This is a genomic window from Paraburkholderia diazotrophica (genome assembly GCF_038900755.1).
GTDB lineage: Bacteria > Pseudomonadota > Gammaproteobacteria > Burkholderiales > Burkholderiaceae > Paraburkholderia > Paraburkholderia diazotrophica_A.
Map to the genome: position 1 here is coordinate 286,548 of NZ_JBBPEN010000008.1, position 107,187 is coordinate 393,734.

A 107,187-nucleotide genomic window follows, 5' to 3' on the forward strand; every position below is an offset into this window, starting at 1 on the left:
AGACGGCTTGCCGATTTGTGCGTGATCTCGATGCGCTCGCCGATTCCCGCGAACAGCACCGTGTGATCGCCGACGATGTCGCCGCCGCGTATCGCCGAAAAGCCGATCGTCGACGGATCGCGCTCGCCCGTCACGCCTTCGCGCGCGTACACCGCGCAGTCTTCGAGCTTGCGGCCCAGCGCTTTCGCGACCACTTCGCCCATCGTCAACGCAGTGCCCGACGGCGCGTCCACTTTGTGACGGTGATGCGCCTCGATGATTTCGATGTCGTAGCCCTGCGAGAAATGCGGCGCGGCGAATTCGAGCAGCTTCATCGTCACGTTCACGCCGACGCTGAAGTTCGACGCGAACACGATGGCGATTTTTTCAGCGGCCGCGCGGATGCGCGCCTTTTGCGCGTCGTCGAACCCCGTCGTGCCGATCACGAGTTTCGTGTTCGTGCGCAGCGCCGCGTCGATGTGCGCGATCGTGCCTTCGGGGCGCGTGAAATCGATCAGACAGTCGGACTGCGCGAGCACGGCGTCGATATCGTCCGAGATAAGCACGCCCGTCTGCTTGCCCAGAAACGCTCCGGCGTCCTGACCGAGCTGCGGCGCGCCCTCGCGATCGAGCGCGCCGGAAAGCGTCGCGTCGGGATCGTTGAGGACGGTTTCGATGAGCATCCGGCCCATGCGGCCCGATGCGCCAGCGATGGCAATTTTCATGGGTAATCCAGCAAACAGCGCCGTCGAACGGCGCCATCGGGTTGCGCCGACTGTTGCGCTGTCAGTTGATCCGAAAGGCAGCGCGCAGGCCGGCGATCAATGAAACGAAGCGAGCAACGGACACTCACGGACACTCGTGCATGAGCCGGACTATCGCGCCGAACCATGCGATGAACCCAAGCTGCCGTGCATCGCGGGGAGACGCATGACGGGCGAAGACGCCGCCCGTCATATTCCGGACAGCGGAATCAGCCGCCCGTTCCCGTGTTGGTCTGTGACGAACCCGGCGACGACGCGACGGGCGCATCTTTCGCCTGTCCATTGTTGCCATTGTTGCTTTGGGGACCGGTCGGACCGACGGGGTTGTCCTTCGGCACGCCCTGGATCTGCGGAGGCGGTGGACGCGTGAAGCGGAACTGCGGCTGGCCAGGCTCCGTCGAGTTCTGCGGTACGCCGCCATTCGACTGCGGCGTACCCGCGCGCACCGACGGCGTCGTGCCGGGCGCCGGCGCCTGCACGGCGTTGGTCAGGCGGTTCGCAGCCTGGGCGGCTTGCGCGTTCGGATCGACGGCGGGCAGATTGCCGGCTTGCGCGGCGTCGGACGTGGACGAGCGCGCCGTATCGGGCGTCGAGACGGGTGCGGACCCCGCTTCCGCAACGGGCGCGCTCGCCGCACCCGCCGCGCTCGCGGCGGCAGGCGCTACAGCCACTTTCTTGCCCGTGCGGTCGCCGTCGATATCGGCGAGCAGTTCGAGGTTCGACGGCAGATCTTCGCCGCCCGTCCAGTTCGCCACGCGATCGCCCGAGAAGTTCACGATGAAATCACGCTGCTGGACGACCGAGGTCGAACCGCGCTTGAAGTAGAAGACGTAGTCCCAGCGATCGGCGTGGAACATGTCGGTCAGGAGCGGCGTGCCGAGCACCTGTTTCACCTGTGCACGCGACATGCCGACCTGCATCTGCGAGGCCATTTCCTTCGACACGAAGTTGCCCTGAACCACAGTAATGCGGTACGGCGTGATGCTTTGGGCGACGCGCTGCGTCAGGCTGTCGTACGTGGAACATCCAGCAAGAACCGCCACAGCCGCAGCGACGATCAAGGTGCCCCGCATGCGGCTCCCCCGGTTGATCAATAGAGCTTTTGGAATCATTTCCCTCACCGTGCGAGGCTTCCCGAGCCGCGCGAGTTTCCGTCGAAGATGACCTCAACAGCAATTCACATTACTATTAGAACCTTGCATTGTACTCTAGGGATCCCTTGCCATGACCAATCCAACCGATCTGAAAAATATCGGACTCAAGGCGACCCTACCGCGCCTCAAGATTCTGGAGATCTTTCAGCACAGCCCGGTGCGCCATCTGACCGCCGAAGATGTCTACCGTAATCTGCTGCATGAAGAACTGGATATCGGGCTCGCCACGGTGTATCGCGTGCTCACGCAGTTCGAGCAGGCGGGACTGCTGTCGCGCAGCAATTTCGAGTCGGGTAAAGCCGTTTTTGAGCTGAACGAAGGGACGCATCACGACCATCTCGTGTGTATCGATTGCGGTCTGGTCGAAGAGTTTTTCGACCCTGAAATCGAAAGCCGCCAGCAGGCGATCGCGAAGGAACGCGGCTTCAAGCTGCAGGAACACGCGCTCGCGCTGTACGGCGCGTGCACGAAGGACAAGTGTCCGCATCGCAAGCACTGACGGGCGCCGGCCGCGATTCGGGGCGCGGTCGGGCCGTCGTGACAGGCAATACGCAAAAGGCCCGGCCGATGAAAATCGACCGGGCCTTTTGCTTTCCACTGCTGGCGGAAAGCGAGCGACGCAAGCGAACGCCTCAAACGGCAACGGCCTCGAGCGACTCCCGTTCGAGCCGCCATGCTTGCGGCAACGACACTTCGTCGCAGTTGGGCCCTTCGCCGCCTCGGTCGACAACCAGGAAATCGCTCATGCGCTCCAGCGCCAGCAGCGGATGATGCCAGACGCCCTTCGCATAGTTGACGCCCTGCCAGCCGCGCGTCGAGAACGCTCTGAGCTTCGTCGGGTCGAGCTCACCGGCCGGCGCGACGACGATCAGATAACGTGTCTTCGAGAGCGGCACGAAAGCCTGGCTGCCAAGAGGATGCCGCTCCATCATCACGATATCGATCGGCCATGAGCGCGGCTGCGCGCGAAACACGTTGATCAGCGGACGGCCGCCCTGCGTGCTCACGTCCACTTTCGCGAGGTCGTGATAGCGCTCGGTCGTGCCTTCGTTGATCGGATAATGCCGCGCGCCCTCCAGTTCGATGACGTCGCCGAAAGGGGCAAACGCTTCACGCGTCAGGCGCTCGATGCGCAGTGTGTTCATGGCCTTCTCCGTGGTTCCCGCTGACCTGTCCAGTGTGCCTTATTCGATCTCGCCCCACAGACGCAGGCGCGATACGCCGCCGTCCGGATAGATGTTGAAGCGCACGTGCGTGACAGGGCCGAGCGCGGCCAGTTCAGCGCTGAACGTGTGGACGCTGTCCATTTGCAGCTTCTGTTCCGGCAGCAGGACCGGCCAGAACATCGCTTGCGTGACGAGCGAATCGTCGGTGCCGCCCGTGACGGACGCCGCCTGCAGCGAGCAGCGGTCCGGGAAATTCCCCTTGAAGTGCGCGGTATCCACTTCGACTTTGCGGATCACGCCGGGACGCGCAAGCGCAACGATCGCCCAGTCGTTGCCCGGCTCGCGGCGTCGCCGCGTTTCCCAGCCGTCGCCCATATTCACGCCGCGCCCCGGCATCAGCATCTGCGATGCCGGCCCGAAGTGCTGGTTGTTCGCCGCGACCAGGTACGCGCCGTTCTCGATCGCGGCCAGGTCGATGAGCGTGCCGCGCTCCATCCGCTCCCAGTCGCGCTTCGGCTGCCCATAGACGCGCAGACGCGCAAGTCCGCCGTCCGGATACAGGTTCACACGCAGGTGCGTGAACGCGCGCGCATCGCTGACTTCGACGTAGTGATGCTGATTGCCCTGCAGCGTCGTCGCGGGAACGATGGTTTGCCAGTCGGCGTGATCGGCGGGGACGTCGCTGTCGGAGTAGCAGGCGTCGATCGACGCGGCCGGCGGGAAATTGCCCGTGAAGTGGCTCGTGTCGAGATCGACGCCGTGCACGATACCCGGCCGCGCCAGCCGCACGACGCAGTAGTCGTGGCCCGTCGTGCGCTTGCGGCGCGTCTCCCAGCCGTCCATCCATTTGCCGTGGTCGTCGTATTTGCCGGGGATGAACACCGCCGGCTGTGGGTCGAGCATGCGCTCTTTCGGCGCGAAGAATTCGTCGCTGGCGAAGAGCGCCTTGGCGCCCAGACGCGGATCGGCAAGATTCATGTAGCGGCGCGTGAAGGCGGGTGCGTTCGGATCGAGAATCGGATTGGCCATGATCGGTTCGTTCAGTATTCAGTCGAGTGAGTGAGCTGGCGGCGGACTCCTGAAGCCCGCCGCCGCTGCCATGGGTGGTCGGTCAGATGGCGGAAAGCGTTGTCATACGGCGTGCGCGGGATTTGCGTGGCCCGCTTCTTCGCCGAGATCGGTGGTGGTCGGCACGAAACGGTAGTCGCTGTCGAGGTTCAGCACGCGGCGGGCGCGCGCCTTGTCGATGTCGTTTTCCCATACGCCGACGATCACCGTCGCGACGCAGTTGCCGATCAGATTCGTCAGCGCGCGGGCGATGCCGACGAACCAGTCGACGGGCAGGATCAGCACGAGGCCGAGCACGGGAATCGCGGGAATCGCTGAAAGCGTCGCCGCGAGAATCACGATCGCGGAGCCGGGAATGCCGTGCGCGCCCTTCGACGTAATCAGCGACACCAGCACGACGACGATCAGATCGTGCATCGACAGCGGCGTGTTGGTGGCCTGCGCGATGAAGATCACGGCGAGCGTCAGATAGATCGAGAAGCCGTCGAGATTGAACGAGTAGCCGGTCGGAATCACGAGGCCGACGGTCGAATCCTTCACGCCCATCCATTCGAGCTTGCGCATGATCTGCGGCAACACGGCGTCCGACGAAGCGGTGCCGAGCACGATCGACAGCTCTTCGCGCAGATAGCGGATCAGCTTGAACACGCTGAAGCCGGCGAGGCGCATCACGACGCCGAGCACAACCGCGACGAACACGATGCAGCTCGCGTAGAACACGACGACGAGCATGCCGAGCTGCTTCAACGACGCGACGCCATATGTGCCCGTCGTGAACGCAATCGCGCCCAGCACGCCGAGCGGCGCCAGCTTGATGATGAAGCTCATCACACGGAAGAACACTTGCGCGAGCTCATCGATCAGGCCGTTGACGCGCTGCACGCGCGGTCCGAGCAGCGACAGCGCAGAGCCGACCAGCACGGAGAACACGAGGATTTGCAGGATGTCGCCTTTCGCGAACGCGTCGAATGCAGTGTCGGGGATGATTTTCAGCAGAAACGCTGCCGTGTCCTTCAGACTCTTCGCGTGCTCGGTGTAGGTGGCGAGCGACGCGGCGTCGAGCGAGTGCAGATCGATGTTCATGCCGACGCCCGGCCGCGTCACATACGCGAGCACCGCGCCGATCACGAGCGCAATCGTCGTCATGATTTCAAAATAGACGACGGCCTTCAGGCCAACGCGCCCCACTTTCTTCAAATCGCCGGCGTGCGACATCCCGCTGACGACCACACAGAACACGATCGGTCCGATCACCATCTTGATCAGCTTGAGAAAGCCGTCGCCCAATGGACGCAGCGACTGCGCGAAATGCGGAAACAGCGCGCCGATCACGATGCCCGCCACAAGAGCGATCACCACCCGGCCAAACAGCGAATTGAAGAACTTCAACACGGCTTTCTCCCGATCAACGAGTTGGATCCACAGTACGATCTTCCGTGACCTGTTCATACTGGTCCGACCAGTACTGTTATGGCGAATAGTAGGAAGCCGATATAGTTGGGTCAAGGATTCCGAGACCGGTGTTTACCCGGTCTGGTCTGACCGGCAGTCTCGCCCGGAACTTGCGTCGGTGCAGCGGCTTGCGACGATTTTCCGAAGCCGTTCTACAATGCGGTCAGACCGCACCGAACCGCCGACGCCATCATGAAGAATGTCCCGCACACCGTCACCGACGCCGCCATCGCGACGATCCGCGAGAGGATCGAAGGCGGCGCTTATCCCGTTGGGAGCCTGTTGCCGGCGCAGCGGCAATTGTCGGAGGAACTGGACATCAGCCGGGCTTCGCTGCGCGAGGCGCTGTCGACGCTCGAAGCGCTCGGCCTGCTGACGATCCGCCCCGGCAAAGGCGTGTATGTGCAGTCGACGAAGGCATCGTCCGCGCATCCGTGGCGTTTCGCGGATCAGTCGTCGTTGCCGGACACCTATCAGATGCGTTTCGCGCTGGAAGGCTTTGTCGCACGCATGGCGGCGCTTGCGATCGGCGACGACGACGTCGAATGGTTCGAGGACAACATCGCCGCGCTACACAACGCGCTCACTAATGGCGAACTGGACGAGGCCGCGCAACTCGACTTCGACTTTCACATGCGGATCGTGAATATCGCGGGCAATGCGGCCATCGAATCGATTCTGCGCAGCAGCGCCGACATCATGAAAGAGAGCCAGCGCATGCCGTTCTATCGGCGCGAGCTGGTGCTGTCGACGTATCACGAGCATCGCGCGATTCTCGATGCGTTGAAGGCACGCGATCCGCACGCGGCCGGCAAGGCCATCGAGAAGCACATCGCGAACGCGGCGCAGCGCGCGGGCGTGTATTTCCCGACGCCGCATGCGTGAACGCCCGCGGAAGAAACGGGCGTAAAAAAGCCGCTCCGAAGAGCGGCTTTTTCGCGTCATGAAGGCAGAGAGGTCTGCTTACTTCGCGTTCGCGAGAGCAATCGCCGTGTCCAGCATGCGGTTCGAGAAGCCCCACTCGTTGTCGTACCAGCTCGACACCTTCACCAGACGGCCCGACACCTTGGTCAGCGTCGCGTCGAACGTCGACGAAGCCGGGTTGTGGTTGAAGTCGATCGAGACCAGCGGCGCCGAGTTGTAGCCGAGGATGCCCTTCAGCGCGCCTTCCGACGCTTCCTTCATGATCGCGTTGACTTCATCGACGGTCGTGTCGCGCCGGGCGATGAACGACAGGTCGACGATCGACACGTTGATGGTCGGGACGCGAATCGCGTAGCCGTCCAGCTTGCCGTTCAGCTCCGGCAGCACGAGGCCGACAGCCGATGCAGCGCCCGTTTTCGTCGGGATCTGGCTGTGCGTGGCCGAGCGCGCGCGGCGCAGGTCTTCGTGGTACACATCCGTCAGAACCTGGTCGTTCGTGTACGCGTGGATCGTGGTCATCAGACCCGTTTCCAGACCGATCTTGTCATTGAGCGGCTTGACCAGCGGCGCGAGGCAGTTCGTCGTGCACGATGCGTTCGAGATGACCGTGTGCTCGGCCTTCAGCGTATTGTGGTTCACGCCGTAGACGATCGTCGCGTCGACGTCCTTGCCGCCCGGCGCCGAGATGATCACCTTCTTCGCGCCGCCCTTCAGGTGAGCGCTCGCCTTTTCCTTCGTCGTGAAAAAGCCCGTGCATTCCATCACGACATCGACGCCCAGCTCGCCCCACGGCAGTTCAGCCGGGTTGCGGTTGGCCAGCACGCGGATCTTGTCGCCGTTGACGATGAGGTTCTCGCCGTCGACGGTCACTTCGCCCGGGAACTTGCCGTGCGCCGTGTCGTACTGCGTCAGATGCGCGTTGGTCTTGGCATCGCCAAGGTCATTGATCGCGACGATCTCGAGATCATGCTTCTTGCCGTTCTCATAAAAGGCGCGCAGCGTATTGCGGCCGATCCGGCCATAGCCGTTGATTGCGACACGAATCGTCATGTTCTATCTCCTGATGGCTGAAAAAATTCTTCCCTGATGCCGCGGCTGCGACGCGAAGCCCGCCGCGCGCCCGTCGTTGCGACAGCGCGCGGCGTGAAGCTCGCGTCAGCCGAGCGCCGCCTTGGCCGTCGCGACCACATGCTCGACGGTAAAGCCGAAATGCTTGAACAGCACGCCTGCCGGGGCCGACTCGCCGAACACGTCGATACCGACGACGCCGCCTTCCAGACCCACATACTTGCGCCAGAAATCCGTCACGCCCGCTTCGATCGCGACGCGGCGCACGCCGTGCGGCAGCACGCGCTCGCGGTACTCGGCGTCCTGCTTGTCGAAGGTCGTCGTGGAGGGCATCGACACGACGCGTGCCGCGATGCCTTCACGCGCGAGCGCCTCGACCGACTTCATTGCCAGTTCGACTTCGGAGCCCGTCGCGATCAGGATGATCTTGCGCGCGACGATTTCGTCGTTCCAGTCTTGCAGCACGTAGCCGCCCTTCGCAATGTTGGCGATCTGCGCATCGGTGCGCGGATTGAACGCAAGGTTCTGGCGACTGAAGATCAGGCACGACGGGCCCTGGTGCTCGACGGCTTGCGTCCAGGCGACGGCCGTCTCGACGGTATCCGCCGGACGCCAAACCTGCATGTGCGGAATCAGACGCAGGCTCGCGACATGTTCGATCGACTGGTGGGTCGGGCCGTCTTCGCCGAGGCCGATCGAGTCGTGCGTGAATACGAAGATGGACGGCGATTTCATCAGCGCAGCGACGCGCAACGCGTTGCGGCTGTAATCGGAGAACGTCAGGAACGTACCGCCGAATGCCTTGTGGCCACCGTGCAGCGCGAGGCCGTTGATGATCGCGCTCATGCCGAATTCGCGCACGCCGTAGTTCACGTAGCTGCCCGCCGCGCCCGTTTCGCCGACGCGCACGTACTTCGCGGCCTTCCAGTTCGTGAGGTTCGAGCCCGTCAGGTCAGCGGAGCCGCCGCACAGTTCGGGCAGCACGGCCGCCAGGCCTTCGATGGCCTGCTGCGACGCCTTGCGGGTCGCGACGGTTTCAGCGCGCTCGTTCGCGCCGGCGATGATCGCCTGTGCCTTTTCCGCCCAGTCGGCGGGCAGCTTGTTCGCCATGCGGCGCTCGAATTCGGCGGCTTCTTGCGGATACTTGGCGCGATAGGCGGCGAACGCGGTGTTCCAGTCGCCTTCGATCTTCGCGCCCTGCTCCTTCGCGTCCCACGCTGCGTAGACTTCCTGCGGAATCACGAACGGCGGGTAGTTCCAGCCGAGCTTCTCGCGCGTGGCCGCGACTTCCTTGTCGCCAAGGGCCGCGCCGTGCACGTCGTGCGTGCCTGCCTTGTTCGGCGAGCCTTCGCCGATCACGGTCTTGCAGCAGATCAGCGTCGGCTTGTCGGACTGCTTGGCTTTCCTGATGGCCGCATCGACGGCTTCGACGTCGTGGCCGATCACGCCCGGAATCACGTTCCAGCCATACGCTTCGAAGCGCTTCGGCGTGTCGTCGCGAAACCAGTGAACGACGTCGCCGTCGATCGAAATGCCGTTGTCGTCATAGAACGCGATCAGCTTGTTCAGCTTCAGCACGCCGGCGAGCGAGCACGCTTCGTGCGAAATGCCTTCCATCAGGCAGCCGTCGCCGAGGAACACGTACGTGTGGTGATCGACGATCTTCGCGTCAGACTTGTTGAATTCGTTCGCGAGCAGCGATTCGGCGAGCGCCATGCCGACCGCGTTCGCAAGGCCTTGACCCAACGGGCCCGTCGTCGTCTCGACGCCCGGCGTGATGCCGTATTCGGGGTGGCCCGGCGTCTTCGAGTGCAGCTGACGGAAGTTCTTCAGCTCTTCCATCGGCAGGTCGTAGCCCGTCAGATGGAGCAGCGAGTACAGCAGCATCGAGCCGTGGCCGTTCGACAGCACGAAGCGGTCGCGATCCGCCCAATGCGGGTTCTTCGGGTTGTGGCGCAGATGGCGCGACCACAGTGCAACCCCGATTTCGGCCATGCCCATCGGCATGCCGGGGTGTCCGGAATTCGCTTGTTGAACGGCATCCATGGCGAGCGCGCGAATCGCGTTGGCCATCAGGGAAGTGGGGGCGGGAGACGAGGTCGTCATGTCGGGTCCGGGAATTGGTCCAAAAAGCGGGGGCGCCGTTGGTGGTCCGGAAGCGCGGCGGCCGATCTGCTTTGGCGCACGGTGCGGCGCCGGAAGACGCGAGGCGGGCTGAGCAAACGGACAGGGCTGCAAAGCGAGATATTCTAACAGATAGCCGGACGCGACTTCCGCCATCGGCGGGCGTTTCGGGGCGATCCGGCGCGCATGTTCGCGTCATTTAAGGCGGCTTTCGCGCCGTCCGATGCCAGTCAGGCGGGGTCGTCTGCAAGGCCCGCAGTTTCCGCTGATCCCTCGGTCTCGCGTTTGATGACGCGCAAAACATCAAGAACTTTTGGGACGTCGCCTGAATCTTTCCGTGCAGATGCCGCGCGCGATTCAACGGATTCGCGCGCAATCAGCGATGAAGCCGCAACTTGAACGCGAGCAGTCGGATTTTCGACTCGTCGTGCCGTGCAAATCCGTCGATACGCGACGCCCGGAAATATCGTCGCGCGATCCATTGTTCGCCGTTCATCGCGCGTCAGGCAGTAAACTAAGCCGATTCTTAAAGCGTTGGCTTTTTGACCGCTGCTAAATGCATCGCCTTTTTGGCACCAGCCGTCTGCCGCAAGGCAAACGGCTGGTCGCGGCGGCGATGGCGTAAGCGACCCATTGGTTCAGGAGAGTTCGATGACTGCCCCACGCCCAGCCGGAGTGCCGTGGCTGACACCGTATCTGACGGTCCGCGATGCGCGCACCGCGATCGCGTTCTTCGCGGCGGCCTTCGGTTTCCGCGTCCGCGACAGCGTGCACGACGAGGGCGTCGTGATGCATGTCGAGATGACGTATCAGGACCAGTTGATTGTCATGTTCGCGCCGGAAGGCGCATTCGGCTCGACGGCCAAAACGCCGAAAAGCTCGGGTGCGATGGCGCCCCAATCGTTCTATCTCTATGTCGACGATGTCGACGCGGTTTATGCGCGGGCCATCGCGGCCGGCGCCAAGTCGCTGAGCGAGCCACAAGATCAGTTCTGGGGCGATCGTTTTGCCCAGATCGAAGATCTCGACGGCTATCGCTGGGCGTTGGCCTGCCATCTGTCTTGAGTGAATGAGAACTTTCCTTATGCCTCGCTTTTTCGTCGGCACCCCGTTTAAGACCGACGACACCGTTTCCCTGCCGGACGAAGTCAACCGGCACGTCCGCGTCCTGCGTTTGCAACCCGGTGACACTGTCAGCCTGTTCAATGGAAATGGCGGTGAGTACAGCGCCGAAATCGTCGATATGGATCGGCACGGGACCATCGCCCGGATCGGCGCGCATCGCGACGTCGAGGCCGAGCCGCCTTATCAGCTCACGCTTGCGCAAGGCATCGCCGGCAGCGACAAAATGGACTGGCTGATCGAAAAGGCGACGGAACTGGGCGCGTCCGAATTCGTGCCGCTCACGACGACGCGCAGCGTCGTCCGTCTTTCCGGCGAGCGTGCGCAGCGCCGCCAGATTCACTGGCAGCGGATCGTCCAGGCGTCATGCGAGCAATGCGGACGCAATCGTCTGCCGGAAGTGATGCCGACGCGCGAACTCGCGACGTGGCTGGGCTCGATGCCGAAGCAGCCGGTCGAGGGCGAGTTGCGGCTCTTGCTGTCGCCTCGGGCGAGCGTGCCGTTCTCCGCGCTGCCGACCGAGCCGCCGAAAGTCCGCGCGCTGGTGCTGGTCGGCCCTGAGGGCGGCTTCTCGGCCGCCGAAGAGGCCGCCGCCGCCGGTCACGGGTTTATGGCCGTCGGCCTCGGGCCGCGCGTGCTGCGCACCGAAACAGCCGGGATCGCGATGCTGTCAGCGCTCGCGGCGCGCTGGGGCGGCTGGTAGGCGCTGACGGCGAAGGGCGTTTCAGACAAGAAAAAATATGAAATGCTCGTTGAAATGAAAAGGCCCGCCGGATGGCGGGCCTTTTTGTTGATCCTATCTTGAGAACCGATCGACCGGTGTCGAACGATTCTTGGCGACGCACTCCTGACCTCGGACATTTCAGGCAAACGAGTAGAACACGCGGAACGCGACCTTGCGCTCGGCCCAGAACTCCGCCGCTTCGCGGAACACATCGAGCAGCGTCTCACGCGCTTCCTTGTCGAATTTGGTCGCGATCGGCAGCGCTTCGAGCACGATGACGAAGCCCGGCTGGGCGCCGGCCTTGTGGACGAGATCGGTCAGCGAGTCGTACAGCGCGTCGTAGTTCTTGCCGAAGTGCTTGGGAAACAGGAACGACGTGGCAATCGTCTCCATCACTTCCTGTTTGGACTGCGCATTGCCGACAAAAGCGTAGAGAAAATGCTGACCGAGCCGATTCGCTTCGTCAGCGAGATCCTGCACGCGGAATGCGCGGATCGACTGTACGATGTTCGGTCGTACGGTCTGGAAAAGACTCATGCGTCCCTCTTCCGATGAAGGTCCCGTGCTCGCTTCGTTCTGGACGTCACGGGCCTGGCCGGCATCGCGCATCTGCATGACGCGCTGAAACATATTGCCGTCGCCGGCCGCGAAAAAATCCGTCGCGACTTTCGAGTCGTGCGCGTAGACGTTGTCGCTCATGCCGATTATCCCGATGTCAATCAATAATGCGATTAAAACTGGCGTAGTGGTCGTCTGAGTAATAACAATTGTCGGTCCGCCTGAGCGGTCCTCCACAGACAATGCGGCGTGCGCCGCGATCGCGGGCGTGTGGCGTGGGGACGGTGTATTCGTGGTAATACCCGCGACGGTGCGGCGGCAGCAACCGTTCACGATTGCCGAATACGACGCCGTCCTTTTCATACGGGTAAGGCCCGCCAGCGGCAATCGAGTTCAATGTCCTGACAGCTTCCGGCGGCAATTGCGCCAACGCGATCGTGCCGCCTGCCTGTGCCTGTTGCGCTTCGCGGGCGAAGGCGCCCGTCTGGTAGCTGCTGCCGACAAGACCGCCAACCGTCAAGGCGGCGATCAGCACGCCGTCGCGAAGCCACTTGCGTGCCATGAATCAGGATTCCCGCTGTTGAATAACGAGTTTGACGACCATGAAAGTCGTAAGGGTATCGCTAATGTCTTTTGGAATCAATGTTCATTGGTCGGACGAAAGGTCGTCCGGGCGGATCGGGCCGACCGCCGACGCCAGATTTGACAAATCTTGACGCACGATTTATCTCGAACGAGATAAGCTTATCTCTGAGGTTCGATGTTGGACGACTCTCATGCCTCGTCGTCCCGACAGTCTGCACAACGGATTCATGTCATGCGTCGACCTTTTGCGGGATGGCTAATCCCCAGCCACTGCTCGAAGGCGTGCCCATTGCGGGCACGCCTCTTTTTTTGCCTGCGCGGGCTAATAAAACGCCAGCGCGCGCGACAGAACCACAGATTTAACGCGACGCGTTCACGTCGGCGACCAGCAGCGCCGTCATGTTGACGATCCTGCGCACCGTTGCCGAAGGCGTCAGCACGTGCACCGGTTGCGCCGCGCCCAGCAGCATCGGGCCGATTGCGATGTTATTGCCGGCCGCCGTCTTCAGCAGGTTATACGAGATGTTCGCGGCGTCGATGTTCGGCATAACGAGCAGGTTCGCGTCGCCTTCCAGCGTCGACTCCGCCAGCACTTCGCGGCGCAGGTTCGCGTCGAGCGCGAGGTCGCCGTGCATTTCGCCGTCCACTTGCAGATGCGGCGCGCGTTCCTGCAAGATAGCCAGCACATTGCGCATTTTCTGCGCAGAAGGCGCATTGCTCGAGCCGAAATTGGAATGCGAGACCAGTGCGATCTTCGGCTCGATGCCGAAGCGGCGCACTTCTTCCGCCGCCATGATCGTGATTTCGGCCAGTTCTTCCGCCGTCGGATCGACGTTCACGTGCGTATCGACGAGGAAGATCTGCCGCCCCGGCAGCACCAGCGCGTTCATCGCCGCGTAAACCTTAGCGCCATCCTTCTTGCCGATCACCTGGTCGATGAAGTGCAGATGGCGGTGCGTCGTGCTGACCGTGCCGCAGATCATGCCGTCCGCATGCCCCTTCTTCACCAGCATCGAGCCGATCAGCGTCGTGCGGCGGCGCATTTCGAGCTTCGCCATCTGCTCGGTGAAGCCCTTGCGGCACATCATCTTGTGATACGTCTGCCAGAAGTCGCGATAACGCTCGTCGTGATCGGTATTGACCACCATGTAGTCCTGGCCGTTGACGAGGCGCAGGCCGTACTTCGCGATGCGCTGCTCGATGACGGCGGGACGGCCGATCAGGATCGGCTTCGCGAGCTTTTCGTCGACGACGATCTGCACCGCGCGCAGCACGCGCTCTTCTTCACCTTCCGCGAACACGATGCGTTTCTTCTCCGGCTCGACGCCGCGCGCGAGCTGGAAAATCGGCTTCATCGTCGTGCCGCTGTGGTAGACGAACTGCTGCAGATGCTGCGTGTACGCGTCCATGTCCTCGATCGGACGCGTGGCGACGCCCGAATCCATCGCAGCCTGTGCGACGGCGGGCGCGATCTTGACGATCAGGCGCGGATCGAAAGGCTTCGGAATCAGATATTCCGGACCGAACGACAGGTCCTGAATGCCGTACGCGGTCGCGACGATGTCAGACTGCTCCTGGCGCGCCAGTTCCGCGATCGCGTTGACCGCGGCGATTTCCATTTCCTTCGTAATGACCGTCGCGCCTACGTCGAGCGCGCCGCGGAAAATAAACGGGAAGCACAGGACGTTGTTGACCTGATTCGGATAGTCGGTGCGGCCCGTCGCGATCACGGCATCGGGGCGCACTTCCAGCGCCAGTTCCGGGAGGATTTCCGGCGTCGGATTGGCGAGCGCGAGGATGAGCGGCTTGTCCGCCATCTGCTTGACCATTTCCTGCTTCAGCACGCCGCCCGCCGACAGCCCAAGGAACACGTCAGCGCCGGCAATCACGTCGGACAGCGTGCGCGCGTCGGTTTCACGCGCAAAGCGCTCCTTGTCCGGGTCCATCAGTTCCACGCGGCCCTTGTAGACGACGCCCGCCAGGTCGGTCACGAAGATGTTTTCGAGCGGCAGGCCGAGATCGACGAGCAGGTTAAGACACGCGAGGGCCGCCGCGCCCGCACCCGACGCGACCAGTTTCACTTCGCGGATATCCTTGCCGATCACCTTCAGCCCGTTCGTGAACGCTGCCGCGACGACGATCGCCGTGCCGTGCTGGTCGTCGTGGAAGACGGGAATCTTCATGCGCTTGCGGCACTCGCGCTCGACGATGAAGCAGTCGGGCGCCTTGATGTCTTCCAGGTTGATGCCGCCGAAAGTCGGCTCCAGCGCGGCGATCACCTCGACCAGCTTGTGCGGGTCCGACTCGTTCAATTCGATGTCGAACACGTCGATCCCGGCGAACTTCTTGAAGAGAACCGCCTTGCCTTCCATCACGGGCTTCGACGCGAGCGGCCCGATGTTGCCGAGGCCGAGCACTGCCGAGCCGTTCGACACGACGCCGACCAGGTTGCTGCGCGCCGTGAAGCGCGCGGCATTGAGCGGATTCTCGACGATCGCTTCGCACGCGAACGCAACGCCCGGCGAGTACGCCAGCGCGAGATCGCGCTGGTTGATCATCTGTTTCGTCGGGGCGATCGCGATTTTCCCGGGGGTCGGGAATTCGTGATAATCGAGAGCGGCTTCACGGAGTTTGGTATTGACGGGAGTCGACATAAGCGGACGTGAAAGTGCGGATTAGAATAGATGTTCGACGGCATTGTAGCGCCAATCCCACAAATCGAAGCCTGCAATCCGGGTGCAAGTGCCGCGACCGAAACAGCGTGAAAGGCAAGCGTTCGGTTTCGTCCCGGCTCTCGCGACGACTACAATGCGCGCGTTTAGCGTCGGGTTCGCTTCCTGTTCGCGTTTCTTGAGCCTGTCGATTCACTCGCTTCGGCCGCCGCTTCTGCCACCGCTTCGGCTGCCCTTTTGCACTGCCACGCCCTTTATGCTTTCAGAGTTTTCGCTCATCGACCGCTTCTTCGCGCGCCGCGCGTCAGCTTCGACTTATCCGCAGCGCGCCGCGCTTGGAATCGGTGACGATTGCGCGCTGCTCGCCCCGCCCGCCGGCGAGATGCTCGCCGTTTCGACCGACATGCTGGTCGAAGGCCGCCATTTCTTTTCCGATGTCGATCCGCGAGCGCTCGGCCACAAGGTGCTCGCGGTGAATCTGTCGGACCTCGCCGCGATGGGCGCGCAACCTCAGGCGTTCACGCTGGCGTTTTCGCTGCCGAAAGCCGACGCCGACTGGCTGTCCGCGTTCAGCGATGGGCTGTTCGATCTGGCCGAGCGTTACGGTTGCGAATTGATCGGCGGCGATACGACGGGCGGGCCGCTGAACCTGTGCATCACCGTGTTCGGCTCGGTGCCGCCGCACAGCGCGCTGCGTCGCGATGCCGCGCAGCCCGGCGACGACATCTGGGTGTCGGGCACATTGGGCGACGCGCGCGCGAGTCTTGGCGCGCAGCGCGGCGAGTGGTCCGCCGATGCGAGCGACGCGGCCACATTCCGCCGCGCGATGGAACTGCCCGAGCCGCGCATCGCGCTCGGTCTCGCGCTGCGCGGCGTGGCGCGCGCGGCGCTCGACATATCGGATGGTCTTGCCGGCGACCTGATGCACATTCTGGAGCGCTCGCACCTGAACGCGACTGTCGACGCCGACGCGCTGCCGCGCTCGGATGCGCTGCGCCGCCTTCCCGCCGACATCCAGCGCCGCTGCACGATCGCAGGCGGCGACGACTACGAACTGTGCTTCACTGCGCCGGCGTCCACGCGTGACGCAGTCGTTGCGGCAGGTCAACAGGCGGGTGTGACCGTGACGCGCGTCGGTACAATAACTCCACTCGATACAGCCGACGCGGTGCCCGCAATCTCCTGGCACGACGCGTCGGGGGCCCCCCTCACTTTGACGTTGCAAGGCTTCGACCATTTCCATGCAGAATGAAACCTCGCTTGGCTCCGCCGGCCATTTTTCCGAGGCGCCGACGAACGGACGACCCGGCGGATCACCGAATGGCTCCCGTCAGGGCGAGCCGCGCGCGCCCAGGCCGCGGCGCGCGAATGCGCGCTTCATGCTGTCACATCCGCTGCATATCTTGTCACTGGGTTTCGGCAGTGGCCTGTCGCCCATCGCGCCGGGCACTGTCGGGACGCTGTTCGCATGGGCGTCGTTCGCGGCGTTCAGCGCGCAGCTGACGGTCATCGAATGGGCCATTCTGATCGTCGGCGGCTTCGTCGCCGGCATCGGCATCTGCGGCTTCACGGCCAACCGGCTCGGCATCGACGATCCGTCGGCCGTCGTGTGGGATGAAATCGTCGCGTTCTGGCTCGTGCTGCTGATGGTCACGCCCGCCACGTTCACCGGCCAGTTGTGGGCGTTCATCGTCTTCCGCTTCTTCGACATGGTGAAGCCGCCGCCTATCCGGTATTTCGACCGCAGACTGAAAGGCGGCTTTGGCATCATGTTCGACGATCTCGTCGCGGCGTTTTTCACGTTGCTGGTGATTGCGCTCTGGCGGATGTCGGTCTGATTTCCTCCTCGTGCTCCTGACGCGCCCCTGGCGTTCCTCTTACCCGGAGTCCAGCATGGCTACCGATTCCGTCGTTCATCAACTCGCGATTCGCGTCGGCAATCGTCTGCGGGACGAGCGGCTGATGCTGGCCACGGCCGAATCCTGCACGGGCGGGATGGTCGCGACAGCGATCACCGACATTTCGGGCAGCAGCGGATGGTTCGAGCGCGGCTTCGTGACGTACTCGAACCAGGCGAAGATCGAGATGATCGGCGTGCCGTCCGATCTGATCGACAAGCATGGCGCAGTGTCCGAGCCCGTTGCGCGCGCGATGGTCGAAGGCGCGTTGAGGAATTCCCGCGCGCAGGTCGCGCTGTCGATTACGGGCGTGGCGGGGCCCGGCGGCGGCACCGAGTCGAAGCCTGTCGGCATGGTGTGCTTCGGCTGGAGCAACCGGCTGCACACGGTTGTCGAGACGCTGGTTTTCAAAGGCGATCGGGAGCGGGTCAGAGTGCAGGCCGCGACGCATGCATTGCGCGGACTTCTGACTCTGCTCGACGAGCGGGAGCGGTGATTTTTTGTTTGTTGCGGAGATGTCGCTCGAACCGCTAGCTTCCTTTAAGTTATCGCGCCGTTTCAGCGTCGCACTATGCGCGCGCAGTCCACATCGCGTTTGCGCTCATCGGAAGAATCATGGCCTCGCATATTGACCGCGATGAACTGATCCGCCGCTTCGATCTCCGGCCGCATCCCGAAGGCGGCTTCTTCCGCGAGACGTATCGCGCCGGCGATCGCGTTCATCGCCTGGATTCGACGGAGCATCGCTCGGCATCCACCGCGATTTACTACCTTCTCTGCGACGGCGCGCACTCGGCGTGGCACCGGATCAAGTCCGACGAGCTCTGGCACTTCTATGCCGGCGATCCACTCAATGTGTATGTGCTCGAAGACGACGGCGCGCTCACCGTTCATCGGCTCGGCAATGCGCTCGCCAACGCCGATTGCGTGTTTCAGGCCGTCGTTCGATCCGGCCGCTGGTTCGCCGCCCAGTGCGACGATGCGGCGAGCGTTGCGCTCGTCGGTTGTACTGTCGCGCCGGGATTCGAGTTCAGCGAGTTCGAAATTGCCAGCGTCGATGCGTTGCTGCGCGAGTTTCCCCAGCATCGCGACCTGATCGTGAAGCTGGGTCCGACGATCGGCCAGGGCTGACCGGCCGCGCCCTTCAAAGGAACAACTTTCGGTTACGCCCGCCGGAACGCGTTGATACGTTCGCGCGTGTCTTTCGCCGCCTGCGCCGCCGCTTCCACCCAGTCATCGTCCTTGCCCGCGTAAAGGATCGCGCGCGACGAGTTGATCAGCATTCCCGTACCGGCCTGCGTGCGGCCGGCCTTCACCGTCGCCTCGACATCGCCGCCCTGCGCACCGATACCTGGAATCAGCAGCGGCATCTCGCCGACGATTCCGCGCACCACTTCGATTTCCTTCGGAAACGTCGCGCCCACGACGAGGCCAAGCTGCCCGTTCGCGTTCCACTTTTCCGCCGCGAGACGCGCGACGGTCTGATACAGCGGACGGCCGCCTGTCTCCAGGAACTGCAGGTCCGAGCCGCCCGGATTCGACGTGCGGCACAGCACGATCACACCCTTGCCCTCGTGCTCGAGGTAAGGCTCGATCGAATCGAAACCCATATACGGATTCACCGTCACCGCATCGGCACGATAGCGGTCGAACGCTTCGCGCGCATATTGCTCCGCCGTGCTGCCGATGTCGCCGCGCTTCGCGTCGAGAATCACGGGCAGGCCCGGATGCTTCAGATGAATGTGCGCAATCAGCTGTTCCAGCTGCTCCTCGGCGCGATGCGCGGCGAAGTACGCGATCTGCGGCTTGAACGACGATGCGTAAGGCGCCGTCGCGTCGACGATCTTCTTGCAGAAATCGAAGATCGCGTCCGAGCGGTTGGCGTAAGCGCCGGGAAATTTCGACGGCTCAGGATCGAGCCCGACGCACAGCAGCGAATTCGTGGTCTGCCATGCGTGGTCGAGCGTCTGGATGAATGTGGACATAGAAAATCTCGCGGCGCGTCAATGACTGATGAGCCGCGTATTTTAACCGCGCCTCCGGATGCAGATGCAGCCTGGCCGCGCGCTGCCATCGCAAATCGATCATGCAGCGGTCACATGATCATCAAAGCGCCGCGCTCATTGCCCGCGCTTCGCGCGGCGTCCGCCTGCCATCGCGCGCAGGCCCGTCCGCTCGACGGTAAAGCTGAACGAGCGCGCGAGCCGCTCGCCGCGCGCGAGCATCGTCATGCCGTTGTCGGCCGCGCCGCCTGGCAGGTTCATCGCGTTGATCGGGTGATCGACGGGTTCGAAGCAGAAGAAGTCCTTCGATGTCGGCGTGTAGAGGATGTAGTACTCGGTGCTCGTCGACATCGTCAGCGACAGCCGGCGCTTCGGCCACACCACCGTCGCGTGTCCGCTCCAGCCGGTGAACGCGTGATTGACGATCGAGCGCGGCAGCGGATACGCCACGCCGAACTGCCACGCGGGCGGCACGGGCACATGGCGCACGGGAAGCCAGTCGTCGCCGGAAAGCCACAGGCCCGCCGCTGCCGCCGACAGTTGCGTATCGCCATCGCGCACCAGAAACGGATGCACACCGAGCCCGAACGGCATCGTTTCGCGTCCCGTGTTTTCGACTTCGAGCGTAATGACGAGCGTCGCGCCTTCGAGTGCGTAAGTCTGCTTCGCGCGATACGCATAGGGCTTGCCGTCGCGCCGGTCGAGCGTCAGCGTGACGCTGTCGTGATCCGCGGCTACGACGTCCCACTTCGCGAGCCAGCCGTCGCCGTGAATGGGGAGCGGTTCACCGGCGCGGTTGCACGGCACGTCGATCACACGCTCGCCCAGCGTGAATTGTCCGCCGCCGATCCGGTTGGAATACGGCAGCAGCGAATAACACGCGAGATCGTTCGCGTCGGTGTCCGCGTCGACATGGCGGCAGCGCCTGAACACGGGCACGAGCGTGCCTTCGTTGCGGAAGTCGAAGCGCGTGATGCCGCCGCCGAGCGTCGGCGCCACGTCGAGCCGCAACAGGGAATTGGCGAGCGTCACGCACGCGACGTCGCCGGCGCTCGCCGCGCCGACCGCCACCGCGGACGTGCTCGGCCCGGCCAGCACCGGCTGCTGCACGGCGGCCGCGAGCCGCGCTCGCCGCGCGCGAGACTGAGGAGACGACGGAACAGCGGAATTCGCGACAGTCATATCAGGCTCCCATGAGAGGCATCGAACATCGCCATCGGCGTTTCGGACGGCAGATGGCGGCTTATGCGGGCGGCGCGGCGTAGCGGCCGCCTCTTGGGTCTTTGCTGCATGCTGCCCCTCGCGTGGACTTCGTTTCGGGGCGCGGACTGCCCTGCTCCAGAATGCTTCTTTCGATCACGTGCTTCGTGCATTTGCTCCGGCTACGTCAGATGCGCAACCCATCGCACCGGCTACGCGCCCCGTCCACCCGCGAGCGCCGCGGGCGAGCCGTCGAACACCGGCTCAGGCAAGCCGCGCCGGCCCTGCGTCGCGACATACACGCCACCGGCGAGCGTATCGGCAGCGAGCGCCTGAGCGTCGAGCCCGACACGCGCGCTCGTCACATACAGCGTGCCGAGCAGCGCGCCGCCCAACGCGACGCAACTGGGCTGAGCGGTCGGCACGTCGATGCGTTCCGTCTCGACACCGCTCGCGTCATAGCGCACGACGCGTCGTCCGCCCCATTGCGCGTTCCACAAGCCGCCTTCGCTGTCGACTGTCGAGCCATCCGGCTCGCCTGTTTCGTCGGTCAGCTTCGCGAACAGGCGCTCGTTCGAAACGCGGCCGTCCGCGTGGTAATCGCACGCGCGAATTTCGCGCGCCGGCGAATCGCAGAAGTACATCGTCGCGCCGTCGGGGCTGAACGCGATACTGTTCGAAATCGCCGGCGATGGCAACGGCAAACGCTCCAGCGACAGATCGTGATTCAGCCGGTAAAACCCGCCGACGGGCTGCACGGGCGACGCTTCATCCTTCGTGCCGAACACGAAACGTCCCTGGCGATCGCAGCGCCCATCGTTGACGCGCGTATTCATGCCCGCTTCGACATCGACGATGTGCTCGATCTGTCCCGTTGCAAGGTCGAAGAAAGCAAGCCGCGACGCGAGACCCAACAGCATGTAATGCGGATCGGCGCACAGCGCGAAAGTCGAGAGCCGCTCGGGCATACGCCACAACGTGCTCCGTCCATCGCGCGGATCGTACCGCCATAGACGCGCGCCTTCAATATCGGTCCAGTAGAAGAAGCCGCCGCACGCGTCCCACGTCGCGCCTTCGCCGAGCGCGCATTTCGAATCGACGAGCAGCGCCGCCTGCACGTTCACCGCCGCGTCATTGGCCGGGCCTTTCATCGTGTTTCGCGTCGTGTCGCTCATGCCCAGCCTCCATCGACGATCACATCCTGCGCGGTGATCATGCGGCTGTCGTCGGCGGCAAGGAAGAGGGCCGTACGCGCGAGGTCTTCTGGCAGCAGCTCGGCGTCGATGCACTGGCCCTGCTTGATCGCGAGCCGCCCGGCATCGTCGAGCCACAGGCGCTTCTGCTTGTCCGTCATCACCCAGCCCGGCACCAGCGAATTGACGCGGACGTTGTACGGCCCGAGATCGCGCGCGAGCCCACGCGTGAGCCCCTGCACGGCCGACTTCGCCATCGTGTACACGGGATAGCCACCGTTCTTCAGCATCCAGCTGATCGAGCCGAGGTTGATGATCGAGCCGCTTCTCGCCGCCTTCATGTCGTCGGCGACGGCCTGCGCCGCGAAGAACTGATGACGGATGTTGACGGCGATGCCCGCGTCGAACGACTCGGGCGTGACGCTCTCGATCTTGTGGCGTTGATCGTTCGCTGCGTTGTTGACGAGCGCCGCGATGGGACCCATCGCGGCGCGCACGTCGGCGATCGCTTTCCTCAGCGCGTCGATATCAGTCAGATCGACGTACAGAAAGAGCGGCTTGTGGCGCGAATCGCCGAGGCGATCGGCGAGCGCATCGCCCGCCGTTTCGTCGATATCGAAGAACGCGACGCGCGCGCCCTGCGCGACGAAGTGCTCGACGAACGACGCGCCGATGCCCGTCGCGCCACCCGTGATCAGCACCGTGCGGTCCACGAGACTCGGATAGCGCGCGTAGACGCTGTGTTCGTCGCGCGCGTTCGCGTTGGCCGGAGACGACATCGTTCGGTTTCCTTCTGACGTTGGTTGTTGCACGCGATCAGTCGCGCGAGCCACGGTTCTTCAACTGGTCCAGCAACACAGCCGCGAGCAGGATCGCGCCGCGCACAAGGTACTGATAGAACGCGTCGATGTTCAGCAGGTTCATCACGTTTTCGACGGTGCCCATGATCAGCACGCCGATCACGACGCCCGAAATCGTCGCGCGGCCTCCGAGCAGCGACACGCCGCCCAGCACGCATGCCGAAATCACGTTCAGTTCGAAGCCTTCTGCCGCGTTCGGCTGACCCGACGTGATACGCGACGCGAGAATCACGCCTGCCAGCGCCGTCACCGCGCCCTGAATCAGGAAGATGAAGACGCGCGTGCGCTCGACGTTGATGCCGGCGAGACGCGATGCCTCCGGATTGCCGCCGATGGCAAGCGTATTGCGGCCATACACAGTCGAGTTGAGCATGACGCCGAACGCGATGAAGCAGACTAGCGTCACCCAGATCGGCAGCGACACGCCGAAGAACGACAGGCTGCCGAGCGCGATGAACGTATCCGACGACACGCCGACCGCCTGGCCATGCGACACGATGAAGCCCAGGCCGCGCACGATTTCCATCGTCGCGAGCGTCGTGATCAGCGCATTGATGCGCAGGTACGCGATCACCGCGCCGTTCACGAAGCCGATGACCGCGCCCGCCACGACGGCCGCGATGATCGCGACGAAAGTGTTGCCCGTCGCGTTCAGCACCATTGCGCACAGCACGCCCGCGAACGCGACCGTCGAGCCGACGGACAGGTCGAAATCGCGCGACGCGAGACAGAACATCATCGTGCACGCGACCATGCCGATCTGCGAAATCGACAGCGCGAGGCCGAGCATGTTCTCGATCGAGAAGAAGTGATCGACGGTCAGCGACATCGTGATGAACATCACCGCGAAGATCACGATCAGGCTGTACTCGGTGATCTGCTGCCACCACTTCTGCTTGTCGCTGGCTTGCGGAATCAGCGCTTCGGCGGCGCTCTTGGCCGCCTGTTGCGCGAGGTTTTCTCTGGCTTGCATTTGGTTCACTCCTCCCGTTCCCCACGGGCTATCGGTCTATCGGGGCTGTCGTCCCGGTCGGATTCAGATCTCGTTCAGTGCTCGTTCGCCTGTTGCGCAAACTCACGCCGCTTGCGCCGTCGACGAACTCTTCGGCAACGCGAGGCTCAACACCGATTGCTCGGTCGCGGCGCCGCGCGGCAGCTCGCCGGAAATGCGCCCTTGCCGCATCACGACGATACGGTCGGACACGCCCAGCACTTCAGGCAGCTCCGACGAAATCATCACGATCGCGCAGCCGCGCTCCGCCAGCTGATAAATCACGTTGTAGATCTCGTGCTTCGCGCCGACGTCGATGCCGCGCGTCGGCTCGTCGAGAATCACCACCTTCAGATCGGGCTCGGCCAGCCAGCGCGACAGAATCGCTTTCTGCTGGTTGCCGCCCGACAGGAAGCGAATCTTCTGACGGCGGCTCGGCGTCTTGATCTTCAGAAGCTTGATGAAGCGGTCAGCCGTTTCGGCTTCCTTCTTGCGGTCGAGAAATACGCCCGCCCTCAGATAGTGACGGCGGCAACTGATGTTGATGTTCTCAGCCACCGACGCAATCGCCACGATGCCTTCTTCCTTGCGATCTTCCGGGCACAGCACGATGCCCTGGCGGATCGCTTCGCCGGCGCTCTTCACCTTGATCGCCTTGCCGTCGAGCACGAGCTCGCCGCCCTTCTTCGGATCGTCGCCATAGACGAGGTGCATCAGTTCGCTGCGGCCCGCGCCCACGAGGCCGAAGAAGCCGACGATCTCGCCGCGACGCACGTCGAAGCTCGCGGGCTCGGCGAGCGGATGGCCTTCGATGTTCTTCGCCGAGAAGCGCACTTCGCCCAGCTCGCGCGGCCGGTAGCCGTAAATGTCCGAGATTTCGCGGCCGACCATTTCGCTGACGATCGTGTCGCGGCTCACGCCTTCGAGCGTCGGATGCGACGCGACCTTGCGGCCGTCGCGGAAGATCGTGCACGCGTCGCACAGCTGATAGATCTCGTCCATGCGGTGCGAGATGTAGATCAGCGCGCGGTTGTCGGCGCGCAGATCGCGCACCAGCTTGAACAGCACTTCCGTCTCGCGGTGCGACAGCGAACTCGTCGGTTCGTCGAGCGCAATCACGCGAGCGTTGCGCATCAGCGCCTTGCAGATTTCGACCATCTGCCGTTGCGCAATCGACAGCTTGCGCAGCTTCGCGTTCGGATCGAGATCGACGCCCATCGCCTTGAGCTGCTCGCGCACGTAGCGCTTCGCATCGGCCTTCTTCACGAAGCCGATCGTGTTGGGCAAGCGGCCCAGCAGCAGGTTCTCCGATACCGTCAGGTCCGGCACGTACTGCAGTTCCTGGTGAATCACCGCGATCCCCGCGGCAATCGACGCGCCTGCACTCGCGAAATGCACTTCGTTGTCGTCGATCAGCACGCGGCCGGAATCCGGCTGATATTCACCGCCAAGAATCTTCAGCAGGGTCGATTTCCCTGCGCCGTTTTCGCCCATCAGGCCATGCACCTGGCCGGCATGCACGTCGAAAGAAATTCCGTCGAGCGCACGCACGCCTGGAAACACCTTGCCGATATTGTCAAAACGCAGCGTCGCTGACACTTTGCCTCCTGTTGCTTCGATTGATCCTTCGCGCGGGCCGTCGTCGTCTGCGCGGTCGTCCGCGTAGCCGTCTGTCGTTCGCCTGCACGACGGCTTGCCTTCGCCCGCTTCCGACTGTTCCGTCCTGCGCGCGGCGCGCGAATGCCGTTCGACGGCATTCACGCGCCCGCGTCCCGCTGCCCGCTTACTTCGCTGCGAGGCCCATCTTTTCACGCACTTCGCTGACGTTGTCGCGCGTCGCGAGCATGCCCTGCGTCAGCGTGAGCTTCGGCGGTTCCTTGCCTTGCGTGATCCACGCGTACATCAACTCCGACGTCTCTTCGCCGTGGCGCTTCGGGCTGATGATCACCGTGCCGTAGAAGCCCGTCGGGTTCGGCTTCTTGAACTCGTTCAACGCCGAGTCCGCGCCACCGATGCCGACACCGATCATGTTGTCAGCCTTGAAGCCGCGGCCTTCGGCTGCGCGCACCGCGCCGAGCACGGCTTCGTCGTTCAGGCCGTAGGCGACCCAGTGCTTGAACTGCGGGTTCTTCGTCAGCGCGATGTTCGCTGCGTTGAACGCGTTTTCCGTGTCGGTCTTCGCTTGCGGCGCGGCGATCACGTTGGCCTTCGGGAAGCCTGCTGCGACGAGCGCATCGGTTGCGCCCGAGGTGCGGTCGTGCGCCGTCGGCAGCTGCTCATAGGTCACGTCGATTGCGCCGACGTCCTTCATGTCCCAGCCGCGCTTCTTGATCTCAGCCGCGATGCCTTCGCCGACCTGCTTGCCGATGTTGTAAGCCGAGATGCCCATGTGCGGCACCGCTTCGATCGGCTTGCCCGCGCCGTCGACGAGACGGTCGTCGACCGTCATCATCTTCAGGCCGTCAGCCTTCGCCTTCGCGACGATGCCCGGCCCGAGCTTCACGTCCGGCGTGCAGATCACGAAGCCCTGTGCCTTTTGCGCAGCGAGGTTGTCGATTGCGCTCATGACCTTCTCGCCCGACGGCGCGCCGATCTTCACCAGCGTGAAGCCCTTTTCCTTGGCGGCCGTTTCGGCGAACTTCCACTCATCTTGGAACCACGGCTCTTCCGGCTGCTTCACGAGAAAGCCGATCTTGACCGGATCGGCGGCTTGCGCGATGGGTGCGTTGAAGAGCACCGCCGTCGCCGCCGCTGCCAGCGTGAGGAAAATTCTGCGTTTCATAATGCGTGTCTCCTGACTAGTGAGTAACGAGAAGGTATTGGCCGCGTCTTCTTGTACCGGCTTTGACACACGCGGCCAGCGCGTCAAGCGGTCGACTCCGTCGCCTCTTCTTGCGAGGCGGCTTTGCTGCTTTTCTTCTGTTCCTTCGCTACTGCTTCGTTGCGCTTTCGTTTTCCGTACGGCTCAGTCGTGATAGAGCGCCGAGCGCCCGCCATCGACCGTGATGCAACTCGCGTTGATGAATGGCGCTTCATCCGACGCGAGAAAGACGGCTGTCATCGCGACTTCCTCCGGCTTGCCGATGCGCCCCATCGGTTGCAGATCGAGCGTCGCCTGGCGCGCGGCGGCGGGATCCGACTGCGTATTCCACCAGTCATGCGTCAGCTGGGTTTCGATGTAGCCGGGTGCGATCGCATTCACGCGCACGTTGCGCGGCGCGTACTCGATGCCGAGCGCGCGCGTGAGGCCGATCACGCCATGCTTCGCAACCGGATATGGAAAGCAGCCCGGAATGATCTTGAACGAATGCGTCGACGCGATGTTTACGATGCTGCCCTCGCCGCGTTCGACCATCCCCGGCAGCACCGCGCGGCAACCGTTCCACACGCCGTCCAGATCGACGGCGAAACAGCGGCGCCAGTCGTCGTCGGTCATCGTCAGCGGGTCGCAGAAAACGTTGATGCCCGCGTTGTTCACCAGCACGTCGATCGGGCCGAACGCCTTTTCGCCTTCGCTCACCGCGCGCTGCACGCAAGCCGGTTGCGTGACGTCCGTTTGCACGGCAAGGGTCTTGCCGCCTGTTTGTGCAGCGATGTCGGCGGCCGTGCGCTGCGCCGTCTCGATGTCGAGTTCCGCCAGCACGACTGCCGCGCCTTCGCGCGCGAACGCCGCCGCGATCGACGCGCCGATGCCGCGTCCCGCGCCCGTCACCAGCGCGACTTTGCCTGCGAGCCGGTTCATTTCTTCACGCCCGCGCGCGCGATGCGCAGGCCGTTGACGAACGCCTTCGCGTTCGAAGCCGTCGCCGTCGCCGGCTGGCCCGGCTTGTAAAGCGCCGAGCCCAGCCCGAAGCCGTTCGCGCCCGCGCTCAGGAACGGGCCCATGTTGTCCGGCGCGATGCCGCCGACGGGCAGCAGCGGCACGTCGTTGTGAATCACCGCGCGCCACGCCTTCACGACCTGGCAGCCGAGCTGTTCGGCCGGGAACATCTTCAGCACATCGGCGCCGTTCTTCAGCGCGAGGAAAGCTTCCGTCGGCGTCGCGACGCCGGGCGCGCAGGCCATCGCAAGCGACTTCGCCGTCGTCACCACTTCCGGGTCGCTGTGCGGCATCACGATCAGCTCGCCGCCCGCCGCCTTCACGTCGTGCACGAGCTCGGCGCGCAAAACCGTGCCCGCGCCGACGATCGCATCGACGGGAATCGCATGGCGAATGGCCGAAATGCTGTCGAACGGATTCGGCGAATTCAACGGCACTTCGATGATCCGGAAGCCCGCTTCGTAGAGCGCGCGGCCGTGATCGGCGGCGTCGGCGGGTGTGACACCGCGCAGGATCGCGATCAGCGGACACGCTTCGAAAGCGGCCATCAGGCCGGCGTGCGGCTGATACGGTGCGGGCAGATTCAGATCGAGTTGCATGTCGGTTCCTATGTCACTTGCTGTGTCAGTCGCTTCTCGTCGCTTCGGGTCGCTTCTCGTCGCTTCCGGTCGCCTCAGGTCGCCTGCGCGGCGCCCGGCGCCTCGCCGACGAGGCCCGCTTGCGCCGCGATGCGCCACAAACCGCGTTCCGTCGCGTGCCTGACGAGTTCCGCCCGCTGGCAGCCGAACTGCTCGAGCGCGAGCCGGTAGCGCTCGCACAGCGCTTCGTTGCCGATCAACTGCAACGAGCGGCCCGCGAGCGTCGATTGCTGTTGTGCGAGTGCGGCTTCGAGGCCGTTCAGTTCGTGGCCGATCAGGAGACCGGACAGATAGTCGGGCTGCTGCTCGCGCGTCAGTTGAGCCGTCAGGCCGAGGGTGCGCGTGCTGAAGATCGTTGCGAGCACGCCGGCCTGGCCCTTGTCGCGCGCGACTCGCACGCCGCGCAAAAACGCATCCGTGTCGGGACGGTCGGGCGTGACCATCGTGCGGCCAAGTATCGTGTGCTCGGTGAGCGCCGCGAACACTTCGCCCGTCATGAACGTGTGAAAGCGCTCGATCTTCGCGTCGCGCACCATCACCCATTTCGCGTGCGTGCCTGGCAAGCCGATCAACACGCCCTTCCCGGCCGCCGACGCATTCGCGCCCGACGCATTGGCCGCTGACGCATCGGCGCCCGACGCATCCACGCACGCCAGCGCGCCGAAAATCTGCGTTTCCTCGCCGCGCATCACGTTCGGCAACTCGCCGCTCTGCAACACCCCGGGCACGATGTTGAGCGGCACGCCGCGCGCGGTTTGCACGCGCACGATGCCGCCGACGAGCGCATCGGCGCTCGCGGGCGTATTCACATACGGCGCTTCCTTCCAGCCTTGCGCGCTGCCGACCATGCCCGCCGCGATCACGGGCAGTTCAGGCGAGCGGTCGAGCCACGCGCCGACAGCGGCATCGAACGCGGCATCGAAACCGCCTTCCGCGGCGGGACGCGGCAGATTCATGATGCCGGCCGTCGATGCACGCGTCTCCAGCACCGCGCCGTTCGCATCGAACAGATAAGCGCGCAGCGACGTCGTGCCCCAGTCGAGCGCGATTAGCGCCGCGCCACCTGCCGGCTGGGCCGGCTCGGCGCGCTGGGTTGACAAGGTGGACAGGGTCGAACCCGTCTGAGTCATCGTTTGATCCTGCGTGTAGTCGGTTGTGGAACACGCCAGCCCAGTTCTTCGGAAATTGCGCGCGCTTCGCGCTGCACGACGGGAATCAGCTCGTCCATGCGCTCGAGCGACATGTACGGAATCGTGCTCGCCACCGACAGCGCCGCGACGATCGAACCCGACGCATCGCGCACGGGCGCAGCCACGCAGCGAATCGACGCTTCGTTCTCTTCCAGATCGAACGTGAAGCCGCCCGCCGCGTAGTTCGTCATGCGCTGCATGAAGGTCTGCTGATCGGGCCGGTTGTCGGGCTTGAAGCTGACACCCGCGAGCGCGCGCCGCGACGCGTCGAACAGCGACTGCCATTGATCGGGAACGAGATCGAGCATCATCGCCTTGCCGATGCCCGTCGACGCGAGCGGCATCCGGTGGCCGACGCGCGAGCGCATTTCGAGGCCGCGCGTGCCGGGAATCTTGTCGATGTACAGCACGTCGTCGCCGTCGCGCACGCCGAGGTGGATGGTGTCGTGCGTCAGTTCCGCAAGCGACTCGAGATGCGGACGCGCAACCGTCGTGAGCGGCATCTGTTCGAGCGCGATCGTGCCGAGCTCGATCAGCTTCGGACCGAGCAGATAACCGCCCTGCACCTGACGCAGATAACGCGCCTGCACGAGGCTGCTGACGAGCCGGTGCGTCGTGCTGCGCGTCGTGCCGAGCGCGGCGCCGAAGGTGCGCAGGTCGCGCACGCCCGCCGCAGCGGCTTCGAGAATCGCGAGACCGCGCAGCAGCGTCTGCGTGCCTGCCTGCTGCGGCGTGATGTCGAGCAGCGTGCTCGGCAAGCCGATGCTGTCGACGGGCGGCGGAACGATGGCGCCGTTCGCGGAGCGCGGCGCGGGCTTGCGCGCAGCGTCTGCCTTTTGCGTTCGAGGTGCTTCAGACGCTTCGGATGCTGAAGCCGCGTCCTGCACATCCGGCGCTTGTGACTCGGCGTGGGTGGTCATCGCTTTGTTCATGGCGGGTGGCAACGTGCAGAGGGGAGTTACCGCGACGTGCCGGCTTGGCGGCTCGCGTCCGGAGCGACTGGAAGCGGCGCGTGCAGCGTGTGCGCGGCGCGCGTGTCGTGCAGCAAGGAGCAGGAAGGCATGGCGTGGCGTCTCCAGTTTCATCCCGCTTCATGCGCCGCGCATGGCGCTGGCGACGAAGCGGTGTTTTTTGCCGATGTCGTTCGGCTTGTTGAACCGGATTGTAGGGCGCTTTTTTGAGATTCACCAACATATGAGCGCATCGCTCATATGTTGGGATACTAGTAGCGATGGTGCTCGGGAATATCTGACAGAAACGCCTCGCAACCCTATTGCTTCGCGATAAGCGCCTGCAGTCAGGAATTAGCGAAATCAAAGACCGGCGACATGGTTTCGGAATCATCCGATGGGGTGTGCTCTTTCGCCTGCTTAACCTGCCTACGCTTAAGCAAATCCGTAAATATTTTCGACAATTGGCGCATCGTCAGTCATATGCCGATTATTTCGATTCGCTGGCACTCTCGCAAACTCATTTAAAATACCGATAAGATCATGAATATATTCAAACCGCTATTTATATGCGTGGCAATTGTCGGCTCAGGCATGGCTCACGCACAACCGACGCACGATCAACTGGTAGCTGACTTCTCCGGTCCTTATGTCGGCGTCAAGGCTGGTGCGAACTTTTCGAGTGCGTCGGGCGCCATGGCAAAGCCTTCGCACACGACGTTCTTCCCCGGCTTGGTGATCGGCTATGGTTTCAATCTTGGCCCAGTGGTGCTTGGCGCTGAAGCGTTCGCCGATCTCCACCACGGTTCCGCGACCTACAAGGACGGCGGAGTCGATGCAAAGATCGGTTATCCGATCGAACGATTCATGCCGTACGCGCGGCTAGGCGTAACCACCGACTGGCCCTCGTCCGCCTTCCATTACGGCATTGGCGTCGAATATCAATTCACGAAGAATGTGAGTTTATTCTCCGAATGGACTCGCGATGCAGCCAATGCTTACAGCACCCACTGGGTAAATAACAGCATTACCGTCGGAGCGAATTACAGATTCAAATAATCAAACTCGTCAAAATAAAAACGGCGATTATCCTGAAGACAATCGCCGTTTCAGTTCACATTCGAAGCCTGATAATCAGTCCGGTAATTCCGCCGCGCCCATTCTGCGGGCGATGACCCGTGCGCGCTGCGCGAGATAGCCGGAACTGCGATGCTCGTCGAAGTATTTCGGTCTCGGCAGCATCACGGCGAGCCGCGCCGACTGGCCGGCTGTCAGCTTCGCCGCCGACGTCTTGAAGTAGTAGCGCGCCGCCGCTTCCGCGCCATACACGCCGTTGCCCCATTCGACCGAATTCAGATAGATCTCGAAGATTCGCTCCTTGTCCATCAGCGTCTCGAGCATCCACGTGATGATGAGTTCCTGGCCCTTGCGGATATAGCTCTTTTCTCGCGACAAAAATAAATTGCGCGCCAGTTGCTGAGTGATCGTCGAACCGCCTGCGACGATCTTGCCGCGTGCCTTGTTTCTCTCCCACGCCTGGAGAATCGCGTCGGTTTCGTAGCCGTTGTTATTGACGAAATTCGCATCTTCCGACGCGATGATCGCGCGCTTCAGATTGCGCGAGATCTGCTCGTAGGGCACCCATATGCGCTGGATCGACAAATCGGGACGATCCTGCGATAGACGCCAGGCATCGGATCGCATGAACGCCGTCGACGACGGATTCACATAGTTCCATAGCGCGATCTGCGCGAAGTAGAACAGCTGCGTCGCGAACCACGCAGCAACGAAGACCGCGACTGCGTAGGCCGCCCAGCGCGTCGCTCCGGCCTTCGAGCCGGGCCTGCTCGCACGCCTCGTTTTTGTCATTGTCGTCGCTGTGCCGTGAAGTCGGGGAACGCGTGGGCGCCGCTCGCGCTCACGCGCTTTGCGGCGCGCTCAGCATCTCGCGCAGCGCGGCGAGCACGGGCGCGCCGTCGGGACGCACGCCGCGCCACACGAAGAACGACTCCGCCGCCTGTTCGACCAGCATGCCGAGCCCGTCCGCCGCGCGCGCGCCGAACCGGTTCGCGTGCTGCATGAAGACGGTCGGCTGCGCGCCGTACATCATGTCGTACGCGAGCGTGCCCGCGCCGAACGCGCCGTCGTCGCACTCGGGCAGCGACACATCGAGGCTGCTCGCCGTCGCGTTGACGATCACGTCGTAGGCGCCCGGTTCGATCGCCTGCGCACTGCCGCCCGTCAGACGGCACGCCGCGTCGCTTGCCGCGCTCGCGAACTGCGCGACCAGCGCATCGGCCTTCGCCGCCGTCCGGTTCACGATGGTCAGCGTGTGCGGCTTGCGCTGCAGAATAGGCAGCACGACGCCGCGCGCCGCGCCGCCCGCTCCCAGCAATAGCACGCGCGCGCCCGTGAGCGGCACGCGCAGATTCACTTCGATATCGCGCACGAGGCCGAAGCCGTCGGTGTTGTCGCCGTAGATGCCGCCATCCTTTTCGAAGCGAAGCGTATTCACCGCGCCCGCCGCAGCCGCGCGCGGCGACAGCGACGTGGCGAACGCGTGCGCGTCGAGCTTGAACGGCACCGTCACGTTCAGGCCTCGCCCACCCTCGTCGATGAACGCCCGCACGCGCGCCGCGAATTGATCGACGGGCGCGAGCAGACGGCCGTATTCGACGGGCTCGCCTGTCTGCTCGGCGAAACGCGCGTGGATGAACGGCGACTTGCTGTGCGCGATCGGATTGCCGATCACCGCGTAGCGGTCACGCTGGACCGGCGTTGTGCTCATCGGCTTGACTCCGTTGCGTGATGGCTCACGTCCGGTTTTACGTCCTGCTCCACGTCCTTTTGATCGGCGGAAGCCGGCGAATCGTTGCCGGCGGCCGGCTCGCCGTCCGCGTTCGTCGCGGTGTCGGCTTCTGCCTGCGCTTCGGCTTCGCTTTCGGCGGATGCATCGGCGGCGTCGATGATCTCTTCGTCGCCCTCGTCCTCTTCTTCCGCGCCGCTCGTCACCGTCGGCGCATCGAGCACGTGCAGCGGACGCACCGACGCCTCGATCGTCAGCTCATCGACCGACATCACTTCGAGCATCAGCCGCGTGCCGCGCGCATGCACGCCGAGCCCCGGCACATGCAGCAGCAGCGGCACTTCTTCGAGCCGCACGAGGTCGCCCTTCACCACGGACGCAACCACCTGCTTCCTGTTCTCCTGCGTGAGCCAGCGCAGACACCAGAAATACTCCATGCGCCGCTGATGATCGGCGTACGCGGTATAGGTGTCGTCGAAGCCCTGCACGACGGCGAACAGATCGGCGTCCTTCGGCTTGAACGGCGCCGCGAGCTTGGCCGTCACGCCGTGCTGCACGCACGCGATCAGCTGCCACTGGTTCACGAGGTCGACATAGCGGCGCAGCGGCGACGTGCTCCACGCGTACTGCGCGACGCCGAGGCCTTCGTGCGGCGCGGCCGTCGTCTGCATGCGTGTGCGTTTGGGGCCCGTCGGCGCGCCGAACGCGCGCTGCGAGCGGTAGATGCCCGGCACCCCGTGATCGTGCAGGAACGCGCCCCACGTCGAGTTCGCGAGAATCGCCAGTTCCGCGACGATCGTGTCGAGCGGCGAACCGCGTCGACGCGGCGTGATCGTCACGTGCTCGCCTTCGACGTAGAAGTTGAAATCGGTATTGCGCTGCACTTCGCGCTTCAGGCCGTAGCCCGCGCGCGCGACCTGGCGCTTCTCGAACAGAGACTGCGCGAACGGCCACAGCACCGCGATGTCTTCCTTGTGCGGATAGTCGCCCGTGCCGTTGGCGAGTGCCTCTTCCGTCACGAGTTCGTCGAGCGTGTTGTGGCGCAGATTGCTCTTCACGTAGACGAGTTCGGCGCGCGTTTCGCTCGCGACGATTTCCTGCGTCTCGCGCTTCACGATGCTGTACAGCGACAGCGCCGGCCGCAGACCGCCTTCGGCGAGCGTGAATTTGTCGACGACGGAATCGGGCAGCATCGTGATCTTGTCGCCCGGCATGTACACCGTCGACAGGCGGCCGCGCGCGATCGCATCGACGGTATCGCCACGCGCGATGCCGAGCGCGGGCGCCGCGATGTGAATGCCGATCCGCACGCGGCCATCGGAGAGATGCTCGACGGAGAACGCGTCGTCGATTTCGGTTGTGGTCACGTCGTCGATCGAGAACGCTTCGACTTCGGCTTGCGGCAAATCCTCAGGCAGCTCGCCGACCGTCACGGCCGGGAAACTCGTGCCGTGCGGGAAGTATTCGGACAGAAAGCGCGCTTCGTGCAGCGCGCGCGCCGACGGAATGCCGCCGCATTCGAGCATCAGGCGCGCCGCCGAAATGCCGCGCGCCGCTGCCGCGGCTTCGAGCGCCTTGTATTCGATCGAGTTCTTGTCGGGCTTCGTCAGCAGTCCAAGCGCCTTGCTCTGGAAACCATCCGGCAGACGGCCCGCCTTCAGCTCCTCTTCGTAGCCCTGCTGGACGAGCGCCTGCTGGCGCTTGCGCTCGAGCGACGCGAGCGCCATCTTCAGTTGCTCTTCCGGCGCGCGCTGATACTGGCCGCGCCCCTTGCGGCGGAAATAGACGGGCGAGCCGTGCATGCGCAGGATCAGCGCCGCGCGCTCGACGGGTCCGAACGACTCGCCGAAATACTCGGCGCCGAGCGTTGCAAACGGAAACTCTTCTTCCGGTGCGCATTCCCACAGAAAGTCGAGATCGATGTCCTGCGCGACGGCATCGGCTTGCTCCATCAGTTCGCCTGCCGTCGGCCTCTCGAATTCGATCAGCACGTCTTTCGCGCGGACTTTCGCGCGGCGTCCGCCAGGCAGCTCGACCTGGAACGCGTCGCCCTGACGCGACAGCACGCTGCCCGCCTTGAAACTGCCCGATTCCTCAAAGAAAACGTTCACTCAATACTCTCATTCTGGCTTGCGTCGGCCGGCGCGCGTGCTGGGTGATTGCGCGTCGGCGTCGTGTTCGGTGTGGTGTTCCGCAACGCGCATGCCGGTCGGCGCACGCCGTTTGCGGATCATCGGATCATGCCGCCTCGCCTGGCGCGGGCGGCTCGGCGTCGGCGGCGTCGCAAAACGCGAGTACGTCGTCGACATAATCGGGAAATTCGCTGATCGCGTGGTCGCTGCCTTCGATCAATTTCGTCCGCACGCCGGGATAGTGCGCGAGCATTTCGCGGTAATCGAGCACTTCGTCGCCGGTGGCGGCAATCAGATAATAGCGTTCGGGGCGCGTGACCGACGCAACGCCGAGCGCGCGCAATTCGTCCAGATGGTGCTGCTCGACGACGATGCTGCCGCCGCCGTGCCACAACGGCTGCTCGCCGAGATAGTGGCTCAGGTCGCGCTGCGGCACGACAGCTGGGTTCAGCAGCACCGCGCGCCAGCCGTGCTTTTCGGCGAGATGCGTCGCGAAATAGCCGCCGAGCGAACTGCCGATCAACGTCACATGCGCCGGCTTGGCCGCCGCGACCTGTTCTTCGACGAGCGCCACGGTTTCGAGCGGCGACACGGGCAGCATCGGACAGCACCATTCCGCGCCGCGGCCGAGCGCAGCAAGCCGCCCGGCCATCACGCGCGCCTTGAACGAATTCGGCGACGAGCGGAAACCGTGCAGATAGAGAATCACGCGACGCCCCGCGCCTGCTCCGCCGGGCGCGCCGACAGCGCGTCCAGCAGCTTCTGGTGCACGCCGCCGAAGCCACCGTTGCTCATGACGAGCACGTGATCGCCGGGCTGCGCCGCCGCGACGATGGCTTTGACCAGTGCGTCGATGTCGCTGAACGCCTGCGCCTTGCCGCTCATCGGCGCGAGCGCTTCGGCGAGATTCCAGCCGAGCGCGTCTTTGCCCGCCGGCGCGCCGTAGCCGAACACGAGATCGGCGTCAGCGAGACTCGATGGCAGCTGCGCCTTCATCACGCCGAGTTTCATCGTGTTCGAGCGCGGCTCCAGCACGGCGAGAATGCGCGTGCGCTTTCCGTTTTCGCCGCGGCCCACGCGCGTGCGCAGGCCGGCGATCGTCGTCTGGATCGCCGTCGGATGATGCGCGAAATCGTCGTAGACGGTCACGCCGTCGACGCTGCCGCGCACTTCCATCCGGCGCTTCACGTTGCGGAAGGTCGACAGCGATTTCGCGGCCTGCGCGGGCGGCACGCCGATGTGGCGCGCGGCGGCGATCGCCGCGATTGCGTTCATCCGGTTGTGCTCGCCCTGCACCTGCCAGTCGACCACGCCGACGCGCTCGCCGCCGTGATAGACGGCGAAGCGCTCGTCGACGGCGACACCGTCTTCAGCCGGCAGCGCCTGCCAGCCGCCGTCGACGCCGAAGCGTTCTACTTCGCTCCAGCAGCCGCGCGTCAGCACGCGTTCGAGCGCATCTTCGCGGCCGTTCGACACGATCCGCCCGATGCCCGGCACCGTGCGCACAAGGTGGTGGAATTGCGTTTCGATCGCGGCGAGATCCGGGAAAATGTCCGCGTGATCGAATTCCAGATTGTTCAGGATTGCCGTGCGCGGCCGGTAATGGACGAACTTCGAGCGCTTGTCGAAGAACGCTGTGTCGTATTCGTCGGCTTCGATCACGAAGAAGCTCGAATCGGTCAGCCGCGCCGACACGCCGAAATTCAACGGCACGCCGCCGATCAGAAAGCCCGGATTCATGCCCGCGTCTTCGAGCAGCCAGGTCAGCATCGACGTCGTGGTCGTCTTGCCGTGCGTGCCCGCCACGGCCAGCACCCACTTGCCGTTCAGCACATGCTCGCCGAGCCACTGCGGACCGGACGTGTACGGCAGGCCGCGATTCAGGATTTCTTCCATCAGCGGATTGCCGCGCGTCACGACGTTGCCGACCACGAAGAGGTCGGGCTTCAGGTCGAGCTGCTCGACGCCCCAGCCTTCGATCAGCTTGATGCCTTGCGCCTCGAGCTGCGTGCTCATCGGCGGGTAGACACCGGCGTCGCAACCCGTCACCGTGTGCCCGGCGTTGCGCGCGAGAACCGCGAGACCGCCCATGAACGTGCCGCAGATGCCGAGGATGTGAATGTGCATAAAAGCTGTCGCGCCGCAGGGCGTGTTTTGCGTGGAAGAAGATGCGCGCAAAGGGCCGGAAAGCCCTCGCGGCAAAGGACGCCTATTGTAACCGACAGGCTCGCCCGTTCCTGGTGGCGCGCCTGGCAAAACACCGCCGGATACGGCTTCAAACCCACGCGCGGCGCCGGTGCGCGCAAAAAGGCCACCGGGTTTTCTCTAGTATCATTGGCGGATGGTTCGCAAAACACATTTCGATCCGCAGCGCGTGCGTGAGGAAATCGCGATCGCGGCTGCGAGAATGATCGCCGAAGACGGTCTCGACTACTCGACGGCCAAGCGCAAGGCTGCGCGGCAGGTGGTCGGGGAGACGCGCGTCGCGGGCGAATGGCTGCCGGATAACGACCAGATCGAGGAAGAAATCCGCGAATACCAGTCGCTGTTTCAGGGTGACAGCCAGCCGGCCGTGCTGCGCCGCCTGAGAGAAATCGCACTCGACTGGATGCAGCGGCTCGCGCCATTCAATCCTTATCTGACAGGCGCCGTCCTGGGCGGAACGGCTGGCGAGCATTCCGACATCCATCTGCAGGCGTTCTGCGACAACCCAAAGGAAGTCGCCATCTACCTGCTGAATACGAATGTGCAGTACGACGTTTCTGAAACGCGGCACTTTGCGGGACGTGGATACGTCGAAACATTGAGCTTTCTCTGGCGCCCGACCGATGAAGGACGGGACGCCGAACCGGTGGGCATCCACGTCGCGCTGTACAGCACCGACGACCTGCGCGGCGCGGTGCGAGCCGACGCGCGCGGCCGGCTCGCAAGGGCCGACGTTCGCGCAGTGCAGGCGCTGATCGACGAGAGCGACGGCTCTCCTTTCCCCTAACTGACACATCTCTATATATGAAGCGCATTCTGGCAATCGCGGCGGTGGCCGTCGTCGCAACGGTGGGAGGAGCGGTGGCGAGCCACTGGTTCGTCGGCAGCAACGACCTCGCGGGCGTCGCGAACGCCGCGCCTGCCGACAGCAGCAACGCCGTCAACCAGCTCTGGTCGGCGAACGTCACGAACGCGGACGGCAAGCCGCAGTCGCTCGCCGGATTCAAGGGCCGTCCCGTCGTCGTCAACTTCTGGGCGTCGTGGTGCGGACCGTGCGTCGAAGAGATGCCGTCGCTATCGCAACTGCATAAGGAATACGCGAAGAAAGGCATCGAGTTCGTCGGACTCGGCGTCGACTCCGACAAGAACGTGAAGGCGTTCCTTCAGAAAGTGCCCGTCGACTACCCGGTTTTCGTCGCCGGCTTCGGCGGCGCCGATCTCGCCCGCTCATTCGGCAACAACGCGGGCGGTTTGCCTTACACCGTCGTAATTGACGCAAAAGGCGTCGTACGGTCGACAAAATTGGGACAGGTCAAGCCCGACGAGCTCAAACGGACGCTCGACGCACTATGACGTCAACAACTTATTGACGTTTAATTGACATCGTTTGGCCCCAGGTTGCCCGACATTCCGCCGGAATTGTCAGAAGTTCGGCTAGTTGCGGCTATCGCGGAAAGGCGCCGGATCATCGCGGGTGCTCGAGAAACTAGACAAATTTCTCTAATCAGCGCTAAAGTGCGGCCAATTCCACGGAAAACGAAGCGACCATGACGCGACTGCTGGTTCTGCACGGCCCCAACCTCAATCTTCTCGGCACCCGGGAACCTGAGGTGTATGGCCGCGTCACGCTCCCGCAGATCGATCAGGCGCTCGCCGACCGCGCAGCGGACGCCGGCGTCGAACTGGCCACCTTCCAGAGCAATCACGAAGGCGCACTCGTCGATCGCATCCAGGCCGCCCGAACCGAGAAGACCGATTTCATCCTGATCAATCCCGCCGCGTACACGCATACGAGCGTGGCGATCCGGGACGCACTAGCGGGCGTCGGCATCCCGTTCGTCGAGATTCATCTATCGAACGTGCATCGTCGAGAACCGTTCAGGCATCACTCGTATTTCTCCGACCAGGCAGAGGGCGTGATTTGCGGCCTCGGCTGGAAGGGTTATCTGTACGCACTCGAATACGCGCTCGACCGGTTGTCCGTTCAGACAGCCGGGACGTCGCGCGACTGACAACCCAAAACACGAATTCAGCGCCGGCGGCATCCCGCCGGCGCTTCACGCATTGAAAGGGGAAGCCCATGGATCTACGTAAACTGAAGACTCTGATCGACCTCGTCTCCGAGTCCGGCATTTCCGAACTCGAAGTGACCGAGGGCGAAGGCAAGGTGCGCATCGTCAAGAACGCGCCGCCCGTTTACGTCCAGCAACCCGGCAACTTTGCGCCGCAATTCCCGGCGTCTGCGTCCGCGCCCGGCGCTCACCCGGAAGCGCCCGCCGTCGCCGCGCCGGCCACGCCGGCCGCCGCTGCGCCGCAGGGTCATGTGGTGACTTCGCCGATGGTCGGCACGTTCTATCGCGCGCCGTCGCCGGGCGCAGATCCGTTCGTGCAGGTGGGCGACTCCGTCAAGGAAGGCCAGACGATCTGCATCATCGAAGCGATGAAGCTGCTGAACGAAATCGAGTCGGATCAGGCTGGCGTCATCAAGGAAATCCTCGTCGAGAACGGGCAGGCAGTCGAATATGGCCAGCCGCTCTTCGTGATCGGCTGACGCGGCGCTTTTTAGCCATACGCCATCCGCGCGCCCTCCTTCTTCGGGTGCGCCACCGATCCTCTGTGGCAGCCGCGCTCCTGGAAGCAACTGCGCAACCGCACGCGGCGCCCGTTGATGAGTCGAATATCCGCTATGTTTGAAAAAATCCTCATTGCCAATCGCGGCGAAATCGCGCTCCGTATTCAGCGCGCCTGTCGCGAGCTCGGCGTCAAGACGGTCGTCGTCTATTCCGAAGCCGACAAGGAAGCCAAGTACGTGAAGCTCGCCGACGAGGCGGTCTGCATCGGACCGGCGCCGTCGAACCTGAGCTACCTGAACATGCCCGCGCTGATCAGCGCGGCGGAAGTCACGGACGCCGAAGCGATTCACCCCGGCTACGGCTTCCTCTCCGAGAATGCGGACTTCGCCGAGCGCGTCGAGCAATCGGGCTTCGTGTTCATCGGCCCGCGCCCCGACACGATTCGCCTGATGGGCGACAAGGTCACCGCGAAGCAAACGATGATCAAGACGGGCGTGCCGTGCGTGCCCGGTTCGGAAGGCGCATTGCCGGAAGATCCGAAGGAAATCGTGAAGATCGCGCGCGCGATCGGCTATCCGGTGATCATCAAGGCGGCGGGCGGCGGCGGCGGCCGCGGCATGCGTGTCGTGCACACGGAAGCGGCGCTCGTCAATGCCGTTAACATGACGCGCGAAGAAGCCGGCCGTGCGTTCGGCAATCCGCAGGTCTACATGGAGAAATACCTGGAGAACCCGCGGCACATCGAAATCCAGGTGCTCGCCGATTCGTTCAAGAACGCGCTCTGGCTCGGCGAGCGCGACTGCTCGATGCAGCGCCGTCACCAGAAGGTGATCGAGGAAGCGCCGGCGCCCGGCATCGCGCGACGCCTGATCGAGCGCATCGGCGACCGCTGCGCGGACGCGTGCAAGAAGATGGGCTACCTCGGCGCAGGCACGTTCGAATTCCTGTACGAGAACGGCGAGTTCTACTTCATCGAAATGAACACGCGCGTGCAGGTCGAGCATCCCGTCACCGAACTGATCACGGGCATCGACATCGTTCAGGAGCAGATCCGCATCGCTGCCGGCGAAAAACTCGCGCTCCGTCAACGCGACATCCAGTTCCGCGGACACGCGATCGAGTGCCGTATCAACGCCGAAGATCCGTTCAAGTTCATTCCGTCGCCGGGGCGCCTTACGTCGTGGCATATGCCGGGCGGGCCCGGCATTCGCGTCGATTCGCATGCGTACAACGGCTATTTCGTCCCGCCGAACTATGATTCCATGATCGGCAAGCTGATCGCTTACGGCGCGACGCGCGAGCAGGCGATCAGCCGGATGCGCATCGCGCTGTCGGAAATGGTGGTCGAAGGCATTCAGACCAACATTCCGCTGCATCGCGAACTGATGCTCGACGCGAAGTTCGTCGAAGGCGGCACGAGCATCCATTACCTCGAAAACCGGCTGGCCGCGAAGCTGCAGGCCGCACCGGAAGAAGCGTAAGCAATGAGCTACCGGGAACTGATCGTCGAACTCGCGCGCGAACACGCGGAGGCGTTGTCGGATGCGCTGCTCGAACTTGGCGCGCTGTCGGTGTCCGTCGAAGACGCGGATGCCGATACACCCGACGAGCAGCCGCTTTTCGGCGAGCCCGGTCTCACGCCGGAGCGCACCGCATGGACGCATTCGCGCGTGATCGCGCTGCTCGCGCCCGAACACGAGCCGGCGGTACTGCTCGCGGCCGCCGCGAACGAACTCCGTCTCGCCGATACGCCGTCGTTCAGCGTGCGCGAAGTCGAGGAACAGGACTGGGTGCGTCTCACGCAATCGCAGTTCGATCCGATTCCGATCGGCGAGCGCATCTGGGTCGTGCCATCGTGGCACGCTGCACCCGATCCCGACGCGCTCGTGCTCGAACTCGATCCGGGCCTCGCGTTCGGCACGGGAAGCCATCCGACGACGCGTCTGTGCATGGAGTGGCTCGAGCAATCGGTGAAGAAAGGCAAGTCGGTGCTCGACTACGGCTGCGGCTCGGGCATACTCGCGATTCTCGCGAAGAAATGCGGCGCGGACCCTGTGATCGGCATCGACATCGATCCTCAGGCGGTCGAGTCGGCGCGCCACAACAGCGAGCGCAATCACGCCGACGTCACATACGGCCTGCCCGACGATTGCCCTGCGGACGAGTTCGATATCGTCGTGGCGAATATTCTGTCGAATCCGCTGAAACTGATGGCGTCGATGCTGTCGTCGAAGGTGAAGCCGGGCGGACGCATTGCGCTGTCCGGCATTCTCGCGCGCCAGGCGGAAGAGGTCGCGCAGATCTATCGGCAATGGATCGACATCGACGTATGGCGCGAACAGGAGGGCTGGGTCTGCCTTGCAGGTACTCGCCGCGAAAGCCATTAGAATAAGGCATATCTGTCTGCTTCCGGCCCCTTAACGGCTAACCGGTCAATCGGCTCAATATGCTTCTAGCGACACGCTGTCCCTTCTGTAAAACCGCATTCAAACTCCAGCCGGAGCAGCTCACGCTGCGCCGCGGTCTCGTTCGTTGTGGCCATTGCCACGAAGTATTCGACGCATCGAACAATCTCTTTGATGTGACCAACGGCACGAGCGTCGATAAAGCAAAGCACGTGTCGATCGACGATGTAACCGCGTATACGCTCGACAAACTCGCGAATGGCGGGCAAGCACCGGTGCGTGAAGGAAGTGCTCCTGCTGTCGAACCCGCTGCACCTGCCGATACGGATGCGCGTCGCACCGAGCAACCAGCCAAAGATGCAGGCCCGCACGCCGCTGAATCCACTTCGCCGCACGTCGCCGAAGCGACGATAGAACGCGCCGCTGAGCATCCGGCAGAAGCCCTCGGCGAACATGCTGCGCAGTCGCTCGCGAGCAACGAGGCAGCACGACACGACGAAGCGCCGGCCGGTCATGCCGTAACACAGGCACATGTCGATGAAGCGCCCTTCGAAGCCAAAGGCTCGACGCCGGAGCACGGCGCAGCGTCCGCCGGCTCGCCCGATTTTCGCGCGGAAGCATGGAACCCGTGGGCAGCGGCGCCCGACGCGTCGATCGACGGACGCATCCGCCACAACGCATCGACGATTCCGCTCAAGCCCGTCACGATTCCGAGTTCCGCTCAGCCGCCGCTGACGCTCGAACTGACCGACTCGAAGTCGCCGGGCACAGAAAAGGCAACTGCGCGCAAACGGGTCGAGCCGCATATCGAAGCGCCCATCGAGCAGAAGGCCGCGCCGACTGCTGAGGCGGCGCAAGCTCAGCCGAAAGTTGAGCCGTCGATCGCCGCGCAAGCCGAGCCGAAGGTCGAACCGTCAGTCGCTACGCAAGCCGAGCCGAAGACAGAGCCGTCGATCGCCGCGCAAGCCGAGCCGAAGGTCGAACCATCCGTCGCCCCGCAAGCTCAAGCGAAGACAGAGCCGTCAGCCGCCCCGCAAGCTCAGCCGAAGGTCGCGCAACCTGCCGGATCACCTGCTGCGGCGAAGGCCGAGCCGAACTTCGAAGCCTCGCCCGAGCGCGTACTCGAACAGGAAATCGCAGAGCCGCCGCCGCATACGTGGCGCGCAGCGGAGCCCGCGCGCGAATCGGCGCACGCGCCCGATGCGCGAACAGCGGACGAAGCGAAGGCCGAAGCCGACGCATCGTTGCACGAGCCATTGCACGAGCCGCTGCACGAAACCTTGCACGAAGGGCTGTACGAGCCGCTTCGCGACAAACGGCACAAACCCTTTTTCGACGACTCCGACGATAGCGCGGCCGCGCCGGCCGCCGATGATCGTCGGGATCGTGAGCCCTACTTCGGCTCGCCTGCGGAAGAACACGATCACGAACCGAGCTTCGGCGGGCGCGCGCGCAAGCCGTTCGCCGCCGCGCCCGACGATGACGACGATGCATTCGCCGTCCGCCGCGAGCCGCTCGGACAAGACTCACGCCGCGTCGTGTGGCAAGCGGTCGGCGGCGTCGCGATCGGCGTGCTGGCCGTCTTGCTGCTCGCGCAGCTCGCATGGTGGCAGCGCGAATCGGTGATGGTCGCGTGGCCCGATTCGCAGTCGCTCTTCGTGAAGGCTTGCGCGAACCTCGGCTGCAAGGTCGGGCCGCCGCGCGATATCGATGGCCTGCTGGTCGAGCCATCCGATCTGCGCCAGATCGACGGGCCGCACAAACTCGAGCTGAGGATGCCGCTGCGCAACCGCTTCGACATCGCGCTCGCCTATCCCGCCGTCGAACTCACGCTGCTCGACGAGAACAACAATGTCGCCGTGCGGCGCGTGCTGTGGCCGCAAGACTATGTGAAACCCGGCACGCCGATTGCGGCAGGCCTGCCCGCCCGCACGACGCAGACAATGATCGTGCGCCTCGACACCGGCAATACCATCGCCTCGAATTTCCGCGTGCAGATCTTTTATCCGTAACGGGTAGCTCTGCGGCGCGAGCAGATTACACCCGCGCGTCCGGCATGAACCGGGCGCGCATCCCGTCAATCCCTGACGAATCTTCGGAGCACAACATGAGTCAAGTCACGCTGGGTGGCAACCCGATTGAAGTCGCTGGCACGTTCCCGTCCGTCGGCCAGAAGGCGCCCGCCTTCACGCTCGTCGGCAAGGATCTGAAGCCGCTCTCGCTCGCCGACTTCGCCGGCAAGCGCAAGGTGCTGAACATCGTCCCGAGTCTCGACACGCCGACCTGCGCAACCTCGACGCGCAAGTTCAACGAAGCAGCGGCCAAGCTGAACAACACGGCTGTGATCGTCGTGTCGGGCGATCTGCCGTTCGCCGCTTCGCGCTTCTGCACGACGGAGGGGATCGAAAACGTCGTGACGGCCTCGACGTTCCGTGGTCACGAGTTCGCGCAAGCGTACGGCGTCGACGTGACGAGCGGCCCACTGACGGGCCTGACCGCGCGCGCCGTCGTCGTCCTCGATGAGAATGACAAGGTCGTGCACGCCGAGCTCGTCGGCGAAATCAAGAACGAACCGAACTACGACGCAGCGCTCGCCGCGCTGAAGTAAGCTTCACGCTTGCGTCGACACAGCGCCGCTCCCGCATCGTCCGGGCGCGGCGCTGTCACATCGTCGCGTCATTTTTCTCAGAACACTTATAGGAACGCTCGCCTTGGCTACGCTGATTTGCGGCTCGCTCGCCTACGACAACATCATGACCTTCGAAGGGCGCTTTCGGGAGCACATTCTGCCGGAACAGGTCCACATCCTGAACGTCAGCTTCCTCGTGCCGACAATGCGTCGCGAATTCGGCGGCTGCGCGGGCAATATCGCGTACTCGCTGCATCTGCTCGGCGGCGACGCGCGCATCATGGCGACGCTCGGCGCCGTCGACGCGCAACTGTACATCGATCGCCTCGACACACTCGGCCTCTCGAAAGAGCACGTGCGCGTGCTGCCGGACACCTACTCGGCGCAGGCAATGATCACGACCGACCTCGAGAACAATCAGATCACCGCGTTCCACCCGGGCGCGATGATGCTGTCGCATCTGAACCGCGCCGACCAGCCGGGCGTGAAGCTCGGCATCGTCGCGCCGGACGGCTTCGACGGCATGATCCAGCACTCCGAACAGTTCGCGGCTGCAGGCATTCCGTTCATCTTCGATCCGGGCCAGGGGCTGCCGCTGTTCGACGGCGCGTCGCTGCGCCGCATGATTGAACTTGCCACCTACGTGGCAGTCAATGATTACGAAGCTGCGCTCGTGAGCAACAAGACGGGCTGGTCGATCGAAGAAATCGCAAGCCGTGTCGATGCGCTGATCGTGACGCGCGGCGAGCACGGCGCGCAGATTCACCACTCGGGCGGCATCGAAGAGATTCCGGCCGTCAAGGCAAAGCGGGTGCTGGACCCCACGGGTTGCGGCGATGCCTTCCGGGGCGGCCTGCTGCACGGCATCGAGAAGGGTCTCGGCTGGGCAACCACGGGCCGTCTCGCGAGCCTGATGGGCGCGCTCAAGATCGAGCATCAAGGGCCGCAAAACTATGCGCCTTCGCGCGCGGAAATCAACGACCGGTTCAGGCAGGCATTCGGGTACGAGCTGCCCGAAGGCGCATGACGCGCATACGCCGCGCCTGACCGGTCGCGTTTGAGGGCTCGAAGAATCGAGCCCATCTGGAGTCAAGGGAATGAAAACAACAAGTCGTACCGTGGGCCGCGTGGTATTGGGCGCGGTGATCCTCAGTTCGCTCGCCGTGACAGGCTGCGCGTACAACAGCAGTTCCGCCGACGTCTACACGTCATCGCAGGCACAACGTGAAGAGACCGTACGCATGGGTACCGTCGACAGCGTGCGTGCCGTGAAGATCAGCACGAACAACGGTCAGCCGAGCGGCATCGGCGCAGTGGGCGGCGGCGCACTCGGCGCGGTGGCGGGCAGCGCGATCGGCGGCGGCCGTGGCTCGATCCTGACGGGCATCGTCGGCGGGCTGGCGGGCGCCGTGGCAGGCAATACGATCGAGAACAGCACCGCGATGCGCGACGGCGTCGAGATCACGGTGCGCCTCGACAACGGCGACATGCGCGCGATCACGCAAAGCGCGACGGGCGAAATCTTCAGCGCCGGGGAGCGCGTGCGCCTGCTGTCGAGCGGAGGCGTGACCCGCGTGACCCACTGACGCGTTTCCGCAGACGCAATCCATTTCCCTGCCAGCGGCGCGCTCTCGCGCCGTGACGGCAACCTCACACGCATGTGCTCCCCTGTGCATGCGTTTTTTTTCGCCTCGCGTTTGCGCATCGCCGCATGAGTCGTGAGCAGCGCATCGTTCGACAGCCATTGCCCCCGCGCGAGCTCATTGGGTCGTCGCAGGCAGTGCAAAACGGACGACGAATCGAGGCGGGCACCAGACGAAAAAATCCCGCCGCCAGTTGCCCGGCGGCGGGATCAGCTTGATTGAGTAGCCGTACTCAATCGCTGGACGCATGCTGGATGCGTCCGTTGCGACACCAGCTCTTACGGACGGCTGCCCGTCGGGAACGGCCATGCTGCAGCCGGGTTCAACGCGGTCTTGACCGTAGCAGCCGGCGCCGTCGAAGCAGCGGGCGCAGCGGGAGCAGGTGCTGCCTTCTTCGCAACAGCCTTCTTCGCAGGAGCAGCCTTCTTCGCAGGGGCAGCGGCCTTTTTCGCGGCGGCCTTCTTGGCAGGCGCAGCCTTTTTGGCGGCAGCCTTCTTAGCAGGCGCCTTCTTCGCAGCCGCCTTCTTTGCCGGTGCTGCCTTCTTCGCAGCAACCTTCTTCACGGCGACTTTCTTTGCTGCAACCTTCTTCGCTGCGACCTTCTTCGCTGCGACCTTCTTGGCAGCGGCCTTCTTCGCCGGGGCTGCCTTCTTCGCTGCGACCTTCTTCACAGCGACTTTCTTCGCTGCAACCTTCTTCGCCGCGACCTTCTTGGCAGCTGCCTTCTTCGCCGGTGCTGCCTTCTTCGCAGCAACCTTCTTCACGGCGACTTTCTTCGCTGCAACCTTCTTCACAGCGGCCTTCTTCGCCGGTGCTGCCTTCTTGGCGGGAGCCGCCTTCTTCGCAACGACCTTCTTTGCTGCAGCCTTCTTGGCTGCCGGCTTCTTCTTGGCGAGTGCCATCATTTTCTCCTTCAGGTTTCAGATGAGAGTCAGTTCAAACTACACCCTTCGTCAAAACCCGCTTCCCGCGGACGCTTCTCACGGCGGCCACTGCGAAGCGGGCTATTCATCGGCGTACGCAGCTCCAGCGCGCTTACGCTAATGAATACGGTAAGGCGCGCCGTGCCATCGGGCACAGCGCGCCAAGTCCAGTCGGCATCGGATGTCGATGCCGGCAATCGTTTGATCGAGCCGCACGCTCTCGCGCGGACGGCTTTTTCCGGGGGGAAGTTTGCCCATCCCACTGAAGGGTTCGCAAAGTGCCTGTGATCTTTATGGGCCGCGGCATTCCGCGGCGCACCGGGCACGCTCTGCATCAGGCGGTCATGCTCCTCATCAAACTTGCCGCGGCACGGCCGGCGGCAACCCCATCAAATACATACGCGACGCGTTGGGTTACTCCCAGGACAGCGCGCCGCCGGTCTGATATTCGATAACCCGAGTCTCGAAGAAATTGCGTTCCTTCTTCAGGTCGATCATCTCGCTCATCCACGGGAACGGGTTTTCCTCGTTCGGGAACAGCGGATCGATACCGATCTGCTGGCAACGGCGGTTGCAAATGAAGCGCAGATAGCTCTTGAACATCGACGCATTGAGGCCGAGCACCCCGCGCGGCATCGTGTCTTCTGCGTAGCGATATTCGAGGTCGACCGCATGCCTGAAGATCTCGCGGATTTCCGCGCGGAACTCCGGCGTCCACAGATGCGGGTTTTCGAGTTTGATCTGGTTGATCAGGTCGATGCCGAAATTGCAGTGCATCGACTCGTCGCGAAGGATGTATTGGTACTGTTCCGCCGCGCCCGTCATCTTGTTCTGGCGGCCGAGCGCCAGGATCTGGGTGAAGCCGACGTAGAAGAACAGCCCTTCCATCACGCACGCGAACACGATCAGCGACTTGAGCAGCTTCTGGTCTGCTTCGAGCGTGCCCGTCTTGAAGGCCGGGTCGGTCAGCGTGTGGATGAACGGAATCAGGAATTCGTCTTTATCGCGGATCGACGTAACTTCGTGATACGCGTTGAAGATTTCACCTTCGTCGAGACCGAGCGACTCGACGATGTACTGGTAGGCGTGTGTGTGGATCGCCTCTTCGAATGCCTGGCGCAGCAGGAACTGGCGGCATTCGGGCGCCGTGATGTGACGATACGTGCCGAGGACGATGTTGTTCGCCGCGAGCGAGTCGGCCGTCACGAAGAAGCCGAGGTTGCGCTTGACGATGCGGCGCTCGTCTTCCGTCAGCCCGTTCGGGTCTTTCCAGAGCGCGATGTCGCGGGACATGTTGATTTCCTGCGGCATCCAGTGGTTCGCGCAGCCGGACAGATACTTCTCCCACGCCCACTTGTACTTGAACGGCACCAGCTGATTGACGTCAGTCTGGCCGTTGATGATGCGCTTGTCGGCGACATTTACGCGTGCTTCGGGAGCGACGGCCGGCGCATTCGTTTGTGCCGGCGGAGCGATTGCGATGTCGTTCGCGAAGGCTTGTTGAGCCGAGGGAGCTTGATGAGCGGAACGCGTTTGCACTTGCGAACCGACGACCGTTCCCGCAGCGTTTCGCAACACGTTCGGTTGCGTAGCACTCGAGGGAGTTACGGCAGTGATCTCGTCATCCCAGTTGAGCATAAATGTCACCATCAATTTAGATCGGTTTGTACCATCTTTTCACGAGCGTTAAAAGGGTCCGCTCATGAAAAATCCTGTTTTCGAATCGCGTTGCGACCTTCATACAACACTTTGTTCATGAGTCTGTGAAGGTCACTCGATGCGAGTCGATCGAAACGTGTGTCGATGTAGCGCGATGCACGATCGAAAGAGCGTTGCTTCAGCGATGCGTGTGCGTTGCTTCGGCTTCGAAACGATTGCGTCTTCGTACACGTCGCGATGTTCTGTCGAAGCATGTCGGGCAGGTGATGCATCGCCTGCTCGTCCGCTGCTTCGCGTGCTTCATTCGGCTTGCGGCTTCGTGTTTCCTCGCAGCCATCAACCGACGTGTAGCACGTGATGTTCCTCGCTGCCTCGCCTGACTGACTGCCCCGGCACATCGCCGGCAAACTGCGCGATGAATCGCCTGATCGAAGTGCTGCTCGAGCGTCGGCTCTTGCGCGTCACGCTCGCTCGCAGCGCATCGGCTTCTGCTTGCGCGGGCGTGTCATTGGAGGCTTGCCCGAGTCCTGCCCGAAGTCTCGCTCGACGTCTTCCGTGCGTGCTGCTTCGACTTCTCTTCGCGATGAGCGGCGCGTTCTGCCCACGCCGCCCATCTCTTTCCGCGCGCCGCCGGCGAGGACCGGCGGCGGGTTACTGCTTGCTGCCGCTCGCTGCTGACAGCTGTACTGCCTTCTGACTACGCGTGCTCACTGGCAGGCTTCACACTCTTCGAAGCCAGGGTCGCCGGGACGCATCATGCAGACGGGACCATCGGCTTCGGGTGCTGCTTCGGATGCCGCTGCGGGCACTGCCGTCGCCGCCGCTGCCTGGAAGCCGCCCGTCACTCCCGACGAAGCCGCGCCGCCACCGGCACCGAAGCCACCCGCTGCGCCGCCTTCGCCACCGTCGCCCGACGGCACTGCATTCAGCGCGCCGTGCGCGACCGTGGACTTCTCGACGTGCGTCGCCGCCATCGTGCGGAGGTAGTACGTCGTCTTCAGGCCACGCAGCCATGCGAGCTTGTAGACCTCGTCGAGCTTCTTGCCGGACGCGCCCGCCATGTAGATGTTCAGCGACTGCGCCTGGTCGATCCATTTCTGACGGCGCGACGCCGCTTCGACGAGCCACGTTGCATCGACTTCGAACGCGGTCGCGTAGATCGCGCGCAGGTCGGCCGGCACGCGGTCGATGCGCGACAGCGAGCCGTCGAAGTACTTCAGGTCGGCGACCATCACTTCGTCCCACAGGCCGCGCGCCTTCAGGTCACGCACGAGGTAGTCGTTCACGACCGTGAATTCGCCCGACAGGTTCGACTTCACGTAGAGGTTCTGGAACGTCGGCTCGATACATGCAGACACGCCGATGATGTTCGAGATCGTCGCCGTCGGCGCGATCGCGACGCAGTTCGAGTTGCGCATGCCGTGCGCCGCGATGCGCGAACGCAGCGACGCCCAATCCATCGACTCGCTCGAATCCACTTCGACGTAACCGCCGCGTGCGTCGGCGAGCAGCTTCAGCGTGTCTTGCGGGAGGAGGCCGCGATCCCACAGCGAACCGCGGTAGGTCGAGTAGCGGCCGCGCTCTTCCGCCAGTTCCGTCGACGCCCAGTACGCGTAGTAGCAGACGGCTTCCATCGAACGGTCGGCGAACTCGACGGCTTCCTGCGATGCGTACGGCGTGCGCAGCACGTGCAGGCAGTCCTGGAAGCCCATGATGCCCATGCCGACGGGGCGATGCTTGAGGTTCGAGTTACGCGCCTTCGCGACCGCGTAGTAGTTGATGTCGATGACGTTGTCGAGCATGCGCATCGCGACGCTGATCGTGCGCTTGAGCTTGTCGTGGTCGAGCGCCATCGTGCCGTCGGCCTGCTCCTTCAGGTGCGCGACCAGGTTCACCGACCCCAGGTTGCAGACGGCGATTTCCGTGTCGCTCGTGTTCAGCGTGATTTCGGTGCACAGGTTCGACGAGTGGACGACGCCGACGTGCTGTTGCGGCGAGCGCACGTTGCATGGGTCCTTGAACGTGATCCACGGATGGCCCGTTTCGAACAGCATGCCGAGCATCTTGCGCCACAACTGCGCAGCGGGAATCTTCTTGAACAGCTTGATCTCGCCGCGCGCGACCTTGTCTTCGTAAGCCGTGTAAGCGGCTTCGAACTCGGCGCCGAACTTGTCGTGCAGATCCGGGCAAGTGGACGGCGAGAACAGCGTCCAGTCGCCGCCTTCGAGCACGCGCTTCATGAACAGGTCGGGAATCCAGTTCGCCGTGTTCATGTCGTGCGTGCGGCGACGGTCGTCGCCCGTGTTCTTGCGCAGCTCGAGGAATTCTTCGATGTCGAGGTGCCACGATTCCAGGTACGCACACACCGCGCCCTTGCGCTTGCCGCCCTGGTTCACGGCGACAGCCGTGTCGTTGACGACCTTCAGGAACGGCACGACGCCTTGCGACTTGCCATTGGTCCCCTTGATGTGCGAGCCGAGCGCGCGCACGCGCGTCCAGTCGTTGCCGAGACCACCCGCGAACTTCGACAGCAGCGCGTTTTCCTTCAGCGCTTCGTAGATGCCATCGAGGTCGTCGTCGACCGTCGTCAGATAGCACGACGACAGCTGCGAGCGGCGCGTGCCCGAGTTGAACAGCGTCGGCGTCGACGACATGAAGTCGAAGCTCGACAGCACGTTGTAGAACTCGATCGCGCGCGCTTCGCGGTCGATCTCATTCAGCGAGAGGCCCATCGCGACACGCATAAAGAATGCCTGGGGCATTTCGATGCGCGTGCCGTCGACGTGCAGGAAGTAGCGGTCATACAGCGTCTGCAGGCCGAGGTAGCCGAACTGCAGATCGCGGTCCGCGTCGAGCGCGGCGCCGAGACGCTTCAGGTCGAACTGCAGCAGCTTGTCGTCGAGCAGCTCGGCTTGCACGCCGCGCTTGATGAAGAGCGGGAAGTACTCGGCATAGCGGCCGGCCATTTCGGCTTGCGTGACTTCCTCTTCGAGGATCTCGCGGCGGATCGTGTGCAGCAGGATGCGGGACGTGACCTGGCTGTACGCCGGGTCCTTCTCGATCATCGTGCGCGCAGCGAGGATGGCCGAGTCGTAGACCTGGCTCATCGGCACGCCGTCGTACAGGTTCTTCACCGTCTCGGCGACGATCGGCTCCGCGTTCACCGCATCGCCCAGGTTCGCGCATGCCGATTCGATCAGGCCGCGCAGCGCCGGCAGATCGAGCGGACGGGTGATGCCGTTGTCGGTCACGTTCAGACCCGGCGCGCCTGCCGGTGCTTCGGCTTCATGGCCGCGCTCCTGGCTGCGCTTCTCGCGATACAGCACGTAGGCGCGCGCGACGTTGTGCTCACCCGTGCGCATCAGCGCGAGTTCGACCTGATCCTGAATGTCTTCGATGTGGAACGTGCCGCCGTTCGGACGGCTGCGCACAAGCGCGCGGACCACGTTCTGCGTGAGCTGCTCGACCAGCTCGCGAACGCGCGCCGACGCCGCGCCCTGACCACCGTTGACGGCCAGAAACGCCTTCGTCACCGCGATGGCGATTTTCGACGGCTCGAACGACACCACGCTGCCGTTGCGACGGATCACCTTGTAGTCGGCGTAGCCCGTCTGCGGCGCGAGCGCCTGGGCGCCCTGTGCGAGCCCTTCGACGGGGCGGCCAGTGGGTGCGCCCTCGAACCGGGTCGTCACGTTGTCGGTCGTTTGCATGTGCAAAGCTCCTGGTCTTGGAATGGTGCGGAGTGATCCGCGGTTAGTACAAACGCTGCGCCACCCCGGACGCATGCGATGGGGCAAAAGAAAAGAGGTAGCGGGAACCGTAAAACAGAGTGGCCGGATGCGAAGGATCCGCGTGAAAGAACTTCAACGTCGTGCGTGTCGCGATCACTTGGCTGCGCCCTTTTCTTCGTATTGGTCGGCGCGCCGGTTCTCGTAACTGGTTGCGCCGCATCAGGTTTTTTCAGTGCCGGTAATGCTGACGGCGCCATGCTCATGGAGCGGGGCGCCGCCTGACAAACACTACATCTTGTGCAAAAACTGATTAACGGCACGAAGTATAGTGTACTGAACGCTCATCGCAAATTCTTTTATTTGGTCTGGCGATCTTGACTTTTGGATAGCCCGCGTCAGAAAACGCCGTCGGGCCAACACAGCGATCTCGCGCTGTCGGTGCGACATCGTACGGACGCGACGTGACGTGCTTACGACGTTATCGGCGCGCGCGACGACGGATGCAGATAGGGGAAGTACGGATCGGCGAGCGCCGTATCGCGTTGCAGACGCGGCCAGTCGAAGTGCGGACCGGGATCGGTCTTGCGGCCGGGCGCGACGTCGGCGTGACCGGCGAGCGCGTCGATCGCATAGTGCGCGGCGAGCGCCCGCACGAGCGGCGCGAGCGTCTCGTATTGAGCCGCTTCGAACGGCGTCGTATCGCTGCCTTCGAGCTCGACGCCGATCGAGAAGTCGTTGCAGCGTTCGCGGCCGAAGAAGTTCGACGCGCCCGCATGCCACGCGCGCTCGTCGCACGACACGTATTGCTCGAGCGCGCCGTCGCGACGGATCACGAAATGCGCCGACACGCGCACGCCGCGCAGATGCGCGTCGTAGTACGGATGCGCGTCGCAGTCGAGCCGGTTGAGGAAGAGATCGGTGATGCCCGTGCCGCCGAATTCGTTCGGCGGCAGGCTGATGTTGTGAACGACGATCAGCGTGGGACGCGCGCCATTCGGACGCGCCTCGAAATTCGGCGACGGCAGCTTGTGCGCTTCTTTGACCCAGCCGTTTGCATCGACGGTGAAGCGCGCGGCGGTGCCTGCCGTCATCGCGCGTTGCGGCCCGCGGGGCGCGCGGCGTGGCGCTTCGCGTGATCGTGCGAGCAGAACGTCTGCCCTTCGACCATCACGGAATCGCTCTTCGGCGCATGCACGCCGCATTCGGCGCAGCGGATCATCGGCTCGGCGAGCTGGCCCGCGGCCTTGCCGCTCGCGCGACCGTGGCTGCGCGCGCCCGCGTGCGCATCGGCACCCGCTTGATCGCCCGCGCCCGTGCGCGCCGTGCGTGACGCATCGGCGCGGCGCAGCGCCTTCACCAGCCACTGGCCGACGATGAACAACAGGATCAGCAGAAAAATTTGTCGCATGACACTCAGACCACAGGACGGTGCAACAGCACCTCAAAGACAAAACGGCTGCCGACATACGCAAGCAGCAGCGCGACGAACGACGCGAGCACCCAGCGCAATGCCGCGCGCCCACGCCAGCCGGACACTTTGCGCGCCGTCAGCAGCGCGCCGAACATGATCCACGAGAGAATCGCGAACACGGTCTTGTGATCGAGCTGCAACGCGCGGTCGGCGAGCTGTTCGTTGAACAGGATGCCGGAGAGCAGCGTCAGCGTGAGCAACACGAAACCCGCGCCGATCAGACGGAACAGCAGCGTCTCCAGCGTGAGCAGCGGCGGCAGCGTATCGAGCCAGCTCGACAGCCAGCCGTTCGCGGCTGCGGCGCCTTGCCGCGCGAGGGCGCCGCCGCGCATCGCGTGCAGACGGCGCTCGACGAGCAGCATCAGCACCGCGTGCAGCGCCGCGATCACGAAGAGACCATACGCGACGTTCGCGATCAGGAAATGCAGCTTGAAGAGCGGATCGGCCGCGTACGACAGCACGTGCACGCCGCTGAACAAAAGCGGCAGCAGCGACGCGACGCAAGCCAGCGGCAGGACGAGCAGGCGCAGGCCGTCGAGCGGAAAGAAGAAACTCTCGATCCAGTAGATACCCGCGCCGAGCCAGAACATCGCGGAGAGCGCGAACGCGAAACCGAACACCATCGCGTCATGCGGGAAGATCGTCGTGTGCAGCAGCACGCCGTGTGCGAGCAGCGCGACGAGCAGCACGATGCGGGTGGTCATCGACATACTCGCAGCTGCTTCCGGCGACAGCCCTCGCCCGCCGCCCGCCGGCAGCGGCGCCGCGGACGAAACGGGCGACACGCTTTCGAGCATCGGCCGCGCGGCCGCCTGGCGGTGCGCACGCCAGCCCGCGACGGCGAGACCGCCGTACAGGAGCGCAGTGAGGGCATACAGTACAATATCCATATTGGAAGTTTACACTAGGCCCCTTCTCCATGACGTTTGCGACGCTGCGCTAGCGGCGTCGGCCGCTCTGGCGCGGTGACGAACGGGCCGCACTGCTCATCGCTCCCCATGCTCGACAATCTCACTCACCGGATGGCGCGCGTCGTCAAGACGCTGCGCGGCGAAGCCCGCCTCACCGAGGCGAACACCCAGGAGATGCTGCGCGAAGTGCGCCTCGCGCTCCTCGAAGCAGACGTGGCGCTGCCCGTCGTGCGCGACTTCATCGCGAAGGTGAAGGAGAAGGCGCTCGGCGAGGAAGTGATCGCCAGCCTGTCGCCGGGTCAGGCACTAGTCGGCGTCGTGCAGCGCGAGTTGACTGCCGTGATCGGCGGCGACTACGAAGGCAAGGCCGCCGAACTGGATCTCGCCGTCACGCCGCCCGCAATCATTTTGATGGCGGGTTTGCAGGGCGCGGGCAAGACGACCACCGTCGGCAAGCTCGCGAAGCTGCTGCGCGAGAAGTACAAGAAGAAAGTGCTGACGGTGTCGTGCGACGTGTATCGCCCCGCCGCTATCGCTCAGTTGAAGACCGTGACCGAGCAGGTCGGCGCCGATTTCTTCCCGTCGCAACCGGACCAGAAGCCCGTCGATATCGCGCGTGCCGCCGTCGACTGGGCGAAGCGTCACTATCACGATGTGCTGCTCGTCGACACGGCCGGCCGTCTCGGTATCGACGAAGCGATGATGAACGAGATCACCGCGCTGCATAAGGCGCTCGATCCGGCGGAAACGCTCTTCGTCGTCGATGCGATGCTCGGTCAGGACGCCGTGAACACCGCGAAGGCGTTCAACGACGCGCTGCCGCTCACGGGCGTCGTGCTGACGAAGCTCGACGGCGATTCGCGCGGCGGCGCGGCGCTTTCCGTGCGCCACGTGACGGGCAAGCCGATCAAGTTCGTCGGCGTCGCGGAAAAACTCGACGGCCTCGAGGTCTTCTATCCGGACCGGATGGCGAACCGCATTCTCGGCATGGGCGACATTCTCGCGCTCGTCGAGGAAGCACAGCGCGGCGTCGACGTGCAGGCCGCGCAGAAGCTCGCCGACAAGGTCAAGAAAGGCGGCGACTTCGATCTGAACGATTTCCGCGCGCAGCTTTCACAGATGAAGAAGATGGGCGGCCTGTCGTCGCTGATGGACAAGCTGCCCGCGCAGTTCCAGCAGGCCGCATCGAATGCCGACATGGGCCAGGCCGAAAAGCAGATGCGCCGCATGGAAGGCATCATCAACTCGATGACGGCCGCCGAGCGCGCGAAGCCGGAGCTGATCAAGGCGACGCGCAAGCGCCGCATCGCGGCGGGCGCAGGCGTTCAGGTGCAGGAAGTCAACCGGCTCCTGAACCAGTACGACCAGATGCGCACGATGATGAAGAAGCTCAAGGGCGGCAACCTGCAGAAGATGATGCGCGGCATGAAGGGCATGATGCCAGGCATGCGCTGATCGCTCTCGGCCGCGTGCGCTCCTTCGCAGAGGCGAGCGCGCGCCGGCCATCTCGAGCCGGTGCGTATGCCGAACGAAGGCGCGGGTATATGCTGTAGCGCACCGGGTCGTTGTCTCTCACACTATGTATACAGTTACCGCCCGCCAGACGTCATGAATCGCGAAGAAGCTCTCCACATTTTCCGCCACTCCGAAGAAATCGTTTCGGCCAGCGACGTCAACGCCTCCATCGGCCGCATGGCGGACGCCATCCGCGCCGAGATGGCCGAAGACTTTCCGCTCGTGCTATCGGTGATGGGCGGCGCGGCGGTGTTCACGGGCATGCTGCTGCCGCACCTGGATTTCCCGCTCGAGTTCGACTACATCCATCTCACCCGCTATCGCAACGCGATCAAGGGCAGCGCGGAAATGCAGTGGCGCGTTGCGCCCGCCGAGTCGGTGAAGGAACGCGTCGTCCTAGTGCTCGACGACATCCTCGACGAAGGCGAGACGATGGCCGCGATCCGCGACCGCATCATGGCGATGGGCGCGAAGCGCTTCATGAGCGCGGTGCTGTGCGAGAAGATCATCCCGAAGGCGAAGCCGCTGCGCCCGGACTTTTGCGGCTTCGAAGTGCCGGACCGTTATGTGTTCGGTTGCGGAATGGACGCGAAGGGATACTGGCGCAACCTGCCCACGATTCGCGCGTTGACGGAAGGCGCGTGACGCGTTTGTGCTGAGGCCAAAACGAAAAAGCCGAAAAAGCGACCTCATGGGTCGCTTTTTTTATTGCTTCGTTGATTCGGCTTCAAAGCTGATGCACAAACGAGCGAATGCCACCCAGCATCATTTCGACTGAAATCGCGACGAGCACGAGACCCATCAACCGCTCGAACGCCATCACGGTTCGCTCGCCGAGCCATTGCTGGATGCGCTCGGCCAGCACCAGCACGATCGCGCAGACAATCATCGTCACCGTCAGCGCCGCCACCCATTCGGCCATCTTGCTCGGCGCCTGAGACGTCAGCAGCATCACCGTTGCGAGCGCAGACGGACCGGCGAGCGCCGGAATCGCGAGCGGCACGATCAGCGGCTCTGCTGCGCGCGAATCGGCGCCGAACGGGCCATCGGGATGCGGAAAGATCATCCGCAGCGCGATCAGAAACAGCACGATTCCGCCGCCGATGCGCAATGACAGATCGGTCAGGCTCATCATCCGCAGAAAGCGGTCGCCGACGAGCATGAAGACCAGCAGGATCACGAACGCGATGGCGATTTCGCGCAGAATCACGCGGATGCGCCGGTGAGGCGCAACACCCCGCAAGCAGTTGATGAAGAGCGGGATGTTGCCGAGCGGATCAGTGATGAGAATGAGCAGGACGGTCGCAGACAGGAAGTTGTACTCCACTGTCCGCTCCCGTCAGTGCGCGACTGCAGCTTTGATCTTGTCGGTCACGAACTGCGCCGCGCCATCGACGGGCAACAGCGTGGCTTCCACATCGCGGCGGCCCTGGTACTCGATCTTGCCGTCCTTCAGGCCACGGTCGCCGATCACGAGACGATGCGGCACGCCGATCAGTTCCCAGTCCGCGAACATCACACCCGGACGCTCGCCGCGATCGTCGAGGATCACGTCGATGCCGGCTGCGACCAGGTCCGCGTACAGCTTGTCGGCGTGCTCGCGCACGGCGTCGCTGCGGTCATACCCCATCGGGCACAGCACAACTTCGAACGGCGTGATCGCTTCCGGCCAGATGATGCCCTTCTCGTCGAAGTTCTGTTCGATCGCGGCGCCGAGAATACGCGTGATGCCGATGCCGTAGCAGCCCATCTGCATCGATTGCGGCTTGCCCGACTCGTCCAGATATTTCGCGTTCATCGCATCCGAATACTTGGTGCCGAGCTGGAACACGTGGCCGACCTCGATGCCGCGGCAGATCTCGATGACGCCCTTGCCATCCGGCGACGGGTCGCCCTTCTTCACGTTACGGATATCCGCGACGACAGGCTCAGGCAGATCGCGGCCCCAGTTGACGCCCGTCGTGTGGAAATCCACTTCGTTCGAGCCGACGACGAAGTCGCTCATGTTCGCGACCGTGCGGTCCGCGATCACCTTGACCGGCTTCTTCGTGTTGAGCGGCCCGAGATAGCCCGGCGGCGTGCCGAACCACTCGACGATTTCTTCTTCCGTCGCGAAGCGGTATTCGGCGAGGCCAGGCAGTTTGCTCGTCTTGATCTCGTTCAGATCGTGATCGCCGCGCAGCATCAGCAGCCAGATCGTCGGCTCGGCGCCTTCGTTGTCCGCGTTGTTGTCGGTAGCGAGAACGATCGACTTGATCGTGCGTTCGAGCGGAATGTTCAGGTACTCGGCCACTGCTTCGCACTTTGCCTTGCCGGGCGTCGGCGTCTTCTTCAGCTCTTCCTTCGGCGCAGCGCGTTCGGCGATCAGCGGCAACGCTTCAGCCGCTTCGACGTTCGCCGCGAAGTCGGAAGTCGGGCAATACGCGATGTCGTCCTCGCCCGTCTCCGCGATCACGTGGAACTCGTGCGAGCCGCTGCCGCCGATCGAACCGTTGTCCGCCGCGACCGCGCGAAAATCGAGACCGAGGCGCGTGAAGATGCGCACGTACGCGTCGTACATCTTGCGATACGTCTCTTTCAGGCCGTCGAGATCCTTATCGAACGAGTACGCGTCCTTCATGATGAACTCGCGGCCGCGCATCACGCCGAAGCGCGGGCGGATCTCGTCGCGGAACTTCGTCTGGATCTGATAGAAGTTCACGGGCATTTGCCGGTAGCTCTTGATCTGGTTGCGCGCGATGTCCGTGACCACCTCTTCGTGCGTCGGTCCCATCACGAAGTCGCTCTCCTTGCGGTCCTTGAAGCGCAGCAGTTCGGGACCATACTTTTCCCAACGGCCCGATTCCTGCCACAACTCCGCCGGCTGCACGGCCGGCATCAGCAGTTCGAGCGCGCCTGCTCGGTTCATTTCTTCGCGCACGATCGCTTCCACCTTGCGGATCGAACGCAGGCCGATTGGCAGGTAGTTGTAAATGCCGCCAGCGACGCGACGGATCATCCCGGCGCGAACCATGAGCTTGTGGCTGACGATTTCTGCGTCAGAAGGCGCTTCCTTCAGGGTGCCGATAAAGAAACGGGAGGCTTTCATTCAGAATTTTCCAAAAGCGGCGGACCAAAAGGGCCGCCCGAAGAGGTAAGACGATGGGTTCGCGCGCCTGAGCGCCGGCCACACCAACACACGCCGAATAGCGATTGTCGCATGCGCCGGCTTTTGCCCGACGGCGCTGGGAAGCGGCTCTCGCGGCGGCGGGCGCGGCCTGTTACGTCCAATCGCGCCAATCTGGTGCGAAGCGGTGCGTCGGACCCGTTATCTGTTTATAATCAAAGCAATTTTAAAGGATTCGAAGGTGGTTGTATGCTGGATCGTGAAGGCTTTCGCCCGAACGTCGGCATCATCCTCTTGAACGCTCGCAACGAGGTGTTTTGGGGCAAACGGCTCCGTGAACATTCCTGGCAGTTTCCGCAAGGGGGCATCAAGTACGGTGAGACCCCCGTGCAAGCGATGTATCGGGAGTTACACGAAGAAACCGGCCTGCTTCCGGAGCACGTCAAGGTTATCGGTCGCACACGCGACTGGTTGCGTTACGAGGTGCCGGACAAGTTCATCAAGCGCGAAGTACGCGGTCACTACCGCGGCCAGAAGCAGATCTGGTTCCTGCTCCGGATGATTGGACGCGATTGCGACATCTGTTTGCGCGCGACCGATCACCCGGAGTTCGATGCCTGGCGCTGGAACGAGTACTGGGTGCCGCTCGACTGTGTGATCGAGTTCAAGCGGGATGTGTATCAGCTGGCGTTATCGGAGTTGTCCCGTTTCCTGCGGCGGCCTCAGCCGCGCACGGAACGACCCGGCGGACATCATCACGGGCAACGTTATCCGCGGATGGCGTCGTCGGTGAATGCGCCGCCCGGGGCGTCGATGGCGTCCGCGTCATCGGTGACCACGGTCACGACGACGATCGTCGTCGAAACGACGCTGCGTGCGACAATCGGGTCGGACTGTTCGTCGGCGGAAGACCCGGTCGTTCCGGTGCCGGGGCTGCGCGACTGATTCTGTGCGGCTGTCCATGCCGCATCTGCCGGTGCGATGTGGGGCAAGCCGCGCTGCGCCGGCGTTTCGAGGAAACCATATTGAAAGTATCTGCTTTCGTCGTGGCGTGCGTCGCCACTGGCGTTCTGCTGGCTGGCTGTTCGAGCACCAAGAGTTCCAACTCCAACGCGTCCGACGGACCGAAGAGCGACTTTCAGTACCTGCTCGACCGGCCTTCGACCTGGACCGAAAAGAAGGTCGATACGCTTCCGCCTATGCCGCAACCCGGCAATCTGCTGCCGTTCACCGTTTCGCAGAACACGACGCTTCAGTTCGCGCTCGATGCCAAATCGTTGACCGTCGATAACGACGACGTGGTTCGCTACACTGTGGTCATCACGAGCCCGAGCGGCGCGCGCAACGTCAACTACGAGGGCATTCGCTGCCAGGACTACTCGTGGAAGCTGTACGCGGGCCTCAACGCAGACCACGACGGCTGGGACCGCACGGTCGAAAACGACTGGACGCGTATCGAAAACGGCGATCTGAACGCGTACCACGCGGCGCTCTATCAGGATTACTTCTGCTCGAGCAAGATGCCGACCGGCAAGGCGGACGCGATCCTGACCAACATCAGATACAAGCGCGCGAACAGCACGCTGATTCGAGGCAACTGATCAGGGGCTCAGTCCTCTGGCGGAAAGCACCGAACCTCGATGACGGCGCAACGAAAAAAGCCGTCCCATCTTGCGGTGGGGCGGCTTTTTTGTCTTCCGGAGCGGCGTTGCGCGACTGACTGCCAGGCTAGACGAGCACCAGATTATCCCGGTGGATGAGCTCCGGCTCGAGCATATAGCCAAGCACCGTTTCGATCTCGCCGCTCGGACGGCGCTGGATCAGCTTCGTCTCCGCGCTGCTGTAGTTCGTCAATCCGCGCGCGACCTCGCGCCCCGACGCGTTCAAACACGCGATCACCTCGCCGCGCGCAAACGCGCCCTGCACGCCGACGACGCCGATCGGCAGCAAGCTCTTGCCGCCCTCGGTGAGCTTTTCGACCGCGCCGTCGTCGATCACGACGTGTCCGCGCACCTGCAGGTGATCCGCCATCCACTGCTTGCGCGCCGCCATGCGCGCGGTACGCGCGATGAGTTGCGTGCCGATCGCCTCGCCCGCTGCCAGCCGCGCGAGCACGTCCGCCTCGCGGCCACTTGCGATCACGGTGTTCGCGCCGCTATGCGCCGCGCGCTTCGCCGCGAGAATCTTCGTCAGCATGCCGCCGCGGCCGAGGCTCGACCCGGCGCCGCCTGCCATCGCCTCCAGCTCCGGCATGCCGGCGTCGGCCTGCTGGACAAGCGTCGCGCTCGGATCTTTGCGCGGATCGGCAGTGAAGAGACCTTGCTGGTCGGTAAGGATGATCAGCGCGTCGCCTTCTATCAGGTTCGCGACCAGCGCGCCAAGCGTGTCGTTGTCGCCGAACTTGATCTCGTCGGTGACAACCGTGTCGTTCTCGTTGATGATCGGCACGACGCCAAGACGCAGCAGTGTCAGCAGCGTCGAACGCGCATTCAGATAGCGTTCCCGATCGGCCAGATCGGCGTGCGTCAAAAGAATCTGGGCGGTACCGATCGAATGCTCGGCGAAGCGGCTTTCGTAGACCTGAGCGAGCCCCATCTGCCCGACGGCGGCGGCCGCCTGCAGCTCGTCGATTTCGCGCGGCCGCTTCGTCCAGCCAAGGCGTTGCATGCCCTCGGCGATCGCGCCGGAACTGACGAGCACGACTTCCTTGCCCTGCTCGCGCAGCGCGGCAATCTGAGCGGCCCAGCGACCGATTGCTGCATGATCAAGCCCGCGTCCGTCATTCGTGACGAGGCTCGACCCGACTTTCACCACCAATCGCCTGGAATCTGCGATAACGGAACGCATTGTGCGCGGTCTCCAAGATGATTCGTAAGGCCGGCGCGTGCTGGGACTACGCCGGCATCCAGGGTGCGGCTGCTTACTCCTGCGGTTCGGCCGAGGCCCCCGTACTGCCCGCCTGCTGGTCGCGGAAACGCACGTCGGCGGCCAGATCTTCCGCTTCGGCCGCACGGTGCGCGTCCGAGTGCGCTGCGAGGTAGTCGTACACCGCGTAGCAGAGGTTCTCGCAGCCTTGGCCCGTCAGCGCCGAAATTTCGAAAACGGGACCGTCCCACTCGAACTCTTTGATAAAGCGGGCGACGCGCGCTTCCCGCTCATCTTCCGGAATCATGTCGAGCTTGTTCAGCACAAGCCAGCGCGGCTTGCCGTACAACTCCTCGTCGTACTTCCGCAGCTCGTTGACGATCGCCTTCGCCTCCGCGACAGGATCGACGGTTTCGTCGAACGGCGCGAGATCGACGATGTGCAGCAGCAGGCCCGTGCGCTGCAAGTGCCGCAGGAACTGGTGGCCCAGACCCGCGCCTTCCGCCGCGCCTTCGATCAGACCGGGAATGTCGGCGATCACGAAGCTGCGGCTCGGCCCGACGCGAACGACGCCGAGATTCGGCGCGAGTGTCGTGAACGGATAATCGGCAATTTTCGGCTTCGCGTTCGACACCGACGAAATGAACGTCGACTTGCCCGCGTTCGGCATGCCCAGCAAGCCGACGTCCGCGAGCACCTTCAGTTCCAGACGCAGCATACGGCGCTCGCCCGGCTTGCCGTCCGTCTTCTGACGCGGCGCGCGGTTCGTGCTGGACTTGAAGTGCAAATTGCCGAGGCCGCCCGCACCGCCCTGTGCGACCAGTACGGTCTGATTGTGCTCGGTGAGGTCGGCGATCACCTCGCCCGTGTCCATGTCCGCGATGATCGTGCCGACGGGCATGCGCAGCGTGATGTCGTCGCCGCCCTTGCCATAGCAGTCCGACCCGCGGCCGTTCTCGCCGTTGCGCGCCTGATGCTTTTTCGCATAGCGGTAGTCGATCAGCGTGTTGATGTTGCGGTCTGCGACCGCATAGACACTGCCGCCGCGGCCGCCGTCGCCGCCGTCCGGACCGCCGAACGGGACGAATTTCTCGCGGCGCATCGACGCGCTGCCATCTCCTCCGTCACCGGCGATGACTTCGATCCTCGCTTCGTCAATGAACTTCATGCGTTACTCCGTCCCGTGTGTATTGCTATTTTGCCGCGCGTTGAGCGCGTGCACCATTGGCCGTTCGGCCAGATTGACTTTGATTCTTGTCTGATCGCGACAATGAAATGCCGCGACCATACGGTCCGCAAACGAAAACTCTCGAACGAGACCTGCAAACGGAATCCGCAAACAAAAAGGCCCCGCAAACTTCGCGGGGCCTTTTTCCGGTCCTGAAGCCCGTGCCTGATTTAATCTCAGACAGCCGGGACGACGTTGACCATGTGCTTCTTGTCGGCGCCCTTCGTCGTGAACTTGACGTGGCCGTCGACCAGTGCGAACAGCGTGTGATCCTTGCCGATACCGACGTTCTCACCAGCGTGCATGCGCGTACCGCGCTGACGCACGATGATGCCGCCAGCCAGGATCGCCTGACCGCCGAAAACCTTCACGCCGAGGCGCTTCGATTCGGAGTCGCGGCCGTTCCGGGAAGAGCCGCCTGCCTTTTTGTGTGCCATGTGATTACTCCTTGCCCGATGCGCTTACGCGTTGATCGCGTCGATGCGCAGTTCGGTGTAGTTCTGGCGGTGGCCGCCATGCTTTTGGTAGTGCTTCCGGCGACGCATCTTGAAGATGGTCACTTTGGCGTGACGACCGTGCGACACAACGGTAGCCTTGACGGAAGCCCCACTGACCAGCGGCGTACCGAACTTAATCGATTCGCCTTCGCCCACTGCGAGAACCTGGTCGAGCGTGATTTCAGCGTCAATGTCTGCCGGTATCTGTTCTACTTTAAGTTTTTCGCCGACAGCAACCTTATACTGCTTGCCGCCGGTTTTTATGACCGCGTACATTGAAAACCTCACTCTGGATTCATTTTTCCGACGCACCACGCGCGGAAACCCTCGATTATACATAGAGTTAGCTGCGCGGTCAAAAGTAGTTGACAACGGCCGCGCCAGGCCGTCCGATGCGCGACAGACGCGACATGCCAATGCCAAAACGGCCACGATCACAGGGTGTACGGCGCTGAAATAGCGCAGTTCGCCTTATAATTCGCGGCACTACCCGAATTCGTCACCATGTCGTCAACCGCCACTCCTACCCCTAACGCAGCCAATCTGCTCGCTCCGATCGTCGAAGACATGCAGCAGGTGAATCGCGTCATCCGGCACCGTCTGGCGTCCGAGGTGATGCTGATCAACCAGATCTCCGAGTACATCATCAGTGCCGGAGGCAAGCGACTGCGCCCCGCGCTGCTCCTGCTCGTCGCGGGAGCGCTTGGCGACAGGACGGGGCATCGGCACGAACTGGCGGCCGTCGTCGAGTTCATTCATACCGCAACGCTTCTGCACGACGACGTCGTCGACGAATCCGATCTGCGCCGCGGGCGTCAGACGGCGAACGCGCTGTTCGGCAATGCGGCGAGCGTGCTGGTCGGCGACTTTCTGTATTCGCGCTCGTTTCAGATGATGGTCGGCGTGGGCAAGATGCGCGTTATGGAGATTCTTTCGGAAGCGACCAACATCATTTCCGAAGGCGAAGTGCTGCAGCTCCTGAACATGCATGACGCCGACGTAGACGAAGCGCGCTACATGCAGGTGATCCGCTACAAAACGGCCAAGCTGTTCGAAGCGGCCGCGCAGCTGGGCGCCGTGCTGTCGGGCGTGGACGCAACCACGGAAGCCGCGGCCGCCGAGTTCGGCCGCCGTATCGGCACGGCGTTCCAGATCATGGACGACTGGCTCGACTACACGGGCACGCCCGAGTCGATGGGCAAGAACGCCGGCGACGATCTGCGCGAAGGCAAGCCGACGCTGCCGCTCATCTATCTGATCGAGCGCGGCACACCGGAGCAGGCGGCGCTCGCGCGCGAGGCAATCGAACAGGGTGGCACCGACCGCTTCGACGAGATTTTCGACGCGATCACGCGCTCGGGCGCGCTCGATCACACGCTCGAATGCGCAAAGCAGGAAGCGCAAGCGGCGGCAGCAGCAATTTCCTCGTTTCCCAGTTCCATTTACAAGGAAAGCCTGCTAGAATTATGTTCTTACTCGACGACGAGACAGTCTTGAACGAGACTGAAGCGCCGGATTAGTCTGAATCGAGTTACGAAATCGGGGTGTAGCTTAGCCTGGTAGAGCGCTACGTTCGGGACGTAGAGGCCGGAGGTTCGAATCCTCTCACCCCGACCAGATTTTGAAAAAACCGCGCATTGCGCGGTTTTTTTTCGTCCGTCGCTTTGCCAATCACTTGCGTGGACAGCAAGCCGACTTGGCCATCCGGCCGATGAGACCCCTCCGGCCCCTCTGCTATATTCTCCCCATCCCTCCCCTTCTCATTCACGACGCGTGGAACAACTTCCCTTATGGGCGCAAATAGGCGCCGTCGTCCTGCTTCTCATCTGCTCCAGCTTCTTCTCCATTACCGAGACTGCGATGATGGCGATCAATCGTCATCGTCTGAAGCACCTCGCCGGCAAGGGCGCACTCGGTGCGAAAACTATGCAAGGCCTGCTCGCGCGCACCGATGAGCTGCTGAGCGCCGTGCTGATCGGCAACAACCTGTTCAATACGATCATCCCTGTGCTCACCACGTCGATCGCGTTGCACACGTTCGGCAGCAATAGCCTCGTGCTGTCGATTGCGACGGGTATCGTCGCGTTTCTCATCATCGTATTCGCCGAAATCACGCCGAAGATCGTCGGCGCGACGTTCCCCGAAAAGATCGCATTGCCGGCCAGCCTGCTGATCGCACCGCTGATGCGCGTGTCCAAGCCGCTGATCTGGTTCGTTAACCTGTTCGCCAACGGCATCCTGCGCGTGCTGCACATCAACACGAAAAACGCGCACGAACAGCGGCTGTCGACGGAGGAGCTGCGCACCATAGTGCTCGAGTCCGGCAGCTTCATGCCGACCAAGCACCGTAGCATTCTGCTGAACCTGTTCGACCTCGAAAACATCACCGTCGACGATGTGATGATTCCCCGCCGCCGCATCGAGGCGCTCGATTTCGACGCGCCATTCGAGCAGATCCTGCATCAGCTCGAAACCTGCTATCACAACAAGCTGATCGTCTATCAGGGCGACTTCGACCGCGTGCTCGGCGTGCTCCACGTGCGCAAGACGCTCTCCGCGTTGCACAACCAGGAGCTGGAGCGCGACACGCTGCGCGAACTGCTCGCCGAGCCGTACTTCGTGCCCACGGGCACGCCCGTGTTTCAGCAGCTCCAGTATTTCCAGGAAAGCCGCCATCGGATTGCGCTCGTCGTCGACGAATACGGCGAGCTGCAGGGACTTGTGACGCCCGAGGACATCATCGAGGAACTGATCGGCGAATTCACGACGTCGGTGCCGCGCAGCGCGAGTTCGCGCGGCGGCTGGAACGACGAGGGCGAGTGCATCGTCGCCGGCAGCATGCCGCTGCGCGAACTGAACCGCTGGCTGCAATTGCGTCTGCCGACGGACGGCCCGAAGACCCTCAACGGATTGATCCTGGAAATTCTCGAGGAAATTCCGGAAGGCGACGTCTGCGTGAAGATCGCGGACATCAAACTCGAAGTGATGCGCAGCGACGACCAGGCGATCAGAACAGTTAAGATCTTTCGCCCCGGTCCCCCGCCGGGGTCCAAGATCAAGCGGCTCGTGAGCCGCGGATAGCACACCTGGCCATTCGGCCGAATAGCGGCCGGGCGCGCGATCCCGGATGATGAAGCCGTCATGTTCTGCAGGCGGCTTCCGGCCGGTTTTCGATGCGCACTTCTTCCCACTCGGCATCGCCTCCGCTCAAGGTGGCCGCGAGCCGGCAGCCACCCGCTACGGCGGACGCTGACAATCCACCCGCCGTTCGCCTGCTCGCCGACACGCTTCTGGAAGCCGCGCGCCTCAACGCATCCGATCTGCATATTGAACCGATGGAGCACGGATGGCGGATGCGTCTGCGCGTCGATGGCGTGCTACACGAGATCGCCCGGCCGCCCGCGCATCTTCGCGACGCGTTCATCACGCGCGTGAAAGTGCTGGCTCGCATGGATATCGCCGAGCGGCGCGTGCCGCAGGATGGCCGTTTGCGGCTGCCGGTCGCTGCGGGCCGTGTCGAGGACTATCGGGTCAATTCGCTGCCCACGCTGTTCGGCGAAAAGCTCGTGCTGCGCAGGCTCGACGCGCTGCCAGCCAATCTATCGCTCGACTCGCTTGGCCTTGCGCCCGCACAGCGTGATATCGTCGACCGCTCTATCAGCGCGCCGCATGGGCTCGTGCTCGTCACGGGACCGACGGGCAGCGGCAAGACGATGTCGCTGTACTGCTTCCTGCAACTGTTGAACGCCGAGTCCCGCAATCTCTGCTCGGTCGAAGATCCGGCGGAAATCCAGCTTGCGGGCATCAATCAGGTCAGCGTTCGCGAGAAGGCAGGTCTCACATTCGCCGTCGCGTTGCGCGCTTTCCTTCGCCAGGATCCGGACGTGATCATGGTCGGCGAAATCCGCGACGAAGAGACGGCCGATGTTGCCGTCAAGGCAGCTCAGACGGGGCACCTGGTTTTGTCGACGCTGCACACGAACGACGCGCCCGCAGCCATCGCGCGCCTGATCGATATTGGCGTCGAGCCATACAACCTCGCGGCCGCATTGCGTCTCGTGACCGCGCAGCGGCTGGTGCGGCGCCTGTGTGTCGGATGCAGGCAGCCATCGATGGAAACGCCCGCGTCGTTGCGCGCAGCTGGCGTACCCGACGCCGAAGCCGAGCACTGGCATCCCTATGTTCCACGAGGATGCGAAGCCTGCCACGGCATCGGCTTTCGCGGACGCGTCGGCATCCATCAGGTAATGCCCGTTTCGGACGCAATGCGAGAACTGATCGTGGCGCGAGCCGGCACGCACGAGATCGCCAGACAGGCACACGCCGAACAGGTCCACACGCTGCGCGACGCGGCATTGGCCCGCGCATTCGACGGCACGACGAGCCTCGCCGAAGCCCTGAGCGCGACGGAGGTCGCATGACGGCGACGACACTCCAGGAGCAGCGATTCGCATGGCGCGCGCTCGACGCACAAGGCGTGCGTCGGCGCGGCACGGTGATCGCTCCAGACCTCATGACTGCTCGCTCGATGCTGAAGCAGGACGCGCTCTATGGCGTCGAATGGAGCGTGCGCGGCACGGCGCCGCAACCCAACGCGCGCGCCGCCGACGTCACGCTCTTCACGCGCCAGCTGTCGAGCCTGCTGCGTGCAGGCCTGCCGCTCGCGTCGTCGCTCGAACTGCTGGCGAATGCTTCGAAAGACAGCGAACGGGGCAAGGGCATGCCGCGCATCGTCAATGCGCTCGCTCGCGATATCACGACAGGGCTCGGATTCTCGGCAGCGCTCGCCCGTCACCCGGTGCAGTTCGGCGCACTGTATCGTCAGTTGGTCGAAGTAGGCGAAGCATCCGGCGCGCTGCCTGCCGTGCTCGCGCGGCTCGCCGACGACCGGGAGCGCGCCGCCGCGCAGCGAGCCAAAGTGCGCGCCGCGCTCACCTATCCCGTCGCTATCCTGCTACTTGCAATCGCGATTACGGCTGCGCTGCTGGTATGGGTCGTTCCGACGTTCAAGCAGATCTTCGATGGCTTCGGCGCAAAGCTGCCCGCGCCGACGCAACTGGTGCTCGCGATGTCGGCGGCGGCTGGCCGCTGGAGTGTGCCGCTCGCTTCGATCGTATGCGTGCTCGTGCTTGCCATGCGTCACCTGTTGAGCCGCTCGGAGGCGGCCCGGCTGCAGTTCTCCCGCATGATGCTGCGTCTGCCCATCGCCGGCTCACTGCTCGCGACGCTCTGCGCCGCGCGCTGGAGCCGTGCGCTCGGCACGCTGCTGTCGGCGGGGACGCCCCTCGCTGACGCATTCGATTCGCTCACGCACGCGACGGGCAACGCCTGGTTCGATCGCGCGACCATCGCGATCTCGGCTCAGCTTCGTCGCGGCGTGCGGCTCGCGCCTGCAATGCGTGAAGCGCAATGCTTTCCTGAGGACATCGTGCAACCCGTCGCCATCGCAGAGGAATCGGGCACGCTGGACACAATGCTGCTCGACGTCGCGTCGCTGAGCGATCGACAGGTCGACGAAAAGATCGCGGGTCTCGCGAGCCTGTGCGAACCGCTCGTGATCGTCGTATTGGGCGGGCTCGTCGGCGGTCTCGTCATCGCGATGTATCTTCCCATCATCCAACTTGGCAACGTGGTGTAGTAGCATCGCAGCCGAATCCACCCAATCGACCATGCCGACCACGCTCACGCCCGTGTCAGACCTATCTCTCAGCGGCCCGCTCTCCCGTTTCGCGGACAGCATCGGCGTGGCCTTCGGCGCGCTGCCCGCTCTCGCGCAGATTGCGTTCGTCATCGTGTTCGGCCTCGTGATCGGCAGCTTTCTGAATGTCGTCGTGCATCGCTTGCCGATCATGCTCGAACGCGCGTGGCGCGCCGAAGTGAGCGAAGCAACGGGCCATTCGTTCGACGACGACGGCCTGCCCACGCGCTATAACCTCTGGCTGCCGCGTAGCGCCTGCCCTCATTGCGGCCACATACTGCGCGCGTGGGAAAACATTCCTGTGCTCAGCTATCTGATGCTGCGCGGTCGCTGCTCTCAATGCAAAACCCGCGTGAGCTTTCGCTATCCGCTGCTCGAGCTGTCGAGCGCGGCGCTGGCGCTCGGCGCATTCGTCTCGTTCGGCGCGACGGGCACGGCACTCGCGGCATACGGACTTTGCGCCGCGCTGCTTGCGATGAGCGCGATCGACATCGACACGCATCTGCTGCCCGACTCGATGACCTTGCCATTGCTGTGGGCGGGCTTTATCGTCAACTTCAATTCGGTGTTCGCGAGCCTGCATGACGCGGTGATCGGCGCAATCGCCGGCTATCTCGTGCTGTGGTGCGTGCATTGGGCGTTCAGGCTCGTGCGCGGCATCGAAGGCATGGGTTATGGCGACTTCAAGCTGCTCGCCGCGCTCGGCGCCTGGCTTGGATGGGCGGCGCTGCCGCAGATCATTCTGATCGCGGCCGTGGCGGGCGCCGTCATCGGACTGATTGCGACATGGATCGGCCGCATGCGCTTTGAGGAGCCGCTGCCGTTCGGCCCGTTTCTCGCGGCAGCCGGCGCCATTACGCTCTTTCTCGGCACGCCACTTTATGTGGCTTTCGGAGGCTGACGCATGTTTGCTGTTGGATTGACGGGCGGCATCGGCAGCGGCAAGTCCACTGTCGCCGATCTGTTCGCGAAGCGCGGCGTAACGCTCGTCGATACCGACGTGATCGCACATCGCGTCACCGCGCCGGGTGGGCCCGCGATGCCCGCTATTGCCGCCGAGTTCGGCGCCTCGTTCGTCGCGTCCGATGGCTCACTCGATCGCGCCCGCATGCGCGCGCTCGTCTTCAGCGACGAGAATGCGCGCAAACGTCTGGAAGCCATCACGCATCCGTTGATTCGCGCCGAGACGGAACGCGAGCGTCAACAGGCGCAAGGACCGTACGTAATCATGGTCGTGCCGCTGCTCGTTGAATCGGGCAATTGGAAGACACGCGTGGACCGCGTGCTGACCGTCGACTGCAGTGTCGAGACGCAGATCGCTCGCGTCATGTACCGCAATGCGTTCACGCGCGAACAGGTACTGGCGATCATCGCGCGCCAGGCCACGCGCGAAGCGCGCCTCGCCGCAGCCGACGACGTGATCATCAACGATGGTGCATCGCTCGGAGCGCTCGACCTTGACGTCGATCGCCTTCATCGCATGTATCTTTCACTCGCGGCCGCATGAGCCGTAAGCGATTCTGTTCACCGTCTGTAAAGCGGGCGTATGTTGTCGTGAACGGCGCGAGCACGCAACGAATGCGCACGATACAGCGCAAAAATTGACAGAAGCTCGCGGAAATAGTGTGTGATTGCTAGGGTAGTCTCACGGCATTAGAATGTCCTGCAATTCCGTCACCGACCACGCCCGAGGCGAGCCCGCTTGATTCTTTACGAGTATCCCTTCAACGAGCGAATCCGGACGCTGCTGCGCCTCGAAGATCTGTTCGAGCGCTTCACGTTCTTTCTGACTCAGGAAGACGCCAGGGAACATCATGTCGCGCTGACTACGCTGTTCGAAATCTCCGAAGTCGCGGGCCGCGCGGATCTGAAGTCCGATCTGATGAAGGAACTGGAGCGGCAACGTCAAACGCTCGCGCCGTTTCGCGGCAATCCCGGTATCGAGCAGAATGCGCTCGAAGCCGTCCTCGGCGAAATCGAGCAGACTCTCGCCGGGCTTACGCAAATGCAAGGCAAGACTGGCCAGCATCTTGCGGACAACGAGTGGCTCGCGAGCATCCGCAGCCGCGCCATCATCCCCGGCGGCACCTGCAAATTCGATCTTCCGTCGTATTACGCGTGGCAGCAGACGCATCCCGATCAACGCCGTCAGGACATCGCCAAGTGGGTCATGCCGCTTTTGCCGCTGCGCGACGCCGCCGCCATCGTGCTGCGACTTGCGCGCGAATCGGGGCAGGCGTCGAAAGTGATGGCGATGCAGGGCAGCTACCAGCAAATGCTGTCGGGGCGCACGTATCAGTTGATGCAGGTGCGCGTGGCACCCGAATTGCGAGTGATTCCGGAAGCAAGTGCCAACAAGTACATGCTGTGGGTGCGCTTCACGGTGCAGGATGGCGACTTGCGTCCGCGCGCCGTCGATGTCGACGTGCCGTTCCAGTTGACGCTGTGCAGTCTTTAATCTGAGGCAAAGCGCCTCATTTATCGACCTTCACCGTTTAGATCGAACGCCTGACCGAATGACCACTGTAGTCAAATGCCCGACCTGCGGAAAGGATGTCCGCTGGACTCCTGAGAACCGCTTCCGTCCGTTCTGTTCCGAGCGCTGCAAGCAGATTGATCTCGGCGCGTGGGCTGCCGAAAAATACAAGATCGGCGGCACCGACGACGAACCGACAACCGACGACACGCCCGGCGAAAACCGCTCGCACTGAAGCGCAACGAGTCCCCGCGCGTCATCATCGAGGCGCGAGCCGCGCGCTGCGGCTGCGCCCTTCTCTCACTCCGCGGCCAGCCACTCCAGTACGGGAATCGTCGCGGGCAATAGTGGCGATACCTGAGCCGGCAACGCCTGCCACGCGAACGCCTGACCTTCGCGCCCATGCGGCTCGCCGTCCCACGCCGTCACCTTGCAGAAATAAAGACGCACGTACGCGTGCGGATAGTCGTGTTCGAGCACGTGCCAGCGGTGGCTCGACTGCACGTCGATGCCGAGTTCTTCGTGTAGCTCACGAGCAAGCGCGGCTTCGACCGACTCGCCCGGCTCCAGCTTGCCGCCCGGAAATTCCCAGTAGCCCTCGTAAGGCTTGCCGGCTGGCCGTTGCGCGAGCAGATAGCGACCATCGGGCTGAACCAGCACGCCGACGGCCACTTCCGTGACCGGCCGGCCGGCAGCGTTCAGTTCGCTCGCGTTCTGCGCGCTTTTTTGCCCGTCGTTTTGCACCGGATCGCTCATGCTGGCGCCCGCCGGCCCGACCAGTCGCGCGCGAACTGCCAAGCGACGCGCCCCGAGCGCGAGCCGCGTTCCAGCGCCCAGATCAGCGCGTCGCCGCGCGCCGCTTCGACATCGGCATCGTTGCAGCCGAAGTGATGCAGCCAGTGCGCGACGATCGACAGATAGTCGTCCTGCTTGAACGGATAGAAGCTGACCCACAGCCCGAAACGCTCCGACAGCGAAATCTTTTCTTCGACCACTTCGCCCGGATGGATTTCGCCGTCGGGCATGTGCTTGTACGTCTCGTTGTCGCTCATGTACTCGGGCAGCAGATGGCGGCGGTTCGACGTCGCGTAGATCAGCACGTTGTCCGACTGCGCAGCCACCGATCCGTCGAGCGCTACCTTCAGCGCCTTGTAGCCCGACTCGCCTTCCTCGAACGACAGATCGTCGCAGAACACAATGAAGCGCTCAGGACGCGTCGAAATCAGATCGACGATATCGCCCAAGTCGTGCAGGTCATCCTTGTCGACTTCGATCAGACGCAGACCGTCCTTCGAGTGCGCATTCAAACATGCCTTGATCAGCGACGACTTGCCCGTGCCGCGCGCGCCCGTGAGCAGTACGTTGTTGGCGGGCTGCCGGCTCACGAACTGCTTCGTGTTCTGCTCGATCAGGTTCTTTTGACGATCGATGTTCTGCAGGTCGTCCAGCGAAATCGACGAAATAGCGGGCACCGGCTGCAGATAGCCGCGCCCCTGGCGCTTGCGCCAGCGGAACGCAACGGCCGCGGACCAGTCGACATCGGGCGCGGCGGGTGGAAGCATCGCTTCGAGCCGCACCAGCACAGCTTCGGCGCGGGTCAGAAATTGTTCGAGTTTATCCATGTGGTCAGGTCGGAACGAATCTGGAATGAGGAGCCAATCGAGAGCCAATCAGGCGCATATCGCGCGTAAATCACGAGCGATAGTCGGCGTTGATGCTCACGTAGTCGTGCGACAGGTCGCACGTCCAGATCGTCGCCTGCGCATCGCCACGGCCCAGCACGACACGAATCAGGATTTCGGCCTTCTTCATCACGCGCTGCCCGTCTTCTTCTTTGTACTCCGGATTGCGGCCGCCCGCTTTCGCGACGAGCACATCGTCCAGATACAGGTCGATCTTGCCGACGTCGAGGTCCGTCACGCCCGCATAGCCGATGGCGGCCAGAATGCGCCCGAGGTTCGGGTCAGACGCATAGAACGCCGTCTTCACGAGCGGCGAATGTCCGATCGCATACGCGATCTGGCGACACTCGGCGACGCTCGAACCGCCTTCGACCTGCACCGTCATGAACTTCGTCGCGCCCTCGCCGTCGCGCACGATCAGCTGCGCAAGCGTCTGCGCCGTTTTCGTGACGGCGTCGCGCAGCGCGGCGTATGCGGGCGAATCCGTCGACGTGATCGCGGGCAGGCTCGACTTGCCCGAGGCGATGAGGATGAACGAATCGTTCGTCGATGTATCGCCGTCGATCGTGATGCAGTTGAACGAGCGGTCGGCGACATGCTTCACCAGTTCGTCGAGCACCGGCTGCGCAACGTTCGCGTCGAAGGCGAGGAAACCGAGCATCGTCGCCATGTTCGGCTTGATCATGCCGGCGCCTTTACTGATGCCCGTCAACGTGACCGTGTGGCCGTCGATCGTCACCTGGCGCGACACCGCCTTCGGCAGCGTGTCGGTGGTCATGATGGCCTGCGCGGCGTCGTACCAGTGCGCAGCCTGACGGTTCGCGAGGGCGGCGGGCAGCCCGGCCTTCAGACGGTCGACAGGCAGCGGCTCCAGGATCACGCCCGTCGAGAACGGCAGCACCTGTTCCGGCGCGATGCCCGCGAGGCGCGCCAGTTCATCGCACGTCTCGCGCGCGTGCGCCATGCCCGGCTCGCCCGTGCCCGCGTTCGCATTGCCGGTGTTCACGACCAGCGCGCGAATGCCCTTGCCGCCCGCGCGCACGCGCTCGAGGTGCTCGCGGCACACGGTGACGGGCGCCGCGCAGAAACGGTTCGAAGTGAACACGCCCGCGACCGTCGCGCCTTCGTCGACGGAAATGACGAGCACGTCCTTGCGATTCGGCTTGCGGATGTTCGCCTCGGCCCAGCCTAGCGTGACGCCGGCGACGGGGTGGAGTTGAGCGGGATCGATCAAGGGGAAATTGACAGCCATGGTTGCGACCTGTCGAGACTGAAATGCCGGCGAGTGCCGGCATCGGGGATCAAGGGTGATGGCGCCGGATGGAGCCGCGCCACCGCGAAATCGCCAGCAATGCACGCATCAAACGACGCGGCGCGCATGATGCGCGCCGCTCCGTGTGTCACGCAATCTTGCCGTGGCACTGCTTGTACTTCTTGCCGCTGCCGCACGGACATGGATCGTTGCGGCCGACTTTCGGCACGGCATCGCCCGGAAGCGGCGCTGCTGCGCCGTGACCGTGCGCCATCGCCTCGCCGATCATCGATGCTGCCGCGTTTGCCGCGACAGGTGCCGCCGCGACGGCCGCGCCGCCTTCCGCGTAATCTGCATGGCGAAACTCGACGTTCTCCAGATGGCTGCCTTGCTCTTCGTACTGCTCGGCAGCCTCCTCCAGTTGCTCCGGCGACTGGATCTGCACATTCATCACGATGCGCGTGACTTCGAGCTTCACCGAGTCGAGCATCGCCGCGAACAGTTCGAACGCTTCGCGCTTGTACTCCTGCTTCGGGTTCTTCTGCGCATAGCCGCGCAGGTGGATGCCCTGACGCAGATGATCGAGCGCTGCGAGATGTTCGCGCCAGCTACGGTCAAGCGTCTGCAGCATGACAGAGCGCTCGAACGCGCTGAACGATTCGCGGCCCACCTGTTCGACCTTCGACTCGTAGGCCTCGTCCGCAGCGGCCGTCACCGCTTCGAGAATCTCACTGGCGTCGATCGACTGCGACTCGTTGATCATCTCCTGAATCGCGAGATCGAGCTGCCAGTCGTTGCGCAACACTTCTTCCAGTTCAGGCACGTCCCATTGTTCTTCGATGCTGCCTGCCGGCACGAACTGATGGACGATGTCGCCGATCACGCCGTGACGCATCGCGCCGATCGTCTCGGTGATGTCGTGCGCTTCGAGCAGCTCGTTGCGCTGCTGATAGATCACCTTGCGCTGATCGTTCGACACGTCGTCGTATTCGAGCAGCTGCTTGCGGATATCGAAGTTGCGCGCTTCGACCTTGCGTTGCGCCGATTCGATCGAACGTGTGACGATGCCCGCTTCGATCGCCTCGCCTTCCGGCATCTTGAGACGTTCCATGATCGCGCGCACGCGGTCGCCGGCAAAAATACGCAGCAGCGGATCTTCGAGCGACAGATAGAAACGCGACGAGCCCGGGTCGCCCTGACGGCCGGCACGGCCGCGCAGCTGGTTGTCGATACGGCGCGATTCGTGACGCTCGGTGCCGATGATATGCAGGCCGCCCGCGGCCTTCACCTGATCGTGCAGCGTCTGCCACTCGTCGTGTAGCTTCTGGATGCGCGCCGCCTTTTCGTCTTCGGGGATCGACAGATCGGCTTCGATGAACGCGGCCTGTTTCTCGGCATTGCCGCCCAGCACGATGTCCGTGCCGCGGCCGGCCATGTTGGTCGCGATCGTGATGCGCTTCGGACGGCCCGCTTCGGCGACGATCGCCGCTTCGCGCGCGTGCTGCTTCGCGTTCAGCACTTCGTGTGGCAGACCGGCTTTGTTCAGCAGCTGTGACAGCAGTTCCGAGTTCTCGATCGACGTCGTGCCGACCAGCACCGGCTGACCGCGGTCATAGCATTCGCGGATATCGCGAATCACCGCGTTGTAGCGCTCCATCGCCGTCTTGTAGATCTGATCCTGCTTGTCGATTCGCTTCGGCGGGCGGTTGGTCGGAATCACGACCGTTTCGAGGCCGTAAATCTCGTTGAATTCGTACGCTTCGGTGTCGGCCGTACCCGTCATGCCGGACAGCTTCGCGTACATGCGGAAATAATTCTGGAACGTGATCGATGCGAGCGTCTGGTTCTCGCTCTGAATCTTCACGTGCTCCTTCGCTTCGACCGCCTGGTGCAAACCGTCAGACCAGCGGCGGCCCGCCATCAGACGGCCGGTGAACTCGTCGACAATCACCACTTCGCCGTTCTGCACGACGTAGTGCTGGTCCTTGTAGAACAGCGTGTGCGCGCGCAGCGCGGCGTACACGTGGTGCATCAGCGTGATGTTCTGCGGCGCGTAGAGGCTCTCGCCTTCGCCGATCAGGCCCCACTCGGCGAGCAGCCGCTCGGCCTTTTCGTGGCCCGATTCCGTCAGGAACACCTGGCGCGCCTTTTCGTCCAGCGTGTAGTCGCCGGGCTTTTCGACGCCCGTGCCGTCCGCCTTCTCTTCGCCGATCTGGCGCTCGAGCAGCGGCGGCAGTGCGTTCATGCGCACGTAAAGCTCGGTGTGATCTTCGGCCTGGCCGGAGATGATGAGCGGCGTGCGGGCTTCGTCGATGAGAATCGAGTCCACTTCGTCGACGACTGCGAAGTTCAGCGCCCGCTGCACGCGCGCATCGGTCTCGTAGACCATGTTGTCGCGCAGGTAGTCGAAGCCGAATTCGTTGTTGGTGCCGTACGTGATGTCTGCGGCGTACGCTTCCTGCTTCAGGCCATGATCCATCTGCGACAGGTTGATACCCACCGACAGGCCGAGGAAGTTATAGAGACGCCCCATCCATTCGGCGTCGCGCTGCGCGAGGTAATCGTTCACCGTCACGACGTGCACGCCGCGTCCGGACAGCGCGTTCAGGTAGGCCGCGAGCGTCGCGACGAGCGTCTTGCCTTCGCCCGTGCGCATTTCCGCGATCTTGCCGTAGTGCAGGACCATCCCGCCGATCAGCTGGACGTCGAAGTGCCGCATCTTCAGCACGCGCTTGCTCGCCTCGCGGCAGACCGCGAACGCCTCGGGCAGCAGCTTGTCGAGCGACTCGCCACCGCCGACGCGTTGCCGGAATTCCGTCGTTTTCGCGCGCAGTTGATCGTCCGTCAATTGCTCGATCTGCGGTTCGAGCGCATTGATCGCCGCGACGGTCTTTTGATATTGCTTGACGAGCCGTTGATTGCGGCTGCCAAAAATCTTTTGTAGAAAACCGGTGGTCATCGGATCGTGGTTGCGTCGCGGCTTAGGCTGGGTTGCAAGGCCGGTTTTTACACCCTTTCACCTTGTTGCAACCCTCGGTCGTTTGGGCCTCGGCGGCTTAGGTCCAAGAGTGAATTCGAATCATGGATTTTAGCACGCGCCCCCGCGTCCGCCTGTGTCAGCAGCAAGACCATTGGCCGTCCGGCCAGGGCGAAAGTGCTGCGGATACGGGCGTCAGCGGCATGTGCGAACGTCGTTGCGGGCCGCTGCCGCATGTTACAACCGGTACAATCACGGCATGGGCGCGCACGCTGCGCGGCTACCATTAAACTCTCAGATGAGCCGTTTCTCACCGTTTTCAAGGCAGTCACTGAAGCCCGGCCCGAAGCTGGGCTCGCGCTCGTTCGACGTGCGCAGGCCGCAAGCCGTCGCCGAAGTGCTGAACCGCACCGACGCGTTCGCGGCACTGCGAGCCGGCGTCGAGCAGGTCGCCGCGCTGGAGCGCGATCTGACCGAATTGCTGCCCGACTATCTGGCGACGAGCGTCGAGCCTGGCTTCATCAAGGACGGCGTGCTCGCGCTGTTCGCCGCGCACAATGCGCTCGCGGCGCGACTGCGGCATCTGGAGCCGCGTCTGCTGTCGGATCTGCAGCAGCGCGGCTGGCCGGTGAACTCACTGAAAATCCGCGTCCGCCCGCAGCCCGCGAAAGAGCCTCCGCGCGAGAAACAGGCGCGCATGTCGCGCGCTGGCGCTGACGCGCTGCACGAGCTCAGCGAATCGCTGGAACCGTCGCCGTTGCAGGCGGCACTCGCGCGCATGGCTGCCCGGCATCGGAAATGAATTCGCCGAAGAATCGCGTTGGAATGAAAAAAGCGGCCTTTTCAGGCCGCTTTTTCGTTGCTGCTCGGTGACTACCCAAGCGCTTGAACTCAGGCAAACGCCGTCTGCGTGTCATACGCGAAACCGCGCGGCGCCTTCTGCGGATCGTCGAACGTCACGATCTCATACGAATCTTCGTGCGCCAGCAGTTCGCGCAGCAGCGCGTTGTTCAGCCCATGGCCGGACTTGTATGCGTCGTACGAAGCGAGCAGCGGATGGCCGACCACGTACAGGTCGCCGATCGCATCCAGCATCTTGTGCTTCACGAACTCGTCGTCGTAGCGCAGGCCGTCGTTGTTCAGGATGCGATACTCGTCGAGCACGATCGCGTTGTCCATGCTGCCGCCGCGCGCCAGGCCGAGCTCGCGCATCATTTCCACTTCATGCGCAAAGCCGAACGTACGGGCACGCGCAATCTCGCGCACATACGACGTGTTCGCGAAGTCCACTTCGAGCGCCTGGCCCGTCTTGTCGACGGCGGGATGGCGGAAGTCGATCGTGAACTTCAGCTTGAAGCCGAAGTACGGATCGAGACGCGCGAACTTGTCGCCGTCGCGGATTTCGACCGGCTTCGTGACCTTGATGAACTTCTTGGCCGCGTTCTGTTCTTCGATGCCCGCCGACTGGATCAGGAACACGAAGGACGCCGCGCTGCCGTCCATGATGGGGATTTCTTCAGCGGTGACATCGACGTACAGGTTGTCGATACCCAAGCCCGCGCACGCGGACATCAGGTGCTCGATCGTCGACACGCGCGCGCCGTCTTTCTGCAACACCGATGCAAGCCGCGTATCGCCGATCGCCATCGCCGACGCGGGAATGTCCACCGGCGTGGGCAAATCCACGCGGGAAAACACGATGCCCGTGTCCGGCGCCGCCGGGCGGAGCGTCAGGTTGACCTTGCGGCCCGAATGCAAGCCGATGCCAACCGTTTTGACGATCTGTTTGATAGTGCGCTGCTTCAACATGGTGGTCTTCTATTCGATTGAAAATCCTAATCAGGACTTTTTATTTCATAGCGCGAAGTATACTCCAATCGTTTCAGGAGCGCCGTTGCGCTGGCGTTTCAATCTGTTTCGCTGCGTTACCTGATCGGGAAGCGTGACGGGCCGATGCCCGGAACGGAGGCGTTTCCGGTCATCGGCCCGCGTTACGGCCTGTCACAACGGGGTCATAAAAGCGTTGCCGCAGCGCAACAATCACAATCTGCGCGGTTGCGGCGAAGCTTCAGAGCCGCGTCATGCCTGGCTCAACGTCGCGAGAATACTCGCCGCATCGCTCACTTCGAACTTGCCGGGTGCCTCGACGTGCAGCGTCTTGACCACGCCGTCGTCGACCACCATCGCGTAGCGCTGGGAACGGATTCCCATGCCGCGCGCCGACAGGTCCTGCTCCAGACCGAGAGCCCGGGTGAAAGCCGCGATGCCGTCCGCCATCATGCGCACCTTGCCCGAGGTGTGCAGATCGCGTGCCCACGCGCCCATGACGAACGCGTCGTTGACGGACACGCACCAGATCTCGTCGATGCCGGCAGCGCGCAACTTCTCCGCCTGCTCGACGTAACCCGGCACGTGTTTGGCCGAACAGGTCGGCGTGAACGCGCCCGGCAATCCGAAGATCACCACGCGCTTGCCCGCAGTCTGTTCGCGCACGTCGAAGCTGTTCGGCCCGATCGTGCAGCCCTCGCGTCCGTCCTCAATCAACTCGTAAACGGTCGTCTGGGGAAGCTTTTCACCTACCTGAATCATGCTCGTTCCTTCGCATCGATGCGGAGCACGCTCGCACGTACTCGTGCCGCAGTGGAGTTTTCATCCGGCGACAGTGCCCCGAACCGCTTCGCCAATGCGAAGAGGGCACCTGTCCGTGCCGCGCGCGCGACCCAACGCGGCCTCATTGCCGTTCCACCCGCCACGCTCGTGCATTCCTGCCGCGCGCAATCAAGCCATACATCAGATGATTACGCCGCAGAAAGCCCGCTCCTGCGTGAACCTCAGTCTGCCTGCTTGCGCAGGAAGGCCGGGATGTCGTACGTGTCGACGCCCTTCTCCTGCAGCGCCTGCACGTGCGAAGCCGCCGTATCACGCGAGGTGCGCCACACTGCCGGCGTGTCCAGCGAACCGTAATCCGCCGCCGCTGCGTGATGCTGCGGATAATGCTGCGCTGCGCCCACCGGCTGGTTGTCCGTGCCCGTGCGCAGCAGCGTCATCGGCGTTTGCTGCTGCTTCTTCGCAGCGCGGCCCAGGCCCGTTGCCACCACAGTCACGCGCAACGCATCGCCCATCGCGTCGTCGTACACCGCGCCGAAAATCACGGTCGCATCGTCAGCAGCATAACTCTTGATCGTGTTCATCACTTCGCGCGTTTCGGACAGTCGCAGCGAACGGCTCGACGTGATGTTCACCAGCACGCCGCGCGCGCCCGACAGATCGACGCCTTCCAGCAGCGGGCTTGCGACAGCCTGTTCCGCTGCGAGACGCGCGCGATCGACGCCCGCCACCGTCGCCGTGCCCATCATCGCCTTGCCCTGCTCGCCCATCACCGTCTTCACGTCTTCGAAGTCGACGTTCACCAGACCGTCGACGTTGATGATTTCAGCGATGCCCGCGACCGCGTTGTTGAGCACGTCGTCAGCGCACTGGAAGCACTTGTCCATTTCGGCGTCATCGCCCATCACCTCGAACAGCTTGTCGTTCAGGACGACGATCAGCGAGTCGACGTGATCCTCCAGTTGCTGCGAACCGGCTTCAGCGACGCGCATGCGCTTGCCGCCTTCGAACTCGAACGGCTTGCTGACGACGCCAACCGTCAGAATGCCCATTTCCTTCGCGATCTGCGCGACCACGGGAGCTGCGCCCGTGCCCGTGCCGCCACCCATGCCCGCCGTGATGAACACCATATGCGCGCCACGCAGTGCGTCCGCGATACGCTCACGTGCTTCTTCGGCTGCCGCGCGGCCCATCTCCGGCTTTGCGCCTGCGCCCAGACCCGTGTTGCCCAACTGGATGACGTTCGGCGAGCGCGAGCGCGACAGCGCCTGCGCATCCGTGTTCATCACGATGAAGTCGACGCCTTGCACGCCGCGATTGATCATGTGTGCCACTGCGTTGCCGCCTGCACCACCCACGCCCACCACCTTGATGATGGTGCCGTTGGTTTCCGTTTCCAGCATCTGGAATTCCATGTTGCCTCCGTCAAGAAAATAAGTACCGCTTACTCGGCCGTTATTCGGCAGAAGATCGGGCAACCCTCTGTCGCGCGCCAGCCGCCGGCACCAGCGCGTATTTCCCTTTGCTGCAGATTCTTTAGAAGTTGCCGAGGAACCAGTCCTTCATCCTCGTGAACACCTGTCCCATCGATCCCGACTGCACCGCCACCTTGCGGCCGCGCATCCGTTGCGAGCGTCCTTCGACGAGCAGACCCATCGCCGTCGAATAGCGCGGATTGCGCACGACATCCGCGAGACCGCCCGCATACTCCGGCACGCCGATGCGAACCGGCTTCAGGAAGATGTCCTCGCCCAGCTCGACCATGCCCGGCATCATCGATGCGCCGCCCGTCAGCACGACGCCCGAGCTGAGCAGTTCTTCGTAACCCGACTCGCGCACCACCTGCTGCACGAGCGAAAACAGTTCTTCGACGCGCGGCTCGATCACGGCCGCGAGCGCCTGGCGCGACAGCGTGCGCGGACCACGCTCGCCGAGCCCCGGCACTTCGATCATTTCGTCCGGATCGGCGAGCGCCTGCTTCGCGATGCCGTAGCTCACCTTGATGTCCTCGGCGTCCGGCGTCGGCGTGCGCAGCGCCATCGCGATATCGCTTGTGATCTGATCGCCCGCGATGGGGATCACGGCCGTGTGACGGATCGCGCCTTCGCTGAAGATCGCGATGTCCGTCGTGCCGCCGCCGATATCGACGAGCACCACGCCCAGTTCCTTTTCGTCTTCCGTCAGCACCGCCAGCGACGACGCGAGCGGTTGCAGGATCAGATCGTTCACTTCGAGGCCGCAGCGGCGCACGCACTTCACGATGTTCTGCGCGGCGCTCACCGCGCCCGTCACGATGTGCACCTTCACTTCGAGACGGATGCCGCTCATGCCGATCGGCTCGCGCACATCTTCCTGGCCGTCGATGATGAATTCCTGAGTCAGGATGTGCAGCACCTGCTGATCGGTCGGAATGTTGATCGCCTTGGCCGTCTCGATCACGCGCGCGACGTCCGTCTGCGTCACTTCCTTTTCCTTGATCGCCACCATGCCGCTCGAGTTGAAGCTGCGGATATGGCTGCCGGCGATCCCCGTGAATACGTTCGTGATCTTGCAGTCGGCCATCAGCTCGGCTTCTTCGAGCGCTCGTTGAATGGACTGCACCGTGGCCTCGATGTTCACCACGACGCCTTTCTTGAGCCCTTTCGATTCGCTCTGGCCGAGTCCGATCACCTCGTAATGACCTTCGCCCTTCAACTCGGCGACGATGGCGACCACTTTCGCCGTGCCGATGTCGAGGGCTACCAGCAGATCTTTATAGTCTTTACTCATAGCGTGCTCATTGCGTGTGATGTCCTGTTACTTCTTGCCCTTGTCGGGTTCCGTAATGAAGCGCATGCCTGCTGCACGAATGGCGAAACCGTTCGGATAACGCAAGTCCGCATATTCGATATCCTTCCCCCAACGTTGCGTCACCGCGCCCCATGCCGCGGTGAGCCGCTTGCAGCGGTCGTACAGCGTGTCCTGATTGCGCTCGCGTCCCAGTTCGACCTGCATGCCGTTCGACAGCTTCACCGTCCACGCGAAACGCGACGACAGCGTCACTTCATCCGGCGTCGCCCCGACAGGCGCAAACCACTTCTTGAAGTCCTGATAACGCGCGACGACTTCTTTCGCGGACCCATCCGGGCCCTCGAACGCGGGCAGCTCTTCGTCGAGCTCGCCCTGGTTCGCGGTGAACACCTCGCCATCGGTGCTCACGAGCTGATCGGTGCCCCACGTGCCGAGCGGCTGATACTCTTCGAGCGTGACGGCGAGCGCGTTCGGCCACACGCGGCGCACGCTCGCGTGACGCACCCACGGCATCTGCTCGAACGCCTGGCGCGCCGTATCCAGATCGACGGTGAAGAAGTTGCCCTTCAAGCGGCCGACGACGCTCGCGCGCACGGTCGGGGAATTGATGTGCTCGATGTCGCCGTCGATGCGGATCTCGCGCAGCGTGAAGTTCGGGCGCTGAATCAGCCAGTAGCCGCCCGCCGCCAGCAGCACGAGCAGCAACAACGCATGCAAAGCGCTGGCGGCGAGATTGAGCTGGCGAACGTTGTTCCACATGATCTGCGTGCGATTCCTTCAGTTCTCTGTTCAGTCCTTGAGCGTCAGTGCGAGCACCTTCACCACCAGTTCCTGATAGCTGATGCCGACTGCGCGCGCGGCCTTCGGCGGCAGCGAGTGATCCGTCATGCCTGGCGCCGTATTCACTTCGAGGAAGTACGGATTGCCGTCGCCGTCCAGCATGAAGTCGGCGCGGCCCCAGTCCGTGCAGCCGAGCACGTCGAATGCGCGGCGCGCGAGCTTCTTCAGGCGCGCCTCTTCTTCGGCGGCGATGCCACACGGGATCAGATATTGTGTGTCGCTGGCGATGTACTTCGCGTGATAGTCGTAGAACTCGCCGGCGGGCACGATGCGGATGACGGGCAGATCGAGATCGCCCGCGATGCATGCCGTGTACTCGCCGCCGCCTTCGATGCTCTTCTCCACGACGACGATCTTGTCGAACTTCGCCGCCTCTTCGAGCGCGGGCGCGAGCGCATCGGCCGTCTTCACCTTGATCACGGCGACGCTCGAGCCTTCGCTCGCGGGCTTCACGAAGAGCGGCAAGCCGAGCTTCGCGACGATGTCCTGCGCACGCGCGGCATAATCGTCGCCGCGCAGCACGGCTTCGAACGGCGGCGTCGGCACGCCGAGCTGCTGCCATACGAGCTTCGTGCGGAACTTGTCGAGACCGAGTGCCGAGCCCAGCACGCCGCTGCCCGTGTAACGGATGCCGTAGAAATCGAGCGCGCCCTGAATCTGACCGTTTTCGCCGTAGCCGCCATGCAGCGCGTTGAACGCGCGCACGAAGCCTTCGTCCTTCAACGCCGCGAGAGGACGCTCGGACGGATCGAACGGATGCGCGTCGATGCCCGCGTCGCGCAGCCCTTGCAACACGAGACGGCCGGAGTTCAGCGACACTTCGCGCTCGGCCGACACGCCGCCCATCAGCACGGCGACCTTGCCGAAAGATTTAGGATCGATACCGCTCATTTCACACCTTCGTTTTCAGCGAGCCGACCCGGCACTGTGCCAATCGAACCCGCACCCATCGTGATCACAACATCGCCGTCGCGCACGATCGCGGCCAGCGCATCCGGCACTTCATCCACTGTTTCGACGAACACCGGCTCGACTTTCCCTGCGACGCGGATCGCGCGCGCGAGCGAACGGCCGTCCGCTGCGACGATGGGCGATTCGCCCGCTGCGTACACTTCTGTCAGCACGAGCGCATCGACCGTCGACAGCACTTTCACGAAATCTTCGAAGCAGTCGCGCGTGCGCGTGAAGCGGTGCGGCTGGAACGCGAGCACGAGACGCTTGTCGGGAAATGCGCCGCGCGCCGCCGCGATCGTCGCCGCCATTTCGACGGGGTGATGACCGTAGTCGTCGACGAGCGTGTACGCGCCGCCGCTTGCCACAGGCACTTCGCCGTAACGCTGAAAACGCCGGCCGACGCCATTGAAATCCGCGAGCGCTCGCTGGATATCGGCATCTTTCACCTCGAGTTCAGTCGCAATCGCGATTGCGGCCAAAGCGTTTTGCACGTTGTGCGTGCCGGGCAGGTTCAAGACGATGTCGATGGGCGGCGCGTCTTCGCGCATCGCCGTGAAATGCATCCGGCCTTCGCGCGCTTCGACGTTGACGGCGCGCACCTGTGCATCGGGCGCGAAGCCGTAGCGGATGATCGGCTTCGACACGAATGGCAAAATTTCCTTCACGTTGGGATCGTCGACGCACAGCACCGCGATGCCGTAGAACGGCAGCCGGTGCGTGAACTCGATGAACGCCTGCTTGAGCCGCGCGAAATCGTGGCCGTAGGTGTCCATGTGATCGGCGTCGATGTTCGTGATGACCTCGATCACCGGGAAGAGGTTCAGGAACGACGCATCCGATTCGTCCGCTTCCGCGACGATGAAATCGCCCGTGCCGAGACGCGCGTTCGCGCCCGCGCTGATCAGCCTTCCGCCGATCACGAAGGTCGGATCGAGCCCGCCTGCCGCGAGCACGCTTGCGACGAGCGACGTCGTGGTCGTCTTGCCGTGCGTCCCTGCGATCGCGATGCCCTGCTTCAGGCGCATCAGTTCCGCGAGCATCACCGCGCGCGGCACGATGGGAATGCGGCGATGACGCGCGGCGAGCACTTCGGGGTTGTCGCTGCGCACGGCCGTCGACACGACGACAGCGTTCGCGCCTTCGATGTTCTCCGCGTCGTGGCCGATCGCGATGCGTGCGCCGAGCGCGGCGAGGCGCTCCGTCACGGCGTTGCGCGACAGGTCCGAGCCGCTCACCTGATAGCCGAGATTGACGAGCACTTCGGCAATGCCGCTCATGCCCGCGCCGCCGATCCCGACGAAGTGAATGTGTTTGACGATATGTTTCATTGCTTTCCTTCCGGGCTCAGGCTCGGTGTCACGCCGGCAACCGTCGCGCAAACCTGCGCAACCTGTTCGGTGGCATCGGGTTTCGCGAGCGAGCGCGAACGCTCCGCCATGTCCGCGAGCGAGTCCCGCGTCTGGCTGCGCAACCAGCCGGCGAGCTTCTCCGCCGTCAGGTCGCGCTGTTGTACGAGCAGCGCCGCGCCGTGATCGGCGAGAAACGCCGCGTTGGTTGTCTGGTGATCGTCGACGGCATACGGGAACGGCACGAAGAACGCCGCCACGCCGACAGCCGCGATCTCGGCGACCGTCATCGCGCCCGAGCGGCAGATCACGAGATCGGCGTTCGCGTACGCGCTCGTCATGTCGTCGATGAAGGGCACGAGTTGCACGTCGTCGCCCGTCGCGATCCCGGCCGCCGCGTAGTTCGCGCGCAATGCGTCGATATGCTTCGCACCCGCCTGATGCACGACGCGCGGACGCTCGTTCGGCGCGAGCAGCGCGAGCGCGCGCGGCACCGTTTCGTTCAGCGCCGCCGCGCCCAGGCTGCCGCCCACGACCAGCACGTTCAGCGGACCGCTGCGCGCCGCGTAGCGTGCTTTGGGCGCCGGCGCGCGCGCAAGTTCCGCGCGAATCGGATTGCCCGTCCACTCTGCATGCGGCAACGCGTTCGGGAACGCGACGAGCACGCGCCTCGCCAGTTTCGCGAGCACCTTGTTCGCGAGACCCGCGATCGAGTTCTGTTCGTGCAGCACGAGCGGCGTGCCGCTCAATGCCGTCATCACGCCTGCCGGGAACGTGATGTAGCCGCCCATGCCGAGCACGACGTCCGGCTTCACGCGACGCAGCACCGAAAGGCTCTGCATGCACGCGCGCAGCAGATTCACGGGCAGCATCAGCTTGGTCTTGATGCCCTTGCCGCGCAGGCCGCCGAACTGCACGTACTCCATCGGAATGCCGTGCTTCGGGACGAGCGTCGCTTCCATGCCCGACGGATTGCCGAGCCACACCACACGCCAGCCCCACGCCTGCATCAGGTGAGCGACGGCCAGGCCCGGGAACACATGGCCCCCGGTGCCTCCCGCCATCACCATCAGCGTGCGTTGTTGCATCGTCATACCTTGCCCCCGCGCATGAGGATGAATGGGAGCAAGTCCGTTCTGGCTGCGGCGCTGCGCGCCTTCGCCGAAATCGTGCGCTGCTGCATGGGGGTCATACCTTCCCCCCACGCATCAGCACACGATTTTCATAGTCGACCCGCATCAGCACCGCCACCGCGATGCAGTTCAGCAAGATGCCCGAGCCGCCATAGCTGACGAGCGGCAGCGTGAGGCCCTTGGTCGGCAGCAGGCCGAGGTTCACGCCCATGTTGATGAAGGTCTGCGCGCCGAACCAGATGCCCACGCCCTTCGCGACCAGGCCCGCGAACGTGCGATCGAGCGCCAGCGCCTGACGGCCGATCTCGAACGAACGGCGCACGATCCAGTAGAACATCAGGATCACGACCAGCACGCCGACGAAGCCCAGTTCCTCGCCGATCACGGCGAGAATGAAGTCGGTGTGCGCTTCCGGCAGATAGTTCAGCTTTTCGACGCTGCCGCCGAGGCCCACGCCGAACCACTCGCCGCGGCCGAACGCGATCAGCGAGTGCGTCAGCTGATAGGCCTTGCCCTGCGCGTAGCGGTCGTCCCACGGATCGAGGTACGCGAATATCCGCTCACGGCGCCACGGCGATGCCCACACGAGCAGCGTGAAAGTGCCCACGGCCGTCGCGACCAGCCCGCCGAAAATCTTGCCGTTCACGCCGCCGAGGAACAGCAGTCCCATCGCGATCGCTGCGATCACCATGAACGCGCCCATGTCCGGCTCGAGCAGCAGCAGCATGCCGACCACGCCGACGGCAAAGCCCATCGGCAGAAAGCCTTTTGCGAAGCTGTGCATGTATTCCTGCTTGCGCACCGTGTAGTTCGCCGCGTAAATCGTCACCGCGAGCTTCATGATTTCCGACGGCTGCATGTTCGTGATGCCGAGGGGAATCCAGCGGCGCGCGCCGTTCACGCCCTTGCCGATGTGCGGAATCAGCACGATCACGAGCGCGACGAGCGCGATCAGGAAGAGCTTCGGCGCGTACTTGTCCCATGTAGAAATGGGCACACGGAACGTGATTACGCCCGCAATCGTGCCCATCACGACGAAGATGACCTGGCGCACGAGGAATGCGTAGTCGTGATACGACGCGTACTTCGGCGAATCGGGCATCGCGATCGACGCCGAGTACACCATCACGATGCCGAGCCCCAGCAACGCAACGACGACCCACACGAGCGAATGATCGTAGTCGAGCATCCGCGAGCGCAATGGACGCACGCCGCTGACGGCGCTCGACAGCCCGCCCGTGCGCGACGTGCGTTCGGACACAGCCGCGCCGCCTGGCTGGCCCGCTATTGAGCCGCGCTGCTTGCCGAGTTGCGAACCGAAACGTTCCGACCAGCTCATATCATCGTCCCCCGTTCGGCAGCGATGTCCTCGACCGCGCTGCGGAATACCGCGGCGCGATGCGCGTAACCCTTGAACATGTCGAAGCTCGCGCAGGCAGGCGACAGCAGCACGGCGTCGCCCGGTTCGGCGAGGGCGCTGGCTGCGTGCGTCGCTTCTTCGAGCGTCGCGTGGTCGGTCATCGCGATGCCGGTGTGCGCGAGCGCGGCGCGAATCTGCGGCGCGTCGCGGCCGATCAGCATCACGGCGCGGCACCAGCGCGTTACGGGCTCGGCGAGCGGCTCGAACGCCTGGCCCTTGCCGTCTCCGCCCGCGATCAGCACGACGCGTTGCGCGAGACCGTCGAGCGCCGCAACCGTTGCGCCGACATTCGTGCCCTTGCTGTCGTCGACATAATCGACGCCGTCGATCGACGCGATCAGCTCCACGCGATGCGGCTCGCCGCGATACTCGCGCAAGCCGTGCAGAAGCGGCGCGCCAGGCAGGCCGACCGCACGCGCGAGCGCGAATGCGGCGAGCGCATTCGTCGCGTTGTGCAGGCCACGGATGCGCAGCGCGTCGGCGGGCATCAGGCGTTTCAGCGCGATATCGGGCGGCGTCGCGGATTCGCTCTTGCGACGGCGCGTCGGCGTCGGTTCGTCGGCCGCGTCGCGATCTTGCGCCTCGACGAGCCAGATCATGCCGCTGTCGCGCAGCAGGCCCAGGTCGCCATCGCGCAAAGGCTCCGTGACGCCGAACGTCACGACCTGAGCGCCGCTCTGCTCCGACGGCGCGAGCGCCATCACGCGCGCGTCGTCGCGATTGAGCACGCGCACCGTGTTCTTGCCGAAGATCTTGCCCTTCGCCGCCGCATACGCATCGAGGCCGCCGTGCCAGTCCAGATGATCCTGCGTGATGTTCAGGATCACGGCCGCGTCCGGCTCGAACGTGTGCGCCGTCTCCAGCTGGAAGCTCGACAGTTCGAGCACCCACACGTCGGGCAATGCGGTGTCGTCGATCGCTTCCGTGAGCTTGTCGAGTGCAGCCGGGCTGATGTTGCCCGCGACCGCGACCTTCTTGCCCGCACGCTCGCACAACAGTCCCGTCAGGCTCGTCGTGGTGGTCTTGCCGTTCGTCCCTGTGATCGCGATCACCTTCGGCGCGTAACCGCTTTCGCCGAGCGTTCTCAACGCCTGCGCAAAGAATTCGAGCTCGCCCCAGACGGGGATGCCGCGCTCGCGCGCGGCTGCGATCAGCGGTACCAGGTCGGCGGCGAGCGGCGACAGGCCCGGACTGATCGCGACCAGTTCGACGCCTTCCAGCAGCACTGGCGAAAACGGCCCGCCGACGAAATCGCCTGCGATGCCGTGCGCTTCGAGCGCGGACAGGTTCGGCGGCACTTCGCGCGTGTCGGCAATGCGCAGGCGGCAACCATGCCGCGCGCACCAACGCGCCATCGCGAGGCCCGATTCACCGAGCCCCAGCACGAGCACCATCGGCTTTTGCCGATCCCGAAACTTCTCGCCAAACATCGACTGCTTCCCCTTGCTTACGGATTTGAGTGCCGCTTAACGCAGCTTGAGCGTGGACAAACCGAACAGGCACAGCATCAGCGTGATGATCCAGAAACGCACCACGACTTGCGTCTCTTTCCAGCCCGACAATTCGAAGTGGTGATGCAGCGGTGCCATCTTGAAGATGCGGCGGCCTTCACCGAAACGTGCCTTCGTGAACTTGAACCACGTGACCTGCAACATCACCGACACCGTCTCGGCGACGAAAATCCCGCCCATGATGAAGAGCACGATTTCCTGGCGCACGATCACCGCGATCGTGCCGAGCGCGCCGCCGAGCGCGAGCGCGCCGACGTCGCCCATGAACACCTGCGCCGGGTGCGTGTTGAACCAGAGAAACGCGAGCCCTGCCCCGCCCATCGCCGAGCAGAAGATCAGCATTTCGCCCGCGCCAGCGATGTGCGGAAACAGCAGGTATTTCGAGTACACGGCGCTGCCCATCACGTACGCGAACACGCCGAGCGACGAGCCGACCAGCACGACGGGCATGATCACGAGGCCGTCGAGACCGTCGGTGAGGTTCACCGCGTTGCTCGAACCGACGATCACAAAGTACGTGAGCGCGATGAAGCCCCATACGCCGAGCGGATAGGTCATCGACTTGAGGAACGGCAGCAGCAGGTCGGCGCGCGCGGGCAGGCCCATCGACAGGCCGCTGCGCACCCACGCCATGAACAGGTCGAACACGCGCACGTTGCTCGCTTCCGACACGCTGAACGCGAGATACACGGCTGCGAAGAGGCCGATCACCGACTGCCAGAAATATTTTTCGCGCGACGACATCCCGCGCGGGTCCTTGTAGACGACCTTGCGATAGTCGTCGACCCAGCCGATCACGCCGAAGCCGAACGTGACGAGCATCACGATCCAGATGAAGCGGTTGGTCAGATCGGCCCACAGCAGCGTCGACACCGCGATGCCGATCAGGATCAGCACGCCGCCCATCGTCGGCGTGCCGGATTTCACGAGGTGCGTTTGCGGGCCGTCCTTGCGCACGGCTTGGCCGACTTTCATCGCCGTCAGCTTGCGGATCACCCACGGGCCGCAGACGAGCCCGATCAGCAGCGCGGTGATCGTCGCCGCGACAGCACGAAACGTCAGATAACTGAACACGCGCAAAAAGCCGACGTCGTTCTGCAGCCATTGCGCCAGCGCCAGTAGCATGCTTCTGTCCTTCTCTTTCAGTGTGCGCCGGGCGCCGCGCCCGGTGCGGATTGTGGACTCGTAACGGCGTCCACCACGCGTTCCATTTTCATGAAGCGCGAGCCTTTCACGAGATACGTCGCAGCCGCGCCGTATCCGGCCTGCTGCAATTGCGCGACGAGCGCATGCATGTCGTCGAAATGCTGTGCTTCGGTGCCGTAAGCGCTGCACGCGTCGCGCGACGCGTCGCCCAGCGCATACAGCGCATCGATGCCGCGCGCCTTCGCATATGCGCCGACTTCGCGATGAAACTCCGGCCCGTTGTCGCCGACTTCGCCCATGTCGCCCATCACCAGCACGCGCGGCGACGGACGCGCGGCCAGCACGTCGATTGCGGCGATCATCGAATCGGGATTCGCGTTGTAGGTGTCGTCAATCACGGTCGCGCCCGCCATCGCGCCGAGCACCGCGCGCTTCACCTGCAGGCGGCCCTTCACCGCGCCGAATGCTTCGAGGCCACGCTTGATCGCATCGAGCGCGACACCTGATGCGAGCGCTGCCGCCGTCGCCGCCAGCGCGTTGTGCGCGTTGTGCGCGCCGAGCACTTGCAGCGTGACGTCGACGTGGCCTTCGGGCGTATCGATGCTCAGCTGGTTGCCGTCGAGCGTGCCTTGAACGGCTGCGTGCGCCGTGTTGTCTGCTGTGTTCAACGCGAAATCGATGATGCGGCTGCCCGTCGCCGCGACGCGCCAGATGCTGGCGTAGGCGTCGTTGGCCGGAAACACCGCGACGCCTTCCGGCTTCAACGCGTGAATCACGGCCGCGTGTTCGAGCGCGACGGCCTCGACGGTCGCCATGAATTCCTGGTGCTCGCGCTGCGCATTATTGACGACAGCGACAGTCGGCTCGGCGATCTTGCCGAGCAGCGCCGTTTCACCCGGATGATTCATGCCGAGTTCGACGACGGCGAGCTTGTGAGCTTCGCTCAAACGGAACAGCGTCAGCGGCAAGCCGACATCGTTGTTGAAATTGCCCACCGTCGCGAGACGCGACGATTCGCCGACGGCTGCGGCGAAGATCGACGAAATCATTTCCTTGACCGTCGTCTTGCCGTTGCTACCCGTCACCGCGACGAGCGGCATCGCAAAGCGACGGCGCCAGCCGTTCGCGAGCGAGCCCAATGCCGTGCGCGTGTCGCCTGTCACGCGCAACGCGGGCACGTTGAAGTTCTCCGGCGTGTGCGTAACGAGCACCGCGCTTACGTTGCGCGCGGCAACATCCGCGAGAAAGTCGTGCGCGTCGAAGCGGTCGCCCTTCAGCGCGACGAACAGATCGCCGGGACCGCACGTGCGGCTGTCCGTGGAGATGCCGTCGAACGAAACCGATTCGTCGCCCGTCACCGTTGCGCCCGGAATGACGGCGGCTGCCTCACCCAGCGAAAACATCGCGTCACCTCGCCGGGTCATTCGCCACCTCCGCGTCCGTGCGTCGCGCGGGCCGCGAGCGCGAGCCGTGCGTGATCCTGATCCGAGAACGCGCGCTTCTTGCCCATGATTTCCTGCGTCGATTCGTGACCCTTGCCCGCCAGCACGACGACGTCTTCGCGCGCCGCGCAACGCACCGCTTGCAGGATCGCGCTCGCGCGGTCTTCGATGCGGCGCGCCTTCGCGTCGTCCTTTATTCCGGCTGCGATCTGGTCGATGATCTTTTGCGGATCTTCGCTGCGCGGGTTGTCGCTCGTCACGACGACGGCGTCGGCGCAACGGCCCGCAATTGCGCCCATCAGCGGACGCTTCGTCGCGTCACGGTCGCCGCCGCAGCCGAACATGCAGATCAGCTTGCCGCCGCGCGCATCCGCAATCGGGCGCAATGCCGTCAGCGTTTTTTCGAGCGCATCGGGCGTATGCGCGTAGTCGATCACGACGAGCGGTTCGTCGTTCTGCAAACGGCCGCCGAGACGCTCCATCCGGCCGTTCACCGATTCCAGCTTGGCGAGTTGCGCAACGGCGGCATCGAACGGCACGTCGGATGCGAGTAGCGCGCCGAGCACGCCGAGCAGATTGCTCACGTTGAACGCGCCAAGCGTGTTGACCTCGATGTCCGCGTCGCCCCAATCCGATGCGATATGAAACGCGGTGCCCGTCGCCGTCGCGTGCACATTCGACGCGACGATCGACGCATCCGCTTGCACGTCGGCGCGCTGCTCGAGCGCATAAGCGATCGCCTTTGCGTGGCCCTTCGTGCTCGCGATCATGCGGCGGCCCGCTTCGTCGTCGACGTTGATGACGGCGGCCTTCAGTTCCGGCCACGCGAAAAGACGCGCCTTCGCCGCTTCGTACGCGTCGAAGGTGCCGTGATAGTCGAGATGGTCCTGCGTCAGATTCGTGAACACGCCGATGCTGAACGCCGTGCCGTTCACACGTCCCTGATGCAGCGCGTGCGACGAGACTTCCATCGCGACGCCTTTCGCGCCCGCCGCGCGCAGATTCGCGAGGCTGCGCTGCAATTGCGGCGCATCGGGTGTCGTGAAGCCGGTATGCACGAGCTGGCCCGGCATGCCGCTGCCGAGCGTGCCGATGATCGCGCACGGCTCGCCGAGCGCCGTCAGCGCCGCCGAGATCCAGTTCGTGCACGAGGTCTTGCCGTTCGTGCCCGTCACGCCGATCACGCGCATCGCGTCGCTCGGGTCGCCGTACCACGCGCTCGCGACCGTGCCCGCCAGTTCGTTCAGGTGGGGCACGGCGAGCGTCGTCGCCGCGTCGATGTTGCCGCTGAAACCGTCGGATTGCACCAGCACGGCTGCTGCGCCGCGCTCGATCGCGTTGTCGATGAAAGGACGGTTGTCCGCGCCGTCGACGGCATAGGCGAGAAACACGTCGCCCGCCGCGATCGTGCGGGTATCGGCGTGCAAATGTGCGCCTGGCTGCACGCGTGCGCGCAGCCAGACAAGCGCGTCAGCAATCTGCTGTTGCGCCGGATGAGAAGAACGCAGCGCACTCATCGAACTACTCCGGGGCGGTTCTTCGCGTTGTCTGAAATCGTCAATTTCTTCGGCGCTGCATGCGTCGCGAGTCTTTTCGCGCCGTTCGCTGCCGGTTGGGATGCTGCCGCGGGCGTGGCAGGATTCACGTCGTCGGATACGACCATCTGCTTGACGGGCTGATCGGGCGGCACGTTCAGCGAGCGCAGCGTATCGCCGGCGATCGACGAGAACACGGGGCCCGACACCTGGCCGCCGAAGTGACTGCCCGCCGTCGGCTCGTCGACGGATACGGCCACCACGATGCGCGGATTCGGCATCGGCGCCATGCCGACGAACGACGCGCGGTACTTGCTGTGATCGTAGCCGCGTCCGACGTGCTTGTACGCCGTACCCGACTTGCCGCCGACTCGATAGCCCGGCACCGCCGCATCCGGCGACGTGCCGCCCGGCGAGACGACGGTTTCGAGCATCGCGCGCACTTCACGCGCGGTGGTCGGCGAGAAGACCTGCGGGCCCGTCATCGGCTGATCTTTCGGCGTGCGGAAGATCGACACGGGCATGATCTGGCCGTCGTGTGCAATCGCCGTGTATGCGCGCCCGAGCTGGAACAGCGACACCGAGAGGCCGTAGCCGTACGACATCGTCGCCTGCTCGATCCGTCGCCAGCTTTTCCACGGACGCAGACGGCCCGCCGCCGCGCCCGGGAAACCGACCTTCGGCGCCTGGCCGAGACCGATGCTGGTGTACATGTTCCACATTTCTTCGGGCTTGAGCTGCATCGCGATCTTCGTCGCGCCGATGTTGCTCGACTTCTGGATCACACCGCCGACCGTCAGCACGCCGAACGCGGAGTCGTCGGTGATCGGCGCGCCGTCAAGCACGAAACGGCCGCCGCCTGTATCAACCAGTGTAGTCGGCGTGACGCGATGCAGGTCGAGCGCGAGCGAAACCGTGAACGGCTTCATGATCGAGCCCGGCTCGAACGTGTCGGTCAGGATGCGGTTGCGCAGCTGGTCGCCCGTCAGGTGCGAGCGGTCGTTCGGGTTGTACGTCGGGTAATTGACGAGCGCGAGCACTTCGCCCGTGCGCACGTCGATCACCATCGCGGCGCCCGCCTTGGCCTTGAACTTCTGCACGGCCGCCTTGAGGTTCGTGTACGCGATGTACTGGATCTTGCTGTCGATCGACAGATCGACGTCCAGACCGTTGTGCGGCACGACCTGCTCGTCCACATCCTCGACGATGTGGCCCATGCGGTCCTTGATCACGCGGCGGCTCCCCGCCACGCCCGCGAGCAGCTTCTGGTCGCCGAGCTCGACGCCTTCCTGGCCTTCGTCCTCGACGTTCGTGAAGCCGATCAGGTGGGCGGTGATCTCACCTTCCGGATAAAACCGCTTGTACTCGGTGCGCTGATAGATGCCGGGAATACCTAGCGCTTCGACTTTCGCGGCCACCTCGATGGGCACCTGGCGCTTCACGTAGACGAACGTCTTGTCTTCCGACAGCTTCTTGCGCAGTTCCGGCTGCGTCATGTCGAGCAGCTTGGCCAGTTGCGCGAGCTTGTCCGCGCCGAGATCGTCCGGCACCGATTCGGGAATCGCCCAGATCGCGCGCACGGGCAGGCTCGTCGCGAGCACGAGGCCGTTACGGTCGAGAATCTTACCGCGCGTGGCGGGCAGCTCCAGCCGGCGCTGATAGCGGCTTTCGCCCTGCTTCTGATAGAACGCGTTGCCCGGACCCTGAATCCAGAACGCGCGCCCCGCGAGCGCGACGAACGCCATGAAGAGCAGGAACACGACGAGCTTCGAGCGCCACATCGGCAGGCGCACCGAAAGAATCGGATTCGCCGAGAACGCGACGCTCTTGTTCTTGTTCGACGATTTCTTCATCGCGTGCCTCCACGAACGTTCGTGGCGGGCGCCGAAGCCGGCGCGGAAGTGGGGATCGGTGCGTCTTCGGCCTTCGCCGAACCGGCGTCGAGCGTCAGATATTGCGTGCGCCCCGTGGTCGCGCCCTGCATCTTCAGCGAGTCGGTCGCGATCTGCTCGATGCGCGAAGTCTTCGACAACGCGCTCTGCTGATATTGAAGCTGCGAATAGTCCTGCTGCAGCTGGCGCTCCTGCGATTGGGCGCGCTGCAACTGGATAAAGAACTGACGCTGCTGGTTCGTCGCCTTGACGACGGAAAGCGCACAACCCATTACGACGATCAGCAGGAAGATGTTGAGACGATTCATGGCGCGATCCGCTCCGCAACGCGCATCACGGCGGAACGGGCGCGCGGGTTGGCGGCGACTTCGGCGTCGCTCGCGAATACGCGGCCTAGCAGTTTGAGCGGAGGGCTCGGCAGATCGACGGCGCGGATCGGCAGGCGGCGGTCGACAGCAGGCGCGCTCGACTGCGCCTGCATGAACCGCTTGACGATCCGGTCTTCGAGCGAATGAAAGCTGATCACGACCAGCCGCCCCCCTTGCTCCAGCAACGACAATGCTGCTTCTAGTACGACTTGCAGCTCCGCAAGCTCTTGATTGATGTGAATCCGTATAGCCTGAAAGGTGCGGGTTGCCGGGTCCTTACCCTTCTCACGGGTTTTGACGACGTTAGCCACGATTTGGGCAAGCTCGCCCGTGCTGACGAGAGGCCCAAGACGGTCGGACTCTGCCCGGCGAGCAGCAAGCGCCTTTGCAATCTGAAAAGCAAACCGTTCTTCCCCATAATCCCGTATCACCTCCGTCATTTCCTGCACCGTGGCCCGCGCCAGCCAATCCGCCGCGGACTCGCCGCGCGTCGGGTCCATCCGCATGTCGAGCGGGCCGTCGGCGCGGAAACTGAAACCCCGCTCCGGATCGTCGAATTGCGGCGACGACACGCCCAGATCCAGCAACACCCCCGACACACGCCCTACCCCGCGCGCGCTCATCGCGTCACGCAGTGATGCGAAGCTTTCATGCACGATCTCGAAGCGCGGATCGGCGATCTGCTGCGCGGTGGCGATCGCGAGCGGGTCCTTGTCGAAAGCGATCAGACGCCCCGCCTCGCCCAGCCTTGCCAGCACCGCCCTGCTATGACCGCCACGCCCGAACGTACCGTCCACATAGACGCCGTCCGTGCGCGTGACGAGCGCATTCACCGCTTCTTCGAGCAGCACCGTGCGATGCTGCAATTCGTTACCCATCGCAGGTGCCATTTCCGATTACCTGCGTTCAGAATGTGAAGTTCTTCAGAGACTCGGGCATGCCCTGCGCCATCGCGGCCTGCTCTTGCGCGTCGTAGGTTTCCTTGTCCCAGATCTCGAACCGGCTTCCCATCCCCAACAACATCACTTCCTTTTCCAGCGACGCCGCCTGGCGCAACTCCGGCGCGATCAGCACGCGGCCGGCGGTATCCAGTTCGACGTCTGCTGCACTACCGAGGAAGATGCGCTGGAACCACTTGGCATCCATCGGCAGGTTGACGATCTTGGCGCGAAAGACTTCCCACTCGGGGCGCGGAAACAGCAACAGGCAGCCGTCCGGATGACGCGTGATGGTCATCCGTCCTTCTGCCTGTCCTTGCAGCGCATCCCGATAGCGAGCCGGGACGGACATCCGCCCCTTCGCATCGAGTGTCAGCGCTGACGCCCCTTGGAACACTTCGCTCCCCTTTTGTCAGGGCGGTGAAAGATGCCGCCCGATTCTGGAAATTTACCGGAGAAAGCGCGTGGGATCACACAAAAAAACACTTTCTCACACTGTCTCCCACTTTAGAGTAACCCCCAACACCGGTCAAGGGAGACGCACGCTTTTTTGACGAATTTTGTTTGCAAGAACAAGGACTTAGCGCCGCTTGCTCACGCAGCATGCAAAATGGAAAACCGTTATAAATGAATGAGCTAGTGAGACTTGTGAAGGTGATACGTGAAAAGTACGAAGGAAAAGCGTGGCGGGAAAGCGTTCTGGTAGGACGAAAGGCGCGGGCCGACTGAGGATTTGGAGCGATTTTACGGACGGCGCGGAGAGCGCCGCCCACTTCAGGCGAATAGCGTTGAATCAGGTCAAACGTGGTACGCGGTGCGCGTCATGATTTTGGACGCCGCACGCATCAGCGCGCGCGCCGGGAACGGCAACTCAGCACCGCCCGCGTCCGTCGCGGCCTTGCCGTGGGCAACTTCATCGATGCGCATCTGCTCGACGATCGCACGCGACTCGTGATCGCCTTCCGGCAACGTAGTGAGATGACCGCCAAGGTGCAACTCGACCTGCCGCTCTGTCTCGGCCATGAAGCCGAGACTCACCCGGTCGCCGAGGCGGCCAGCCGCGAAGCCGATCGCGAGGGCGCCAGCATACCAGAGTGGATTGAGCAGACTTGGACGCGAATCGAGCGCTTCGAGGCGCTTGTAGGTCCACGCGAGGTGATCTTCCTCTTCGCGCGCGGCATGCTCGAACGCCTGCTTGAGCGCCGGCGAGCGCGTCGCCAGCTTTTGCGCCTGATAAAGCGCTTGTGCGCACACCTCACCGACATGATTGACGCGCATGAGTCCCGCCGCATGCGCGCGCTCTTCATCAGTCAGTTCGACGGACTCGACAGACGCAGGTGGAACAGGCAGCGGACGCGACATCCGCGACACCCCGTTTATTGAGCGTAAACCCCGATCAAACTCTGCAATCAACTCATCAATCAGCATCTTGGCCTCCACGACGCGGCGCTCGCACCACTCCCCGCAGAGCCTTGTACATCAAGGGTTTGCGGCTGACGACAAAAAAATCTTAAGGGTGGTTCCGACGGCCGATTTTCGATTTTAGACCATGTTGCGTAAACGAAACAGCGCTCCGGCGGGCGCCCTGCTTTTTCTTTGTTCACTTAGGTGTCTTTGTTACATTACGTGCAACTTCTTTACGAAGTTACGCAAGGCCGCAACGCAGATAAATATTTGCCTTGTTTGAAAATAATTCGCAATTCCTTGGAGATCTTTCGATGAAAAAGTCGCTTCTCGCTCTCGCAGCATTGGGCGCGTTTGCAGGCGTCGCTCATGCGCAAAGCAGCGTGACGCTGTACGGCATTATTGACGAAGGTTTTAACATCAACACCAACTCGGGCGGGAAGCACCTGTACAACCTGTCGAGCGGCGTTCTGCAGGGCAGCCGTTTCGGCATGCGCGGGACGGAAGACCTCGGCGGTGGCCTGAAGGCAATCTTCGTGTTGGAAAACGGCTTTGACGTGAACAACGGCAAGCTGGGTCAAGGCGGCCTGATGTTCGGTCGTCAGGCTTACGTCGGCCTGGGCAGCCAGTTCGGCACGGTCACGCTGGGTCGTCAGTACGATTCCGTCGTCGACTACGTCGGTCCGCTGGAAGCGGGCGACCAGTGGGGCGGCTACATCGCTGCACACCCGGGCGACCTGGACAACTTCAACAACGCGTACCGCACCAACAACGCGATCAAGTACACGAGCGCGAACTACGCTGGCCTGACGTTCGGCGGTATGTACAGCCTGGGCGGCGTTGCGGGCGACTACTCGCGTAACCAGGCATGGTCGTTGGGCGTCGGCTACAACAACGGTCCGCTGGTGTTGGGCGCTGGTTACTTGAACGTTCGCAACCCGAACGTTTCGTTCTTCGGCAACAGCACGTCGGGCACGGTCAACGCTGCGAGCTCGAACGTCTCGTCGCCGGTGTACAGCGGCTACGCTTCGGCTCATACGTATCAGGTGATCGGCGCGGGCGGCGCATACACGTTCGGCGCAGCGACGATCGGCGCAACGTACTCGAACGTCAAGTTCTACGACATCGGCTCGGGCTTCGCATCGCCGGCCTTCGCAGGCCAGACGGCAACGTTCAACAACGGTGAAATCAACTTCAAGTATCAGTTGACGCCGGCTCTGCTGGTTGGCGCTGCGTATGACTATACGCACGGCAGCAGCCTGAACGGCCATGATTCGGCGAAGTACCACCAGGGTTCGGCTGGCGTCGACTACTTCCTGTCGAAGCGCACGGACGTCTACCTGATCGGCGTGTACCAGCACGCTACGGGCACCGATTCGACGGGCAAGCAAGCTGTTGCAGCAATCAACGGTCTGTCGGCTTCGTCGAACAGCAACCAGTTCACGGCTCGCGTCGGTATCCGCCACAAGTTCTAATAAGTTGTGAATGCGTAGTACCCTCGAGGGCGCCTCCGGGCGCCCTTTTTTATTTGCGCGGCCTTTGTTGTGTTCGTGATGTGCGCCACCGTCCTGGCGATTGCCCATTTGCCGCTTCGCAAATGGAAACGACCCAATGACGAAGCGTCATTGGGCCGTGCTTTCACTGCGGCGCGCCGGCTGTTTCAGTAGCCCGTCTACGCCCTTTTCCCGTCGTTCACGCGCCGCGCGCGCTCAAGCCCGACCGTCGCGCAGTTCGCGACGCAAGATCTTGCCGACATTGCTCTTCGGCAGTTCCTTGCGAAACTCGACGATGCGCGGCCGCTTGTAGCCCGTCAGTTGGTCTTTGCAGAACGCGAAGATGTCGGCGTCAGTGATCGCTTCGTCTTTCTTCACGATGAAGAGCTTTACCGCTTCGCCCGAGTGCTGGTCCGGCACGCCAACGGCCGCCACTTCGAAGACGCCCGGATGTTTCGCAACCACATCCTCGATTTCGTTCGGATAGACGTTGAAGCCGGACACGAGAATCATGTCCTTCTTCCGGTCGACGATTTTCACGAAGCCGTCTTCATCGACGGTCGCGATGTCTCCCGAGCGGAAGAAGCCGTCAGCCGTCATCACCTTCGCCGTTTCGTCCGGACGGTTCCAGTAACCCGCCATCACCTGCGGACCCCGGATGCACAACTCGCCCGCCTGGCCGACGGGGAGTTCGTTGCCGTCGTCGTCGCGGATCGACACTTCTGTCGACGGCAGCGGCAGACCGATCGTACCGCTGTACTCGGTGACGGTAGCCGGATTGCACGTTACGCACGGCGACGTCTCCGACAGGCCATAGCCCTCGATGATCGGCGCGTTCGTGCGCTCGAACCAGCGTTTCGCGACGGCTTCCTGCACGGCCATCCCCCCGCCGTTTGCCACAAGAAGATTCGAAAAATCCAGCTTCGAAAAGTCCGGATGATTGAGCATTGCGTTGTACAGCGTGTTGACGGCTGGGATGGTCGTAATCTTGTAGCCGTGCAACGACTTGATCATCCCGGCGATGTCGCGAGGATTCGGAATGAGCACGCCGAGACCGCCCGTCCGAATCGTCAGCAGCCCGCACACGGTCAGTGCAAACACGTGATAAAGCGGCAGCGCGACGACGGTGACGAACTGGTCGATGTCCGGGCGCTTCGAGCGCGCGGGTTCGAGCCACACGTGCGACTGCAGCACGTTCGCAACCAGATTGCGATGCAGAAGCGTCGCGCCCTTTGCAACGCCCGTCGTGCCGCCTGTGTACTGAAGAAATGCGACGTCGCCCGGACCTTGCTTGACGCGCGCGAACCGGCTGCGAGCGCCTTCGGAGATGACGTCGTTGAAGCGAACGTGTCCGGGAATACTCCACGCGGGCACCATCTTCTTCACGCGGCGCACGACGAAATTGACAAGCATGCCTTTCGCGCCCATCAGATCGCCCATCGACGCCACGACGATATGCCTGACCGACGTATTTCGCACAATCGCCTGCAACGTGAGCGCGAAATTTTCGAGCAGGATGATCGCTTCTGCGCCGCTGTCCTTCAGCTGGTGTTCCAGCTCGCGCGGCGTGTAGAGCGGATTCACGTTCACAACGACATTTCCCGCGCGGAGGATCGCAGCGATGGCGACGGGATACTGCAGGACGTTGGGCATCATGATCGCGATACGCGCGCCGCGCGCGATGCCTTTTGACTGAAACCACGCGGCAAGCCGCATGGAGAGGCTGTCGAGTTCGCCATACGTGATCTGCTTGCCCATGCACGCGAACGCCGGCTTCGCGCGGTTCGCACGGAAGCTCTCTTCCAGCATCGCGGTGATCGACTCGTACTGGGTGGGATCGATCTCTTTGGGTACGCCGGGCGGATACGATTTCAGCCAGACTTTTTCCATACGGCGTCTCCTCCGTGATTTTCGAATGGTCGTGCTAAAAATCGCATCGTAGCATGCGCTGACGCGTGACTATTCGCGGTTAGCCCCAGTTAGACGATGCACTCGAAAGCGCGGACCAAGGGCCGAGAATGGCGTGGCGCGGGGGGAACCTCCGCTGCGCGTTCAGAAGCGACTCAGACTCGCTCGACTTCGACGAGGCAGTCGTAGAACGTCGCTGAGCCGCCCAGATCGGTCAGCGCCTGGCTCGTCACCTGATTGGCGTTGCGGCCGTCGGGAGCGAGCTTCTTCCACCAGATCGACAGGCCGACGACGAGCCCTGCGCGCGCCTTGTCGGTGACGCGGGCGCGCGCCTGCATCGAGCCGCGATCGTTGAAGATGCGGACCTGATCGCCGTCGTGGATGCCGCGTTCGGCGGCGTCGCCGGGATGGATGTCGAGATGCGGTTCGCCTTCTGTCGCGCGCAGGCTTTCGACGTTCACGAACGTGCTGTTCAGGAAGTTGCGCGCCGGCGGGGAAATCATCGCGAGCGGGTAGCGCGCGGCGAGTTCGGGCGAGCCGTCCGCCGACTCGTAAGGCGGCAAATAATCGGGCACGGGTTCGAGGCCGGCTTGTGCGAGCCGCTCGCTATAGAACTCGCATTTGCCTGACGGCGTGCGGAAGCCTCCGTTCGCGAACGGCGCGTCGGGAACATTCAGCTTCGCCCAGCCGTCGCGCTTCAAGGTTTCCCATGTGACGCCGTCGAGCATCGGATCGTCCCAGCGGTAGGCCGACGACGCGACCTTCTCATCGCTCTCGTACAGCGCCGGTTCCTGGAGCCCCATCGCGCGCGCGATGCCGCGGAAAATCTCCGTGTTCGGGCGCGCCTCGCCGACGGGCGGAATCGCGGGCAGGTTGACCATCACATGCGTGTGCCCGTACGACTTGTGAATGTCGAGATGTTCGAGCTGCGTCGTCGCGGGCAGCAGCAAATCGGCGTAATCGGCGGTGTCGGTCTCGAAATGCTCGAGAACGATCGTAAACAGGTCGTCGCGCGCGAAGCCCGCTGCAACACGCTCCGAATCCGGCGCAACGGCCACGGGGTTCGCGTTGTACACGACAACCGCTTCGATCTTCGGGCCAAACTCTGCGTCGCCCGGATTGCATAGGGCGTCGCCGATCGCGTTCATGTTCACGACGCGCGGTTGGTTCGACGGCCAGCCCGGCATCAGATCGGGCCGCGCCAATGCGTGCGAATCGACTGGCGCCCAACCCGACGATGACATCAGCAGACCGCCCGAACGCTCGCGCCATGCGCCCGTCAGCGACGGAAGACATGCGACCGCCCGCACCGCATTGCCGCCGCCACGCACGCGCTGCATGCCGTAATTCATGCGGATTGCCGCCTTTTTGGTGCTGCCGTAAAGCCGTGCGAGATCGATGATCGTCTGCTCATCGATCCCGCAAATTTCAGCCGCGCGCGAAGGCGAATAGTCGAGCGCGCGCGCCTTCAATGGCTCGAAGCCGAGCGTATGGTCGGCGATATAGGCGTAATCGAGCATGTCCTCCGCGATCAGGACATGCATCATGGCGAGCGCGAGCGCCGCGTCCGTGCCGGGTTTCAGCGCAACATGCTGGTGGCATTTCTCGGCAGTGAGCGAGCGGTACGGATCAATGGCGATCAGACGCGCTCCGCGGCGCTTCGCCTCTTGGGCGCGCGTCCAGAAATGCAGGTTCGATGCGATCGGGTTCGCACCCCAGATCAGAATCAGCTCGCTCTCGTCAAAAAACTCGGTGAGCATGCCGAGACTCGCGCCGTACGTATATTTGAGACCCGCGGCGCCCGCCGCTGCACAGATCGTGCGGTCGAGTTGCGACGCGCCGAGCTTGTGGAAGAAGCGCTGCGCAATGCTGTCTCCCTGCACGAAACCCATCGTGCCGGCGTAGCTGTACGGCAAAATCGCCTCGGGCGCGCGGCCCGCGATTTCCGACAAGCGCTCCGCGGCGAGATGCAGTGCGTCATCCCAGCTGATCGGCTCGAATCGCCCTTCGCCTTTCCGGCCGACGCGGCGCATCGGCGTCGTCAGCCGACGCGGATGATGAACGCGATCGGCGTAACGGCTCACTTTCGTGCACAGGACGCCCTGCGTCGGCGGGTGGTCCGGGTCGCCAACGACCTTCACGGCGCGGCCGTTCTCGACAGTCACGCGCATGGCGCAGGTATCGGGACAATCGTGCGGGCAGACGGCGCGAGCGAATTCAGCGTGAGCGTTCATATTGATTTCGAGCGGAGATTGCGCGAGTGAAGGCCCTGATTCTATTACGTTCCCCTCATCCGATCTGACACGCGGCCGTCAAAAACAGCGATGGGCGTAGAATTAATTATCACTCTCTCCGGAATCGACCGTCCGGATAACACTGCTCACTGCCACTTTCTCAATCCATCATGAAACTGATCCCCGAAATCCAAGCCGCACGCGGCGAAATTCAGACTCTCCGACGAACGATTCACGCTAATCCAGAATTGCGATACGAGGAGGCGCAAACGGCGTCATTGGTGGCAAAGACGCTGGCGGGGTGGGGAATCGAGGTACATGAAGGCATCGGGAAAACCGGCGTCGTTGGCGTGTTGAAGCGTGGCACGGGAACGAAGTCGATTGGATTGCGCGCCGACATGGATGCGCTGCCCATCCACGAACTGAACACGTTCGATCATCGCTCCAAAAACGAGGGAAAAATGCACGCGTGCGGGCATGACGGACACACGGCGATGCTGCTCGGTGCGGCGCGGCATCTGGCGAAGGAAGGCGATTTCGACGGTACGATCGTGTTCATTTTCCAGCCGGCCGAGGAAGGCGGCGCGGGCGCGAAGGCCATGATCGACGATGGGCTGTTTACGCGCTTTCCTGTCGATGCTGTGTTTGGCATCCACAACTGGCCCGGGATGCCGGCGGGCAATTTCGGTGTGACGGAAGGGCCGATCATGGCTTCCAGCAACGAATTTCGCATCGAAATCAAAGGCGTGGGCTCACACGCGGCGCTACCGCACAATGGCCGCGACCCTGTATTCACCGCGGTACAGATAGCCAATGGCCTGCAAAGCATCATTACGCGCAACAAGAAGCCACTCGACACGGCGGTGCTGTCAATCACACAGATCCATGCCGGCGATGCCGTGAACGTCGTGCCGGATGAGGCGTGGATTGCAGGCACGGTGCGGACTTTCACCACGGAAACGCTCGATCTGATCGAAACCCGGATGCGGAAAATCGTCCAGAGCACGGCCGAGGCCTACGACTGCTCCGTCGAAATTTCGTTTCACCGTAACTATCCGCCCACGATCAACAGCAGCGACGAGGCGCGGTTCGCGGCGTCGGTGATGAAAGAGATTGTCGGCGACGAAAACGTCGACGACGCCGTCGAGCCGACGATGGGCGCCGAGGATTTCTCGTTCATGTTGCTGGCGAAGCCGGGATGCTACGCGTTCCTCGGCAACGGGGACGGTGGGCATCGCGAGTCCGGCCACGGCGCCGGGCCGTGTATGCTGCATAACGCCAGCTATGACTTCAACGACGATTTGCTGCCGGTCGGGTCCACGTACTGGGTTCGGTTGGCGCAGAAATTTTTGGCTGGGCGATGAAGAGTGTGGGCGCGGGTGGCGCCCATCAGTCGATGGAGTGGGTGCCTGTTGTTTCGCGCGTGACAAACCACGGATCATAACTGACCGCTGCGGACGAACGCCTGAGTGCGCTCAATGCGTTGCGAACGGACTACGTTTCTACAGGGCTATCTGTCGGGAGGGAAGGTTTAGCAGGGCGCAGACGCCAGGCCATGACGGCGACGACACGTTTTGCGCAGGTATTGTGCTGGCGGACAGCGCCGCCCGGAGGAAGGTAAAAAAGCGCGGCGCCGTAAACGGCCACGGCCCCGCCTTTTGGGGGCGGGGCCGGGACGTGTATAAGGAGCCTGACGATTACCTACTTTCACACGGGCAATCCGCACTATCATCGGCGTG

Annotated in this window: 97 protein-coding genes, 1 tRNA gene and 1 pseudogene (1 of these 99 cut by a window edge); 36 read left to right on the top strand and 63 right to left on the bottom strand. The window is 63.5% G+C overall.

Features of this window, described 5'->3' with window-relative positions:
* Together dapB and AABE10_RS24655 are read right to left on the bottom strand one after the other, a co-directional pair.
* Positions 1–704: the 5' portion of a 4-hydroxy-tetrahydrodipicolinate reductase gene (dapB, locus tag AABE10_RS24650; RefSeq protein ID WP_342935834.1), read on the bottom strand. The gene continues 94 nt to the left of window position 1, outside the view; the window shows 704 of its 798 coding nt (coding positions 1–704); the start codon lies at positions 702–704; the stop codon falls past the left edge of the window.
* A gap of 248 nt (positions 705–952) precedes the next feature.
* On the bottom strand, positions 953–1,816 hold the full coding sequence (locus AABE10_RS24655; RefSeq protein WP_342935835.1) for an outer membrane protein assembly factor BamE: 864 nt from the start codon (positions 1,814–1,816) through the stop codon (positions 953–955).
* A 151-nt stretch (positions 1,817–1,967) separates the two neighbouring features.
* Between AABE10_RS24655 and fur the strand changes: the two genes are divergently transcribed.
* Positions 1,968–2,396: a ferric iron uptake transcriptional regulator gene (fur, locus tag AABE10_RS24660; RefSeq protein WP_342935836.1), complete on the top strand. Its 429-nt coding sequence runs from the start codon at positions 1,968–1,970 to the stop codon at positions 2,394–2,396.
* 133 nt (positions 2,397–2,529) lie between these two features.
* On the opposite strand, the gene AABE10_RS24665 is transcribed toward fur, so the two are convergent.
* From AABE10_RS24665 to AABE10_RS24675, 3 genes are all read right to left on the bottom strand, one after another.
* The gene (locus tag AABE10_RS24665; protein ID WP_342935837.1) at positions 2,530–3,042 is read right to left on the bottom strand and encodes an ureidoglycolate lyase; all 513 of its coding nucleotides are present in this window, start codon (positions 3,040–3,042) and stop codon (positions 2,530–2,532) included.
* 39 nt (positions 3,043–3,081) lie between these two features.
* Complete coding sequence (alc, locus tag AABE10_RS24670; protein WP_342935838.1) at positions 3,082–4,092, bottom strand: allantoicase; 1,011 nt, start codon at positions 4,090–4,092, stop codon at positions 3,082–3,084.
* A gap of 102 nt (positions 4,093–4,194) precedes the next feature.
* Positions 4,195–5,523, bottom strand: a complete 1,329-nt coding sequence (locus AABE10_RS24675; protein WP_342935839.1) for a C4-dicarboxylate transporter DctA — start codon at positions 5,521–5,523, stop codon at positions 4,195–4,197.
* 252 nt (positions 5,524–5,775) lie between these two features.
* Between AABE10_RS24675 and AABE10_RS24680 the strand changes: the two genes are divergently transcribed.
* Positions 5,776–6,468: a FadR/GntR family transcriptional regulator gene (locus AABE10_RS24680; protein WP_342935840.1), complete on the top strand. Its 693-nt coding sequence runs from the start codon at positions 5,776–5,778 to the stop codon at positions 6,466–6,468.
* A gap of 78 nt (positions 6,469–6,546) precedes the next feature.
* Here AABE10_RS24680 and gap read toward each other — a convergent pair whose 3' ends face one another.
* Both gap and tkt read right to left on the bottom strand, forming a co-directional pair.
* Entirely contained in the window at positions 6,547–7,557 is a 1,011-nt protein-coding gene (gene gap, locus AABE10_RS24685; protein WP_342935841.1) for a type I glyceraldehyde-3-phosphate dehydrogenase, read from the bottom strand.
* Between the two features lie 105 nt (positions 7,558–7,662).
* Complete coding sequence (gene tkt, locus AABE10_RS24690) at positions 7,663–9,681, bottom strand: transketolase (RefSeq protein ID WP_342935842.1); 2,019 nt, start codon at positions 9,679–9,681, stop codon at positions 7,663–7,665.
* Between the two features lie 669 nt (positions 9,682–10,350).
* Between tkt and AABE10_RS24695 the strand changes: the two genes are divergently transcribed.
* Both AABE10_RS24695 and AABE10_RS24700 read left to right on the top strand, forming a co-directional pair.
* On the top strand, positions 10,351–10,764 hold the full coding sequence (locus AABE10_RS24695; protein ID WP_342935843.1) for a VOC family protein: 414 nt from the start codon (positions 10,351–10,353) through the stop codon (positions 10,762–10,764).
* Between the two features lie 19 nt (positions 10,765–10,783).
* The gene (locus tag AABE10_RS24700; RefSeq protein WP_342935844.1) at positions 10,784–11,524 is read left to right on the top strand and encodes a 16S rRNA (uracil(1498)-N(3))-methyltransferase; all 741 of its coding nucleotides are present in this window, start codon (positions 10,784–10,786) and stop codon (positions 11,522–11,524) included.
* Between the two features lie 159 nt (positions 11,525–11,683).
* Here the strand turns inward: AABE10_RS24700 and AABE10_RS24705 are convergent, their stop codons facing one another.
* The 3 genes from AABE10_RS24705 to AABE10_RS24715 form a co-directional block, all read right to left on the bottom strand.
* Positions 11,684–12,244 (bottom strand): barstar family protein, encoded by a 561-nt coding sequence (locus tag AABE10_RS24705; protein ID WP_342935845.1) that lies wholly within the window; start codon positions 12,242–12,244, stop codon positions 11,684–11,686.
* Positions 12,245–12,260: 16 nt separating this feature from the next.
* Entirely contained in the window at positions 12,261–12,665 is a 405-nt protein-coding gene (locus AABE10_RS24710; protein ID WP_152755283.1) for a ribonuclease, read from the bottom strand.
* A gap of 382 nt (positions 12,666–13,047) precedes the next feature.
* Positions 13,048–15,342, bottom strand: a complete 2,295-nt coding sequence (locus AABE10_RS24715; protein WP_342935846.1) for an NADP-dependent malic enzyme — start codon at positions 15,340–15,342, stop codon at positions 13,048–13,050.
* 274 nt (positions 15,343–15,616) lie between these two features.
* Here AABE10_RS24715 and thiL point away from each other — a divergent pair, with 274 nt between their 5' ends.
* The 4 genes from thiL (at position 15,617) to AABE10_RS24735 (ending at position 18,389) form a co-directional block, all read left to right on the top strand.
* Positions 15,617–16,612, top strand: coding sequence for a thiamine-phosphate kinase (gene thiL, locus AABE10_RS24720; protein WP_342935847.1), 996 nt, complete (start codon positions 15,617–15,619; stop codon positions 16,610–16,612).
* Entirely contained in the window at positions 16,602–17,198 is a 597-nt protein-coding gene (locus AABE10_RS24725) for a phosphatidylglycerophosphatase A (protein ID WP_342935848.1), read from the top strand. The genes thiL and AABE10_RS24725 overlap by 11 nt, the downstream gene beginning before the upstream one ends.
* A 55-nt stretch (positions 17,199–17,253) precedes the next feature.
* Positions 17,254–17,754 carry a CinA family protein gene (locus tag AABE10_RS24730; protein WP_342935849.1) on the top strand — a complete coding sequence of 167 codons (501 nt, stop codon included), beginning with the start codon at positions 17,254–17,256 and terminating at the stop codon, positions 17,752–17,754.
* A 119-nt stretch (positions 17,755–17,873) separates the two neighbouring features.
* On the top strand, positions 17,874–18,389 hold the full coding sequence (locus AABE10_RS24735) for a cupin domain-containing protein (RefSeq protein WP_342935850.1): 516 nt from the start codon (positions 17,874–17,876) through the stop codon (positions 18,387–18,389).
* A gap of 32 nt (positions 18,390–18,421) precedes the next feature.
* Here the strand turns inward: AABE10_RS24735 and pyrF are convergent, their stop codons facing one another.
* The 11 genes from pyrF to AABE10_RS24790 all read right to left on the bottom strand — a co-directional run bounded on the left by pyrF (position 18,422) and on the right by AABE10_RS24790 (position 30,085).
* Entirely contained in the window at positions 18,422–19,243 is an 822-nt protein-coding gene (gene pyrF / locus AABE10_RS24740; protein WP_342935851.1) for an orotidine-5'-phosphate decarboxylase, read from the bottom strand.
* A gap of 135 nt (positions 19,244–19,378) precedes the next feature.
* The gene (locus AABE10_RS24745; protein ID WP_342935852.1) at positions 19,379–20,443 is read right to left on the bottom strand and encodes an aldose 1-epimerase; all 1,065 of its coding nucleotides are present in this window, start codon (positions 20,441–20,443) and stop codon (positions 19,379–19,381) included.
* A gap of 230 nt (positions 20,444–20,673) precedes the next feature.
* Entirely contained in the window at positions 20,674–21,612 is a 939-nt protein-coding gene (locus AABE10_RS24750; RefSeq protein ID WP_342935934.1) for an SMP-30/gluconolactonase/LRE family protein, read from the bottom strand.
* A gap of 20 nt (positions 21,613–21,632) precedes the next feature.
* Positions 21,633–22,433 (bottom strand): SDR family oxidoreductase, encoded by an 801-nt coding sequence (locus AABE10_RS24755; RefSeq protein WP_342935853.1) that lies wholly within the window; start codon positions 22,431–22,433, stop codon positions 21,633–21,635.
* A 37-nt stretch (positions 22,434–22,470) separates the two neighbouring features.
* Positions 22,471–23,487, bottom strand: a complete 1,017-nt coding sequence (gene araH / locus AABE10_RS24760; protein ID WP_342935854.1) for an L-arabinose ABC transporter permease AraH — start codon at positions 23,485–23,487, stop codon at positions 22,471–22,473.
* Positions 23,488–23,589: 102 nt separating this feature from the next.
* Positions 23,590–25,104: an L-arabinose ABC transporter ATP-binding protein AraG gene (gene araG / locus AABE10_RS24765; protein WP_342935935.1), complete on the bottom strand. Its 1,515-nt coding sequence runs from the start codon at positions 25,102–25,104 to the stop codon at positions 23,590–23,592.
* Between the two features lie 184 nt (positions 25,105–25,288).
* Positions 25,289–26,287 (bottom strand): arabinose ABC transporter substrate-binding protein, encoded by a 999-nt coding sequence (locus AABE10_RS24770; RefSeq protein WP_342935855.1) that lies wholly within the window; start codon positions 26,285–26,287, stop codon positions 25,289–25,291.
* 183 nt (positions 26,288–26,470) lie between these two features.
* Positions 26,471–27,247 (bottom strand): SDR family oxidoreductase, encoded by a 777-nt coding sequence (locus tag AABE10_RS24775; RefSeq protein WP_342935856.1) that lies wholly within the window; start codon positions 27,245–27,247, stop codon positions 26,471–26,473.
* A complete protein-coding gene (locus AABE10_RS24780; RefSeq protein ID WP_342935857.1) occupies positions 27,244–27,924 on the bottom strand; it encodes a 2-dehydro-3-deoxy-6-phosphogalactonate aldolase in 681 nt (226 codons plus the stop codon). The genes AABE10_RS24775 and AABE10_RS24780 overlap by 4 nt, the downstream gene beginning before the upstream one ends.
* A gap of 74 nt (positions 27,925–27,998) precedes the next feature.
* Positions 27,999–29,093 carry a 2-dehydro-3-deoxygalactonokinase gene (locus AABE10_RS24785; RefSeq protein WP_342935858.1) on the bottom strand — a complete coding sequence of 365 codons (1,095 nt, stop codon included), beginning with the start codon at positions 29,091–29,093 and terminating at the stop codon, positions 27,999–28,001.
* The gene (locus tag AABE10_RS24790) at positions 29,090–30,085 is read right to left on the bottom strand and encodes an IclR family transcriptional regulator (RefSeq protein WP_342935859.1); all 996 of its coding nucleotides are present in this window, start codon (positions 30,083–30,085) and stop codon (positions 29,090–29,092) included. The genes AABE10_RS24785 and AABE10_RS24790 overlap by 4 nt, the downstream gene beginning before the upstream one ends.
* A gap of 561 nt (positions 30,086–30,646) precedes the next feature.
* Here AABE10_RS24790 and AABE10_RS24795 point away from each other — a divergent pair.
* A complete protein-coding gene (locus AABE10_RS24795) occupies positions 30,647–31,162 on the top strand; it encodes an outer membrane protein (RefSeq protein WP_342935860.1) in 516 nt (171 codons plus the stop codon).
* Positions 31,163–31,237: 75 nt separating this feature from the next.
* On the opposite strand, the gene mtgA is transcribed toward AABE10_RS24795, so the two are convergent.
* From mtgA to mpl, 5 genes are all read right to left on the bottom strand, one after another.
* On the bottom strand, positions 31,238–31,972 hold the full coding sequence (mtgA, locus tag AABE10_RS24800; protein ID WP_342935861.1) for a monofunctional biosynthetic peptidoglycan transglycosylase: 735 nt from the start codon (positions 31,970–31,972) through the stop codon (positions 31,238–31,240).
* Positions 31,973–32,021: 49 nt separating this feature from the next.
* Complete coding sequence (gene aroE / locus AABE10_RS24805) at positions 32,022–32,891, bottom strand: shikimate dehydrogenase (protein ID WP_342935862.1); 870 nt, start codon at positions 32,889–32,891, stop codon at positions 32,022–32,024.
* Positions 32,888–35,020: a ribonuclease catalytic domain-containing protein gene (locus AABE10_RS24810; protein ID WP_342935863.1), complete on the bottom strand. Its 2,133-nt coding sequence runs from the start codon at positions 35,018–35,020 to the stop codon at positions 32,888–32,890. The genes aroE and AABE10_RS24810 overlap by 4 nt, the downstream gene beginning before the upstream one ends.
* Before the next feature lie 127 nt (positions 35,021–35,147).
* Positions 35,148–35,750, bottom strand: coding sequence for a YqiA/YcfP family alpha/beta fold hydrolase (locus AABE10_RS24815; RefSeq protein ID WP_342935864.1), 603 nt, complete (start codon positions 35,748–35,750; stop codon positions 35,148–35,150).
* A complete protein-coding gene (gene mpl, locus AABE10_RS24820; RefSeq protein ID WP_342935865.1) occupies positions 35,747–37,168 on the bottom strand; it encodes a UDP-N-acetylmuramate:L-alanyl-gamma-D-glutamyl-meso-diaminopimelate ligase in 1,422 nt (473 codons plus the stop codon). Before mpl ends, AABE10_RS24815 begins: the two co-directional genes overlap by 4 nt.
* 214 nt (positions 37,169–37,382) lie before the next feature.
* Between mpl and AABE10_RS24825 the strand changes: the two genes are divergently transcribed.
* The 11 genes and pseudogenes from AABE10_RS24825 to AABE10_RS24875 all read left to right on the top strand — a co-directional run bounded on the left by AABE10_RS24825 (position 37,383) and on the right by AABE10_RS24875 (position 46,439).
* Positions 37,383–38,033, top strand: coding sequence for a UDP-N-acetylmuramate--alanine ligase (locus AABE10_RS24825; RefSeq protein ID WP_342935866.1), 651 nt, complete (start codon positions 37,383–37,385; stop codon positions 38,031–38,033).
* Between the two features lie 17 nt (positions 38,034–38,050).
* On the top strand, positions 38,051–38,599 hold the full coding sequence (locus AABE10_RS24830; RefSeq protein ID WP_342935867.1) for a TlpA disulfide reductase family protein: 549 nt from the start codon (positions 38,051–38,053) through the stop codon (positions 38,597–38,599).
* A 194-nt stretch (positions 38,600–38,793) separates the two neighbouring features.
* Positions 38,794–39,258 carry a type II 3-dehydroquinate dehydratase gene (gene aroQ / locus AABE10_RS24835; protein ID WP_342935868.1) on the top strand — a complete coding sequence of 155 codons (465 nt, stop codon included), beginning with the start codon at positions 38,794–38,796 and terminating at the stop codon, positions 39,256–39,258.
* Between the two features lie 68 nt (positions 39,259–39,326).
* Positions 39,327–39,797, top strand: coding sequence for an acetyl-CoA carboxylase biotin carboxyl carrier protein (accB, locus tag AABE10_RS24840; RefSeq protein ID WP_342935869.1), 471 nt, complete (start codon positions 39,327–39,329; stop codon positions 39,795–39,797).
* Positions 39,798–39,932: 135 nt separating this feature from the next.
* Positions 39,933–41,300, top strand: coding sequence for an acetyl-CoA carboxylase biotin carboxylase subunit (gene accC / locus AABE10_RS24845; RefSeq protein ID WP_342935870.1), 1,368 nt, complete (start codon positions 39,933–39,935; stop codon positions 41,298–41,300).
* A gap of 3 nt (positions 41,301–41,303) precedes the next feature.
* The gene (gene prmA, locus AABE10_RS24850) at positions 41,304–42,206 is read left to right on the top strand and encodes a 50S ribosomal protein L11 methyltransferase (RefSeq protein WP_342935871.1); all 903 of its coding nucleotides are present in this window, start codon (positions 41,304–41,306) and stop codon (positions 42,204–42,206) included.
* A 59-nt stretch (positions 42,207–42,265) separates the two neighbouring features.
* A pseudogene (locus AABE10_RS36475) lies at positions 42,266–42,331 on the top strand (hypothetical protein); the annotation flags it as partial.
* Positions 42,332–42,436: 105 nt separating this feature from the next.
* The gene (locus AABE10_RS24860; RefSeq protein ID WP_342935936.1) at positions 42,437–44,236 is read left to right on the top strand and encodes a DUF3426 domain-containing protein; all 1,800 of its coding nucleotides are present in this window, start codon (positions 42,437–42,439) and stop codon (positions 44,234–44,236) included.
* Between the two features lie 95 nt (positions 44,237–44,331).
* A complete protein-coding gene (tpx, locus tag AABE10_RS24865; protein WP_152755309.1) occupies positions 44,332–44,832 on the top strand; it encodes a thiol peroxidase in 501 nt (166 codons plus the stop codon).
* A 103-nt stretch (positions 44,833–44,935) separates the two neighbouring features.
* Positions 44,936–45,880, top strand: a complete 945-nt coding sequence (locus tag AABE10_RS24870; protein WP_342935872.1) for a carbohydrate kinase family protein — start codon at positions 44,936–44,938, stop codon at positions 45,878–45,880.
* 70 nt (positions 45,881–45,950) lie between these two features.
* On the top strand, positions 45,951–46,439 hold the full coding sequence (locus tag AABE10_RS24875) for a glycine zipper 2TM domain-containing protein (protein WP_342935873.1): 489 nt from the start codon (positions 45,951–45,953) through the stop codon (positions 46,437–46,439).
* A gap of 335 nt (positions 46,440–46,774) precedes the next feature.
* Here the strand turns inward: AABE10_RS24875 and AABE10_RS24880 are convergent, their stop codons facing one another.
* The 7 genes from AABE10_RS24880 to AABE10_RS24910 form a co-directional block, all read right to left on the bottom strand.
* Positions 46,775–47,398 (bottom strand): histone H1-like repetitive region-containing protein, encoded by a 624-nt coding sequence (locus tag AABE10_RS24880; protein ID WP_342935874.1) that lies wholly within the window; start codon positions 47,396–47,398, stop codon positions 46,775–46,777.
* 29 nt (positions 47,399–47,427) lie between these two features.
* Positions 47,428–47,754, bottom strand: coding sequence for a hypothetical protein (locus AABE10_RS24885; protein ID WP_342935875.1), 327 nt, complete (start codon positions 47,752–47,754; stop codon positions 47,428–47,430).
* A 79-nt stretch (positions 47,755–47,833) separates the two neighbouring features.
* Complete coding sequence (locus AABE10_RS24890) at positions 47,834–49,057, bottom strand: ribonucleotide-diphosphate reductase subunit beta (protein WP_342935876.1); 1,224 nt, start codon at positions 49,055–49,057, stop codon at positions 47,834–47,836.
* Positions 49,058–49,785: 728 nt separating this feature from the next.
* Positions 49,786–52,788: a ribonucleoside-diphosphate reductase subunit alpha gene (locus tag AABE10_RS24895; RefSeq protein WP_342935877.1), complete on the bottom strand. Its 3,003-nt coding sequence runs from the start codon at positions 52,786–52,788 to the stop codon at positions 49,786–49,788.
* Between the two features lie 491 nt (positions 52,789–53,279).
* Positions 53,280–53,900 carry a 1,6-anhydro-N-acetylmuramyl-L-alanine amidase AmpD gene (gene ampD / locus AABE10_RS24900; protein ID WP_342935878.1) on the bottom strand — a complete coding sequence of 207 codons (621 nt, stop codon included), beginning with the start codon at positions 53,898–53,900 and terminating at the stop codon, positions 53,280–53,282.
* Positions 53,897–54,217, bottom strand: a complete 321-nt coding sequence (locus AABE10_RS24905) for a PP0621 family protein (protein ID WP_342935879.1) — start codon at positions 54,215–54,217, stop codon at positions 53,897–53,899. Before AABE10_RS24905 ends, ampD begins: the two co-directional genes overlap by 4 nt.
* 5 nt (positions 54,218–54,222) lie before the next feature.
* The gene (locus tag AABE10_RS24910) at positions 54,223–55,170 is read right to left on the bottom strand and encodes a cytochrome C assembly family protein (RefSeq protein WP_342935880.1); all 948 of its coding nucleotides are present in this window, start codon (positions 55,168–55,170) and stop codon (positions 54,223–54,225) included.
* A gap of 108 nt (positions 55,171–55,278) precedes the next feature.
* On the opposite strand from AABE10_RS24910, the gene ffh reads away from it, so the two are divergent.
* Positions 55,279–56,646, top strand: coding sequence for a signal recognition particle protein (ffh, locus tag AABE10_RS24915; protein WP_342935881.1), 1,368 nt, complete (start codon positions 55,279–55,281; stop codon positions 56,644–56,646).
* Between the two features lie 153 nt (positions 56,647–56,799).
* Positions 56,800–57,351: a hypoxanthine-guanine phosphoribosyltransferase gene (locus AABE10_RS24920; RefSeq protein WP_342935882.1), complete on the top strand. Its 552-nt coding sequence runs from the start codon at positions 56,800–56,802 to the stop codon at positions 57,349–57,351.
* Between the two features lie 82 nt (positions 57,352–57,433).
* Here the strand turns inward: AABE10_RS24920 and AABE10_RS24925 are convergent, their stop codons facing one another.
* Both AABE10_RS24925 and AABE10_RS24930 read right to left on the bottom strand, forming a co-directional pair.
* On the bottom strand, positions 57,434–58,033 hold the full coding sequence (locus tag AABE10_RS24925) for a MarC family protein (RefSeq protein ID WP_342935883.1): 600 nt from the start codon (positions 58,031–58,033) through the stop codon (positions 57,434–57,436).
* A gap of 12 nt (positions 58,034–58,045) precedes the next feature.
* On the bottom strand, positions 58,046–59,794 hold the full coding sequence (locus tag AABE10_RS24930; RefSeq protein WP_342935884.1) for a proline--tRNA ligase: 1,749 nt from the start codon (positions 59,792–59,794) through the stop codon (positions 58,046–58,048).
* Between the two features lie 267 nt (positions 59,795–60,061).
* Between AABE10_RS24930 and AABE10_RS24935 the strand changes: the two genes are divergently transcribed.
* The gene (locus tag AABE10_RS24935; RefSeq protein WP_342935885.1) at positions 60,062–60,757 is read left to right on the top strand and encodes an RNA pyrophosphohydrolase; all 696 of its coding nucleotides are present in this window, start codon (positions 60,062–60,064) and stop codon (positions 60,755–60,757) included.
* Positions 60,758–60,837: 80 nt separating this feature from the next.
* On the top strand, positions 60,838–61,413 hold the full coding sequence (locus tag AABE10_RS24940) for a CNP1-like family protein (protein WP_342935886.1): 576 nt from the start codon (positions 60,838–60,840) through the stop codon (positions 61,411–61,413).
* A 127-nt stretch (positions 61,414–61,540) separates the two neighbouring features.
* Here AABE10_RS24940 and proB read toward each other — a convergent pair whose 3' ends face one another.
* The 4 genes from proB to rplU form a co-directional block, all read right to left on the bottom strand.
* A complete protein-coding gene (gene proB / locus AABE10_RS24945) occupies positions 61,541–62,659 on the bottom strand; it encodes a glutamate 5-kinase (protein ID WP_342935887.1) in 1,119 nt (372 codons plus the stop codon).
* A 73-nt stretch (positions 62,660–62,732) separates the two neighbouring features.
* Positions 62,733–63,845: an Obg family GTPase CgtA gene (cgtA, locus tag AABE10_RS24950; protein WP_342935888.1), complete on the bottom strand. Its 1,113-nt coding sequence runs from the start codon at positions 63,843–63,845 to the stop codon at positions 62,733–62,735.
* A 236-nt stretch (positions 63,846–64,081) separates the two neighbouring features.
* Positions 64,082–64,342, bottom strand: a complete 261-nt coding sequence (rpmA, locus tag AABE10_RS24955; protein ID WP_090868414.1) for a 50S ribosomal protein L27 — start codon at positions 64,340–64,342, stop codon at positions 64,082–64,084.
* Positions 64,343–64,366: 24 nt separating this feature from the next.
* Positions 64,367–64,678 carry a 50S ribosomal protein L21 gene (gene rplU / locus AABE10_RS24960; protein WP_006025184.1) on the bottom strand — a complete coding sequence of 104 codons (312 nt, stop codon included), beginning with the start codon at positions 64,676–64,678 and terminating at the stop codon, positions 64,367–64,369.
* Positions 64,679–64,906: 228 nt separating this feature from the next.
* Here rplU and AABE10_RS24965 point away from each other — a divergent pair, with 228 nt between their 5' ends.
* The 9 genes from AABE10_RS24965 (at position 64,907) to yacG (ending at position 72,811) form a co-directional block, all read left to right on the top strand.
* Positions 64,907–65,899, top strand: coding sequence for a polyprenyl synthetase family protein (locus tag AABE10_RS24965; protein ID WP_342935889.1), 993 nt, complete (start codon positions 64,907–64,909; stop codon positions 65,897–65,899).
* A gap of 43 nt (positions 65,900–65,942) precedes the next feature.
* Positions 65,943–66,019: transfer RNA gene (locus AABE10_RS24970), tRNA-Pro, on the top strand.
* Positions 66,020–66,175: 156 nt separating this feature from the next.
* Positions 66,176–67,483 carry an HlyC/CorC family transporter gene (locus tag AABE10_RS24975; RefSeq protein WP_342935890.1) on the top strand — a complete coding sequence of 436 codons (1,308 nt, stop codon included), beginning with the start codon at positions 66,176–66,178 and terminating at the stop codon, positions 67,481–67,483.
* A gap of 92 nt (positions 67,484–67,575) precedes the next feature.
* A complete protein-coding gene (locus tag AABE10_RS24980) occupies positions 67,576–68,823 on the top strand; it encodes a GspE/PulE family protein (RefSeq protein WP_342935891.1) in 1,248 nt (415 codons plus the stop codon).
* On the top strand, positions 68,820–70,040 hold the full coding sequence (locus AABE10_RS24985; RefSeq protein WP_342935892.1) for a type II secretion system F family protein: 1,221 nt from the start codon (positions 68,820–68,822) through the stop codon (positions 70,038–70,040). The genes AABE10_RS24980 and AABE10_RS24985 overlap by 4 nt, the downstream gene beginning before the upstream one ends.
* A gap of 31 nt (positions 70,041–70,071) precedes the next feature.
* Positions 70,072–71,001 carry an A24 family peptidase gene (locus AABE10_RS24990; protein WP_342935893.1) on the top strand — a complete coding sequence of 310 codons (930 nt, stop codon included), beginning with the start codon at positions 70,072–70,074 and terminating at the stop codon, positions 70,999–71,001.
* Positions 71,002–71,004: 3 nt separating this feature from the next.
* Positions 71,005–71,607, top strand: a complete 603-nt coding sequence (gene coaE / locus AABE10_RS24995) for a dephospho-CoA kinase (protein ID WP_342935894.1) — start codon at positions 71,005–71,007, stop codon at positions 71,605–71,607.
* A 195-nt stretch (positions 71,608–71,802) separates the two neighbouring features.
* Positions 71,803–72,558 carry a cell division protein ZapD gene (gene zapD, locus AABE10_RS25000; RefSeq protein ID WP_007747120.1) on the top strand — a complete coding sequence of 252 codons (756 nt, stop codon included), beginning with the start codon at positions 71,803–71,805 and terminating at the stop codon, positions 72,556–72,558.
* Positions 72,559–72,616: 58 nt separating this feature from the next.
* Positions 72,617–72,811: a DNA gyrase inhibitor YacG gene (yacG, locus tag AABE10_RS25005; RefSeq protein ID WP_090868399.1), complete on the top strand. Its 195-nt coding sequence runs from the start codon at positions 72,617–72,619 to the stop codon at positions 72,809–72,811.
* Between the two features lie 65 nt (positions 72,812–72,876).
* Here yacG and AABE10_RS25010 read toward each other — a convergent pair whose 3' ends face one another.
* The 4 genes from AABE10_RS25010 to secA form a co-directional block, all read right to left on the bottom strand.
* The gene (locus tag AABE10_RS25010; protein ID WP_342935895.1) at positions 72,877–73,332 is read right to left on the bottom strand and encodes an NUDIX domain-containing protein; all 456 of its coding nucleotides are present in this window, start codon (positions 73,330–73,332) and stop codon (positions 72,877–72,879) included.
* Positions 73,329–74,198, bottom strand: coding sequence for an ATP-binding protein (locus AABE10_RS25015; protein WP_342935896.1), 870 nt, complete (start codon positions 74,196–74,198; stop codon positions 73,329–73,331). Before AABE10_RS25015 ends, AABE10_RS25010 begins: the two co-directional genes overlap by 4 nt.
* 70 nt (positions 74,199–74,268) lie before the next feature.
* Positions 74,269–75,510, bottom strand: a complete 1,242-nt coding sequence (gene argJ, locus AABE10_RS25020) for a bifunctional glutamate N-acetyltransferase/amino-acid acetyltransferase ArgJ (protein WP_342935897.1) — start codon at positions 75,508–75,510, stop codon at positions 74,269–74,271.
* 148 nt (positions 75,511–75,658) lie between these two features.
* Positions 75,659–78,469: a preprotein translocase subunit SecA gene (gene secA / locus AABE10_RS25025; protein ID WP_342935898.1), complete on the bottom strand. Its 2,811-nt coding sequence runs from the start codon at positions 78,467–78,469 to the stop codon at positions 75,659–75,661.
* A gap of 316 nt (positions 78,470–78,785) precedes the next feature.
* On the opposite strand from secA, the gene AABE10_RS25030 reads away from it, so the two are divergent.
* Positions 78,786–79,289, top strand: coding sequence for a DciA family protein (locus tag AABE10_RS25030; protein ID WP_342935899.1), 504 nt, complete (start codon positions 78,786–78,788; stop codon positions 79,287–79,289).
* An 89-nt stretch (positions 79,290–79,378) separates the two neighbouring features.
* Here the strand turns inward: AABE10_RS25030 and lpxC are convergent, their stop codons facing one another.
* The 18 genes from lpxC to coq7 all read right to left on the bottom strand — a co-directional run bounded on the left by lpxC (position 79,379) and on the right by coq7 (position 99,837).
* Positions 79,379–80,296: a UDP-3-O-acyl-N-acetylglucosamine deacetylase gene (lpxC, locus tag AABE10_RS25035; protein ID WP_087735228.1), complete on the bottom strand. Its 918-nt coding sequence runs from the start codon at positions 80,294–80,296 to the stop codon at positions 79,379–79,381.
* 270 nt (positions 80,297–80,566) lie between these two features.
* Positions 80,567–81,076 carry a peroxiredoxin gene (locus AABE10_RS25040; protein ID WP_342935900.1) on the bottom strand — a complete coding sequence of 170 codons (510 nt, stop codon included), beginning with the start codon at positions 81,074–81,076 and terminating at the stop codon, positions 80,567–80,569.
* A gap of 242 nt (positions 81,077–81,318) precedes the next feature.
* Complete coding sequence (ftsZ, locus tag AABE10_RS25045; RefSeq protein WP_342935901.1) at positions 81,319–82,509, bottom strand: cell division protein FtsZ; 1,191 nt, start codon at positions 82,507–82,509, stop codon at positions 81,319–81,321.
* Positions 82,510–82,630: 121 nt separating this feature from the next.
* Positions 82,631–83,863 (bottom strand): cell division protein FtsA, encoded by a 1,233-nt coding sequence (gene ftsA, locus AABE10_RS25050; protein WP_007747080.1) that lies wholly within the window; start codon positions 83,861–83,863, stop codon positions 82,631–82,633.
* A gap of 27 nt (positions 83,864–83,890) precedes the next feature.
* Positions 83,891–84,643, bottom strand: coding sequence for a cell division protein FtsQ/DivIB (locus AABE10_RS25055; RefSeq protein WP_342935902.1), 753 nt, complete (start codon positions 84,641–84,643; stop codon positions 83,891–83,893).
* Positions 84,644–84,673: 30 nt separating this feature from the next.
* A complete protein-coding gene (locus tag AABE10_RS25060) occupies positions 84,674–85,615 on the bottom strand; it encodes a D-alanine--D-alanine ligase (RefSeq protein WP_342935903.1) in 942 nt (313 codons plus the stop codon).
* On the bottom strand, positions 85,612–87,006 hold the full coding sequence (murC, locus tag AABE10_RS25065; protein WP_342935904.1) for a UDP-N-acetylmuramate--L-alanine ligase: 1,395 nt from the start codon (positions 87,004–87,006) through the stop codon (positions 85,612–85,614). Before murC ends, AABE10_RS25060 begins: the two co-directional genes overlap by 4 nt.
* Complete coding sequence (gene murG, locus AABE10_RS25070) at positions 87,003–88,118, bottom strand: undecaprenyldiphospho-muramoylpentapeptide beta-N-acetylglucosaminyltransferase (RefSeq protein ID WP_342935905.1); 1,116 nt, start codon at positions 88,116–88,118, stop codon at positions 87,003–87,005. The genes murC and murG overlap by 4 nt, the downstream gene beginning before the upstream one ends.
* A 94-nt stretch (positions 88,119–88,212) precedes the next feature.
* Complete coding sequence (gene ftsW / locus AABE10_RS25075) at positions 88,213–89,496, bottom strand: putative lipid II flippase FtsW (RefSeq protein ID WP_342935906.1); 1,284 nt, start codon at positions 89,494–89,496, stop codon at positions 88,213–88,215.
* Entirely contained in the window at positions 89,493–91,007 is a 1,515-nt protein-coding gene (gene murD, locus AABE10_RS25080) for a UDP-N-acetylmuramoyl-L-alanine--D-glutamate ligase (RefSeq protein WP_342935907.1), read from the bottom strand. Before murD ends, ftsW begins: the two co-directional genes overlap by 4 nt.
* A gap of 36 nt (positions 91,008–91,043) precedes the next feature.
* On the bottom strand, positions 91,044–92,213 hold the full coding sequence (gene mraY, locus AABE10_RS25085; RefSeq protein ID WP_087735237.1) for a phospho-N-acetylmuramoyl-pentapeptide-transferase: 1,170 nt from the start codon (positions 92,211–92,213) through the stop codon (positions 91,044–91,046).
* 17 nt (positions 92,214–92,230) lie between these two features.
* Positions 92,231–93,658 (bottom strand): UDP-N-acetylmuramoyl-tripeptide--D-alanyl-D-alanine ligase, encoded by a 1,428-nt coding sequence (locus tag AABE10_RS25090; RefSeq protein ID WP_342935908.1) that lies wholly within the window; start codon positions 93,656–93,658, stop codon positions 92,231–92,233.
* Positions 93,655–95,193, bottom strand: coding sequence for a UDP-N-acetylmuramoyl-L-alanyl-D-glutamate--2,6-diaminopimelate ligase (locus AABE10_RS25095; RefSeq protein ID WP_342935909.1), 1,539 nt, complete (start codon positions 95,191–95,193; stop codon positions 93,655–93,657). The genes AABE10_RS25090 and AABE10_RS25095 overlap by 4 nt, the downstream gene beginning before the upstream one ends.
* Positions 95,190–97,064, bottom strand: coding sequence for a penicillin-binding protein 2 (locus tag AABE10_RS25100; protein ID WP_342935910.1), 1,875 nt, complete (start codon positions 97,062–97,064; stop codon positions 95,190–95,192). Before AABE10_RS25100 ends, AABE10_RS25095 begins: the two co-directional genes overlap by 4 nt.
* The gene (ftsL, locus tag AABE10_RS25105; protein ID WP_342935911.1) at positions 97,061–97,411 is read right to left on the bottom strand and encodes a cell division protein FtsL; all 351 of its coding nucleotides are present in this window, start codon (positions 97,409–97,411) and stop codon (positions 97,061–97,063) included. The genes AABE10_RS25100 and ftsL overlap by 4 nt, the downstream gene beginning before the upstream one ends.
* A complete protein-coding gene (gene rsmH, locus AABE10_RS25110; protein ID WP_342935912.1) occupies positions 97,408–98,349 on the bottom strand; it encodes a 16S rRNA (cytosine(1402)-N(4))-methyltransferase RsmH in 942 nt (313 codons plus the stop codon). Before rsmH ends, ftsL begins: the two co-directional genes overlap by 4 nt.
* 28 nt (positions 98,350–98,377) lie before the next feature.
* Complete coding sequence (mraZ, locus tag AABE10_RS25115; protein WP_342935913.1) at positions 98,378–98,806, bottom strand: division/cell wall cluster transcriptional repressor MraZ; 429 nt, start codon at positions 98,804–98,806, stop codon at positions 98,378–98,380.
* A gap of 401 nt (positions 98,807–99,207) precedes the next feature.
* Positions 99,208–99,837, bottom strand: a complete 630-nt coding sequence (gene coq7 / locus AABE10_RS25120) for a 2-polyprenyl-3-methyl-6-methoxy-1,4-benzoquinone monooxygenase (RefSeq protein ID WP_342935937.1) — start codon at positions 99,835–99,837, stop codon at positions 99,208–99,210.
* Positions 99,838–100,127: 290 nt separating this feature from the next.
* On the opposite strand from coq7, the gene AABE10_RS25125 reads away from it, so the two are divergent.
* Positions 100,128–101,288, top strand: a complete 1,161-nt coding sequence (locus AABE10_RS25125; protein WP_342935914.1) for a porin — start codon at positions 100,128–100,130, stop codon at positions 101,286–101,288.
* Positions 101,289–101,522: 234 nt separating this feature from the next.
* On the opposite strand, the gene AABE10_RS25130 is transcribed toward AABE10_RS25125, so the two are convergent.
* Together AABE10_RS25130 and AABE10_RS25135 are read right to left on the bottom strand one after the other, a co-directional pair.
* On the bottom strand, positions 101,523–103,196 hold the full coding sequence (locus AABE10_RS25130) for a long-chain fatty acid--CoA ligase (RefSeq protein ID WP_342935915.1): 1,674 nt from the start codon (positions 103,194–103,196) through the stop codon (positions 101,523–101,525).
* A gap of 173 nt (positions 103,197–103,369) precedes the next feature.
* Positions 103,370–105,448 carry a molybdopterin oxidoreductase family protein gene (locus AABE10_RS25135; protein ID WP_342935916.1) on the bottom strand — a complete coding sequence of 693 codons (2,079 nt, stop codon included), beginning with the start codon at positions 105,446–105,448 and terminating at the stop codon, positions 103,370–103,372.
* A gap of 170 nt (positions 105,449–105,618) precedes the next feature.
* Here AABE10_RS25135 and AABE10_RS25140 point away from each other — a divergent pair, with 170 nt between their 5' ends.
* Positions 105,619–106,812: a M20 aminoacylase family protein gene (locus AABE10_RS25140; RefSeq protein ID WP_342935917.1), complete on the top strand. Its 1,194-nt coding sequence runs from the start codon at positions 105,619–105,621 to the stop codon at positions 106,810–106,812.
* The last annotated feature ends 375 nt before the right edge of the window (positions 106,813–107,187 follow it).

What these genes read in the sequence shown, in the direction of transcription:
- AABE10_RS24750 (WP_342935934.1), bottom strand. Translation starts at nt 21,612, where the DNA reads ATGAAAGGCCCGGCCAATGACGCGGCGGTGAACGTGCAGGCGGCGCTG.
- AABE10_RS24710 (WP_152755283.1), bottom strand. Translation starts at nt 12,665, where the DNA reads ATGGCACGCAAGTGGCTTCGCGACGGCGTGCTGATCGCCGCCTTGACG.
- AABE10_RS24700 (WP_342935844.1), top strand. Translation starts at nt 10,784, where the DNA reads ATGCCTCGCTTTTTCGTCGGCACCCCGTTTAAGACCGACGACACCGTT.
- AABE10_RS25125 (WP_342935914.1), top strand. Translation starts at nt 100,128, where the DNA reads ATGAAAAAGTCGCTTCTCGCTCTCGCAGCATTGGGCGCGTTTGCAGGC.
- AABE10_RS24895 (WP_342935877.1), bottom strand. Translation starts at nt 52,788, where the DNA reads ATGCAAACGACCGACAACGTGACGACCCGGTTCGAGGGCGCACCCACT.
- coq7 (WP_342935937.1), bottom strand. Translation starts at nt 99,837, where the DNA reads ATGCTGATTGATGAGTTGATTGCAGAGTTTGATCGGGGTTTACGCTCA.
- AABE10_RS24745 (WP_342935852.1), bottom strand. Translation starts at nt 20,443, where the DNA reads ATGACTGTCGCGAATTCCGCTGTTCCGTCGTCTCCTCAGTCTCGCGCG.
- AABE10_RS24830 (WP_342935867.1), top strand. Translation starts at nt 38,051, where the DNA reads ATGAAGCGCATTCTGGCAATCGCGGCGGTGGCCGTCGTCGCAACGGTG.
- AABE10_RS24680 (WP_342935840.1), top strand. Translation starts at nt 5,776, where the DNA reads ATGAAGAATGTCCCGCACACCGTCACCGACGCCGCCATCGCGACGATC.
- AABE10_RS25095 (WP_342935909.1), bottom strand. Translation starts at nt 95,193, where the DNA reads ATGAGTGCGCTGCGTTCTTCTCATCCGGCGCAACAGCAGATTGCTGAC.
- AABE10_RS24875 (WP_342935873.1), top strand. Translation starts at nt 45,951, where the DNA reads ATGAAAACAACAAGTCGTACCGTGGGCCGCGTGGTATTGGGCGCGGTG.
- coaE (WP_342935894.1), top strand. Translation starts at nt 71,005, where the DNA reads ATGTTTGCTGTTGGATTGACGGGCGGCATCGGCAGCGGCAAGTCCACT.
- AABE10_RS24990 (WP_342935893.1), top strand. Translation starts at nt 70,072, where the DNA reads ATGCCGACCACGCTCACGCCCGTGTCAGACCTATCTCTCAGCGGCCCG.
- mtgA (WP_342935861.1), bottom strand. Translation starts at nt 31,972, where the DNA reads ATGACAAAAACGAGGCGTGCGAGCAGGCCCGGCTCGAAGGCCGGAGCG.
- AABE10_RS24790 (WP_342935859.1), bottom strand. Translation starts at nt 30,085, where the DNA reads ATGAACAAAGCGATGACCACCCACGCCGAGTCACAAGCGCCGGATGTG.
- gap (WP_342935841.1), bottom strand. Translation starts at nt 7,557, where the DNA reads ATGACGATTCGTGTCGCAATCAACGGCTATGGCCGGATCGGCCGCAAT.
- yacG (WP_090868399.1), top strand. Translation starts at nt 72,617, where the DNA reads ATGACCACTGTAGTCAAATGCCCGACCTGCGGAAAGGATGTCCGCTGG.
- AABE10_RS25015 (WP_342935896.1), bottom strand. Translation starts at nt 74,198, where the DNA reads ATGGATAAACTCGAACAATTTCTGACCCGCGCCGAAGCTGTGCTGGTG.
- ampD (WP_342935878.1), bottom strand. Translation starts at nt 53,900, where the DNA reads ATGACGGCAGGCACCGCCGCGCGCTTCACCGTCGATGCAAACGGCTGG.
- AABE10_RS25010 (WP_342935895.1), bottom strand. Translation starts at nt 73,332, where the DNA reads ATGAGCGATCCGGTGCAAAACGACGGGCAAAAAAGCGCGCAGAACGCG.
- AABE10_RS24705 (WP_342935845.1), bottom strand. Translation starts at nt 12,244, where the DNA reads ATGAGCGACAACGTCTACGCGCACGACTCGAAAGTCGCGACGGATTTT.
- secA (WP_342935898.1), bottom strand. Translation starts at nt 78,469, where the DNA reads ATGACCACCGGTTTTCTACAAAAGATTTTTGGCAGCCGCAATCAACGG.
- pyrF (WP_342935851.1), bottom strand. Translation starts at nt 19,243, where the DNA reads ATGTCCACATTCATCCAGACGCTCGACCACGCATGGCAGACCACGAAT.
- AABE10_RS24985 (WP_342935892.1), top strand. Translation starts at nt 68,820, where the DNA reads ATGACGGCGACGACACTCCAGGAGCAGCGATTCGCATGGCGCGCGCTC.
- ftsL (WP_342935911.1), bottom strand. Translation starts at nt 97,411, where the DNA reads ATGAATCGTCTCAACATCTTCCTGCTGATCGTCGTAATGGGTTGTGCG.
- alc (WP_342935838.1), bottom strand. Translation starts at nt 4,092, where the DNA reads ATGGCCAATCCGATTCTCGATCCGAACGCACCCGCCTTCACGCGCCGC.
- murD (WP_342935907.1), bottom strand. Translation starts at nt 91,007, where the DNA reads ATGTTTGGCGAGAAGTTTCGGGATCGGCAAAAGCCGATGGTGCTCGTG.
- AABE10_RS24885 (WP_342935875.1), bottom strand. Translation starts at nt 47,754, where the DNA reads ATGCAGAGCGTGCCCGGTGCGCCGCGGAATGCCGCGGCCCATAAAGAT.
- tpx (WP_152755309.1), top strand. Translation starts at nt 44,332, where the DNA reads ATGAGTCAAGTCACGCTGGGTGGCAACCCGATTGAAGTCGCTGGCACG.
- AABE10_RS24770 (WP_342935855.1), bottom strand. Translation starts at nt 26,287, where the DNA reads ATGAAACGCAGAATTTTCCTCACGCTGGCAGCGGCGGCGACGGCGGTG.
- tkt (WP_342935842.1), bottom strand. Translation starts at nt 9,681, where the DNA reads ATGACGACCTCGTCTCCCGCCCCCACTTCCCTGATGGCCAACGCGATT.
- mpl (WP_342935865.1), bottom strand. Translation starts at nt 37,168, where the DNA reads ATGCACATTCACATCCTCGGCATCTGCGGCACGTTCATGGGCGGTCTC.
- ftsZ (WP_342935901.1), bottom strand. Translation starts at nt 82,509, where the DNA reads ATGGAATTCCAGATGCTGGAAACGGAAACCAACGGCACCATCATCAAG.
- aroQ (WP_342935868.1), top strand. Translation starts at nt 38,794, where the DNA reads ATGACGCGACTGCTGGTTCTGCACGGCCCCAACCTCAATCTTCTCGGC.
- accC (WP_342935870.1), top strand. Translation starts at nt 39,933, where the DNA reads ATGTTTGAAAAAATCCTCATTGCCAATCGCGGCGAAATCGCGCTCCGT.
- AABE10_RS24930 (WP_342935884.1), bottom strand. Translation starts at nt 59,794, where the DNA reads ATGAAAGCCTCCCGTTTCTTTATCGGCACCCTGAAGGAAGCGCCTTCT.
- AABE10_RS24665 (WP_342935837.1), bottom strand. Translation starts at nt 3,042, where the DNA reads ATGAACACACTGCGCATCGAGCGCCTGACGCGTGAAGCGTTTGCCCCT.
- AABE10_RS24695 (WP_342935843.1), top strand. Translation starts at nt 10,351, where the DNA reads ATGACTGCCCCACGCCCAGCCGGAGTGCCGTGGCTGACACCGTATCTG.
- AABE10_RS24965 (WP_342935889.1), top strand. Translation starts at nt 64,907, where the DNA reads ATGTCGTCAACCGCCACTCCTACCCCTAACGCAGCCAATCTGCTCGCT.
- AABE10_RS24920 (WP_342935882.1), top strand. Translation starts at nt 56,800, where the DNA reads ATGAATCGCGAAGAAGCTCTCCACATTTTCCGCCACTCCGAAGAAATC.
- AABE10_RS24905 (WP_342935879.1), bottom strand. Translation starts at nt 54,217, where the DNA reads ATGCGACAAATTTTTCTGCTGATCCTGTTGTTCATCGTCGGCCAGTGG.
- argJ (WP_342935897.1), bottom strand. Translation starts at nt 75,510, where the DNA reads ATGGCTGTCAATTTCCCCTTGATCGATCCCGCTCAACTCCACCCCGTC.
- thiL (WP_342935847.1), top strand. Translation starts at nt 15,617, where the DNA reads ATGCTTTCAGAGTTTTCGCTCATCGACCGCTTCTTCGCGCGCCGCGCG.
- accB (WP_342935869.1), top strand. Translation starts at nt 39,327, where the DNA reads ATGGATCTACGTAAACTGAAGACTCTGATCGACCTCGTCTCCGAGTCC.
- fur (WP_342935836.1), top strand. Translation starts at nt 1,968, where the DNA reads ATGACCAATCCAACCGATCTGAAAAATATCGGACTCAAGGCGACCCTA.
- AABE10_RS24825 (WP_342935866.1), top strand. Translation starts at nt 37,383, where the DNA reads ATGGTTCGCAAAACACATTTCGATCCGCAGCGCGTGCGTGAGGAAATC.
- araH (WP_342935854.1), bottom strand. Translation starts at nt 23,487, where the DNA reads ATGCAAGCCAGAGAAAACCTCGCGCAACAGGCGGCCAAGAGCGCCGCC.
- lpxC (WP_087735228.1), bottom strand. Translation starts at nt 80,296, where the DNA reads ATGTTGAAGCAGCGCACTATCAAACAGATCGTCAAAACGGTTGGCATC.
- AABE10_RS24785 (WP_342935858.1), bottom strand. Translation starts at nt 29,093, where the DNA reads ATGACTCAGACGGGTTCGACCCTGTCCACCTTGTCAACCCAGCGCGCC.
- AABE10_RS25100 (WP_342935910.1), bottom strand. Translation starts at nt 97,064, where the DNA reads ATGAAGAAATCGTCGAACAAGAACAAGAGCGTCGCGTTCTCGGCGAAT.
- AABE10_RS25055 (WP_342935902.1), bottom strand. Translation starts at nt 84,643, where the DNA reads ATGTGGAACAACGTTCGCCAGCTCAATCTCGCCGCCAGCGCTTTGCAT.
- AABE10_RS24755 (WP_342935853.1), bottom strand. Translation starts at nt 22,433, where the DNA reads ATGTCGTCTCCGGCCAACGCGAACGCGCGCGACGAACACAGCGTCTAC.
- rplU (WP_006025184.1), bottom strand. Translation starts at nt 64,678, where the DNA reads ATGTACGCGGTCATAAAAACCGGCGGCAAGCAGTATAAGGTTGCTGTC.
- AABE10_RS24775 (WP_342935856.1), bottom strand. Translation starts at nt 27,247, where the DNA reads ATGAACCGGCTCGCAGGCAAAGTCGCGCTGGTGACGGGCGCGGGACGC.
- cgtA (WP_342935888.1), bottom strand. Translation starts at nt 63,845, where the DNA reads ATGAAGTTCATTGACGAAGCGAGGATCGAAGTCATCGCCGGTGACGGA.
- murC (WP_342935904.1), bottom strand. Translation starts at nt 87,006, where the DNA reads ATGAAACATATCGTCAAACACATTCACTTCGTCGGGATCGGCGGCGCG.
- AABE10_RS24730 (WP_342935849.1), top strand. Translation starts at nt 17,254, where the DNA reads ATGGCTACCGATTCCGTCGTTCATCAACTCGCGATTCGCGTCGGCAAT.
- AABE10_RS24795 (WP_342935860.1), top strand. Translation starts at nt 30,647, where the DNA reads ATGAATATATTCAAACCGCTATTTATATGCGTGGCAATTGTCGGCTCA.
- AABE10_RS24725 (WP_342935848.1), top strand. Translation starts at nt 16,602, where the DNA reads ATGCAGAATGAAACCTCGCTTGGCTCCGCCGGCCATTTTTCCGAGGCG.
- aroE (WP_342935862.1), bottom strand. Translation starts at nt 32,891, where the DNA reads ATGAGCACAACGCCGGTCCAGCGTGACCGCTACGCGGTGATCGGCAAT.
- ftsA (WP_007747080.1), bottom strand. Translation starts at nt 83,863, where the DNA reads ATGAGTAAAGACTATAAAGATCTGCTGGTAGCCCTCGACATCGGCACG.
- ffh (WP_342935881.1), top strand. Translation starts at nt 55,279, where the DNA reads ATGCTCGACAATCTCACTCACCGGATGGCGCGCGTCGTCAAGACGCTG.
- rpmA (WP_090868414.1), bottom strand. Translation starts at nt 64,342, where the DNA reads ATGGCACACAAAAAGGCAGGCGGCTCTTCCCGGAACGGCCGCGACTCC.
- AABE10_RS25040 (WP_342935900.1), bottom strand. Translation starts at nt 81,076, where the DNA reads ATGATTCAGGTAGGTGAAAAGCTTCCCCAGACGACCGTTTACGAGTTG.
- AABE10_RS25030 (WP_342935899.1), top strand. Translation starts at nt 78,786, where the DNA reads ATGAGCCGTTTCTCACCGTTTTCAAGGCAGTCACTGAAGCCCGGCCCG.
- AABE10_RS24735 (WP_342935850.1), top strand. Translation starts at nt 17,874, where the DNA reads ATGGCCTCGCATATTGACCGCGATGAACTGATCCGCCGCTTCGATCTC.
- AABE10_RS25135 (WP_342935916.1), bottom strand. Translation starts at nt 105,448, where the DNA reads ATGAACGCTCACGCTGAATTCGCTCGCGCCGTCTGCCCGCACGATTGT.
- mraY (WP_087735237.1), bottom strand. Translation starts at nt 92,213, where the DNA reads ATGCTACTGGCGCTGGCGCAATGGCTGCAGAACGACGTCGGCTTTTTG.
- AABE10_RS25090 (WP_342935908.1), bottom strand. Translation starts at nt 93,658, where the DNA reads ATGACCCGGCGAGGTGACGCGATGTTTTCGCTGGGTGAGGCAGCCGCC.
- murG (WP_342935905.1), bottom strand. Translation starts at nt 88,118, where the DNA reads ATGACGATGCAACAACGCACGCTGATGGTGATGGCGGGAGGCACCGGG.
- ftsW (WP_342935906.1), bottom strand. Translation starts at nt 89,496, where the DNA reads ATGAGCTGGTCGGAACGTTTCGGTTCGCAACTCGGCAAGCAGCGCGGC.
- AABE10_RS24935 (WP_342935885.1), top strand. Translation starts at nt 60,062, where the DNA reads ATGCTGGATCGTGAAGGCTTTCGCCCGAACGTCGGCATCATCCTCTTG.
- AABE10_RS24880 (WP_342935874.1), bottom strand. Translation starts at nt 47,398, where the DNA reads ATGGCACTCGCCAAGAAGAAGCCGGCAGCCAAGAAGGCTGCAGCAAAG.
- AABE10_RS24890 (WP_342935876.1), bottom strand. Translation starts at nt 49,057, where the DNA reads ATGCTCAACTGGGATGACGAGATCACTGCCGTAACTCCCTCGAGTGCT.
- AABE10_RS25130 (WP_342935915.1), bottom strand. Translation starts at nt 103,196, where the DNA reads ATGGAAAAAGTCTGGCTGAAATCGTATCCGCCCGGCGTACCCAAAGAG.
- prmA (WP_342935871.1), top strand. Translation starts at nt 41,304, where the DNA reads ATGAGCTACCGGGAACTGATCGTCGAACTCGCGCGCGAACACGCGGAG.
- AABE10_RS25060 (WP_342935903.1), bottom strand. Translation starts at nt 85,615, where the DNA reads ATGAGCGGTATCGATCCTAAATCTTTCGGCAAGGTCGCCGTGCTGATG.
- AABE10_RS24780 (WP_342935857.1), bottom strand. Translation starts at nt 27,924, where the DNA reads ATGCAACTCGATCTGAATCTGCCCGCACCGTATCAGCCGCACGCCGGC.
- AABE10_RS25140 (WP_342935917.1), top strand. Translation starts at nt 105,619, where the DNA reads ATGAAACTGATCCCCGAAATCCAAGCCGCACGCGGCGAAATTCAGACT.
- AABE10_RS24980 (WP_342935891.1), top strand. Translation starts at nt 67,576, where the DNA reads ATGCGCACTTCTTCCCACTCGGCATCGCCTCCGCTCAAGGTGGCCGCG.
- AABE10_RS24655 (WP_342935835.1), bottom strand. Translation starts at nt 1,816, where the DNA reads ATGCGGGGCACCTTGATCGTCGCTGCGGCTGTGGCGGTTCTTGCTGGA.
- AABE10_RS24910 (WP_342935880.1), bottom strand. Translation starts at nt 55,170, where the DNA reads ATGGATATTGTACTGTATGCCCTCACTGCGCTCCTGTACGGCGGTCTC.
- proB (WP_342935887.1), bottom strand. Translation starts at nt 62,659, where the DNA reads ATGCGTTCCGTTATCGCAGATTCCAGGCGATTGGTGGTGAAAGTCGGG.
- AABE10_RS24715 (WP_342935846.1), bottom strand. Translation starts at nt 15,342, where the DNA reads ATGTCGACTCCCGTCAATACCAAACTCCGTGAAGCCGCTCTCGATTAT.
- rsmH (WP_342935912.1), bottom strand. Translation starts at nt 98,349, where the DNA reads ATGGGTAACGAATTGCAGCATCGCACGGTGCTGCTCGAAGAAGCGGTG.